This is a genomic window from Afifella marina DSM 2698 (genome assembly GCF_900102695.1).
Lineage (GTDB): Bacteria > Pseudomonadota > Alphaproteobacteria > Rhizobiales > Afifellaceae > Afifella > Afifella marina.
Genome location: NZ_FMVW01000009.1, coordinates 54712 through 170054, shown reverse-complemented (window position 1 = coordinate 170054; position 115343 = coordinate 54712). Strand labels below are relative to the sequence as shown.

Sequence of the window (115343 nt, the reverse complement as noted above, 5' to 3'; positions counted from 1 at the left end):
TTTCCACGATCCGGCGGGTTGCGGCCTTGTCGTCGCAAAGCGACATGGCGACGGCACTCGTGAGCTCCGACAGGCTTTCGCGACAGCGAACCGACCGTCCGCCGGACGAAAGGCGGAAGAAGCCAGCCTGATCGTCGATCACCTCCACATCGATGCCCCGCCTCCGCGCTTCGTCAACGATGATCCGGGCGTAGGGATTGAGGTTTTCCGCCGGGTCGGGACCGGAAAAGAGTTTTTCGTTGATCGGGTTCTTGCGCTTCACCGCGAAGATGGGGATGCGCCGGAAACCGAGCTTCTCGTAGAGACTTATCGCCTTGTCGTTGTCGTGCAGGACCGAGAGATCCATAAAGGCGGCGCCGCGCGCCTGATAATGCTCCGCGAGCCGGCGCACCATCGCTTCACCGATGCCCGGATAACGCGCCTGCGGATCGACGGCGAGACACCACAGTGAGGATCCCCGCTCCGGATCGTTGAAAGCGCGCTGATGATCGACGCCCGTGACGGTCGCGATCACCTCACCCGTCGTCTCGTCTTCGGCGACGAAATAGGTGAGCGCCCGGCTGTCTCGGTTCGACCAGAAGAATTCCGGGTCCACCTGCACCATGTTGCGGCTCGCATAGATGCGGTTGACCGTCTCCGCATCGGCCAAAGAGGTCAGCCGCCGAACGAAGAATCCCGGAAGCTTGCGCCATTTCGCGCGGTAGGTGGTGAGATCGAGCCGGTAGGTGTGCGAGGGATCGAGGAAGAGCTCGTTCGGGGCGGCCGCGAGCACGACATGCGGGTCACGCACATAAAAGGCGATATCGCGCCGGTCGGGGCCCTCTGCCCCGAGCTTGTCGATCATCGCATCGCTCGTCTCGAATGTCTGCGTGAAGAGGACGCGTCCCCAGCCACAATCGATCACCGCATTGGGGTGCGGCCGCTCGCTATCCTGCTCGAGATGCGGCCGCGTGCCCTGCTCGCGCATGCGCAATAGCCTATGGCCAACGACATTGGCGCGTTTGCCCTGGCCCTTCTTGTCCGGTCGGCGTGACATGGCAGCCCCCTGTTAAAGCTCGTGGTTCTGCAGCCAGAGCTCCAGGAGCCCCACCTGCCAGAGCTCCGACCCACGGAGCGGCGTGATATGGGCACTCGGATCGTCGAAGAGCGCGTTGAGATAGTCTTCTTTAAAGAGGCCGCGCTCACGCGCGGATTGGCTCGTCAGCGTGTCACGCACCATGTCGAGCGTGTCACCGGCGATGTATTTGAGCGCCGGAACCGGGAAATATCCCTTCTCGCGATCGACCACCTCTTTCGGCACCACCTCGCGCGCCACCGCCTTGAGGATGCCTTTGCCGCCATCGGCAAGCTTGTGCTCGGGTGGAATGCGGGCGGCAAGCTCGGCAAGCTCGTGGTCGAGGAAGGGAACGCGGGCCTCAAGCCCCCAGGCCATCGTCATGTTGTCGACCCGCTTCACCGGATCGTCGACGAGCATGATGGTGGAATCGAGACGGAGCGCCTTGTCGACCGGATCCTCTGCCCCGGCCTTGTTGAAATGCGCTTCCACGAAGGCACGCGCCTCGTCTTTCGCCGCCATCCAGTCGGGCGAAAGGTGCTGGCCAAGTCGGTCATGGTCGCGGTCGAAGAAGACCTTGGCGTAATCGGCGGCCGGATTGTTCGAATGCGCGAGCGGCGGGTACCAGTGATAGCCGCCAAAGATCTCGTCGGCGCCCTGCCCCGACTGCACCACCTTGATGTGCTTGGCGACTTCCCGCGACAGGAGATAGAAGCCGATATTGTCGTAGGAGACCATCGGCTCCGACATCGCCGAAATCGCGCCGGGAAGCTCCTTCAGAAGATCGGAGGACGGCACGAAAAGCTTGTGGTGATCGGTGTTGAAACGCTTGGCGATGATGTCGGAATAGACGAATTCGTCGCCCTTCTCGCCGTGCGCCTCCTCAAAGCCGATCGAAAAGGTCATCAGATCCTTCTGCCCGGCCTCGGCGAGGAGCCCGACGATCAGCGAGGAATCGACGCCGCCTGATAGGAGCACGCCGACAGGCACGTCGGCGACCATACGGCGATCCACGGCCGTCCGCAGCGCATCGAGCACCATCTCCTGCCATTCGCCGAAGGAGCGCGTCACCTCTTCGCTGGAGCGTTCGTAGCGCGGATCCCAGTAGACCTTCTCGCGGCTTGTCCCATCAGCCTCGATCACGCGGATCGTGGCGGGCGCGAGTTTCCGCACGCCCTTGAGGATCGTGTAGGGCGCTGGCACGACCGCATGGAACGACATGTAGAATTGCAGCGCCACGGGATCGATCGTGGTGTCGACACCACCCGCCTTGACGAGCGCCGGCAGCGACGAGGCGAAACGCAGCGTGCCGTCCGTCTCCGAAAGATAGAGTGGCTTGATGCCGAACCGGTCGCGCGCCAGCACGACGCGGCCGCTTTCGCGCTCGTGAATGGCGAAGGCGAACATGCCGTGGAAGCGGTTGACGCAATCCTCGCCCCAGGCGTGCCAAGACTTCAGGATCACTTCCGTGTCGCCGGAGGAGAAGAACCGGTAGCCCTTCCCCTGAAGCTCGGTGCGCAGCTCCTGGTAATTGTAGATGCAGCCGTTGAAGACGATCGAAAGCCCGAGATCGGAATCGACGAGAGGCTGTTCGGAGCGTGCCGACAGATCGATGATCTGGAGCCGGCGATGCCCGAGGCCTACACGGCCCCGGATGACGGCCCCGGAGGAATCGGGGCCGCGGGCGGAGAGGACGTCGAGCATACGCCCGATTGCTGAGGGATCGGCCTGCGAGCCGGTGAAGCTCACTTCGCCGCAAATGCCGCACATGAAATTATCTCTGCTGGTTGAGGAATGAGAATGAAACGTTGCCTCTGGTTTTAAAGAACCTGGCGGAAAGGTCAAAAACCCAGCGACGAAGCCTCGCCCGACCGTCTTCCTTCGGGCGTCGATCCGCTTGTCGGGTCGTTGGCACAGAATGCCTTCCGATCACGTCGCAGACGCGTTCGAAATTCGCCCGAGCCGGTCGGAAATTCTTTTTCGTTCCACGGGGGATACACCGAGATCCAAGATCCTCCGCAGCAGACGCAGGCGCTGCCGGTGCGGGGGCGCAGCGGGAGGGTGAGAGAGGCCGGCCCATCCGCGACGTCGTTGCACATCGCAGCGGCTCTTCCACGGACAGGCGCGCAAAATTACAAGGCGCAGCGTTCCTCTCGCGGTTTTCAAGCGAACGTTATCCCGTCCTCGCCCTGCGGGAGGAACTGCGCTCCCCTTCGCCGATTGGTTCGCAAAGGCGGGTCCCGGCCCGCCGGCGCAGCTTTCGGAGGATCACCATGACCAAAGGCATGTTCTTGCGGACGGGCGGAGTTCTCGCAGCGACGCTCCTTGCCAGCACCGCTCTTGCCCAGGAGACGATCTCGACGCAGGGACCGGACATCGCCGTAGAGACCGTGACAGAGGGCCTTTCCCATCCATGGGGCCTCGCTTTCCTGCCCGACGGTTCGATGCTGGTGACGGAGCGCTACGGAAACCTGCGCCATGTCACGCCCGCCGGAGACGTATCGGAGCCGATTTCGGGCCTGCCCGAGGTCGACAATCGCAGCCAGGGCGGACTTCTCGACGTCACCCTCGATCCCGACTTTGAAGAAAACCGCCTCGTCTATTGGAGCTATGCCGAACTGGGTGAGGGCGGCACAACCTCGACGGCCGTCGCACGCGGCAAACTCTCCGACGACAGAACTAAGATGCAGGATGTGGAGGTGATCTTCTCGCAAGAGCCCAAGGTCGCAAGCAGCGCACATTATGGCTCGCGCCTCGTCTTCGACCGCGAGGGCCATCTCTTCGTGACACTTGGAGAGCGCTTCTCGGAGGCTTTCCGCGGCCAGGCGCAGGAGCTCGATTCCGATCTCGGAAAGATCGTGCGCCTCAATCCGGACGGCTCGATTCCGAACGATAACCCTTATGTCGGCCGCGATGATGCGCGTCCGGAGATCTGGTCCTACGGCCATCGCAACGTCCAGGCGGCCGCGATCAATCCCGGGACGGGAGAGCTTTGGGAGATCGAGCACGGCCCGAAGGGTGGCGACGAGCTCAACATTGCCCGCCCCGGCGAGAATTACGGCTGGCCCATCATTTCCTATGGGGTGAATTACAACGGCACGCCCGTCGGCTCCGGCAAGGCGCAGGCTGAAGGCATGGCAGGTCCGCTTTATCAATGGACACCGGTAATCGCGCCCTCAGGCATGGTCTTTTACGAGGGCGACATGTTTCCCGAATGGCAAGGAGACATTTTCGTCGGCGGCCTCGCCTCACAAGCTCTCGTTCGCCTCGATCTGGACGGCGAGAAAGTGACCCACGAGGAACGTCTCCTGCACGAGCGCGCGAAACGCATCCGCGATGTCGTCGAAGGGCCGGATGGCGCGCTCTATCTCCTGACCGACGAAGCGAACGGAGCCATTTGGCGGCTACACGCGGGCAAGGCCAGTTGAGCGGAGTGAGAAGGAAGCGCGCGAAGCTGCGCTAGAAGGACAGACCCTTCAACAGTGTCTCAAGGGAGAAGTGCAGCGAGTGCGCAAACGAGCTGGCGCCCGATGATCGGCTTGTTCAGCACCGGCGCATCCGGAAAGCGCGGCGCGACATCTTCCAGCTTGCCGTGCCCCGTGCAGAACAGGAAGGGGACGCCAGTTGCGGCGAGCCGTTCGGCCGCCGGATAAACCTCTTCGCCGCGCAGGTTGATATCGAGAACCGCCGCCGAATGGGGCGGATCATTGCTATTGGCAATGGCAAGCGCCTCCGCGAGCGTGGAGGCAAAGGTCACCTCGGCCCCGGCCTTTTCCAGCTCGTAGGCTAGGTCCATTGCAACCAAAGCTTCGTCTTCTACAAGTAGGATCTGACAATCGCGGAGAGGCGCCGCTTTCTCTCCTGCACAAATGGCGGGCATACGAGCTTTTTCTCCTGCAAAAACGTCCTCTGCGGGCAAACGGCAATACGCAGCTCGTATTTAACGCAACGGAACGAAAGTGGTTCCGAAGAAACAACATTTTTTGGAAAAACCGTTCTTCATTGCGCGCGCTGAACCGGGGCCAGTCACGACTGAGCGCTCTCCTCGACGGCTGAGCCAGGGTAATCGGACACAACGATCGGCGCAATGGGAACCGCAAGCTCGAACACGAGGCCTTCCGGTTCGAAGCGGATATCCGTACGGGCGCGAAGCTGCACCCTCAAAACGTCGCTCAACAATCGCGAGCCGAAGCCGCGCCGCGTCGGTGAGACGGCGGGAGGCCCCCCGCTTTCGCGCCACTCCAGGAATAAAGTTCCGCGCGTCTCTCCGCTTGCATCCTCCTCGACCCGCCAGACGACGGAAAGATGTCCTTCGTCCGTTGAAAGCCCACCATATTTGATCGCGTTGGTGGCAAGCTCGTGGATGGCCATACCGATGGGAACGGCTTGCGCTGCCGCAAGCTCCAGGTTCGGCCCTTCGAGGTGAACGCGCTCCGGATAGGGCTCGAGCTGCCCGCGGATGAGATCCCCGAGAGGCACCTTCTGCCAGGCCCATTCTGTCAAAAGGGTATGTGTGGAGGCGAGAGATGACAGCCGCCCCGCAAAGGCATCGTTGAAGGCACTCATATCCTCCGCCGAACGTGCCGTCATGCCGGCGATCGCCTGGACCACCGCCAGGGTATTCTTCACCCGGTGATGGAGCTCGCGGATCAAGAGCTCCTGCTTGACCTGCGTTTCCTTGCGGGCCGCGATTTCCTTCTGGGCGGCCTCGAAGAGATTGGCGTTGTCGATCCCAATCGCGGCCTGAGCGGCAAGCCCCACCGACAACCGTTCCGCCCGCGTTCCGAACGCATGGGGGTTGGAATGGGCCAAAAAGAGTTCGCCATGCACTTCGCCCGAGCGGGAGATGATCGGCACGGCAAGAAAGCTGCCGACGCCGGATGCCTCACGCTCCTGCGTCCACTCACCGATTTCGTCGACTCGCAGGATATTGTGACCGGACCGCAGAAGCTTGCCCCGATGCTCGGAGACGAAGCGTAGAAAACCGGGGCGAAAATCCTCGTTGCGGACGACGATACGATCGCTCTCGGTTCTCTCCGCCCGTTTCTGATCGGCCGGCAGAAAGGCGCCGGCGCGCGCCCCGCTCATCACCACGCTCGCCTGCACGATGGTGCGGATTGCGCGGCCGGGGTCGAGCTCGGCGGACAGGATGCGGCTCGCGCCGTTGAGCGCTTCGAGCGCCTGAGTTTCTTCGCGCAGCGCCACCGTTTGCCGCGCCACCTCGTCTTTCAGGAAGGCGCGGCTTTCATCCTCGCGCCGGGCCTGATGGCGAGCGAAAGCGGTCAGAGCGATCAGGGACAAAATCGCCGCAAGCGCGAAAAACCCATTCGGCTGGGCCTGTTCCAGCCACAACGAGAAGAGCGCCTGCCGCGGCACGCTGACACGAACGTAAAGTGGCAGATTGCCGACCTGGTGATAGGAGCCGAACCTGACGTCCTTTTCCTGGGCGAGGTTGGTGTAGCTCCCCTCCTCCGGGTTCTGCGCGATCATCTCCTCGAGAGCCGCATTGAAAGGCACCGGCCCGGCATCTGCCGGAGCTTGCGGGAAGCGCGCCAGGACCGCCTGATCGCTCTTTCTGAAGAGCGCGACCCGGGCATCGGGCGGCAGCGGGATGCGTTTCCAGAAGGTGTTGAAATAGTCGAGCGCCAGGCTCGCCGACACGATGCCTTTGAACTCATCCCCGCCGAGCCGGCGACTGACGAGGAATGTCGGCCTGTCCGTCACCCGTCCGATGATCGGCTGGCCGATGAAGAGACCGGCATCATGCGCCTGGTGGGCCTGAAACACATCACGGTCGGAGAGATTGGCCTGCGGCGCCGGGAAATTAAAGGTGGTGAGACGCAGGTCGCCCGTGCTGTCATTGACCCACAATTCATCCACATAGGGCAGATCGGCACGCAGCTCGGTCAATTCGTCGAAAAGCGACCGCGAGGTTTGGATCTCGTCCCAATCGCGCTCGCCGATGGCATCGGCCGCCTTCCTCAGCGCAAGATCGGAAACCTCAAAAAGCCTCGCCCCGTGGTCGGCCAGAAAAAATGCGGAGCTCGCCGTGGCGCTGCGCATGTTCTCCGTCAGGTCGCGCCACTGCAGGTAGGAGATCGAAGCGACGGCAGCGAGCACGATGAAGGCCCCGAGCACTCCGACAAGCGCTGCCGAGCGCGCGAGCGAAGGGCTCGGCGGGGATGGCGGCGGTTCCTGGGAAGCCGGAGATTCGTAAAGAAGCCTGGAAAGCGGCACGCTGGCGTCACCTATCGAACGGGCGGGGCATGAGGGAGGAGATCCGCCGAGAATTGTACGATTGAGTGGCGAACATCAAACCGTGCTAGAAGAATCGACTATCGAATAGATCTAGGGTGTTTGTTCGCGTCTTTGAAGCACGCAAGGCTCCGCGGACAAGGGCAACATGACCAACTTCATGTGAACCGCAAGCCTAACGGGCGTTACCTTGTCTCAACAGCCTGGCAGCCAGAAGGGAATAGGGATCGTGCACGGGGACGAAAGCTGTCTGGTCCGGAAGATATCGCATTACACCGCCCTGAGCGACACCGAGAAACATCTGCTCAACGAACTGGAACGCGAAAGCCGCACGGTGAGGCGGCATGAGACACTTGTGGACGAAGGCGAGACGAACCGCCTTTTCGTGCTGGATTCTGGCTGGGTCTACACCTTCATCCACACCCCCGATGGTCGCCGTCAGATCCTCGACCTGCATTTTCCGGGCGACGTCGTCGGCACCAACCAGATTGCCTTCGCCGAAAGCACCTGCGGCATCGCGGCTGCGACCGATGCCGTTATCTGCCCGTTCCCGAAATCGGGGCTCCGCAGCGTCTTCTCGAATTCTCCGAAACTTACCGCGCTCTTCTACACGTTCGCGATGATCGACCATGCGGCGGTTCTCGACCGCCTGCGGGCCACGGGTCGCATGCCAGCGGCATCGCGGGTGCTTCTGGTTCTTCTGCAATGTCGGGCGCGCCTGCGGATCATGGATCCCGCATATTCCGACGAATTCGAGCTGCCGCTGCATCAGGAGGTCATCGGCGACCTGGTAGGCCTCAGCAATATTTCGGTCAGCAACGCCTTGAAACAGCTCAAGGAGGAGGGCCTGATCGCCCGTCAGGGTCGATGGATCTCGTTTCCGAACGAAGAGCGCGCAACGCAGCTGATCGATTTCGCGGACCATTATTATGAGATCGACACGAGCTGGTTCCCCGGCCTTTAGGGCTCGGGAACGCGGAGTGCGAATTAAAGCACTTTAATGCGCGCCAGCCGTCACCGCGACATCACCGTGGATGAAGCGGCACCCGATAATCCTAAGCGCGAATGCAAGCATCCGATCATGATGGTCGTCCTCGCGACCCGGCTTCCGATTCAACGGCGGCCATGGCGCCTGACGACCTCCGCTCCGAAGCGGTTCTCATGCTGGTCGAAGCCGCCAAACTCTGTCGTGCCCTGCTCGGCATCGAATTGGCCGAGATCGGCATTCACCCCGGTCAGGATAAGCTGCTGCGCGCCCTCTATGGGAATGGCGAACACTCGCCCTCCTCGCTTTCGAAGGAGTTGCGCGTGCGCCCGCCGACCGTCAGCAAGATGCTCGAACGGCTGGAGGCAGGCGGCCTGATCGAGCGCGACAGCCACCGTTCCGACCACCGCAGGAGCATCGTGCGCTTGAGCCGCGACGGCGAAGCGACGTTGGATGCCATCGATGCCGTCTGGAAGAGGCTTGCTGAGATCGCCACACGCGACTTCTCGCCGGAAACTCTCCGAAGCGCCGCCGCCATTCTGGGACAGATGGAAGAGAACCTCGCGACGGCGCTGCATCGCCTGCGTTAAAGCCCGCTGTTTTCACAACTTATCGGCACGGTATATTGACGCACCCGTTGACGCTCTTCGGGCCGAAGGCATATTGCAGACAGCGGAGCATGTCCGTCCCGAATCCGGACGTGCCAAACATCTAGGAGCGCAATTCCATGCGGCTCACGAAACAGACCAGCCAGGCACTGCGGATTCTGCTGCACTGCGCCCGTCTCGGACGCCAGACGAATGCCGGAGAGATCGCGCGCGCGACGCTCATCACGGAGCACAACGTCGCCAAGCTCGTCGCGCTCCTGGTGCAGGGCGGCTTCTTGAAGACCATGCGCGGCCGCACAGGCGGCGTGCGTCTCGCCTGTGCGCCGGCCGAGATCCATCTCGGCGATGTCGTGCGCCTCACGGAGGCGACGAGTGTCGAGGCGGATTGCTTCGGCGAAACGATCGACTGCTCGATCAGGCCTCTGTCGCCGGTCAACCGGATCTTCAGCCAGGCGCTCGGCGCCTTTACGGAAGTCCTCGACCAGCACACGCTCGAAGACCTGATGGTGCGCAATCCGGGCCACAGCGGCGACCCAGGCGACGAGATCGATCGCCTGACGATGGGCGTCGATATCCCCCGGATGATGTCGACCTAGACCCTTCGACTTTCTCGATTTGCAACTGCGCGCGGGCGTTACATACGGCGCCCGCCTGACGGCAATTCGGCCGCGAGCCGCTTCTCGACCGCGCCCCGCGGCTCGGTGAACCGCGCCAGAAGGTCGTAAAGCACGGGCGTCACGACGAGCGTCAGCACCGACGCGAGCATCAGCCCTCCGACGATGACGACGCCGATCGCGCTTCGGCTCTCGGCCCCGGCGCCGGAGGCAAGCACCAGCGGCACGGCCCCCAGCACCGTTGAAATCACGGTCATGATGATCGGACGAAAGCGCAGGATCGAGGCTTCGATGACCGCCTCGCGCACCTCCATCCCCTCGTCGCGCAGCTGATTGGCGAACTCAACGATCAAAATACCGTTCTTCGCCATCAGGCCGACAAGCAGAATGATGCCGATCTGGCTGTAGATATTGAGCGAGAGTCCCGCGAAATAGAGCGCGTAGATCGCCCCGGCGAAGGCGAGCGGCACTGAGAGCATGATCACGAGCGGATGGATGAAGCTCTCAAACTGCGCCGCCAGCACCAGAAACACGATGAGGATCGCCAGGCCGAAGGTGACGGCCACGCCGCTCGAGGTTTCAAGATATTGCTGCGACTGACCGGCAAACGCGATCTGGGCTTCCGGCGGCAGGCTTTCGGCGGCCGCCTCGCGGATGAAGTCGATGGCGGAGCCGAGATCGTAGTTTTCGGCAAGCGCCGCCTCCAATGTGATGGACGGCAGGCGATTGTACCGCCGCAGCTCTGGTGCGGCCGCAGCTTCCTTGACGCTCACGACGGATGACAAGGGGAAGAGGTTTTCCCCGTCACCGCCGCGCATGAAGATGTTGCCGATATCGGAAGGCACGCGGCGGTCTTCCTCGCGCGCCTGCAGGATCACGGGATATTCGCGCCCGCGATCGACCCAGTCGGAGATTTCGCGCGAGGCGAGCATGGTCTGCAGCGTCTGCGCGACCGTCTGGACGCTGACGCCGAGATCGTCCAGGCGCTCGCGGTCGATACGAATGTCGGCCTGCGGCTGATTTTCTTCGAAATCGAGCTCGGCATTGCGCAGCCCCTCGTTCTGCCGCGCCTTGTCGAGGAGCGTATTGGCCCATTCCTTCACGCTTTCGAAGTCCGGGCCGCCCACGACCACGCGCAGCGGCGTGCTGCTGCCGCGAAGACCGAGGCCGGCGGGCGTCACCGGAAATCCGGTCGCTCCGATCACCTTTCCGACAGCTGGAATGATGTCGCGTTGAACCTCTGCCTGCCCGCGCTCGCGCTCTTCCCAGGGCGCCAGGCGCACCAGCACGAACGCACGATAGGGGCGGCCCCAGGAGCCGACGATCGAATAGACCGAGCGAACGTCCTTCCCCTGAAGGAGTGGCTCGAGCTCCCGCTCCAGCACACGCACTTCGCCGTCGGTATAGGCCGTGGTGGACCCCTGCGGCGTCGTCAGCGGGACGAAGATGACGCCGCGATCCTCTTTGGGCGTCAGCTCTCGCGGCAGCTCCTGATAGAGAAAGATACCCCCTCCCGCGACGACGAGAGCGACGGAAATCACGACGAGCGGCATGCCGAGCGCCCGCCGCAGCAAGCCTTCATAACCGCGTCTGAACCTCGACGGCCGACCGCTGTCATCCTGGCCCGCCGGATGCCGATGTCGCTTCAAGAGACGCGAGGCGAGCACGGGACACAGCGTCAAAGCGACGAAGGTGGAGATGGCCACGGCACTCGCCATGACGAAGCCGAATTCGGTGAAGAGCCGTCCCGCCTGCCCCTGCAGAAACGAAATGGGGATGAAGACGGCGATCAAAGTGAGCGAGGTTGCAAGAACCGCAAACGTCACCTGCCGGGAGCCCAGAAACGCCGCCACCATCGGCGTCTCGCCCTCGTCGATGCGCCGCTGAATGTTCTCCAAAACCACGATCGCATCGTCGACGACGAGCCCGATCGCGAGAATGAGGGCAAGCAGCGTCAAGACGTTGATGGAAAAGCCGAGCGCCGAAATGAGAATGAAGCAGCCAATCAACGACACCGGGATGGTGACGGCCGGCACCAGCGTCGCGCGCACGGATAGGAGAAATGCGAGAATGACGAGAACGACGAGGACGAGAGAGATCGCGAGCGCGGTCAGAACCTCGCGGATCGACGCCTGAATGAAGACGGCGTCGTCGGACCCGACGGTGATTTCCATCCCCTCCGGCAGCGTCGGGCGGATACGCTCCAGCTCGGCGGCGACGGCCTGCGAGATGGCGATCGTATTGGCCTGCGACTGACGCGAAATGCCGAGGCCCACGGCCTCCACGCCGTTGAGGCGAACGAGCGTCGTGTCATCTTCCACGCCGAGCTCGACTTTCGCGATATCCTTCAGCCGAACCGGGAAACCGGCAATGCGGTCGACGACGATGTTGGAGAAGGCGTCTACGCCGGCGACGCGACTATCGACCCGCACCGCGAGCTGGCGGCGCGAGGATTCCAGATCTCCGGCCGGCAATTCGATGTTGTTGCGGCGGATCGCATCTTCCACGTCGGCGACGGTGAGATTGCGTGCCGCCATCGCTTCACGGTTGAGCCAGATGCGGATCGCATAACTGCGCTCGCCGAAAATCTCGACATTGGCGACCCCATCGAGCGTCGCCAGCCGGTCCACGAGATAGCGCTGCAGATAGTCGGTGATCTGCGCCGACGACATATGGGGGTCGGTCACCGCAAGTCGAATGACGGGGTCCGCGTCGGCGTCGTTCTTGACCACCTGCGGTTCGTCGACATCGTCCGGCAGGTCGCCGCGCACCCGTGCCACGGCGCTTCGGACATCGTTCGCCGCCTCGTCGATGTTGCGGCCGATGACGAATTCGATGGTGGTGCGGCTGCGGCCACGACGGCTTTCGGAGCTGATCGATTTGACGCCGCTGATGCCGGCGACCGCCCCTTCGATCGTCTCGGTGATATCCGTATCGACGATTTCAGGCGCCGCCCCGGCATAAGTCGTGGTGACGGTAACGACAGCGGTATCGACGTCGGGCAGTTCGCGGATCGGAATGCGCAAGATCGCCGAGAGCCCGAAGACCACGATCAGGATGGAGGCGACTGCGGCGAGAACCGGCCGCTTGATGCTGATATCGGAAAGGATCATCCGATCCCGTCAGCGTTCGCCGCCGCCTTGCCGTCGTCCGCATCTTCGACGATGCGGATTTGTGACCTGTCGCGCAGGCGTTGCACGCCGCGAACGATGACGGCTTCACCGTCCTTAAGCCCCTTGGAGATTTCGACCGCGCCCTTCTGGCGCTGACCCAGATCGACGGAGCGCCGCCGGGCCGTCTCGCCATCCGCTACGAACAGATAAGCGCCGTCGCCCTCCACCATCACCGCCTCCTCCGGCACCATCACCCCGATGCGACGATCGAGAACCACCGAGAGCGTCATGAACATGCCGGCAGGCAGAACGAAATCCTCGTTGGGAATGGACGCCCGAACCTTGAAGGCGCGCGAAGCCGGATCGATGCGGCTGTCGATGGCAATGATCTCGCCAGAAAATATTTTGTCGGGGAAAGCGGCACTGCGTGCAAAAATCGGCATCCCGGACTTGATCTCGCCGAACGCGGTTTCCGGCAGCGCGAATTCCACCTCCACGGAGGAGAGATCGTCGAGCGTGGTGATCACGGTCTGGTCGTCGGCACGCGCACCAAGGTCGATCCGGCGCAATCCCGCAATGCCGGAAAACGGTGCCCGCACGGTGCGATCCGCAAATCGGCGCCGGGCGCGCTCCAGCTCGGCCTCCCCCGTGACTCGCGCCGCCGTCAGCGTCTCCACGGTCGCGGCAGTGACCGTATTCGACTGATGCAGAGAGCGAGCGCGCTCCAAGGCGAGCTCAGCCTCACGCAGTTTCGCCTCCGCTTCCTTGACATCCGCCGCCTCGATGTCGTCGTCGAGCGTCAAAAGCGGCGCGCCGGCCTCGACCTTCTGGCCGGCTTCGAAGAAAAGCTCGGTGATCCGTCCTGATGCGAGAGGAACGATCTCGACGGAACGGCGGGCACGCGTGGAGCCGACCGCATCGAAGCTGCGCTCGATTGTTTCGGCCTTGGCACGTGCCACCTCGACTGCGATCGCTTCAGGCCCGCGCGCGGCCCGGGCTTCCTCGCCGCTGCGGCCCACATTGAACCACGTGTCGAAGGCGGCATAGCCGGCCAGCGCGGCCGCTCCGATCAAAGCGATGAAAATAACCTGCTTCACAAGGGACAAAGAGGCGCTCCGCTGCCGCGACCTTCCAACAGCCGACGCGGGGGCCGACCAGACACATCAAGAGATTTCATGGTACCGCGCCGCACGCAGGAAGAGCGACTTAAATTTCTGTCAGAAGGGCGCCACAGAGCGCACCGCGACACCAAGCTCGGAGAGCTTTGCGGCCAAGGCACGGCCGTCATAAGGCTTTGAGACGACCCCGATCATTTGATCGTGACGGTAGGTCTCCTCCAGCTCAGAGGAGGAACGCCCGGAGGCGAAGATGATCGGCACTTCGGGCCGCAGAGCCCGCACGTCCTCCGCCAGCTCGCCACCATGGCGATCGGGCAGCCCGATATCGATCATCACGACATCGAAACGGCCGGGATCTTGGGCGAGCACGTCCATCGCCTGCGCGGCATTCGTGGCAGTTTCGACGCCAAGTCCGAGTTCCTCAAGCAGCTCCGTCGCCAGCATCGAGATCAACATTTCGTCTTCGACGAGGAGAATGACGGGCGCGCGGGCCGGTTCGCTGCGCTTGGCGACCGGCGGCTCTTCGGCAAGAAGAGTGGCAAGCCGCCCCGCCAGGAGTGCACTGTCGAAAGGTTTGGCCAGGATATCAGCCCTTCTGCCCAGATTGTCTTCGCTCTTGAACACCTCATGCGCATAGGCGGAGGTGAAAAGCACGCGAAGATCTGGTCTCTCCCCAATCGCCCTTTCGGCAAGCGCACGACCGTTCAGGCCGCCGGGAAGCCCGACATCGGTGAAAAGCAGATCGACGTCAGTGTTGTCGCGCAAGAGCGCGAGAGCCCCCTCGCCGTCCCCAGCCTCCAAAACGCGATAGCCCATCTCGGCCAGAAGAGTGGTGGAATGGCGGCGGACGTCTTCGTCATCCTCCACCACCAGAATGGTCCCGTCACCAGCTTTCTCAGCAAGGGCCGGCGTAGCACCCAACCCCCCGGTGGAGAGTTCTTTCGGGTCTTCTCGAGAGCGCGGCAGGAAAAGGCAGATTTCCGTTCCTTCGCCCATTTGCGATTTGAGAGTGATGCCGCCACGAGATTGCTTCAAGAAGCCGTAGACCTGCGACAGGCCAAAGCCCGTTCCTGCGCCGATTTCCTTGGTCGTGAAAAACGGATCGAAAGCGTGGGCGCGCGTCTCCTGGCTCATGCCGGTGCCCGTATCGGAGATGCACAGGCGCACGTATTCGCCCGGCGCCATATCCGGATCGACATCGGCGGAGCCGGTGGCTTCAACGGTTTGATTGCTCAAGGAGACCGTCAGGACACCACCATCCGGCATGGCATCGCGCGCATTGACGGCCAGATTGAGCATGGCGCTTTCGAGGTGATTGGCATCGACAGTCGCCGGCCAGACATCATCGTCGACCTCGGTCTTCAATTGGATCTGCTCGCCGAGCGTGCGTTGAAGAAGATCGACCATGCCCATGACCAGTTGCGTCGTATCGACGGGCCTCGGTCTGAGCGGCTGACGGCGCGCGAACGAGAGGAGCCTTTCCGTGAGCTCGGCCGCTCGTTTCGAACCACGCATGGCATGTTCCGCGGCGATCCGGATGCGCGCAAGATCCGGCTCGTCGTCGTCGAGACGCCGCAAAAGTCGCTCCAGATTGCCGGAAATCACGGTCAGAAGATTGTTGAAGTCATGCGCGACCCCGCCCGTGAGCTGGCCGATCGCCTCCATCTTCTGGGCCTGGCGCAAGGCCTCTTCCGCATGCTCGCGCTCGGCGATCTCCTTGCGCAATTGCTCGTTGGCGGATTGAAGCGCAGCGGTCCGCTCGCTGACGACCCGCTCCAGCTCTTCCTGCGAACGCGCAAGCGCCTGGCGTGCGGCCACCTGATCTTCGATATCGGTACAGGTGCCGAACCAGCGCAGGATTTGCCCGCTTATCTCGTCATAAACCGGCAAAGCTCGGGCGAGAGACCACCGGTAGACGCCGTCATGACGGCGCAGGCGGTATTCGATCTCGTACGTTTCCCCGGTTTCAAGCGACGCCTGCCAGGCCTGCTGCGTGCGTGCCCTGTCCCCCGCATGGATCATCTGCGGCCAGTTCTCGACGGCGTCCGCGCCCGACTGGCCGGTATATTCGGTCCAGCGCTGGTTGAAGTAATCGATACGTCCGTCCGGAAGGGAGGACCAGACGATCTGCGGCATCGATTCTGAGATCGCCCTGAAGCGCAACTCGTTGCGGCGCAATTCCTCAGCCGCGCGCTTTCCTTCCGAAATATCGAGATTGCAGCCGGTGAAGCCGAGGAATCGGTCGACGGAATCATATCGCGGCGCACCGGCGCAACGATACCATCGGGCCTCCCCATCCTTGTGGACAAAGCGGATCTCGACACGAAACGATCGCCGGGCCGCAAAGGCCGTCATGAAGGAGGTATAGAAGCTCGGCAGATCCTCCGGCAGCACCGCACGCTGCCAGCCATCGCCCAGCATCGTTGCGGCGGGGGCACCCAGAACCGTCTCATAATAGCGATTGGCGAAGATGACGCGGCCTTCTGCATCGCTCACCCAGATCATGGCAGGGGCGCTGTCGGCGATCCTTTTGAAGCGGGCTTCACTTTCTGCAACGACCACTTGTGGCTTCTGCCTTTCCGATATCTTGCATCGATAAATCTACAGCGATGGGCGGTCTTCTCGCCTAGCCTCTCGCGCCAACCTGCCAACGGAACCAACAGCGCGCAAGCGAAGCGGTTGAACCGTGTTGCGCGGGACAACTTTCCGCACTTGACGTCGTCGGCCGTTCGACAAATGTTTCGGATTGCTCGCAGGATTGCGAGACGCCCCCTCACCGACTGACCGAGACCGCCAGATCCGCATGGCCAAAACCTGGAAGAATGCACCCTCGCCGTGCATCGACGTGTGCAAGTTCAAGCGCAAAGGCCGCTGCATCGGCTGCAGCATGTCGCGGGAGGACAAGGCCTCGTTCAAGCGGCTCGACAGCAAGGACGATAAGAAGGCCTTCCTGACAGCCCTGGTTGAGAGACTGAAGGAACAGGGCGGTCTTCCCTTTTGGGCGACCGCCTACCGCCGGAAATGCGAAAAGCAGGGCGTTCCCTGCCCGCTCGACAAGCTCCCCGTGGACGCATGAGGTCAGGGCGTAGCGTTCGATCGCCTCGCCCTAAGCTCGTCTTATCGGCATAGCAGAGATCAATCCTCGTCGACCTCCTTGTGCGGCTGCGTCGGAGCCGGCGGGTCGCTTGCGGGGAATGATTCCTCAAGCCCTTCGTCGAGCTCCCGATCGAGCCTTTCCGCGGCGAGCCGCTCCTTGTCGCTCTCTCGGGTCGTCGTGAGCGCTTCGGCCGGTGGCCGGCCAGCATGCCCGTGAAGCTCATGATTGCTCATGCGAGCCTCCTCCGCTTGCATCACGAGACAACAACGCATCAGGGGCCGGCGCGTTCACACCAGCCCCTGACGAAAGTATCAAGCGAAGGGCCGGCGGCCCCGCGAACTCAGAAGAAGATCAGGCGTTTTCGCCGAGATGCGCCCGCAGCATCCACGCGAACTTGTCGTGCGCGGCCACCCGCTCGGTAGCGAGGTCGTTGGTGGCCCAATCACCGTGCTTTTCTGAGACGCTGCACAGAGCAGAAAGCGTGGACGAGAGCGTCTCCTGGTCGGCCAGGAGCGCGGCTACCATCTCGCGATCGGTCGCATGGCCGTCATGCTCTTCCACGGCGCTGCGTTCCAGATACTTCGAATAACGGCCTTCCGCATGCGCATCGAGCGCCTTGACGCGCTCGGCGAGGACGTCCATCGCCTCGAAGTGATCCTCATACATTTTCTGGAACAGCTCGTGCAGCGGCCCGAAAGCCATGCCCGTGACGTTCCAGTGAAAATTCTGCGCCTTCGTCATCTCCACAGCCGTCTCAGCGAGACTCTGCGTGAGACCCGCGACGATGTCCTGTTTCGCGCTCGGTTCGATTTTTGCTGCCACCAGACCCATTTTGCCCTCCATCGGTACGATTCGGCGTCTGCCTAAATTAGAATATCTCTAAACTAAGCCAGGTGCGTTCCAGCTTCAAGGGGTTTCCGCAACGAGAGCAAATGCCAGTCCGCGCGATAAGAAACGCAGCCAGCGATGACCCTCGGGTTTGACCCTCCAGGAGATTAACGCGCGAACGCTCATTTCGTCGCCTGAGCGCCATGCACCCATTAGTCGCAGAAGCCAGGCCTCGTCAGTGGAGAAATTGCGCGTGCCCGGTCGGTAGAAGACGAGCTGCCGCCGTGCCTTTGACGACATGGCCCGAAAAAAGGCGATCGCGAAGCGCTCGAGCGACGCGTCCGGTTCGGCGGCAAGCACGAAACAGGCGCGCTCGAGATCGGTCTGCGACGACAAAAGGCTTTTGAGGACGAACCAACGCAAACGGTCGAGTTCGATCTCCTCCTCTTGCGTCAGACCGCGCGCATCTGAGGCCTTCGGCCCAAAGGCTTCGCAGGCGGGAAAGGCGACGACATTCGTCTCCCGTTCAGCGGAGAGCATCTCCGCGGCTTCGCTACCCTGCCCATGTCTCAGTGCCATGAAACCTCTCTGCGCAAGCGCCTGGCAATAGGATCGCACTTTTGAACGGACATAAAGTAGACAATAAGACTCCGATTTCAAAGGCCTTCGGCAACGCAGCACGCGTCACCGCATCGCGGCACGTAACGTGAGGACGCTATCGGCTGGACAAACAGGCCCGTCGCCAAAAGAAGGTGGGCAAAGAGCGAAAGCCGAGGGTCTGTAGCAAGTACGGCTTAGGCCGTCGCGGGCGCGAAGCAGAATGCGGCCACGCGGGATATGGAGATGACAGACGAATCCAGACCGCTATCGCCCCTCTTCGGAAGGTTGCGGCCCAGACGACGACCCTTTTGTCTGACGGACGAACGCGTGATGCGTGATCGTCTCTCTCAGAGCTTCATCATCTCGGTGATCTTGTCGGCAGGGATCCGCCCACGGCAGAACTGAACGCCCATGCGTTTGCCGCGCCGCCAGGCGAGCTCGCAAACGATCGCGATGTTCACCTGAGGCACGGCGAGGATCATTTCCCGCTCCGGCGTGATGCCCTCCTCGACCTCGAGCTGTGCCCCGGCGGTGGACAGGTCGCGGATGATGCAGCGCGAGGAGCTGTTCTCCGCAACCACCAGATGGGCGTCGATCGCCGTCTGGAGCCGTACGGCACCCCGACGGCGAAAGTCGAGAAGATCCGCCACCTTGCCGCCAACGGCATTGGGCGTCTCCGGGGCACGGGTCTCCGCGGCACGGATCTGCTCGTCACGTGGAGCGCCGTCCTCCCGCTGCAATTGGCTGTGCTGCCCAAAGCGGGACCCCTCCGGCCGAGCATCGGCTGGATTTTCTGCTATTGGCACATCGGACGCGCTGCCAGGCAGCGCCTTCGAGTGAAACATCGTATCCCCTCCGGACCGGCCTAAGCACGGCCTGTCTTAGAACTATAGTAGGAGAAAATGAGAGGAACGTTACCGCATCGATTGCTTGTATCGCAGAACCTGAAAGAGATCGGAAAGGATTTTGCCGGTTCGCCTGCGGGACGAGCCGCGGCAGTCGCGGGCGACAGCATCGGCACTGCGCGCTCAGTGGCTTCCCGAGTGTTTCCAGATGCTTCATTGACGCGCACCCACTGGAAATCGCGACGCGCCGCCACGATGTGAAAGCGAGGCTTCGCTAGCCCTTCCTCACCTTTGCCTCCTTCGTCCGATGCGCCCGTCCGATTGCGCACAATCCAAGACCTGCGAACGAACCACAGGAGCAATGCGCCTTGGCGATGGAGCGGAGGTTGTCGGCTGATGTCCGAAGGTCTCCTCGCGCTTTTGTCGATCGTCTGGCTCGATGTCGTCCTGTCCGGGGATAACGCGCTTGTCATAGGTCTTGCGGCCTCAGCGCTTCCGCCACGCTTGCGACGCCCCGCGATCCTCTGCGGCATCGGCCTCGCAGCCTCGATCCGCATCCTCGGCGCGATCCTCTTCACCTACCTCCTTGGCATACCGGGTATCGTCCTTGCCGGGGGCCTGCTCCTTTTATGGGTCTGTTGGCGGCTCTACCGCGATATCGGCAGCAGGAAGTCGGAAGCGGCAGATATCGCCGACGAGAGGGCGGCCGAGCCCCAACGGCAATCGGAAAGTGCCGGGATCATGCAGGCGCTCGTCTCAATCGCCGTTGCCGACATCTCCATGTCGCTCGACAACGTCTTCGCCGTCGCCTCCATCTCACGCGGCAACGCGCTTCTTCTGGTCTTTGGCTTGGTCCTGTCGATCGCGCTGATGGCGCTTGCGGCAAGTCTCATCGCAAAGCTGCTCGTGCGCCACCGTTGGATCTCCTATGTGGGCCTCGTCTTCCTGGTTTATGTCGCCGGCGGAATGATCTGGGAGGGCGGCGTCGATCTCGCCACGGCAGCGCACCTGCCGCTGGCAGGCGATCTTTCAGACCTCGGCGATCTTGTGCCGATGCTGGATCGCTCCTGAAGTCGGCAACGCAAAAAGGCCGCCCGTCTAAAAGAGAGACGAGCGGCCGAAACATGTTTGCGCCAGACCGGCAGGTGCCGGCCCGATCTCGTGTGGATTAGCGACGTCCGAGAAGGACGCCGATGATGAGGGCGATGCCCGCCGCCTGCACGACCGGGTTGGCGAGCGGTGAACCGCTCTGCCGAAGCGAGCGCTGCATCCGGTCATAGGTGTCGTGCGCGGTGGCGCTCATCTCGCTGAGAGGCTGTTCGACCGAACGTGCCTGCTCGCGGTGAGGCCTCAAGGCCAGAAGTATGACGATAAGCCCGATGACGAGGAGCACGGCGCCGATCACGCCCGCGGACACAAGCGAACCCCACAGGCTGGAGAGCCAGATATGCAGCGTCACCAGTCCGAAACCGAGGGCATAAAGCAGAATAACGGCGCCGATCGCCAGGAGAATGGCCTGCCGCGCCATGACACGGATACGGCGCCGCAAATTTGCAGCGCCGTAGGCAAAGCTGATCGAAGAAAGCAGCCTGAGCATGAAGACTAGCGCCGGGAAATGGCGCCGACGAGAAAGCCCAGCCCCAACGCCACGAGAACGGCAGTGAAGGGATTGCGACTGATCGACTGGCTCAGATCATCCGACAGAGCCTCGGCTTCGGACATGGCTGCATCGGCGCGCCTGCGGCCTTCGCGGCGGTAATAGTCGGCACGTTCGTTCAACATGTCTTTTCCTTCGCGGGCGCCGGTGCGCAGCAGATCTGAGATCCGGGTGCTGAGTTCGGCGACATCCGCCTTCAAAATTTCGAATTCGGCGTTGAGGTCGTGGCGAACGTCTTCGGCCTTGCGCTTGGTGTCGTCGGCCTTGCGTTCCGTCTCGCTCTTGCCGCCGGGCACATTCGTCTCTGCCATGGGATGCCTCCTTCTATCGATTGGGTGGGTCGCTCAGGTAACGTGGCGCTGCGAGCGGAGTTCCAAGCAAAGACGGGGGTTTTGGCGGCGGCGGCAACGCCGCCCGGGCCAAACCTGAAGCTGCCGCACGGCTTGCTCAGGCGGCGCAGGCTTGTTCGTTCGTGGTCTCCTGAGCGATCACGCCACCGCCCAGAACGCGCGCATCGGAGGCGTCTCGATCGTAGAAGACGCAGGCCTGCCCCGGCGCCACGCCCATCTCGCTATCGTCGAGAACGACAGACGCTTCACCGGCTTGCACGGAAACTGACGCTTTGACCGGCGGACGCGTCGAGCGCACGCGAGCATAGACCTCCTGCCCCTCGGTCCAGGCAGACGGGTCGCCGTCCCCGAGCCAGTTCAGGTCGCGCAGCCGGAAGCGGCGCGTCGCCAGAGCCTCGCGCGGGCCGACGATAACGCGCTTTGCCGCGGCATCCAGCCGCACGACGAAGAGCGGCTCGGCAGCCGAAATCCCGAGACCGCGCCGCTGCCCGACCGTGTAATGCATGATGCCCCGGTGACGACCCAGCACCCGACCGTCGAGATCCACGATATCGCCCTCGTCGGCCGCGTTTGGCTTCAGCTTTTCGATGACGTCGCTGTAGCGCCCCTGCGGCACGAAGCAGATATCCTGGCTGTCGCTCTTCTCCGCGACGCTCAAACCGATCTCGGCCGCCAGCGCCCGAACCTCGGGCTTGGTGAAATCGCCGAGCGGGAAGCGCAGGAAATCGAGCTGCTCGGCCGTCGTCGCATAAAGGAAATAGCTCTGGTCGCGGTCCGCATCGACAGGCCGGAAAAGCGCGCGTCGGCCTCCGACGGAGCGGGTGCGCACATAATGGCCGGTCACCATGGCGGCGGCCCCGAGCTGACGGGCCGTGTCCAAGAGATCGGAGAATTTCACCGATTGATTGCAGGCGACGCAGGGCACCGGCGTTTCACCCGACAGATAGCTCGCCGCAAAAGGCTCGATCACCGCCTCGCGGAAGCGGCTTTCGTAATCGAGCACGTAATGGGCGATGCCGAGAGCCTGGGCGACACGCTTGGCATCATGAATGTCCTGCCCCGCACAGCAAGCCCCAGAGCGATGGATCGCCGCCCCATGATCATAGAGTTGCAGGGTCACGCCAATGGTTTCGTAGCCGGCCGCGTTGACAAGCGCGGCAGCAACGGAGGAATCGACCCCGCCGGACATAGCGACGAGGACGCGGGCTTTGCTGCGCGGACCTGGCAGCTCAAGATCGATGTCCAGCATGGGCTTTGGTTGCAGTGCTTGCGACGTTCTGTCAAGCGCCCGCGGTTTCTAAAAAAATGCCCCGGTTGCGCTTAAGATTTCCGTTACGGATGGTTAGACGCTTGTTAAGCCGTGCCACCTTATAACGAGCTCAGTTGGTGAGTTTGTATAAGAGTCTGCCATGGCCGAGCATGTCCGACCACGAGTGAAATACGTTATCGGACCGGATGGAAGCCCGCTCACGATTGCTGATCTTCCACCCCCCAATACCAAGCGCTGGGTGATCCGCCGCAAGGCTGAGGTTGTTGCTGCCGTCCGCGGCGGCTTATTGAGCCTCGATGAAGCTTGCTCGCGCTATACCCTGACTGTCGAGGAGTTTCTCTCCTGGCAGATGTCGATCGAGTCTCACGGCCTTGCTGGGCTGCGCACGACCCGAATTCAGCAATACCGCAATTGATGTCCCGCCTTGAGCGGGGCTTCGCCCGCACTTGCCCTTGACAGCCGCCCGCACCCCGGCTTTGCCGGAATGGTTTCATTGAAATCTCCAGGGATCGGGCGGCGAAATGGCGACAGGTACCCACGAATACGAAGACGATCCGCGCAATGCCGAGATCCTGATCTCGGTCAACGGCGAGCTCTTGCCGCGTGACAAGGCGGTCGTCTCGGTCTTCGATTCCGGTTTCGTCCTGGGCGACGGCATCTGGGAAGGTCTGCGCGTCACCGACGGGGGCATCGCCTTCCTCGACGAGCATCTCGACCGCCTGTTTGAGGGTGCAGCCGCGCTCGACATGGATATCGGGCTCGATCGCGCCGGCCTTACGGCACGGGTGATGGAATGCCTCGCCGCCAACGATATGCGCGACGGCGTGCATGTGCGCCTGATGATCACGCGCGGCGTGAAGCGCACCCCTTATCAGGATCCGCGCATGACGATCGGTGCGCCTACGATCGTCGTCATTCCCGAATACAAGAACCCGAAGCCTGAAATCGCAAGCGAAGGCGTCACGCTTTTCACCGTCCATGTGCGGCGCACGGGGCCGGCCGAGCAGGACCAGAAAATCAATTCCCATTCCAAGCTCAACTGCATCCTCGCCTGCATTCAAGCCGCCAAGGCGGGCGCGGACGAAGGGCTGATGCTCGACCCGGCGGGCTTCGTCGCCACCTGCAATTCCACGCATTTCTTCATCGTCCGCAACGGCGAGGTCTGGACCTCGACGGGCGATTACTGCCTCGGCGGCGTCACCCGCGGACAGGTGCTGAAGGCCGCCCGAGAGGCCGGCATCGCGGCACATGAAAGACGCTTTTCGCTGACCGACGTCTATGGGGCGGACGAGGCCTTTATCACAGGCACGTTCGCCGGCCTCGTCCCGGTTCGCTCCGTCGACGGACGGACGATCGGCGCGCTTCACCCCGAAAGGCCGAAGCTCTTGCCGAGACTGACGCAGCTCTACCGCGAACGCATCCGCAGCTTCGCCACACCCTTGTCTTGAGCCCGCTCTAAGGCAAAGACTAAGATTTTAACCACATCGGCACGTGATGGTTTTCTCACGCATTCGTGTTCGCCTAATCTCACATCGACCTGATGGGGGAACGGGTACCCGTTGGCGGTGCAGCGTCAAATATCTGCGGTTCGAGTCCGCGGTCAGGTCTCCATCTTCCCAGCATTTCCGGTGCCGTGATGGCGTCTGAGAGCCCCTCTCCCGCCGCAGGCGACGAGACGATCCGCATCGCCATGTGGTCCGGCCCGCGCAACATCTCGACCGCGATGATGCGCGCTTTCGAAAATCGTCCCGACACCGAAGTGTGGGACGAGCCGTTCTATGCGGCATGGCTGAAGGTGACCGGCATCGACCATCCGATGCGCGAGGAAATCTGTGCCGCGCATGAAGCCGATTGGCGAAAGGTGGCGGAACGCCTTGCCGGCGCGCCGCCCTTTGGCAGCCGCATCTTCTACCAGAAGCACATGACGCACCACATGATCGCGGAGATCGGCCGCGATTGGATGCGCAGCTGTCGCCACGCCTTCCTGATCCGCCATCCGGCGCGCGTGCTCGTTTCTTATGCGCGCAAGCGCGCCGGCCCGAGCCTTTCCGATATCGGATTTGCCGAGCAGGATGAGCTCTTTCGCGTGGCGACGGAATTGTGCGGACAGATCCCGCCAGTCATCGATGCCGACGATCTTCTCGCAGATCCGCAAGCGATGCTGCGCGCCCTTTGCGGAGCGCTCAAGATCGATTTTTCTCCGGCGATGCTCGCCTGGCCGGCCGGCCCCCGCGACAGCGACGGCGCTTGGGCCGCGCATTGGTACGATGCCGTGCATCGCTCGACCGGCTTTCAGCCGCCGGCTCCGCTGCCAGTACTGGAAGATGACGGGCTCAGGGAAGTGGAAGCCGAGGCATTGCCGCTCTACGAGCAGCTCGCCCGACACAAGCTTACGCGCTGATCGCCCTTTTGATCGGCGCCCCCGGCCTGGCCGAGGGCGCGGAATGATATCTCAGCTCGCCAGACGACCCTGGCCCGAAGGAGCCGTCCTCGGGTTTTCCCGGCCGAGGCGTCCTTCTTCGCGCTGAAGCTCGGCGCGCGCGGTTTCGAGCGCCGCCTGGGCGGCTTCGCGCTGCCGGTTCAAATCATCAACCGAAGCGAGCAGATTGGCGCGCCGCTGTCCTGCCGCACGTGCGAAGGTCGAATAGGCGAAATGCTTTTCGTCTTCGATCCCCGTCCGCCGCTTTTCAGCCGCTATCTCGTGTTCTAGGTCGGCCGCCATCCGGCTGAATTCTTCGATCATGGCGTCGATCTGGCCGAGCCGCCGCTCGCAATCTTCAACTTTAAAGCGTTTTTGCCGGATGGATGCGTCTCGCGACTTCATACTCAATACTCCCCAGCCCCGAGGGTCCACCCGCTCCACATGACACCGGCAACGGGCGGCGGTAACCGTTCGTTTACGACTGGCGTTAATGATAGGGACGAGGACTTAAGGCACGGTAAATCGCTTGATGCCGTTTGCTTTGAGTTGGCCGGTCCGGCGCCGGCGCGAAGGCGTCCAGCCGCACCGGTACCACAACGTTTCTCGACGCAGGTGACCCAGCGGAATCGGAATGGAATCAAGACTCTATTTTAAGCAGCTGACGTTATGGGCTTGCTGCCGGGAGTTAGAGTCTGTTAACCATTCCGACGTAAATGTGGCTGCGGTTTTGCCTGTTCAGCCGGCTCGAGCCACACGACACTCGAGCGGCGCGAAAAGGGCTAGGAGGGGATTGGCATGCGTGTTCTTCTGATCGAGGACGACAGCGCCACCGCACAGTCGATCGAATTGATGCTGAAGTCGGAAAGCTTCAACGTCTATACGACCGACCTCGGTGAGGAAGGTGTCGATCTCGGCAAGCTCTACGACTACGACATTATACTTCTCGACCTCAACTTGCCGGATATGACCGGCTACGATGTCTTGAAGCAGCTGCGTGTCGCCAAGGTGAAAACGCCGATCCTGATCCTATCAGGCTTGGGCGGCATTGAGGACAAAGTCCGCGGCCTCGGCTTCGGCGCCGACGATTATATGACCAAGCCCTTCCACAAGGATGAGCTGGTCGCGCGTATCAACGCTGTCGTCCGTCGCTCCAAGGGACATGCGGAATCGGTCATCCAGACCGGCAATCTCCGGGTCAATCTCGACACCAAGACCGTCGAAGTGGCCGGCCAGCGTGTGCATTTGACCGGCAAGGAGTACCAGATGCTGGAGCTCCTCTCCCTCAGAAAGGGCACGACGCTGACGAAGGAGATGTTCCTCAACCATCTCTACGGCGGCATGGACGAGCCGGAGCTCAAAATCATCGACGTGTTCATCTGCAAGCTCAGAAAGAAGCTCGCGGCTGCGACCGACGGCGAGAATTATATCGAGACGGTCTGGGGTCGCGGCTACGTGCTGCGCGAGCCCGATCAGGAAGAGTTCCGCGAAAGCGCCTGACGCCTCTCTTCAATCCCCTTCGATCGCCCCGCACCGCAAGGTCGCGGGGCTTTTCGTTGCGGGCAGAAGGTGCGCCCGTCTCGGCGCGAGGGACCTCGCCTCAGGCCTTCGGGCGGGCGAGGAAAGAGACCTTCCCCTCCTCTTCGGCAATCTCGAAGCCGAGGCCGACCTCTTCGGCGAGCATGACCGCATAAAGCGGCTGGACCGAATGCGCATCGAGCTGCTCCGGGACTTCGCCCGAAAGAAGCACCGTGCGGACGCTGTCGGAAAGGCGCGCGCGGTCGCCGGCCGCCACCACACTGATCGTCACCCCGTTCTCGGCCTGCGTCGCGCCGACTGTCAAAGTACCGCCCCGGGCAATCGTGTTGGCACCGAGAAGCAGGAGGTTGAGCAGGATCTTCGCCTCTGCTTTCGGCAGCATCTGCGCGTCCACCTGCCAGTCGAGATTGGCTTTCTCACGCTCCAGGAACTCGCCCGCGCACCGGCCTGCATCGGCCATATCGATCTGCGCGCCCGCCCCACCTGAAGCGCCAAAGGCCAAACGCGAAAACTGCAATTTCACAGAGGCCTGACGGGCGCTCTTGCGAATGAGATCCATTGCGAAGTCGCGCATGCTCGGATCGGTTTCCTCGTCGAGGACTTCGAGTCCGTTGGCAATGGCGCCGACAGGGCTGATGACGTCATGACAGACCCGGCTCGCGATCAAGGCGGCAAGGTCGACTGGCGCGATTTTAAGGCTGGTCATCGGCTGAAATCCGAAATTGGGACAGAAAGCGATTCGTCGCTCATGGTTGCTCCATCGTATCGAGCGAGCTTCCCGCGGGCCAGCCGCAGCGCCCCATTTCTCGGGGGTTTACCCGACATTTACCATTCTGCCGTTTCCTGTGGACCAATCGAGTTCATGAACAAGCCGTCGCAGGAGGGCCCATGCCCATAGCCAGACTTCTTGCCGCCGGCGCGCTGGCAGTCCAGATCGCAGTCGCTCCGGCCGCTTTCGCCACTCCGGCGGGTGCGGTCCAGCCGGCTTCGGCCCAGGCGGGTGAACCCGGCAGCCTCAATTACACGGCGACTGAAGTCGTCGAAGCGGGCCATCACGTCTTTGGGGCCGCATCCGGAGGCTTGGCGACGCTCGTCGAAAAAGCCATTCAGCGTTACGGCCTTCCCAACGGCTATATCATCGGCCAGGAGGGCTCGGGCGCTCTCATCGGCGGCCTGCGCTACGGCGAAGGCACCATCTATACCAAGCTCGCACCGCCCAGCCACATCTTCTGGCAGGGACCTTCGGTTGGCTGGGATTTCGGCGGCGACGGCAATCGCACCATGATGCTCGTCTACAATCTGCCGAGCTACAATTCCATTTACCAGCGCTTCGCCGGCGTGAACGGTTCCGCCTATATGGTCGGCGGCCTCGGCATGACCGTGCTCTCGCACACCGGCGTGCACGACCCGATCTACGTCGTGCCGATCCGCACCGGCGTCGGTGCCCGGCTGGGTGTCAATCTCGGCTATCTCAAATTTACTTCCAGACCGACCTGGAATCCGTTCTGAGCAAGCTCACGCAAAGCTTGAACCGGCCGTGACATTTTTGCGATAGTGTCGCGGACACGCGCACGCTCCGGCCAAGCTCTTGTTGCCGTCTGCGCAACCTGCCTCTATTTCTAAAGGCCTGCCGCGGACGGAGCCGGTGATGATACAAGCGGCTATGCTGTTCGCCCTTGGCGCATTTGCGAGCGGATTGTTCTGTCTTGCGTTTTTCACGGTCCTTGCTCGCCGCATCCGGCGCGTGACGGAACAGCGTCTGAAGGCGAGCCTGGCGATAACGAGAGCTGATTTCGATACGGAGCGCGACGAGATGCGCGCCCGCAATGCGACGGTCATACGCCGGCTGGAGCGTGATGCGAGCACGTTTCGCGACCGCGTCACCGCCTATCGCCTCGATTCCGATCTCAAGACGCAAGAGATTGCCGCATTGCGCAGCGATCTCGCATCCCGAGACGAAGAGATCGGCGAGCTTGGCACCCGCCTCGAACAAACGAACGCCGAACTCATCGAAACCAAGAAGCGCCTGGCCGAAACCGGCACGGCGCTACGCGCCGGCCGCAACGCGCTTGAAGCGGAGATGGAACGGCGCCTTGCCTTGCAGGACGAGATCCAGGACCTGAAGAGCCTGGCGGAGGATCGCCGCGTCGACCTGATCGGCATGCGTGCGGAAATCGACTACCTCCGCTCCGTCATGGGAAACGCCGCCTCCGAGGCAGATCCCGAAGCCGGCAGCCGCGACCCTTCGCCGGAGAAGGCCGAGGCCTCGGAAGACAGCAAAAAGGCCAACCGGAAAGATGCGAAAGGCGCCCAGCGTCGCAGCGAGGCGCGGCGCGCGCCCGGCCACCGCTCGCAAGCCGCCCGCCATCTTTCCCGCAATCACAATGCCAGAGACACTGCCAAAGACGCTGAGCCGATCGGCGCCGAGGAAATCGCGCGCATCAGCGAAGACATCCGCCGCATGTCGGCCGACCGACCGATGCAGCCTGCCGGCGCCAATGGCTCCGCAAACAAAAACGGTACACAGACGGACGGCAACGCCGAGGCGAAGAACGGTCACGCCTCGGCCGGCGAAGAGGTCTCTTCGGATGCCTCGAACGGGCCCTCACAGGACAAGCCGAGGGGGGCCGAAGACCGTTTCTTTCAAGCCCTTGCCGATATCCGCCAATTGAAACAGCACTCGACCAAGACCCCGGCCGAGTAGTTTTCCGAGAGGGGGCGGCAAGAAACGGTATGCGCTTCTGCCATAGCTTTGACATAGCTCCGAGGTCGTATCGCCCGTGCGAGACCTCGCCTGAAAACGCGCGACAGGGCAAAGGCTTTAGCCCGCGTTTCGCGCCTCAGCATCAAACCGGGAGCCGGACGTGATCGATCAGGTGGTCAGACGCATCTCCCGGCGCATGCGCAGCTGGATTATCTACGGCTACGATTTTTCGGCCGCAGCGATCTCACTCGGCCTTTCCTATTATCTGCGCACCGGAACGGAGCCGACTTTCGCTCCCGGCGAGGTCGTGAGCCTCATTGGCATTTTCACGCTCGTCTGCGTGCTCGTCTTTCCGGTATTTCGTCTGCACAGCGGCTCCTGGCGCTACGCCTCGGTGCGCGACATCTACGCGATCTCGAAGGCCGTCACCGCCTCCATCTTCATCTTTCTGCTCGTCATTTTCCTCATCCAGCGCGGCGGCGCGCTGCCCCGTTCGGTTCTCGTTATCGAATGGTTTGTCCTGACCGTCATGCTGGGTGCTCCGCGCATGGCCTACCGGCTTTATCGCGACAGCCTCATCGGCCGCTCCAGCCATGATCCGCGCAACCCGCTAGAGCCGGTGCTGCTCTTTGGCTTCAATGACGAGGCCGACGTCTTCATCCGTGCGGTCAAACGCGACCGCAAATCCCGCTTCCTCATCGTCGGCATCATCGAAACGAACCCGAGACATGTCGGGCGCCAGCTTCACGGCGTTCCGGTCTTGAGCACGATCGATGGCATGGCGCGCCAGGTCACGCAGCTGAGGCGCACCTCGACGCCCCCGACGCAGATCATTGTCGCGCGCGTGAACACGCCACGCGATGTCCTGAACGAACTGGTCGATGCCGCCTCGCAGGTCGGGCTGACCGTGAACCGGCTCCCGAACATTCAGGATCTGCAGGCCTCCCAGCAGAACGTGGAGCCGGAAGCGGTCAAGATCGAAGACCTGCTCGGCCGTCAGCCCGTGGTGCTCGACGAGGAGGGCATCAACCGCCTGATCGCCGGACGCAGCGTTCTCATCACGGGTGCTGGAGGTTCGGTCGGCTCCGAAATCGTCAAGCAGGTCGTGCGCTTCGGCGCATCGCGCCTCATCCTGTTGGAAAACAGCGAGCACAATCTCTATGAGATCGATCGCCGTATCCGCAAGAATCCGAGCATCCAGGCGCAGGTGGTCCCGATCCTCTGCGATATTCGCGACCGCGAAGCGCTGAAGGCGCTGTTCCTGCGCGAACGGCCGGAACTCGTCTTCCATGCCGCCGCGCTGAAGCACGTCCCGATCGTAGAGAGAAACCCCGTCGAGGCGGTTCTTTCCAACGTCTTCGGCACCAAGAACGTCGCCGACGCCGCCTGCGCATCCGGCGCCAGTGCCTTCATCATGATCTCGACCGACAAGGCCGCCAACGCCAAGAACGTCCTCGGTCTGACCAAGGGGCTTGCCGAACGCTACTGCCAGAAGCTCGACCGCGAGCAGAAAGGCACCCGCTTCATGATCGTGCGCTTCGGCAACGTTCTGGGCTCGCGGGGCTCCGTCCTGCCGCTCTTCGAAGAGCAGCTCAAAAACGGCGGACCGTTGACCGTCACCCATGCCGATGTCACGCGCTATTTCATGACGCCGAGCGAAGCGGCGCAGCTCGTTCTGCAGGCGTCGGCTTATGGCGTCGCCCACCCCGAAGGCGGCGGCAAGATCTACCTCCTCGACATGGGCGAACCTGTGCGCATCGCAGATCTCGCCCGAAATCTCATTCGTCTTGCCGGACGAAAGCCGGACGTCGACGTGCCGGTTGTCTTCACCGGCCTGCGCCCGGGCGAGAAGCTGCATGAAGATCTCGTCAGCGAGAACGAAACGGTCACCCACACGCCAGTCGCGGGTGTCCTCCTCGCCAGCGCACCCGCCATCCTGCCCGAGCGCCTCGACGTCTATTTGACCGATCTCCACACCGCCGCGAAGCGCGGCGACAACGCCGCCTGCGTCGGCCTCTTACGCAGCGGCGTTACCGAGCTCTGCACCAGACCGACCAACAATGTGCGCTCGTTGATGGACAGAGCCCCCGGCTGAGCCGCGTGATGGATCAGGTAAATGCCTTGTGGCTGTCGGCTGCAGCCTTCGCTGTCACGTGGGTTGGCATTCGCGGTCTCATCCCCGTCCTCACCCGCCGCGCGCTTCTCGATCTGCCGGACGCACGTCGCAATCATGCAAAGCCGATCCCCCGCGGCGCCGGGTTTGCGCTCGTGCCGGCGGTCGCCATCTGTCTCGCGATCGGCCTTCTGCTTGGGCTGCCGACCGGCCTGCCGGCAGAAAGTGAGGCCTCATTCCTCGCCGTCGCCGTTTCGCTCGCACTCGTCGCCGCCGTCGACGATCTGATCGGCCTGAGGGCCGCCACCCGCTTCGCTGCCCAGGCGGGCCTTGTGGCGGTGGCGGTCGCGTCCCTGCCGCTCTCTCTGAGCCTCAGCCCCGCACTGCCCTTCCTTGTCGAGCGCTTCCTCCTCTGGTTCTTCCTGCTCAGCTTCGTCAACGCCTACAACTTCATGGACGGCATCGACGGCATCACGGGCGTGACGACGATTGCGATCGCGATCGGTGTTCTCCTCATCGCCGCTCCTTTGGGCGACATGCCGCTCCTGCCCTGCCTTCTCATCGCAGCGAGCCTCGGTTTTCTTCTCCACAACTGGCACCCGGCACGGATTTTTCTGGGCGATGCCGGCAGTGTTTTTGCGGGCTTCTGTGTGGGGTCGCTCCTGCTCGCGCTCGCTCTCGATGGGGAGCTTGCCGCGGCTCTCATCCTGCCGGCCTATTATCTGACGGACACCGGCCTCACCCTTCTCATTCGCGCGCGCCGCGGCGAGCGCATCTGGCTCGCCCATAGCGAACATGCCTACCAGAAAGCCGTGCGGCGGGGATGGAAGCACGATCAGGTGGTGCTCGCGCTCACCCTCAACAGCGTCTTCTGCATTGTGCTCGCCGTGATCTCGACGCGAGCCCCCTACGCGGCTTTTGTGGCAGCCTATGTGAGTTCGATCACGTTCTGGGTGGCATTACGCCATGGCATGATGGATGCGCTGGCGTTTCGGCTTTCCGCCAAAAGGAAATAGCCTGGCCTCCAGGAGCGCTGCGCAGAAGCGTTGCAAAGACCAGCGACATCATCGCCAGCCACCATTCCTGCCAGGCGCCGTGGCTCACCATCCAGACCGCAAAGACACCTGCGGTGATCGCGCCCGCAGCCGCCAGAACGGCCGTCTCCGCCTGCAAGAGACGCCGCAGCCAGGCGAGGCCGATGAGACCCGCCACCAAGACACCCAGAAGACCGAAATCGACCCACAATTGGATCGCAACGTCATGCGGATGGGCGCTGCCGATCACCGCGGATGCGGCAGGGCCGGCGAGCCCCTTGCTCATCGCGCGTTCGGCATAATAGCCCCAGCCGAGAAGAGGCTCGTGTGGGATGAGTTCGGCAAAGTTCTCCCAGATGGAAAGGCGAATTTCCGCACTCGTCGCATGCACGACATCCTCTGGCACGCCGCCGAGCAGCTGGCGCATCCAGGGCGTGTAGAGCATGGCGAAGAATGGAAAGAGGACGAGGCACGCAAAGGCCGTGGCGGTGACTGCGCGTGCGGTTGCCCTCGGAGCATACACGGCAAGCGGCCAGGCAATCGCCACCACGCCCCAAAAGAGGACGGAGGATTGCGAAGAGGAGAGGACGGCCACGACGGCCGCGACGACCGAGAGAGAAAGCGCCAACCAGCACAGCCATTTCTCGGCACATGCGAGGGCCAGGAAGAGCGCAGCCAGGATGCTCGTCACGAGAACCGCCCGGTTGAGCGATTCTGAGCCGAGGGTATCGGAGAAGGGTTGCCTGAGCTGGAAAGGCCCGTGCAGCTCGTTTGCCAGAAGCGGCAGGGTGATCACGAGCCCGACCAGCAGGAACTTCATGATGTGCCGTCGGTTCTGATCAGCAATGACGACGACGAAAGCGAAGCCCAGCAGACAATTCCCCAACAGGCGAAACGCATATTGAAGGCTCATCAAAGGCTCAACCGACCATGAGACGCTCGCAAAAGCGGCAAACACGAACGAGGCGATCGCGATCGCCAAGGGCTGCCGGGCCACTTCGGTGAAGCGTGCTGCGAAATCCCGCCACGTCTCCGCTCGCCAATAGGCGCCAAGGAGCAGAAACAGCGTCGCAAAGCTCAACACCGCCGGCGCTGAACGCGTCGACAGAAAGGTGATGAACGGCACGAAGACGAAGGCGAGAGCGAGACCGACAAAAGAAGCGATCGAGGGGAGGTTCGCGGCGAGGACACGTTTTCTTTGCAATCAAGGCCCCCTTCGGCCGCTGGGCTGCTGCGGCAAGATCCGCGAGCTCACAAATCCACCATGCGATCTGGAGCCGATCCCGCAAGGGAGATGGCACAAACACAACCGGGCCAGCAAGCTCTCGCCTTGCACCACCAGAGGCCTCGGCTGCAAAATTCTGGAGTATTTGCAGGAAAGGGGAGCGAAGATGGCGAAAGCGGGGCCCTTCAAGGCCGATCATGTCGGCAGCTTCTTGCGGCCGCAGCGTCTGATCGCAGCGCGCAAGCGCCACATCGAAGGCAATCTAAGCGATGAGGGGCTACGCGAGATCGAGGACGAATGCATTCTCGAAGTTGTGCACAAACAAGAAGAGGTCGGCCTTAGAGCCATCACCGACGGCGAATTTCGCCGCACCTTCTTCCACATCGACTTTCTGCAAAAGCTCGACGGCGTCAGCGTCACCTATGGGGATTTCGCCGCCAAGTTTCGCACACAGGATGGAAAGGAGGTCGGTTTTCGCCCGCCCGTCATGCATGTCGGCGGCAAAATTGGCCACACCCAGCCCATTCAAGCCGAGGATTACGAATTCCTGCAGTCCGTCGTCGAGCGCACGCCCAAGGTCTCGATCCCGGCCCCCTCGATGCTGCATTTTCGGGGCGGCCGGAACGCCATCAGCTCGGACACCTATCCGGATCTTGAGGAGTTCTACAAAGATCTGACCGACGCCTATCGCGCCGAAATCACCGATCTGGCGAACCGCGGTTGCCGCTATCTGCAAATGGACGACACCAATCTCGCCTATCTTTGCGACCCGACGATCCGCGAAACGACCCGCAGCCGGGGCGATGATCCCGACGATTTGACCAGGCTCTATTGCCGGCTGGTGAATGATGCGATCAAGGACCGCCCCGAGGACATGGTCGTCTGCGTGCATCTGTGTCGAGGCAATTTCAAGAGCGCCTGGGTTGCCGCCGGTGGATATGAGCCGGTTGCAGAAATCCTCTTCAACGAAATGGATATCGACGGCTTCTTCCTGGAATATGACGACGAGCGTTCAGGCGATTTCGCGCCATTGCGCTTCGTGCCCGCCGGCAAGACTGTGGTTCTCGGCCTGATGACTTCCAAACACGCCGCCGTCGAACCGGCCGATCTCATCAAGAAGCGCATTGATGAAGCCATACGACACATTCCGCTGGAACAATGCGCTCTCAGCCATCAATGCGGCTTCTCCTCAACCGCCCATGGCAACGATCTCACCGAGGATGATCAATGGCGCAAACTCGATCGATGCATCGAGATTGCCCGCGATGTCTGGGACTATCACGCGTGAGGCAATCGCCGATCGCCTGATCGGCGGACGATGTGCGAATTTGTGCGTCGGGGCCTCCAACCCCGGCGGCAGTCGCGAGCCTCGCCTCTCGCAGCGCCTCGCGTCTCGCGCGCCCTTGCCCGCGACACCGTAACGGTTCCCCCGGCCGCCGATCCGCCTTATGGCCGGCGATTGCCTCTCAGCCCTCTCTATCTGAGGAGAGACGAGAACGGCATCGTTGCGCTTCGCCAGACGGTGCGCCAAAAGCAGCGCCGAAAGGAATGTTCGAAATGTCCGAAGAAACCCAGATCATCGTTGGTACCGGCCATGCGGGCGTCCAGCTCGCCGCCTCGCTGCGCGAGCTCGGCTTCACCGGGCGCATCGTTCTGATCGGCGAAGAGACCGATCTGCCCTATCAGCGGCCGCCCCTGTCGAAAGGCTACCTGATCGGCACTGTCAGCGCCGAAGGGCTGCTTCTGCGCGGCGAGAAATTCTATGAAGACCGCAACATCGAGCTCATTCTCGGCGAAGCGGTCACCACCATCGACCGAGCGGCCCGCGAGGTCGAGCTACAGTCGGGACGTCGCCTGCGCTACGATCATTTGACGTTGGCCCTCGGCGTTCGCAATCGTCCGCTGCCGGTGCCGGGCGCCGAGCTCGACGGCGTCTTCGCCGTGCGCGGGCTCGCCGATTCCAACCGGCTGCGTGAACGCATCGAGGCAGCATCCAGCCTCGTCGTCGTCGGTGGCGGGTTCATCGGTCTGGAGCTTGCCGCAGTTGCCGCCAAGCTCGGCAAGCACGTGACGGTCGTAGAGCTTGCTCCGCGCGTCATGGCGCGCGTCGTCACGCCGAAAATGTCGGAATTCTTCGAAAACGCCCATCGCCGCCGCGGCGTCCATATCATCACGGATGCACGCGTGCAGCGGCTCGAAGGTGAAAACGATCACGTCACTGGCGTCGTGCTCGCCGATGGGCGCAACGTCGCCGCCGATCTCGTTCTTTATGGCATTGGCGTTCTCGCCAATGCCGAGCTCGCCGAAGCCTCTGGCTTGGAGGTCAGGGACGGCATCGTGGTCGATGAGTTTCTCGCCACCTCCGATCCGGCCATCTCGGCGATCGGCGACGTGGCCAATCACCCCAACGTCCAGGCCGGCAAGTCGATGCGGCTTGAATCGGTGCAAAACGCCGTCGACCAGGCCCGCTGCCTCGCCGCGCGCCTCGTGGGCAAGCCGACCGCCTATTGCGACGTTCCTTGGTTCTGGAGCGATCAGGCGAACCTGAAGCTGCAGATGGTCGGACTTCCCTTTGGCACGGATCAGACGATCCTGCGCGGCGATCCGGAAGCAGAGACTTTTTCCGTCTTCTGTTTCAAGGAAGGACGCCTGATCGCGGTGGAATCCGTCAACCGGCCGGCCGACCATATGGCGGTGCGGACCTTGATGAAACTCGGCGTCGAAATCCGCGCCCATCAGGTCGAAGATCCCGATTTCGATCTCCGTGCCTTTACCCAGGCCCAGCGCAAAGCGGCCGCACAGGCCTGAGGCCCGCTTCCAGCGACGCTTCTGCAGATCGGATCGACCCTTCAGAGGCGTCCTCTGAGGCGTTGTCGGCAGACATATCCCGCGTCCCATCGATCGAGATCGGACAAGTCCGCGACTGCCGGCGCACGGGCAACGCCGAAGCGTCGCAGCAGGAGAAACCGACAATCTGGTAGAATGTTCGCGGAGCCGTCCGACGCCCGTGCCCTTCCAACGGCGGAAGCTTGAGAAGGCCGTGCTCTTGGCCGACGACGACTTCCCGCTACAATGACGGAAACGATCGCCGGGAGACGTCGCCATCATGACCCTACGCCAGACAGGTCGTTCCGTGCCGGTGGCGCTTCTGCGCGCCCGCGAAGCCTTCATGATGCATCTGCGGCCGATCATCGCCGAATATGGCTGCACCGAGCAGCAATGGCGTGTTCTCCGCATTCTGGACGAAGCCGGCCCCTTCGATGCGACGGCCCTGTCGGCCCGCGCATGCCTTCTCACCCCGTCCATGACGCGGATCCTGAAAGCCCTGGAAGAGCGCGACCTCATCACCCGCTGCCAGGACGGCCAGGACAGCCGTCGCCTGAAGATCGACATTACGGAGAATGGTCGCAGTCTCATCAGACTCGCCTCGCCTGCGATCGAAGACGTCTACAAACGCATCGAAACGATCTTCGGCGAAGAGAGGATGGAAATGCTGCTCAACATGCTGGAGGAGCTGGCCATGGACGGCCACACGGCCGAATTTCAGCAACGCCCCAACGAACTGCGCAAGGCGGTCGCCTGAGGCGCTATTGCGCCTCGATCGCGCCACGCGCGGGGTGGTTCATCGCCCTCCGCGCCTTTCTGCTCTGGCCCTTTGTCGCCGGCGGCCTAAATGCCGGCTTACCAATCCTTCCTTTCCGGATGTCACCCGCACCCCATGTCGAACGTCCTTTCCGTTTCCGGCCTGTCGAAAACCTATGAGAGCGGCTTTCAGGCTCTGAAGAACATCGATCTGGAGATCGAAAAAGGGGAGCTCTTTGCGCTCCTCGGTCCAAACGGCGCCGGGAAGACGACGCTCATCGGCATCATCTGCGGCATCGTCAATCCGACGAGCGGCACAGTCACCGTGGACGGTCACGATATCATCTCCGATTACCGCGCCGCGCGCTCCAAGATCGGGCTCGTGCCGCAGGAGCTTTCGACCGACGCCTTCGAAACCGTCTGGGCGACCGTCTCGTTCTCGCGCGGCCTCTTCGGAAAAAAGCCCGATCCGGCCCATCTGGAGCGCGTACTGCGCGATCTGTCTCTCTGGGAGAAGCGCGATTCCAAAATCATCACGCTCTCAGGTGGTATGAAGCGGCGCGTCCTCATCGCCAAGGCGCTCTCGCACGAACCTGAAATTCTCTTCCTCGATGAGCCGACGGCGGGTGTCGATGTGGAGCTACGTCGCGACATGTGGCGGTTGATCAGCTCCCTGAGGGAGACGGGTGTCACTGTTATCTTGACGACGCACTACATCGAAGAGGCCGAAGAGATGGCCGACCGTGTGGGCGTCATCAACCATGGCGAGATCGTTCTCGTTGAGGAAAAGCAGGAGCTGATGCGCAAGCTTGGCCGCAAGCAGCTACGCCTTTGTCTCCAGCATCCCCTCGACGCTGTGCCGGAATCGCTCGCATCTTACGAGCTGGAGCTTTCGGCAGACGGCAGCTACCTCACCTACACCTACGAGACGGCGCAGAACCGCAAGGGGATCACCTCCCTCCTGCACGATCTGACCGAGGCCGGCATCCGTTTCAGCGACATCGAGACGCGCGAGAGCACACTCGAAGAAATCTTCGTCAGTCTGGTTCACGAGGCGGCATGAACATTTACGCCATTCGCGCCATCTACAAATTCGAGATGGCCCGCACCGCCCGCACGCTCATGCAGAGCATTCTGGCGCCGGTCTTGTCGACGACGCTCTATTTCGTCGTCTTCGGTTCCGCCATCGGCTCGCGCATCGATGAAGTCGGCGGGGTCAGCTACGGCGCCTTCATCGTCCCCGGGCTCGTCATGCTCTCGCTTCTCACTCAAAGCGTGACGAACGCCGCCTTCGGGATTTATTTCCCGAAGTTCACCGGAACGATCTTCGAGCACCTGTCCGCACCGGTCTCCTTCCTTGAGATCGTCATCGCCTATGTCGGCGCCGCAGCTACGAAATCGGTGATCCTGGGGGTCATCATCCTCGCGACCGCCACGCTTTTCGTGCCACTCCGGATCGAACATCCGCTGTGGATGGTGACTTTCCTGGTGCTGACCGCCGTCACCTTCTCCATGTTCGGGTTCATCATCGGCATCTGGGCCGATGGCTTCGAGAAGCTGCAGATCGTGCCACTTCTCATCATCACCCCGCTCACCTTCCTCGGCGGCAGCTTCTATTCGATCGATATGCTGCCGCCCTTCTGGCAGAAGGTGACGCTGTTCAACCCGGTCGTTTATCTAATCTCCGGCTTTCGCTGGAGCTTTTACGGTATCGCCGACGTCTCGGTCACCATCAGCCTGATCATGACCGCGCTCTTCCTCATCGTCTGCCTTGCGGCGATCTGGTGGATCTTCAAGACCGGCTGGCGCCTGAAGAGCTGAGGCCAGCTTTCCCGGGGCCAGCTTTCCCGGGCAAGCCCCCGAAGAGCGCCCGCACTCCTGCGAGCGCCCAGCACAAAAGCACCCTTCTGCAAAAGCCAAGGATCGTCCGGGCGGCTTGCCGCGTTCCTCCTTCACACAATTCGAAAACAGTGAAGATCAGCGCAGGCGGTTCCGCCTGTGCGGAAGGAGTGTTTCATGCACCGCTTTGACAACAAAGTCGTTCTCGTCACCGGCGCCGCCTCCGGCATGGGCGAGGCGACAGCCCGGCGCTTTTCCAGCGAGGGCGCCAATGTGGCGTTGGTCGACCTCACCGACAGGCTCGAAGAGGTTGCCGGCAGCCTGCCGACCGAACGGACCCTGTCGATCCGCGCCGACGTCTCCAAGCGCGAGGAAGTCGACGGCGCCGTCCGCAAGACGGTCGAGCACTTCGGCCGGCTCGACATCCTCGTCAACAATGCGGGCGTCCTGGAAAACGGCAACCCCGAAGACATCACGGACGAGCAGTGGCACAAGGTCATGAAGACGGATGTGGACGGGGTGTTTTACGGCAGCCGCGCTGCCATTCCGGAACTGGAAAAGACCAAGGGGTCGATCATCAACACGGCATCCGTCTCCGGCACCGGCGGCGATTGGGGCATGAGCCCGTACAATGCTGCAAAGGGCGCGATCGTGAATTACACGCGTGCGCTCGCTCTCGATCTCGGCAAGCGCGGCATCCGCGTCAATTCCGTCTGCCCGAGCTTCACCAAGACCGGCCTGACCCAGGACATGCTGGACGATCAGGAGCTTGTCGACGCTTTCCGCCAGCGCATCCCGCTCGGCCGCCCCTGCGAGCCGGAGGAAGTGGCCGCCGTCATCGCGTTCCTCGCAAGCGACGACGCGAGCTTCATGACCGGTGCCAATGTCCCCGTCGACGGCGGCGTGTCAGCCTCGAACGGCCAGCCGGTTCAGGCCTGACCTGACGCCAGTCTGCATCAGAGAACAGAGGGCGGGGCGAAGGCTCCGCCCTTTTCGGCATCAGGGCGACTTCACGATCGAGCCCGTGCCGCAGCGCCTGCTTCGCCGTCCGTCTGCAAAGCCTGAAGCCGGAGCGCCCGCGATTTGACGGTCTGCGCCCATTTCACGACGGGCGCGTCCACCATCGCTCCATCGAGAGACACAGCGCCCCCCTCCCTCTCCGTGAGAGCCGACAGGATCTTCTCCGCCCGGGCAACTTCTTCACCCGTCGGCGAAAAGCCGCGAATGGCGGGGGCGATCTGTGCCGGATGGATGAGAAGCTTGCCGCCGAAGCCGAGATCGGCCGCATAGGCGGCGTCATCAACGACCGCCTGCTCGTCGCGGTATGTCGTGGTCACCCCGTCGATCGGGCCAGGCAGCCCCGCGCAGGCGGAGGCGAGGACGAGTTCCTGACGGGCCGCATCGAGTGCGTGCCGGACATGGCGCGCCCCAATGGCGACGGCATAATCGAGAGAACCGAAGGCGAGACGGTCGGCGACCTGCGCAAGCTCGCGGGCGCGCACGATACCGAGGGGCGTTTCGAGAAGGGCAATGACACGGCCGTTCGCCCCGAGCGTCTCTCGGGCGATGCGGATGATGGCGGGATCTTCGGCCTTGGGCAGAACGATGCCCGTCAGAGGCAAAGTCGCGATGGCTGCCAGGTCGTCGGCGAAATATCCCGTATCGGCGCCATTGAGGCGAACATAGATCGCCGTCCCACCAGGCTTGAGCCCCGCAAGGCCCTGCGCGAGCCCCTCCCGCGCCGCTTCCTTGGCGGCAGGCGCGACGGCATCTTCAAGATCGATGATGACGGCATCGGCGCCGGACGCGGCAGCCTTGCCGAAACGTTCCGGCCGGTCGGCCGGCACGAAGAGCGGCAGGAACGGAAAACGCATGTCACCCATCATCGCTTCCCCTTCGAGGCAGAAGAAAACCGATTGTCTCGGCCTCAGCGATACCCCAAAGGCGCTCCATCAGCCCATCCAGCTCGCCCGGCTCAACCGCACCCGACGACACTGCCAGCGCCCGCGCCTTCTCGGTAATCTCGTCCCGGCTCAGCGTGTTGCCGGGATCGCCTTTCGGCACGTCGACACGCCCTTCGAGCCGTCTGCCATCGCTCGTCACCACCGTGACCTTCCCAATCCAGCACGCCGGATAGGCCTGATCGACTTCCGCATCGAGCACCATCTCCACCTTGTCGATGAAGGAGAGCGCGAGGCGATCGTCGAGCACGCCGGCAAACTCGGGAAGACCCGCCTTGCGATGCGTGGCGATGAGACCGAGCGTGGCACCCATGGAAAACTTCGCTTGATGCACGCTCTGCGGCTGTGCGACGGCGCCCAGAACATCGATCGCACCCTGATGCACATGGGTTGTGACAGCCGCGATATCGCCGGCCGCAAGATCGTGCTCGGTCACAACCTTCAGGAGCGCGTCGGCCGCCGGATGCGTATGCCGGCACGAGGCGTGAAACTTGAACGACGTCTCGGCGAGCGTCCAGCGCTCTCCAAGCCGGTCGACAAGCTTTGCCGGATCGGCATCTGATGACGTCCCGGCGGCAAGCCCCTGCTTTCCTTCCAGGATCCTCTTTGCCCCGGTGAACCCGTCGCGTGCCAGATAGGCGGCCATCAGACCGTTCTCCGCCGCTTTCGCCGTATGCAGCTGTTTGGAATCGGCGGCATCGCGCAGAAACTCCCAAAGTCCCGCCGATTGCGTGCCGGCGGAGCCGAACGCCTCGCCCATCTCATCGGCCGAGAGCCCGAGAAGACGGCCGACGGCCGCTGCCGCTGCAAACGTCCCCGCCGTGCCCGTCGTGTGAAAGACCGTGTAATGCGAGCGGCCGAGAAATTCGCCGACGCGGATACCGACCTCGTAGCCGGCGATTGAAGCCGCCAGGAAATCCCGACCTGAGGCACCGATGGCCTGCGCCACGGCCAGCGCCGGCGAAAAGACGACGGTCGCCGGGTGGAATACGGAGCCGTTATGAACGTCGTCCTGTTCTGAGATATGGCTTGCCGCCGCATTCACGATCGCAGCGAAGACGGGAGAGGTGGCACCTCGATTGGTGAGGATTTCAGCGTCCCCACCGGCGGGGCCCATCATCTCCGCATAGCGCTCCAAAACGCCGATGGCGCGATGTCCGCGCCCGGAGAGAGCCGATCCGGCCCAGTCGACGAAGAAGTCGACGGCCCGTGCCACCACCTCGTCGGGCACGGCGCCGAGATCGAGACCGGCGGCGAAAGCTGCAAGCTCGGCGCTTTCGCGGCCCGTCGCCTCTCTCAGAAGCAGGTTGCGCTGTTCGGCGTCAGCCATTCGGAACCTCAGAAGGAGCGCGGCAGACCGAGAACATGCTCGGCAACGTAGGAGAGGATGAAATTCGTCGAGATCGGCGCCACCTGGTAAAGCCGCGTCTCCCGGAACTTGCGCTCCACGTCGTATTCCTCCGCGAAACCGAAGCCGCCGAATGTCTGCAGACAGGTATTGGCGGCCTGCCAGGAGGCATCGGCGGCAAGAAGCTTCGCCATGTTCGCTTCCGCGCCGCAATCGGCATGTGCATCGAACTTCCTGGCCGCCTTGAAGCGCATGAGGTTGGCCGCCTGGATATCGACATAGGCGCGCGCGATCGGAAACTGCACGCCCTGGTTCTGGCCGATCGGGCGTTCGAAGACGGTGCGCTCATTGGCATAGGCGACCATCTTGTCGACGAACCAATAGCCGTCGCCGATGCATTCAGCGGCAATCAACGTGCGCTCCGCATTGAGCCCGTCGAGGATGTATTTGAACCCCCGGCCCTCTTCGCCGATGAGGCTTTCGGCCGGAATTTCCAGATCGTCGAAGAAGAGCTCGTTGGTCTCGTGGCCCACCATGTTGCGAATGGGCGTCACCGAAAGGCCATTGCCGATCGCCTCCTTGAGATCGACCAGGAAGATCGACAGGCCCTGCGATTTCCGCTGCACTTCGGCAAGCGGCGTGGTGCGGGCGAGCAGGATCATCAGATCGGAATGCTGGATCCGCGAAATCCAGACCTTCTGGCCGTTGACGACATACCGGTCGCCTTTTTTCACCGCCGTCGTCTTCAGTTTCGTCGTGTCGGTGCCCGTCGTCGGCTCCGTCACGCCCATCGACTGCAGCCGGAGCTCACCCGACGCGATCTTCGGCAGAAACTCTTTCTTCTGCGCCTCCGAGCCGTGCCGCAACAGCGTGCCCATATTGTACATCTGGCCGTGGCAATGGCCGGCATTGCCGCCCGAGCGGTTGATCTCCTCCATGATGATGGAGGCTTCCGTCAGGCCCAGGCCTGATCCGCCGTATTCTTCAGGGATCATGGCGGCGAGCCAGCCCGCCTCCGTCAGAGCCGTGATGAACTCTTCCGGATAGGTTTCCGCCGCGCCGTGCTTGCGATGGTATTCGGCCGGGAATTCGGCGCACAGCGCACGCAGCGCGTCGCGGAGGTCGCGGTGGTCTTCCTCGTCTGCAATCATCTCACTCGTCTTTTCCGGAAGCCGCGAGCGCCGCAGCCTCCTCTTGCGTGATCTCAAGTTCGTCCAGGATGGCGCGTGTGTGTTCGCCGAGCGCCGGCACGGGATCGAGCCGCGGCTGCCAGGCCGCACCGGAGATCGGACGAAGGGCCGGTATCGTGCCTGTCGGAATGGCGATTTCCTGCCAGCGATTGCGGGCGGCAAGCTGCGGATGCGCCCAGAGTGCGGCCATGTCGTTGAGGCTCGCCGTGCCGATATTGGCCTCCTCGAGCCGCGCCATCGCCTCCGCAGTGGTGAGACGCGAAAGGACGCCGTTGATGGCCTCGTTGATCTCATCCATATGCGCCGCGCGCCCGGCATTGCCTTTGAAGCGCGCGTCGGCGGCGAGATCCTCCCGCTCCAGGACCGTCCGGCAAAAGGCCGCCCATTCGCGGTCGTTCTGCAGCCCGAAAATCACCGTGCCGTCCGCCGTGGGATAGGGCCCGTAGGGAAAGATCGTGGCGTGTCCGGCGCCGGCGAGCGGCGGCGGCGGCGCGCCGTCGGTGGCAAAATACATCGGATAGCCCATCCATTCGGCCATCGCCTCCAACATGGAGATCTCGATATGGTCGCCGCGCTCGGTTTTGTGGCGGTTGAGAAGGGCGGCAAGGATGGTGTTGTAGGCGGAGACGCCGGCTGCGATGTCGGCGATCGAGATGCCGGCCTTGGCCGGCTGACCGGGTGACCCGGTCACCGAAACGAAGCCGGCCTCTGCCTGGATCAGAAGATCATAGGCCTTCTTGTTGCCGTAAGGCCCGCCCTCGCCGTAGCCCGAAATCGCGCAGGTGATCAGCCGCTCATTCTCCGCCCGCAGCGTCTTCTCTCCGAGACCGAGTCTTTCGGCGGCACCCGGCGCGAGATTTTGTACGAAGACGTCGGCCTTCTTCAAAAGCCGCTTCAGGATCGCCACGCCCTCCGCTCGCTTCAGATCGAGCGTGAGGCTTTCCTTGGAACGGTTCGTCCAGACGAAATGGCTCGACATGTCACGCGCCCGCTTATCGTATTCGCGGGCGAAATCGCCGCCGTCCGGCCGCTCCACCTTGATGACGCGCGCCCCGAGATCGGCCAGAAGCCGCGTCGCATACGGGGCCGCGATCGCCTGCTCGATGCTGACAACGAGAACTCCATCGAGCGGCCTCGTCACGGCGTCGCCTCGCCTCTCATACGCAGCCTCTCATGGTTCGCTTCCTCTCTCCTCGCGGGTTCGCCACGGGCCCGCATTCTGCGGCGGGCATCAAAGGCGATCCATGCCGCCTACGACAGGAAAGAGCTTGCGGACCAGTCGTATTCTCTGGATGCTGTTTTCGGCAATGGAGAAAGCCGGATGCATTTCGACCTAACCGATCTCAGGCTCTTCGTGGCGGTGAGCGAACTCGGCAGCATGGCGGAGGCGGCACGTCTCCATCACATCTCCGTCTCGGCTCTGCACGAGCGCATGAAGATTTTGGAGAGCCGCGCCGGCGTGCCTTTGCTCGAGCGCACCGCCAGAGGCTCCAAACCGACGCGAGCCGGCCTCATGGTCGCCGGCCACGCCCGAGCGGTACTGCTTCAGGCGGAGCGCCTCGATGGTGCGGTCGAAGCCTGGAAGCAGCGCGAAAGCGGCCTCATCAAGCTTCGCGCCAATTCCAATGCCATCACCAGCTTTCTGCCCGACGTGCTGGCGAGTTTTCTCGCCCGCCACCCGGACGTGATCGTCGATCTGGAGGAAGACACTTCCGACGAGATCGCCACCGCCGTGCGCTCCGGCGAGGCTGACATCGGCATTGCGGCGGAAAATGCTCAGCTCGACGGCATCGAGACCATTCCGATCCTCTCCGACCGTCTTGTCTTCATCGCACCGGCCGGGCATCCGCTGGCGCAGCGCAGCGCCGTCACCTTCACGGATCTCCTCGACGAGAGCTTCATCACACTCGACACCCGCTCGGCGATTTCCGCACATCTGAAAAAGCACGCGCACCGGCTCGGCCGCGAATTGACCATCCGCATCCGCGTCAGAAGCTTCGGCAGCGTCTGCCGCATGGTGGCGGCCGGCGCCGGCGTGTCGATCGTGCCGGCGAGCGTCATCCCGGCAGAAACCTTGGAAAAGGGCGCCAAGGTCATCGCCATTTCCGACGACTGGGCGCAGCGCGATCTCGTCATCTGCCTGCCGCGTGATCGGCCCGTATCGAACCTCGTTCGGCGCCTCGCCGATGCCGTCGCCTCACCGCAGGAGAACCGGCTTGCCGCCTGGCGGGCAGGTCAGGCGCGCCCGCATGCCGCGTCGTCCGCCAGGACTTGAGACGCAGGCAAAAGCCGGAGCATTTCGTTTGCCGCCTCATATCAGCCCATAGCTTTTCGCATAGCTCTTCGGGGACGGCTCGCGCGCAACCGGCGCGCCAAGCTGAAGCCATTCTAATATTTGCAGCTTTCCGTCTGCACGGGGCTTGATCGGCCGGGCGGGCGCCCAATGATCACCATATCCCCTCTGTTCTGCCCGCGTTGCCCCCGAACGAATTCGTCTTTATGAATTTCAAAGGTTTCTGAACTAACTGGAGAAATCACTCTTGCGCCCAGATCTTCCGCCCCCGGTTCAGTCCTTCATCCTGCATTTTGGCGAGATGGGCAGCCGCTGGGGTATCAACCGGACGGTCGGTCAGATCTACGCGCTTCTCTATATTTCGCCGCGACCGCTCTGCGCCGACGACATCGTCGAGGCCCTTGGCGTTTCGCGCTCCAACGTCTCCATGAGCCTGCGCGAATTGCAGAGCTGGAATCTCGTCCTGCTGCGCCATCTGCCGGATGATCGGCGCGATTTCTTCACGACGCCGGACGATGTCTGGCAGATCCTCCGAACCCTCGCCGAAGGCCGCAAGCGCCGCGAGATCGATCCCACCCTGAGCTTTCTGCGTGAGGCGCTGATGGAGCCGCCCGCCAACCCGGCGGAAGCGCATGCGCAGGCAAAGATGCGCGACATGCACGCCCTCATTGAGCAGCTCACCGGCTGGTACGACGACGTGAAGACGCTCGAAACGGAGCGTCTCGCGACGTTGCTCGCGCTCGGCGCCCGGGTCACGAAATTGTTGGAGACGAAGGACAAGATTGTCGCCCTCGGCTCCTCTAAAAGGGATGGCCGGAAGACGTGATCCGCCAGGCGACACACGAAAGCCCGCAGATGCGAGAGAGCTCGGTCGCAAGAAGCCCAAGCTCCCGACGCCGCAAGGCGCGGACCGACCCCTTGCCCCCGATGCGCCTTGGCGCGGGTTTGCAGGTGTTCGCCGCGCTTCTTTGGCTCCCGCAGGCAGCTTTGATCGCTCTCGTCATCGGCGATCTGGCCGGTCAGGGCCCTGCGCCTGAGGATGTCGGGCTGAACGCCGCGACCGCCGCTCTGGCCGTCGCCGCGCTCGGCATCGTCCGTGCGCTTCTCGATGGCTATGCCGGACGCCTCTGCTTCGGGCGCGCCCGCGCAATCCTCTCAGAGCGGCGGGCAAAGGCGGCGAAGGCGCTTGCCGCACGCTCGCCTCTCGATTCCGGGCGCCCCGCCTCGGGCGTGGCTGCCAGCATTCTCGGCGAACAGGGCGAGGCGATCGTGCCGTACCTCTCCCGCTATCGTCCGGCGCGCCTCAAAGCTCTGCTCGTGCCGCTTGCGATCGTCCTTACCGTCTTCCCGGTCTCCTGGGCGGCCGCGATCGTTCTTCTGATCGCAGCCCCTCTCATCCCGGTCTTCATGGCGTTGATCGGCTGGCGCGCCCAGGCCGCGAGCGAAGCGCAGCTTGCCGGGCTCGGCGACATGAACGGCTTCCTCCTCGACCGTCTGCGCGGCCTTGCAACCATCCGCGCGATGGGCGCGGTCGATGCCACCGCAAAACGTCTGCGCCAAGAAGCCGAAACCCTGCGGGCGCGCACCATGGCGGTTCTCAGGATCGCTTTTCTCTCCTCCGCCGTGCTGGAGCTCTTCGCCGCGCTCGGCGTCGCCATGGTGGCGGTCTATATCGGCTTCCATCTTCTCGGCCAGCTCCCGTTCGGCGCCTGGGGCGGCCGGCTCAGCCTTGGCGAAGGGCTCTTCGTCCTCCTTCTGGCTCCTGCATTCTTTGAACCTTTGCGGGATCTGTCCAGCATCTGGCACGACCGGGCTGCGGGCGAAGCCGCCCTGAAGGCGCTCGACGATCTCTCCGCGATAGATCTCGCTCTCCTGGATGCGGATGCCGATGACGCGGAGGACAGCCAGCGCGAAGGCGCGCGCGCGCCCGCACCGGCCCTGCGGCTCGAAAACCTCTCCTTTGCCCATGCCGGAGCCGAACAGGCGGCCATCGAAGACTTCTCACTCTCCGTCGAGGCCGGCGAAAAGATCGCCCTCTTCGGGCCGAGCGGGTCGGGCAAGTCGACACTTTTGGCTCTCATCGCCGGCCTTGCGCCTGCCGATGGAGGCCGCGTCCTTATCGCAGAGCAATCTTTGGACGAGACCAACGCCGGATCGCTGCGCCGTCAGATCGCCTGGATCGGCCAGACGCCGCACATCTTCGCCGGCGACCTCATGTCCAACGTCACGCTGCGCCGCCCCTGGATCGGCAGGGACACGGCACGCAGGGCCCTCGCCGCGGCCGGCCTCTCCCACATCCTTGCAGGCCGCGACGGCCATCTCGGCGAAGGCGGCATCGGCCTCTCCGGTGGCGAAGCCCTGCGCGTGGCGCTGGCGCGGTTCACGGCCGATCCCGGAAACTCGCTCATTCTCGCCGACGAGCCGACCGCCCATCTCGACAGCGAAACCGCCGAAGACATCGCCGACCATCTTCTCGCCTTCGCCAAAGGCCGCACGTTGATCGTGGCAACGCACGACCCGCTTCTGGCGCACCGCATGGACTGCATCGTCTATCTGCCGAAATCGGCCATGAGGGCAGTCGCATGAAGGCGGCCTGGCACGATCTCCGGCCCGTTCTCGCGGTCCTCCTCGCCGAGCGCCGGCCGATGCTGGCAGCGGGCGCTGCCCTTGCCGCCGTGACGGTGCTGGCGGGTGTCGGCCTTCTCGGCCTTTCCGGCTGGTTCATCACGGCAACCGCGATTGCCGGCCTCTCGACGGCCACAGCCCTCGCCTTCGACGTCTTCGCCCCCGCCGCCGCCATCCGTTTTCTCGCGATCGCCCGCACGGCCGGCCGCTACGGCGAGCGGCTGACGACCCATGAAGCGACCTTAAGTGCGCTCGCCGCCTTGCGCGAAAAACTCTTCCGCGGATGGGCCCCGCCCGGCGCGGCACGGCGCCTTCTGGAGCGCCCGGCACGGCTTCTCTTCCGCCTGACGGCCGACATCGACGCCCTCGATTCCATTTACCTGCGCATCCTCGTGCCCTTCCTGGCGGCTTTTGCCGCGGCGGCGGCAACCGGGCTCGTCCTCGCCGCCCTCAATCCGTGGCTCGGTCTCTCAGCCTTTCTGTGGCTTGCCCTCCTCGGCCTCATCATTCCACTGCGCACGGCCGCGGCCGCGCTTGCGCCCGGTCTTCGGCGCGCGCATCTCACGGAAGCGTTGCGCACCCGCACCATCGATCTCGTTGCGGGCCAGACCGAACTCGCAATGGCCGCGCGTCTCACCGCAGAGCGCCATGCGATCGCACGCACGGACCGGCGCCTCGTCGCCACCGATGAACGCCTGAACCGCATCGAGACGAGAGCCTCAGCCGCTTTCGGCATTGCCGGCGCCCTGCTTCTTGCCGGCACGCTCTATGTCGCGGCGCGCCTTGCCGAGGCAAACGAGATCGGCGCACCAGCCGCAGCGCTTGCGATCCTCGTCGTCTTTGCCGCCGCCGAACCTTTTGCAGCCCTCAAACGTGGTGCCGTCGAGCTCGGCCGCACGCGCCTTGCAGCACGCCGTCTCGCTCCGCGCCTCAAGACAGATCCCGTGGCACCGGCACGACCGCCTTCTATGCCGCCAAACAGGCAAGCGGCGCGCCTGAAGTCGGTCGATTTCCGTTATCCCGATGCGAAAAGACTTTGCCTGAGCGATATCTCACTCACCCTCACGGAAGGCGAAACCCTCGCGGTCGTGGGGCCGAGCGGCGCCGGCAAATCGACGTTGCTCGCGCTCCTGGCCGACGAAGCCACACCCGAGGCGGGCGAGATCGCGCATTCTCCATCAGTGCTTTTGACGCAGCGCACCGAGCTTTTTCAGGACACCCTCGCCGGCAATCTTCAGATCGCCAATCCTGACGCGAGCGAGGCGAGGCTCTGGCGCGCGCTTGAGGCCGCCGGCCTTCGAGCGGATGTCGAAGCTCTCCCCTCAGCTCTCGAGACCCGGCTCGGCGAAGGCGGGCTCGGCCTTTCCGGCGGCCAGGCACGACGCCTCTCGCTGGCGCGTCTTTTCCTGCGCGACACACCTCTTTGGCTTCTCGACGAGCCGACCGAAGGCCTCGATGGCCCGACCGCGCGCGAAATCATGCGGCGCCTCAAGGGCCAGAAACGCGGCCGCAGCCTCGTCATCAGCACACATTTGCGGCGGGAGGCGGAGATCGCCGACCGTCTCGTCATCCTGGAACAGGGGCAGATCGTTGCGGCCCCGCGGCGCAACGAACCGGGTTTCGAGCAGGCGCTCGAAGCCCTCCGTCCCGATTAGGAGCGACGCGGGATCAACCGCCGGCCTCGCACCCGATGGGGGCCGGCAGAGAAAGGAGACCGGGCAAACCGGTTACCGCCGATGGAACTCGACATTGTAGATCTATCGCGCCTGCAATTTGCGTTGACGGCGCTTTACCACTTCCTTTTCGTGCCCCTGACCCTCGGCCTCTCCATCATGCTTGCCATCATGGAGACGGTCTACGTCATGACCGACCGCCCGATCTGGCGGCAGATGACGAAGTTCTGGGGCGTGCTCTTCGGCATCAACTTCGTCGTCGGGGTCGCAACCGGCATCGTCATGGAATTCCAGTTCGGCATGAATTGGAGCTATTACAGCCACTATGTCGGCGACATTTTTGGCGCGCCTCTCGCCATTGAAGGTCTGATGGCCTTCTTCCTGGAAGCGACCTTCGTCGGCCTCTTCTTCTTCGGCTGGGACAAAATGTCGAAGCGCGGCCACCTCACCGCAACCTGGGCGGTGGCCATCGGCTCCAACCTCTCCGCCTTGTGGATCCTGATCGCCAACGGCTGGATGCAGAACCCCGTCGGTTCGGCCTTCAACTTCGACACGATGCGCATGGAGGTGACGGATTTCGCCGCAGTTCTCTTCAACCCTGTGGCGCAGGCGAAATTCGTGCACACGGTCTCCGCCGGCTATGTGACGGCCGCCGTCTTCGTACTCGGCGTCTCCGCCTGGTATCTCTTGAAGGGGCGCCACATCGCGCTGGCCAAGCGCTCCATGGCGGTCGCGGCCTCCTTCGGCCTCGCTTCCGCCCTCTCTGTCGTCGTTCTGGGTGACGAGAGCGGCTACCTCTCGACCGAGCACCAAAAGATGAAGCTCGCCGCGATCGAGGCCATGTGGCACACCGAGCCCGCTCCCGCGGCCTTCACCGTCGTCGGCATCCCCGACCAGGAAGACCGCGAAACGCATTACGCGGTGCATATTCCCTGGGTGATGGGCCTCATCGGCACGCGCTCGATCAACACCGAGATCCCCGGGATCGAGGAGCTCGTCGAACTCGCAAAAGTGCGCATCCGGCAAGGCATTACGGCCTTCGACGCCTTGCAGCAGATCCGCAGCCTGCCACCGGGTGACCCGGTTCCGGGCAACCTTCGCAAGACCTTCGAAGACAACGGTCACGAGCTCGGCTATGCGCTTCTTCTGAAGCGCTACGTCGACGACCCGCGCAATGCCAGCGAAGAGGAGATCACCAAGGCGGCATGGGACACGGTCCCAGGCGTCTTGCCGCTCTTCTGGACCTTCCGCATCATGGTAGGCCTCGGCTTCTTCTTCATCCTGTTGATGGGCGTCTTCTTCGTCTTGTCGGCCCAGCACACGTTGGAGAAGCGCCGCTGGCTCCTCTGGGTGGCGGTCTTTTCCATCCCGCTGCCATGGATTGCGGCCGAAAGCGGCTGGTTCGTCGCCGAATTCGGACGTCAGCCTTGGATCATCGAAGGCGTATTGCCGACCGCCGCAGCCGTCTCGGATCTCGGTGCCGGCACGGTCTTGATGACCATAATCGGCTTCGTCCTCATCTACACGACCCTCTTCATCATCGAGATGGGCCTGATGGTGGCGGCGATCCGCAAAGGGCCCGATCCCGAGGAAGAGCCTGAAAGCCCGGCCATCTCCTCCCACGTCGTACCGGCGGAGTGACAGCTATGATCCTTCACGACCTTATCTCCTACGATGTCCTTCGCCTGATCTGGTGGGGGCTCCTCGGCATTCTGTTGATCGGCTTTGCCGTCACCGACGGTTTCGATCTCGGCACGGGCACGTTGCTGCCTTTCGTCGCCAGGAACGATCTGGAACGACGTGTCGTCATCAACTCCGTCGGCCCGGTCTGGGAAGGCAACCAGGTCTGGCTGATCCTCGGAGGCGGCGCGATCTTCGCCGCCTGGCCGCCGCTTTATGCGGTGTCCTTCTCCGGCTTCTATCTCGCCATGTTCGCGATCCTGTTCGCGCTCATCTTGCGGCCGGTCGGCTTCAAATACCGCTCCAAACGCGAGAGCCCCACATGGCGTCGGAACTGGGATTGGGCTCTCTTCATCGGCTCGTTCGTGCCGGCGCTCATCTTCGGTGTCGCCGTCGGCAACGTCCTCCAGGGCGTTCCCTTCCGCTTCAACAGCGATCTGCGCATCTTCTACGACGGCACGTTTTTCGGGCTGCTCAATCCCTTCGCGCTTTTGTGCGGTCTCGTCTCCGTCTCGATGCTCATCATGCATGGCGGCGCCTGGCTCGTCTTGAAGACGCAAGGTGACGTGCGTGAGCGCGCCCGCAACTATGGAAGCATCGCCGCAATCGCGACGATCGCCCTCTTCGTGCTTGCCGGCGCCTATATCTGGGCTTTCGTCGACGGCTACCGGATCGTCGGCTCGATCGATCCGGTCGGGCCTTCAAACCCGCTCGTGAAATCGGTCGAGATGGGAGAAGGGATCTGGCTCGGCAATTACGGGACCTATCCCTGGATGATGGCGGCGCCGATCCTCGGCATCGTCGCGGCCTTCCTGGCGTTCATCCTGCTCAGGATCCGCCTGGAAGGTCTCACCGTGATCGTCAGCGGCCTTTCGATCGTCGGCATCATTTCGACCGTGGGCGCGTCGATGTTTCCCTTCATCCTGCCGTCGTCGCTCATGCCGAAGGCGAGCCTCACCGTCTGGGATGCCTCGTCGAGCCACCTCACGCTCTTCATCATGCTCGTCGTCACGGCGATCTTCGTGCCGATCATCCTTGTCTATACCGCCTGGGTCTATCGGGTGCTGTGGGGCAAGGTCGACGAGGACGAAATCAGCGGTGGCAAGAGCCACGCCTACTAAGCGACAGGAGGAGATTGAGATGTGGTATTTCGCCTGGCTTCTCGGCCTGCCGCTGGCAGCCGCCTTTGCCGTTCTCAACGCCATGTGGTTCGAACTCATGGAAGAGGATGAGCGCATCGAAGCGCATTCACCCCAAAAACCGGCCGCCGAGCGACCGACCCAAGCCTGAAAGAGTGTCCTCCCGGCGGCGAACCGCCGGGAGGACACTCGCGCCTGCCGGCCATCATCCCGAAACGCTCGCGCCCGATCCCCCTTGAGACGACGCTTGCGAAAGGAACCGCCGGATCCCCCTCCGGAGGCGGCTCGGCTTTCCCGGGCTCAGCTTTCCCGGAAGGCGCGGCCCATACTGTCTCTCACCGGCTTCGTGATGTAATCGAGGAACGTGCGCGACGCCGTCTCGATGAAGATCTCGGCTGGCATGCCCGGCGTGATGTGCAACTCCTGCGCCTGCGCCAGATGCTTGTCGTCGAGAAGCACACGAACGAGGTAGACGTCTTTCGGGTTGTCGCGATCCTTGCCGCGGATCGTATCGGCGGACACGTAAATCACCGTGCCGGTGAAGGCCGGCGTGGTCCTGCGGTTGAAGCTCGTCAGGTTGACGGTCGCGGCTTGCCCAAGCGCCACATCGTCGATGTCCGACGGCTTCACCGGCGCTTCGATGATGAGATCCTCGTTCTCCGGCAAGATCTCCAGAATGTCTTTGCCGCTTTCGATGACGCCGCCGATCGTATTGTAGTTGAACTTGACGATGATGCCTGCGACCGGCGAGCGGATCTCGACACGGCCAAGAACGTCCGAGGCTGCGGCCAGCTGCTCGCGGATATCGTCGAGGTCGCTGTTGACGGTCTGCAATTCGTCGCCGGCCCGCTGCCGCGTTTCCTGGCGAAGCTGGGCGATTTCCGCCTCATGGCGGGCAATCTGGCTCTTGAGATCGCCTTCGTCCCCCTCGAGTTTGCCGACCATGCCCCGCGCTTCGGCGATCACCCGGTCCATTTCGAACAGACGGCTCAGCGGCAACAGGCCTTTCTCCTGAAGCGTGGCCTTGCCTTCGCGCTCCTTGAGGATGAGCCGGAGCTGCTCGGAAACGGCGGCCTTCTGGGCTTCCACACCCTTCAGCCTTTCGCGCAGCGCCTGAATGCTGCCTTCGACGATGTGCTCATTGCCCTTCAGCTGCGCCAAAGCGGCATCGAACAGGCGCCTTTGCATATCCTGGATCTGCTCGATCTCTTCGCCATCCGCATCGTTCAAACGCACATCGCGAAAGACCAACGCCTCGCGCCCGGCCGCCTGGGCCGAGAGCCGGTCGCTCGCCGCCTGCAAACGCGCAAACCGGATCGACAGGCGGCGCGCATTGGCCCGCGGAGCAACGGAATCGAGCACGAGCAGAGTCTGGCCGGCATCGACCCGGTCGCCCTCCCGCGCACGGATTTCCCGAATGATCCCGCCTTCAAGATGCTGCACCAGCTTGTTCTGGCCGGTGGACACGAAGGTGCCGCTCGCCACGACCGCCGCGGCAAGCGGTGCCGTCGCCGCCCAGCCCCCGAAGCCTGCGAAGGCGAGCCCGATCACAAGGGCGCCGGCAAGGGAGGCCGACGCGATGGAGCGGGGAACGGGCGCATACCATTCCTCCAGCGGGTAGTCTCCGCCAGCTTTCTTGCTCATGCCTGGTCTCCCCTCGCCTGACCGTCGGGCGCTCCCCCGGGCCCGGGCTTTTTCGGACCGGCAAGCGCCTGCAGCATCGCCTGCCGCTCACCGATCGCCTGCACGGTGCCGTCCTTCATGACCATGATCTTGTCGACGCAACGCAGGAGTGCCGTGCGCTGCGTGATCGCGATGACCGTCGTGCCGACCGTCTTCGCCTTTTCGATCGCCTGGGCCAGCGCCTGCTCGCCGGCCGTGTCGAGATTGGAGTTCGGCTCGTCCAGGATGACGAGACGCGGATTGCCGAAGAAGGCCCGGGCCAATCCGATGCGCTGCTTCTGGCCGCCGGAGAGCGGCGCACCATCGCCTGCGATCATGGTCTCATAGCCCTGCGGCAGCGACGCGATCAGCTTGTGCACGCCGGCGAGCGCCGCGGCCTCGAAGATCATCTCGTCCGTCACATCTTCGCGCATGCGGGCAATGTTCGCCTTGATGGAGGCCGGAAACAGCTGAATGTCCTGCGGAAGATAGCCGATATTCTCGCCGAGCTGCCGCGGGTCCCAGTTCTTCAGTTCCATGAGATCGAGCCGCACGCTTCCGGCCGTCGGCACGATCGAGCCGACCAGCATTTTGCCCAAAGTCGACTTGCCGGCGCCCGAATCCCCGATGATTGCCAGGGTCTCACCGGGCTCCAGACTGAAGGTGACGCCGTTCAGAATGACGCGCTTGTTGGGCGGCGGCACGAACAGAACCCGCTCCACGTCGAGGCGACCCGTCGGTTGCGGCAGCCTGAGGCGCTCCACATTGAGCGGTGATGTCCGTAGCAAGGTGGCGATCCGGTCATAGGCCGCGCGGGACTGGATATAGGTGCGCCATCCCTCGATCGTCCCTTCGACCGGTGCGAGCGCGCGGCTCGCAATGATCGAGGAGGCGATCACCATGCCGCCTGTGAGCCGCCCGTCGAGAGCCAGATGCGCGCCCCAGCCGAGCATGGCGATCTGGGCGAAGAGGCGAATGGCCTTGGAAATGCCGGTGAAGAAGACGTTGCGATCCTGCGCGGTTACCTGGTGGCGCAGCGAGTTGGCGTTGGCACGTCCCCACATGCGCACGGCCTCCGGGATCATCCCGAGCGCATTGATGATCTGCGAATTGCGCGACAGGGATTCCAGGTTGAGATTGGCCATCGTCAGATGCGCATTGGCTTCCGCGAAGGGTCTCGCCGTGATCTGGCGGTTGATGAACGCAACGGCCATCAACAGCAGGATCGACGTGCAGACGATGAAACCGAGATGCGGGTGGACGAGGAAAACCGCCAGGATGAAGATCGGCGCAAGCGGCGCATCGAGCATCGCCAGGAGCGTGCCGCCGGTGACGAAGTTGCGGATATGCTGGAGATCTCCCAGCACCTGATAATCGCGCCCGCTTCCCCCGAGCGCAGAGCGCGCCGCCGCGCTCAGGATCGGCGAACTCAGCCGCGTCTCGATCTCCGAGGCGGTGCGCATCAGGATGCGGCGGCGGAAAACGTCGAGAAGCACCTGTCCCACGATCGCACCCGCCGTGATCAACGTCAGCATGACGAGCGTATCGACGGAGCGGCTGGTGAGAACGCGGTCGGCGATCTGGAAAAGATAGATCGGCACGGCGAGAACGAGGACGTTCATTGCGATCGTAAAGACGAACACGACGAGCATGTTCATCTTCACTTTCGCCACCGTCAGGGCGAGCGCCTGGCGGAAATTCGGCTGCGAGACGCGCTCCTGCATCTTCGGCCGGCCATCGGAGCCGCCGCCTCCACCGCCGCTGCCGCCCGAAGACGGCGGTGGCTTGCCGCCGCCCCCTTTTTGCACAGAGAGCTCAGCGCGCTCGTTCTTCTCGATCTCGATCACGGGCGCAAAGGGAGGAGATTTCGCCTTTGCTGGTTCCGGCTCCCGGAACTTCGTCGGTTTGACGTCGTCGAGCTTTCCGGTGCTACGGCCCATCCTCTCTTGCGACGGCGACGCGGATGAAGGCCTTGCCTGAGGCGCCTCTCCACCCGGAGGCTGCGGACCGGCTTGCGCTTTGGAAACCAAGGCGAGCTCGTCGAGCTGCACCGCCTTCGGAAGCCCCTGCCACGAAGCTCTCGGCTCTTTCGTCTTCCCATGCAGCCGGGGCGTCCTTGCGGCCACCGCGACCTCGCGAAGGATGTCCTCCTCCATGCGAGTGATCGCCGCCTGGGCTGCGGGCGTCATCCAGAGACTGCGGGACCGTGACGCGTCAGACGAGGCAGGCGCCGCGGCCTGCGGCTGTTGCACAGAAGCTCGCTTCCCCGCGAGCGCAGCATCCTCGACGAGATCGCCGGTGCTGCCTCCACCTGACATTTCCGTGGACATCAACTTCATGGTTCACCCGAAAAAGCTCGCCAGGCCATCGCCCGGCATGTCGTATGAGTGGATTGCAAAACCGCCCTCCTCGTCAGGCACATCGATGTCGGGGCTCGTGAAGGCGATCACTTCCGGCGCAAGCTTTGCCGTGTCGAAGACGGACATGTTTCCTCTCGGAACGAGATCCGCCTGCGCGAGAATGGAATCGGAGTAGTAGTCCCCGCCGAGGAAGCGCACGGAACCGGCCGTGTCGTAGTCGATGATCTGGCCTGCATTGACGACGGCGTTGCCGCCGGTCTCGATATGCCAGGGCACGTCCGACCCGGATTTGTTGACAAGCTCGGCCGCCGTCTTCCGCGCATAATCGACGGTGTCGGCATCGGAGAGGATGGTCGTCTGCTTGAGATGGGTGAGCTCGACCCGGTCGCCGGTCACGTAGAGAATGCGCAGATGCGAGCTGCCGAGAAAATCGAGCGGCTCCCCGAGAGCGCGATCGAAAGTATCCTCGCCGCGACCGAAGGCTGACACGAGATCCGACATCGTCTCAGACACCGGGCGGAAATCGGTCCCGCCGATATTTTCGATGGAGGCGAAGTTGTAGAGAAGATTTCCGGAGCTTGAGATGCTGCCGCCGGCGGCCGCCCCGGGCGCTATGTAATCATTGTCGAGAAGGATGCTCACCTGGTCGATGTAGTTTCCTTCATAAACGCTGCCGCCGAAGATGATGACATCGTAGAAATCCTGAAGGGCTGAAAAATCGACTGCGCCATATGAGACGTTCCCACCCGTCTCAATCGTCGTATCCTCGCTGACCGAGGTGAGAACCACCTGATCGTCATCCAACACGACACGGATCTGCTCGATGAAGCGAGAGGTGACGAGGTCGCCGTCGATGACATCCACCTCGTAATCGTAAGGCACGAAGTAGCCGGCGGGATCGGCGGGCCCGGGTGTCACGCCATCGCTGCGCTCGAAAACCGCGACGTTGTAGGCATCCGTGTAAGAGCTGCCTGTGCCATCGAACCCGACGCCAGCCGGACGCTCGTCGACATCGAGATGCACGGTCAGCTGATTGATCGCATTCGTCTCGTAATAATCGCCCATGACGATCGTCGTGCGGGCGAAAGTGTCGGCCTGGAGGACGGTCGCTTCGTTGACGACGGTGTTGTGGCCGAGGTCGATCTCCGCCGTCACCACCGCGTCGAGGGGATCGATCGGGGCTTCGTCGGCATCGTCGTCGCCGAGGCCGAGCCGGTCGAAAATCTCGTTGACCGTCGGATACGCGCTCGATGGCTGCCCGTTCACATAAGCGCCGTCATGGCCGGGGACTGGCCCGGCGCGTTCCGGATCGTGATAGGCCGAGGTGAGAAGCGCTTCGCGGATCTCAGAAGGGTCGTGCAGCCCGCCGGTCTCGCCGTTCCAGTTCTCCTCTGCGACATCTCTGCCCGATGTCTCGACGCGCCAGATCTCTTCGCGCCATATCTGCGCGGCATCGATCATCGTCTGGAGGTCCTCGCCCGCATCGGGGACGAGAGAGACGGGGTCCACCCCATCGACCAGCGAGAGCTGATCATTGTCGTCGAGCACAGCGTGCTGACGGACCACGCCGAAGCTTGAATCGACAGCCTCGTTGTAGACCGCCCGCACATCCGGCTCGGCAAAGGCGCCGGGCGCGCTGACGCCGGCCGGTTCACCAGGCCGCAAGAAAACCGGGCCGCTATCGCTCAAAAAGACGGGCTCGGCCCCATGGCCCGACGGCACGGACGCCGAATGATGTCCGGCCGGATCGACCGAAACGGAAGGATATCCGCCGAGCCGCAGCGAAACACCTCCCCCGCCCGCAGGTCCATCTTCCGGGGCCACATGGGCAAGCGTTCCCGGCGCATCCGGGTTCAGCGCGACCGGACGGTGCCCGAAATCGAAGTCGGGATGCTCGATGCGGATCTTCGCGGTCTCATCGACCGGTTCGAAGAACCCCATGAATCTGGATATGGCTTCTGCGACGGCGTTGGCACGCACGGCCTGGCTCCGAGATTCTGACCGAGTTAAGGCAGAGAGAGCCGCGACATGGCGCGGCTCTCAGTGTCAGTGTCGCTCGAAGTTCGAGTCTCCTCAGCCTTCGAACACCATTCAGCTGGCTCGGCTGATCAGGCGTCGTCGCCGGCGATATCGCCGTCGTCGGAACCACCCACGACGCTCGTATCGATGCGCGCATACTGCGTGTTGAGGCCGGTTTCGATCGTCTGGCCGAAGGCAGAGAGATTGGCCGAGGCATCCGCAGAGGCCGTCGCATTCGCACCGACGTCGCTGTCGCCGCCGACATTTCCGACGGTTGCGTCGGAATCGGTCCAGCCGCCATCGATGCACCCGGCATCTTGGCTGACGGAAGCCCAGCCGCTGTTCGACACAGACGGGCTCATCACCAGATCGTTGTCGGTGAGGAGCTGATCCTGCAGGCCGCTGAGGACGTTACCGTCTCCGCCGACGCTCAAGATGTCGTCGATACGGCCCTGGAGCCCGTCGAGATCGACGAGATCGCTGTCGTCCAGGCAGTACTCGTTGAACGTCTCGGTATGCGAGCTTGCATTGAAGGAATCGGTCAGCGTCTTGTTGCCGACATCGTCGATGCTGACGTTGAGCGTGTTGCCGCTGTTCGTCGTGTTCACATCGTCATCCGACCAATTGGTCGTGTTTTCCTCGGTGAAGTCCAAAGACTTCTCGATAGTGACCGAGGAATTGCCGGAATCCTCCACGTCGATGTCGACCGTCTTCGACACCGTGTTGGTGTTGTCGCTGCCGACAGAGACGTCCTTGTCCACCGAGAACGAGGACGTGTTGAGGGAATCGACCACCGCCATGTCGATGTCGTCGCCGGCATCATTGTCGTCGATGTCGACCACGTCCTGATCGTCGATGTCCTGGTTGTCGTCATCCGAAAGATCGTTGCCGCTCATGAAGGAGGAGCTCAGATTGCTCTCGGAGCCGTCGACGAAGTTGTGGCTGCTGTCCTGGAACGCACCCACAACGCCGGCACTGGTGCTGCCGGTGTTGTTTTCTTCGGGCGCCGGAGGAGCCGGATTGAAGTTAAACATAGCGTATTCCTTTGAAAATCGTCGCTCGCGCAGGCACAGCCGGAGCGTTTAGGGCGATGCCCACAAGCGGATGTTGAAAGAATGCGTGACCGGCCGAAGCCGTGCGCATGCGATCAGGTGTCGTCGCCCATGATGTCGGAGTCCGCGCTGCCGCCGACCACATCGAGATTCATGCTGGCGTACTGAATGTTGCCGCCCATGCTGATGCTCTGGTCGAAGCCGCTGAGATCCGCGAGAGCGTCCGCGCCGGCATTGGCGTTGCCGCCGACATCGCTGGCACCGTCGACATTCCCGACGCCGGAGGTCGCATCTGCGTAGCCGCCGTCAATGTTGTACGCCGCTTGATCGAGATGGCCGTTGTTGGTGACGGTCGGATTGGCGACGAAATCGCTATCCATCATCGTCTGGACCTGATCCAGAGCGAAGACGTTGCCGTCACCCCCGAGCGACAGGAGGTCGTCGATATTGCCGCAAAGGCCATCGACATCGACGAGATCGCTGTCGGAGATCTGCTCCATCTTTGTGTGGATATCGGTGTCCGACCAGTTGCCGACGTTGTCGAGCGTCTCGTTGAAGCTGTCGGTGACGCCGACATTCGCAGTGTTGTTGCTGCCGGTCGTGTTCACGTCATCGTCGGAATAGTTGAACGTGTTGGTCGAGGAGACGTCCGAACTGAAGTCGGAGGAGAACGTCTCGTTGCCGACATTGGAGACGTCGACCGACGTGTCCGACGTATAGGTCGACTCATTCCCGCTGAAATAGGATTCGTCGGTATCGATATCGGTCGTGCTCGAATTGCCGGAACCGAGAACCGCGACGTCGATGTCGTCGCCACCGTCGTTGTCGTCAATGTCGATCACGTCCTGATCGTCGAGATCAAGATTATCGTCGTCGCTCGCATCGTTGTTGCTGAGAACGTCGAAATCCTGGTTCGTCACAGACGCATCGACGCCGTTACCCCAGCTGTCCTGGAACGCGCCGGCGACGCCGGCATTGGCGAATGCCAGATTGTTACGGTCAGTAGCCATTTTCACTTCCCTCTGGTCGAGAGACAGCCTGGAACCGCAATCCGTCATCTACGCGGATTGAACGGCTTCAACAGCCTCTCGCGTTGGTCGGAACCCTGATGGGTCCGGTTGCCGGAACATCCAGCAACTGCGTCAATGGTGAGCGAGATGGAGGCAAATTGTCTCTCAGGAAATTCCCCGTTTCCGCGTAAAAAATCCTGACATGACAGCGTTATTCCTATAGCGATAACGGGTATTACCCCAAAGTATGTCAGGAATAACCTGACATACCACCCTTTATGCTGCATTGACTTTGTATCTGGCTGATTCAGAGCTTACCATCTAAGGGATAAACTCAAGGAGGTTCATCGGTGGACGATACCTATCCGGCAAACGGCGCCGCTGCTGATTCGCGTCTTCCGGAGCCACCCACCTTCCAGGCGTTCTCCGCCCCGCCCCGCGGCTTGCAGGAGCGGCGGATGCGTATCTTCGCCACCATCGGCAATCTGGTGCTCAACTGGTCGAACAACGAGAGCCTTTTCGTCCACGTCCTCATGCTGCTGATGGAAACCGACCACCCAACCTCGGTGATCGTCTTCGGAACCCTCAACACCACGCGGGCGCGGCTCGATCTCGTCAACAGGCTGGCCAAGGCGAAGCTCCGCGATGAAGCCATTGCCAAGCGCTTGAAGCTTCTCGTGAAACGCTTCGAAGCGGCGACGAAGCTGCGAAACGAGCTCAACCATTCCATGTTTGCGGTCGACCAGCTCGGCGAAATCACGCACACCAACCTGATGCGCATCGAGGAAAAGCGGGGCCGCATCTGTTTTGGACGCGAGCGCCCGCTTGATGACCGGCGCCTCGACGAAATGAACGAAGCGGCCCGCGAGATGACCGAGCTCAACCGCGACCTCTGGCAATTCCTGCCCGAGCTCGAACGTCATCTGCGTGCGAACAAAGAGAAAAACGCCAGCGGGCCTCCTCCCTCCGCCGATGGATGAGAATACGAAACGCCTGAAGATACAAAATAAACTCGCAAAAATATATAGATTCTAACTTTTAATTAGAATAATCTCTTCCTACGGAGCATCCAAGGCACACGCAGAACGTGCCTCTGCTCAGGGGGAAGCATGAAAGCGGAACAGGAATGCGCGCTGTGCGAGGAGATATCACTGCTGCACGACGTCGTCGGCACGTCTCTTAGTTCGCTCAATCTCAAGCTGCTTCAGTTGACACGAAAATACGCCGATGACGACTTGATCACAGGTATCGGCCACGACGTAGATCAGCTTTCTCCGCTCATCCAGCGCATCTATTCTGCGGCACAAACTTCTCATTCCTGCTCGATATCTCTTGACGAATTCGTCCGCGCGATGGCTCCGGTCATCGCCGCCCGCCATCATTTGCAGATCTACCTTCTTTCATCGAAAGAAAGCGCCGGCTTTTTCCGCCTGCCTTTCTGCCTCGTGGTGGGTCGAGCGATCGAGCAGGTGGTCGCCGCGGCCCGCTGTCTCAGGCACGACGATGCCTTTGTCGCAGTCAGCCTCTCAGCCATAGACCGATTTAAAGTTGCGGTTCATATTGAAGCAAATTTTAAAGACGGATGGGGAAACCCAGAGGGCTCATTAGAAGACTTCGTTTTTTCGACCGCCATACAGAAGACTAGAGAAGAATTCTCACCACTCAGAGTCGAGATCCGACCCTTGAATGGGCAGAATGCTCGGTTCTCCATCTCCCTGGAGGCACAAGACGATGCAAGCAGCTGCGAAATCGTACCGAATAGGCGTCGTGGATGACCATCCCTGCGTGATTGCCGGCATCCGTGCCGCGCTGGAGTTTGAAGAAGGGCTCGTTTTTTCCGGCGAGGCGCGCACCGCCGAACAGGCTTTGGCGCTCGCGGAAAGCGGCACAATCGACGCGCTCGTCGCCGACCTCTCTCTGCCCGGTGCCGCAGAAGGCGCCTGGTTGCCGGAGGCAATCGCACGGGCGCCGTCTCTTCCGGTCCTCGCCTACACGATGCATGCGGACACACGCATTCTTCAGCGTGTGTTTGCGCTGGGCGTCACCGGATACGTGCTCAAGAGCTCCGAGGCACGCCACCTCATCGACGCGTTGCGTCTCGTTCTCTCCGGCAGGCGCTACATCGACCCCTGCCTCGCCACGCAACTGCTGCCCTGTGTCAATGAAGGCGAGAATGATAGCGAGGAGACGGAGATTACCCGGCGGGAAGAAGAGACTTTGAAGCTCACCGCTTTCGGCTTCAGCATCAAGGAGATCGCCGGAAAGCTCTGTGTCAGCCCAAAGTCTGTCGAGACCTATAAGCGTCGCGCGGCGCAAAAGCTGTCTCTGCAAAGCCGGGCCGATATCGTCCGCTTCGCGATTGATCGAGGATGGCTGGACATAGACCGCCCGCCCCTCTCCGCGCTCGATCGCAAGCCGAATGCCTGGATCGCCGACACCTCACGGACCTCAGCTTCGCATCGCGGACGCTCCATCTTCTGAGATTGCGGTGCAAAGGATCGGGCCAGCGCGCCTTCAGCCCGCGAGACCGCCCGCTCGGCCCATTTGGCGGACAACATCTGGCCCCCAGATCCAGACGAGGTAGGCACCGCAGACGAAGCAATCGACAACGATCTCGGCCCCGCCGCCATAATCACGCCAGCGGCGCATCGGCGGCAGCACGCCACGCGCCTCGATCACCGTCGTCACCCGCTCCACGTAGATCACGAGGAAGACCATGAGCGTATCGATCCGCCGCGACAGGCGCCGCAACGCCGAGATCGGCCCGCGGCCGCGATCGGCGGGCATGGCCGCCTCCAGCGCATCGGCGGTGTAACTCGTCTCTCGCATGGCCTCGGCCAGCACGTCCTGCGCCCTCTCCATGAAATGCACGACGTAATTGACGATCGACACACGGCCCAAAAAATCGACGAGTTCGTCTCGGTTGTTGTGCACGAAGACGAGGAGAAGAAGCATCGCGCAGGGAATGCGAAGAAACAGGAAGTCGCCAGCGAGCATGTCGAAGGCCGCGGCGGGCGTGGCGCCTCGAACAATCGAAACGCCGAAGGCGGACGCGACGAGGACACAAGCCGAGATCGCCGGAAGAAGCAGCGCATAGGTCGGCAGCCTGAAGCGCCTGCGCCAAGAGAGGCTTCGCACGACCACGGCAAGCGCCGGCACAACGAAGTCGCCGACATTGGTGGCCGCGCCGCAAGCGAAAGCAAGGGTGAGGAAGAAGATCATAAGAGATGGCGGACCGTCTCGGCCTCGATCTCCGCCTCATGGCTGAAGATCATGGCCGATAGCCCGCTTGCCGCGTTGATCTGCGCCAGCAGGATTTCCATCTCCGGCCGGTCGAGCCCGGCGAAGGGTTCATCGAGGATGAGAATCTCGAGCGGCATCGCGAGGAAGGCGAGGACATAGAGAAGCTTCTTCCGGGAAAGAGGAAGATCGGCGACGCGCACATCCCGCCCCACCTTTGGAAAATGGGAGCGGAAGACCCCGCCCCGGTCGAGTTCGCCCACCGTCAGATGCACCGGCAGACGGTCGGGATACTGGAAGGTGGCGGCGATCCGGCTCCCCTCCCGGCGCCATAGCCGGCCGCGATGACCAGTGCCGATGCCGACGAGGCCGCGGGCAAGTGAGGTCTTGCCCGTTCCGTTCGGGGCCAGAAAGAGGGCATGCTCGCCCTCCCCTAAGACGGCGGAAAACGGCCGTGCCAGGCCCGCATGACAAAACCCCTCCGCAACGAGAACGGGGTTGGCACCCTCGCCTGCCGTATCGGTGAGGAGAAGGGTCGGACGCGAGGCAAACGCGGCTTGAACTCTTGCGAGATCGACCTCCTCCACCCTCGCGGCCGAAATCGTCACCGCGCGGCTGCACAGATCGACGAAATCCCCCCGCCCGCCATCGTAGATGAGCACGATGCGGCTCTCCCGGATCTCTTTCAGCAGCCCCTTCAGGAACGTCTTGAAATCTCGGTCGAGATTGGCGGCGCTCAAATCCAGGATCAGAAACGGCGAGCCGGTTTCCACGACGCAGGCGATATTGAGGCGATGGCTTTCGCCGCCGGAAAGGGATTGCGTCGGATGGGCGAGGATCTGCGTCAGCCCATATTTCTCGAAGACGGCATAGTCTGGAGGCGCCTCCCGCCCGAGAGCCGCGAAGGAATATCGGATCTCCTCGGCGACGTTGCGCCCGACGCTGTACTGCTTCGGCTCGCCGAAAACGAAGCCGATCGTCTGCGCGCGGTGGAGACGAAAATTGCGGCCTGCCGGACAATCCTCGTCCGACATGGTGAGCTTGAAACGCGAGCCGTCCGAAAGCTCGTAAGAAAAGAGGTCGAGCCCGCGCACCGGGAACGGGCGCCGCACCATCGCCCGGCCTTCGACCGGCTGCAAATAACGGGAAAAGCGGGCAAGCCCCGACAAGAGCTCCAGGAACAAGGAGGGGCGCTCGCCGGAAGCGGCATCGAGATAGACGATCTCGCCCGCCTCGAAATCGATGCCTTGCGGCACCGAGAAGGCGTGGCCGGCAATCTCGGCCGTGCCGGCTTGGATACGAAGATGCATCCCCGAAAACGTCACATATGGCCGAGCGGCGTCTTGCGCAGCGCGAGGATCGCCGCCGCCGCAAGCACCACATTGACCGCGCTCGCAACGAGGAGAACCGGAATGAGCCCGCTCACCGGCGCTTCAAGGGCCGGAAAGACCCAGCCGATCAGCGTCGGCCCGACATAGCCGTTGCAGACGATGCCGGCCGGAATGGCGACGATCAGGAACCACACATTGTTGGAATAGCGCAGGATGGCACCGAAGAGATACGCCCAGAGCGCCTGTTCGCACGCGATGAAGAGATGCACCGGCACCGAAAAGGGAAAGCCGCCCGAAACAGCGGAGAGAAGATGCGCCACCGCGGCAACCGGCGCGCCGAGAAGCGGACCATAGAAGCCGGCGACGAAATAGGAGGGAAAAGCGTCGAGCGCGATGGAGCTCGCACCACCGAATTTCACGAAGCCGAGAAGAAAGGACAAAAGCGAGAAGACGGCAACGATGATCAGGGAGCGGGGGAGAGAGGAACGCATAAAAGGCACCGGGAGCCTTGAGGGGAGGAAACGCACGGCAAGCGGCGAAAGCCGATTTCGGATGCGGGCGGAAGGGTTTGCCGAACATTTCCCTGGCGTCAAGCCGCGTGACCTGCATAGCCGCCAACGCCACACGAAAAGAACCGGCACGTGAGGTCGGAGGAGCCTCCATCGCGCCCCGCGGCTGGGGAGAAAACGGTAGCTTGCACACCGGCGGGACACCGCAGCGCTTGCTCCATGATCCTTTCGGATTTCCACAAAGATTGGCCGGCAAGATCCGCCTCGGCGAAGCCTCTCTCTTGCCCGAACGCTGGCGCGCCGTTTAATTCCGTTCCAAGGTGAGACCTCCCCCGAGAGCCACCGCCCGCGGCACATGTCCGGCCCCCAGGCCGGCCGGCGCGACACCTCTGGTGGCGGAGACGGATCGATCACGCCGCTTCCCGCCTCACGACCCGCCGCCCCCTTACCCGGACGGTGGCGCTCAACCCCCCACACTCAGCCCGACTGGACATGACTTCATGATGCAAAAGATCGCCTTGGGCCTGGCCGGCCTCGCTTTGGCTGGAACCATCTCGTCCGCAAATGCCGATCCTGCCGCATTGAACGGCCGCCCCGCTCAAGCGGCCGCCTATTTCGAGCAATACTGCCTCGCGAACGGCGGAAACCTGACGAACGCGATCGACGCCCTTGCGGCCTCCAAAACCTTCGGCAATCAATCCGGCACGAACGCCGGAACGATCACATATGCGAGCTTCACCGGCCCCGACGGCATCAACGCCTCGGTCAAGATCGGCTTCTCCAGCATCGCCGACCATTGCAGCATCATCGTCATGGGCGCCGGAGACGGCATGGCCCTGAGCAAATCACTGGCGGGCCATTTCGCCGGCAAGGCAGGCGCAAACATCGCCTCCGTCGAGCCCTTCGCCGATTACGGCGAAGGCGGCTACGCAGTTCCCTATGAAGGCGGACAGATCATCGCGGCACCGATGACGACGGGCATCCAACCCGGCATCGTCCACATCAACTTCTTCCCATAAGGATCAGCGCCACGCAAATCTCATCAAGTCGCGACTTGTGTAAACCCTGCGTCCCAAACACTTGACTCAAAGGCCGCGATCTGTGGCATCGAAAAACTTGGATTGCCCATGTGCACTCGATAAGCTGCCAGCCAAGTTGGACGCAGGGGATTAACATTTCTGATGCGCCTCATGGCATCCATTCTACTGTGTCTTGTTTTCACCCCTGCTGCACTCGCCGACTATACGACGAGCAGGACGTGGTTCCGCTCGCTCGATCAGGACGACCGTCTGGTCCTGCAATTTTCGCTAATGTTCACCGACAAATACGTCGCACTCGCGGACGGCCTGTTCGGACGACGCACCTACGAAGCAATCATCAGCTTTCAGACGCGACACGGCTTGCCAAGGGATGGGATTCTCTCTCCGCCCGAGCGAGAATCCCTGGTTTCCGAAGCCGCTGCGCTTTGGGCTATCACAGGCTTTCGTTTCATCGATGACGCCGCGACCGGGCTAACACTGGGCGTTCCCACGGCCTTGCTCCGTCCCGCGGGATCTACTTCGCGGGGAAGCCGTTGGGAGAGCCCGAATGGCGCGGTGGAACTGGAAACGGTGAGCATTCCAGTTGACGAAACATCCTACACGGTCCTGTTTGATCGCCTGACTACTGAAAAGGCGACCCGCCACGTCGGCTACTCGACGATCAAGCCCAGCTTCTTCATCATCAGCGGCACGACACACGGCAAGGTCTTTTATACACGCTTCCAGCGTGATCGGTTCGAGACTCGCGGCTTCTCGCTCGCCTGGACCCCGGAGGTCGACGCAGTATTCAGCCCGCTTGCTATCGCGATGTCGAACAGTCTGTCGGTCAGCGACACACGCATCACGAATAGCCCCCGAGCAAGCCCGGCACAGCCGGTAACATCCCCACGCATCGCGCCGAACACGCCCGAGCCACATCAAGGCTTTGGCAGCGGCTTTTTCGTGGACGCAAGCCATGTCGTTACGGCCGGCCACGTCGTCGAAGGCTGCGGTTCGATTGAGATTGTCGGGTATGGAAAGGCCTCTCTTCTTCGAACCGATGCGACGAACGATCTCGCCGTTTTGCAGAGCCGTGGAAGGAGCGGAGCCTCAGCAAAGCTGCGACGAGGACCCGTCCGTCTCGGTGAGGAAATTGTGGCGCTCGGCTATCCGCTGACTATTGCAATGGCCGACACGCTCACAGTGACGGGCGGCAACGTCAATGCTCTGAGCGGATTGGGCGGAGATAGCCGAATCCTCCGCATCAGCGCACCAATTCAGCCCGGCAATTCCGGAGGGCCGCTTGTTGACCGTAGCGGCAACATCGTGGGTCTTGTCACCAGCAAGCTTGATGAACTGAGGACGCTTGAGATCGCCGGCACCCTTCCTCAGAAGGTCAACTTCGCGCTCAAGGCCTCGCTTATCGATAATTTCTTAGCCTCTGCTGGCATCGAGCCCGATTATTCCTCCGACACGTTTGAGCCTGTCTCCATTGCCGATGTGGCAGAGATTGCTAAGCCATTCACGGTCCAGCTCCACTGTCGGCCCGAATGAAGGACGCCGAAAGCGATTTCACCGCTCAATCGAGAACACTCGCAAAGCGAAGGCTCTCGCCGGTTGCCTGCGGGATCTCTCCCGCATTCTCGACATCCACATTCCTCAGGAGCGGCAGGACGACATCGGCCTTGCGCACGAAAAGCTCCTACAGGTGCGAGCACACACGGCCGATGGTTCCCTGACGCAAAACGAGCGACAGGGCCGAGGATGACCGCGGATGGACCACGCGGCGCGCGACCAGGCGTCCGGCGCGCGCCGTCCAGCGCGCCGCGCTGCCACGCACAGGCAGATCGCACCGTTTAGGAACCGCTTCGGAGCCGCAGGAACGCGATCGTGGAGACCGTCCCGGAGACGATGACGTGCAGTCCGATGAAGCCGTGGGCGTGCGGTGAGGCAAACGCCAGCCCATGAAGCGCGAGCCTGGTTCGAAGGCGCAGGAAGGTCGCAAGGAAATGCCGCGCCCGGCCGAAAATCCAATGCCAAATGCCCGCATCAAGGACTTAGGCGCTGGTACTCCCTAGGGGAATCGAACCCCTGTTTCCGCCGTGAGAGGGCGGCGTCCTAGACCGCTAGACGAAGGGAGCAGCGGCGTCAGCCTGGCAGGCGAAAGCGCCCGCGCGAAGCATCGGAGGCGCTATGTGGCATGACCCGCGCGGCGATGCAAGAGGCGACGGGACGAGAAATCAAAATCCCGTATGCGAGGCAGGACACCGTCCGGTCCACCCGGCCCCCGCGCCGACGAAGCGCCCCGCAGAAGATAGCAAATTGACGGCAAAAGGCGCGCTCCCCCGCCAGCCCCGAAAGGTGCAAGACCATCGCAGCCATGGAAGGCGCAAAAGATCAGCGGCACGACAAGGTGCAAGGGCCGCAGCGTGCCACTATTTCTTGCTAGGTGCGCGTCTTGCCGCCTGCGGTTCTCGCCGCGTGCGGGTCTTGCCGCCTGTTCCGGCAGGCACGGACCCTGCCCTCAGCCAACCGCTCGCAACAGCCCTCTGAACGGCCCTCCGAGCGGCCCTCTCAGCCGCCTGGAAGCAGTTTGACGCGGTGCAGGATTTCGCCGCTCGCCGCATCGAGGACGAGAAGCTCTTCGCCCCGGCCCTCCTGCCCGTCGCCGCGCGCCTCTCCGCTGATCCGCAGAAGGATGTTGTCGCCGTCAAGCGCGGCCGACGTGACGGTGGCTCCCGCCGGCAGCCGCACTTCGGCGACGCTCGGCCCCGTCCCGGCCGGGGCGCCGAAGAGACCGAGCTTGTAGACTATTGCGCCGAACACGGCGACAAAGCCCAAAACCATGGTCCCGAACGAAACGATCAACAGGCGGACGAGCCGCCGGCGCACTCTTTCTGCGGCCGGATCGAGAGGCTTTTCGTCGTCGTCGCCCACCGGCGGCAGTTTTCCGGGGCGCTCTTTGGCGGATGCGTGAGGCGTCATGAAGGATCACGAAAGCGTGTTGGATTACACTGTGGAGCCGGACGAAACCGGCCTGCGCCTCGATGCCTTTCTGGCTGCCCGCGCCGATCGTCTGTCGCGCAGCCGCCTCAAGGCTTTGATCAAGGACGGCCATGTCCGCGTCGGCGCGCGGAAATTAGACGAGCCGAACTACCGGGTCAAACCCGGCGAGACCGTCGAAGTGGATCTGCCGGAGCCGGAAGAAGCCACCCCGCGCCCGGAAGCGATCCCGCTTGCGATCGTTTATGAGGATGACCATCTCGTCGTCGTCGACAAGCCTGCGGGCATGGTCGTCCATCCCGCCCCCGGCGCTCACGACGGAACCCTCGTCAATGCCCTCCTCCACCATTGCGGCGACACGCTTTCCGGCATCGGCGGGATTCGCCGTCCGGGCATCGTGCATCGCCTCGACAAGGACACGAGCGGCCTTCTGGTGATCGCCAAGAACGACGTCGCCCATCGCGATCTCTCCGCGCAATTTGCCGATCACGGACGCGAGGGGCCGCTGAAACGGGAATATTGCGCGCTCGTCTGGGGCGTGCCGCAATTGCGCGCCGGGTCGGTCGATGCCCCGCTCGACCGCGATACGAAGAACCGCGAAAAACGCGCCGTCCGCCGCAGCGGCCGTCATGCCGTCACGCATTACCGGGTGGAAGAAACCTTTGAGAACGGGCTCGCAAGTCTCGTCACCTGTCGCCTGGAAACGGGTCGCACCCATCAAATTCGCGTGCATATGGCCCATATCGGCCACCCGCTTCTGGGCGACGCACTTTACGGCTCTGGCTTTCAGTCGAAGGTCGCAAAGCTCCCCGCGGACGCGGCCGACGCCCTTCGCGCCCTCTTCCGCCAGGCCCTGCATGCCCGCTCGCTCGGCTTTCGCCATCCTGAAACAGGCGAGACCGTGCTCTTCCATTCGGACCTGCCGAGCGATTTCGAGACACTTCTGAACGCCTTAAGAAAGCCTTCTGAAGCCTTACAAGGCCGTAATTAGGAAGCATCGCGAGAGCCGTGATAGGCTTGACGCAACCCAGGACGTGACAAAAGTTAGACAGGCGGGGTCAAAAGCTCTGCTCCGAGACAATCCACGAGTGCACAGGATGCGGCCGCTCCGCGGCGCCTCCCAGTGTCGACTCTTTTGATGACAGGCAATCCCGATGGCCACAGGCAACATCCCCGTCGTATCCACCGCCGAAGGCGGTTTGTCTCGTTATCTCGACGAGATTCGCAAATTCCCCATGCTCGAGCCGCAAGAGGAATATATCCTCGCCAAGCGCTATCAGGAGCATGACGACCGCGATGCCGCGCATCGTCTGGTGACGAGCCATCTGCGCCTCGTCGCCAAGATCGCCATGGGCTATCGCGGCTATGGCCTGCCGATCGGCGAGGTCATTTCGGAAGGCAATGTCGGCCTGATGCAGGCCGTCAAGCGCTTCGATCCCGACAAGGGCTTCCGTCTCGCCACCTATGCGATGTGGTGGATCCGCGCCGCGATCCAGGAATATATCCTGCGCTCCTGGTCGCTCGTGAAGATGGGCACGACCGCCAATCAGAAGCGTCTGTTCTTCAACCTGCGCAAGGCCAAGAGCCAGATCTCCGCGCTGGAAGAAGGCGATCTGAAGCCCGAGCAGGTGGCAACGATCGCCAAGCGTCTCAATGTCAGCGAGGAGGAGGTCATCTCCATGAACCGGCGCTTGTCCGGCGATGCCTCGCTCAACGCGCCGATCCGCGCCAATGAAGGCGAAGGCGGCGAATGGCAGGACTGGCTGTCCGACGATGAGACGGAAAGCCAGGAGACGAACCTCATCGCCCAGGACGAACTCCAGCAACGCCGCGCCATGCTGAAGGATGCGATCGAGGTGCTCGACGAGCGCGAACGGCGGATCTTCGAGGCGCGTCGTCTCTCCGATGAACCGCTGACATTGGAAGAGCTCTCGGGCGAGTTCGGCGTCTCGCGCGAGCGTGTGCGCCAGCTCGAAGTCAGGGCCTTCGAAAAGGTGCAGAAGGCGATGATCCGTGCCTCCAAGGAACGCGATCGCGGCGCCCAGCAGCGTCTCCTCGCCGACGCCTGAGGCGGAGCACCCCGCCCAAGCGCTTAACCGCGCCGCGCTTCACCCGCGAGGCGCGTCAACCGCCCCGCAGCCGCCGCAGGGCCCGTCCGTCCAAGACGACGAGCCCTGCGCCGATCATCGCCATGCCGGCGAACTGCCCCGCCGACAGGCTTTCTCCGAGAAGCACGACACCGAGCGTCACCGCGCTCACCGGGACGAGAAGCGTGACGAGCATCGCGTTCGTGCCGCCGGCGCGCGCCATAATCCGGAAAAAGAGCACATAGGCTAAGGACGTGGACAGAAGTGCCAGGCCGAGGATCGAAACGATCGCGCTCATGCCGGGCATTGCCGTGGCGAAAGGCCGGTCGACCAGGAACGCGACCGGGACCATCAACAGGGTCGATGCGGAAAGCTGCAGGGCCGCCGACACGACCGGGTCGATCGCGCGAAATCCTTTTCCGACGACGGCTGAAAACCCGTAAGACGTCGCCGCTGCAAGCATCGCCAGAACGGCCAGAAAATCGGCCGACAGCCCGCGAAGGGCCGGCAGGCCGATCATCACGGCAACACCCAGAAAGCCGAGAACGACGCCCGCGACCTTGTTCGTCGTCATCTTCTCGTCCGCCGTCAGGCGATGCGCGATCAGAACGGTGAAGATCGGCGTCGTCGCGTTGAGGATGGAGGCCGCACCCGCACCGATTTCGACCGTCGCGAAGGTGATCAGCGAAAACGGCACGGCGTTGTTGAGAAACCCCATCAAAAGCGCACGCAGATAGATCCCGCCGCGGCTTGGCAGGCGCCGTCCCGAAGCGATGATGACGACCCAGAGTGCGGCAGCGGCGATGCCGACGCGCAAGAGCACGAGTGTGAAGACCGGCACCTCCGCTCCGGCAACGCGCATGAACAGGAACGAGCCGCCCCACAGGAGCGATAGAAGGACGAGAAGCGTCAGGCTGCCGAGATCGAGAGAGGCCTCGGCAGGCGCGGGGGAAGTGCGTCGTGTGGGGAAGGTTTTGGCGTCCATGTGACGAGGCTTAAGAGAGCCTTGTCTCCGGCTCCACCCGATTCTTGAGCCGCTGCCTCCGGCTCGCAAGGAAGACGCCGGCGAGGATGCAGACGCCGCCGAAGGCGTGGGCGTAGGTGAAGGTCTCGCCAAGAGCGAAGACGGCGAGGATGGCGCCGAAGAACGGCACCAGATGGAAGAATGGTCCCGCCCGGTTCGGACCGATGAGATCGACACCCCGGTTGAAGCAGATATAGGCGAGCACTGAGGGAAAGACGGCGACGTAGAAGAGCGCCGCAAGGCTCGCCGTATTGATGTCGATATGGCCGCCGCGCATGAGGTCGAGCGCGCTTGCCGGCAGGAGCATGATGGCGCCCCATCCGATGGTGATGGCGAGGAAGCTCAGCCAGTGCAGAGGTGGCCGCCGCTTCAGGAGCGCGGAATAGGTCGCATAGATGACGACGTCGAGCAGCATGATCACATCGCCCGGGTTGAGCCGCAGATGCGCAAGCACCTGCAATTGCCCGCGCGAGACGATGACCACGACGCCGATCAGCGAGACGACGATGCCGGCAAGCTGGCCGGCGGTGAGCCGCTCGCGGAAGAGCATGAAAACGACGAGCGCGATGGCAAGAGGCGTCGTCGCCTGCAGAAGCACGACGTTGAGCGCCGTCGTATATTCGAGCGCCCAGTAGAGGAACGTGTTGAAGAGCGTGATGCCGCACAAAGCCATCAGCGTCAGCACGCCGAGATGACGCTGGATCACCGGCCAGTCCGTGCGCAGGGCCTTCATGGCAAAAGGCAGGATCAACAGCGCCGCCCCGCCCCAGCGCAGCTGAGCGAAAAGGATCGGTGAGAAATCATCGATCACCGCCCGTGCGACCACCGCATTGCCGGCCCAGAAGAGCGAGGTGAGCGTCAAGAGCAGATAGGGTTGATCGAAAAGCCAACGAAAAGGGGCAAAGAGGACACGCATTTCCCCGCCTCTATCCCTCTGCGACAAACTTGTCACGCACCTGGGACCGCAAACGCGCCCCAGCGGCAGCCCTGAGACGGCTTGCAAGCCTCGGCCGGAAAGTTATGGTGGGCCTTTCCGAGGGGTGTGCGGACAAACCGCGCTGAGATGGCCGTGATGGCGGCCGAACCCTTTGAACCTGATCCGGATCATGCCGGCGAAGGGACGGGCCTCAGTCTCTCCAGCACGCATGATCTCTGCCATGAAAGGGGCGCGTGCTGGCTATTCTCGCAATCCGTTTTGCAATCGCGATCGCGCTCCTGGCCTTGTGGGAAGGGCTGGTGCGCGCAACCGGCGTGCCGCGCTTCATCCTGCCGGCGCCGAGCGATCTCGTGGCGGCCTTCTCCGCCCTCCCCTTTTACTATCTCGGCAACGCCGCCGTCACCGCGACGGAAATCGTCATCGGGCTCGTTGTCGGAGCGCTGGTCGGAGCGCTGACCGCGATCCTGGTCGTTGCCTCTCCCGCGCTTGAAAGGCTCGCCATGCCGATCCTGGCGGCGAGCCAGGCGCTTCCGGTCTTCGCCATCGCGCCGCTTCTCGTCATCTGGTTCGGTTTCGGCATGGCGTCCAAGGTCGTGATGGCCGGGCTCATCATCTATTTTCCGGTCGCGACCTCTTTTGCCGACGGCTTGAAGCGCACGGATCCGGGGCTTCTCGATCTCGCCAGGCTCAACCGTGCCTCGCGTCGCGACACCTTCCGCTACATCCGCATTCCGGCAGCCTTGCCGGCCCTCGCCTCCGGTTTGCGGGTCGCCGCCGCAATCGCCCCGATCGGGGCCGTGGTCGGTGAATGGGTCGGCGCGTCCGCGGGCCTCGGCTTCGTCATGCTGCAGGCCAATGCCCGCATGCAAACGGACCGCGTCTTCGTTGGCCTCTTCCTGCTCGCCGCCATGGCGATCCTGCTGCGCGCCCTGATCGACCTCTTCCTGCGCCGCCTCCTTGGCTGGGTGCCGGGAGAAGCGAGTATCGCCTGAAACGACACCCGAAACTCCGAGACCATCCCAAAAGAGAGGAAATGACCATGCTCGACCGCCTGCGCCCGGCGCTTCTGGCGCTCATCTTGTCCGCGTCTCCCGCCGCGGCCGCCGACCACCTGACCGTGCTGCTCGATTGGTTCGTGAACCCCGACCACGCACCGCTCGTCGTCGCGCAAGAAAAGGGATATTTCGCCGAGGAAGACCTCGATGTGGAGATGATCCCGCCGGCCGATCCGAGCGCCCCGCCGCGGCTCGTGGCCGCCGGCGAAGGTGATGTCGCGATCTCCTATCAGCCCAACCTCTATCTCCAGATTGCCGAGGGATTGCCGCTGGCGCGCTTCGGAACGCTCGTCGAGACGCCGCTCAACTCGCTCGTGGTGCTTGAAGACAGCGATGTGACGACGCTCGCCGACCTCAAAGGCAAAACGGTCGGCTTCTCGGTCGGAGGCTTCGAAGACGTGCTTTTGAAGATGATGCTCGAGGAAAGTGGCGTGAGCCTCGACGATGTCGATCTCGTCAACGTCAACTTCGCGCTCTCGCCTGCCCTTCTCGCAGACCGCGTCGACGCCGTCATCGGCGCCTTCCGCAATGTCGAACTCAACCAGCTCGACATCGAAGGCAAGCCCGGCCGCGCCTTCTATCCCGAAGAGCACGGCGTGCCGCCTTATGACGAGCTCATCTTCATCGCGCGCTCAGACAAGCTCGACGACGACCGGCTGCCGCGCTTTCTGAAGGCGATCGAGCACGCCACGCTCTATCTCACGAACCATCCCGAGGAAGCGCTTGAGATCTTCACGAAGGCGCATCCCGATCTCGGCGACGAGCTCAACCGACGCGCCTTCATGGATACGGTCGCCCGCTTTTCGAAAAGCCCCGGCGCCTTCGACGCCGGCCGCTATCAGCGGTTTGCGGAATTCATGAAGGACCAGGGGCTGATCGAGACCGTGCCGGAGCTCGAAAGCTACGCCCAGGCCGTTCGGTAAAGGTCCGTCCGGCAAATGCCGCGCAGGCTGGGGCGATCAGGAATCGCCCCAGCTCTGCATCACATTCTCAAACACCTTGTCGCCCGGAATACCCTTCTCGAAGGTGATCAGGGCCCGCTTGCCGCCCTCGAACAGGATCGGCAGGTCGAACCAGGAACCACTGCGCAGAAGTTCCAGATTGCGCTCCACCTGATCGGGCGTGTCGGAAAGCGCGATCCAGTAGAGATCCCCGGTCACGTCGACGGCAGCGCCTGCAAGCGGCTGTCCGCGCGCCTGCTCGTTGGGCTTCATCACCAGGGCCGGCACCCGCTGCACAGCCACCGTGTCGTCGAGCGAACCTGTGAAGGCGATCTCGATGAGATGGCTCGCGGGCAAGGCGACGTCATTGTTCTTGGAGATGGTGATCGTCACCTCGGCATCACGCTCCGGCACGTCGATCTTCGCCTGAATGGCGGCACCTCCGTCTCCTCGCTGAACCGTCGACCACGACACGGCACCGTTCACCGCCTTGCCGGCGGCACCGTCTGCGCCCTGCTCGTAGAAGATCGCCCTTTGCCCGACGAGCGAACCGCTCGCGGCCTGTCCCGCGGCATCATCGTTGGAGGGCGCCGTCTCGGAGAGTTCGTCCGGCGTCCCTGGCGTTGCCGGCGGGGTCTCGTCGGCCGGCAGACCAGCACCGTCTGATTCGCCCGTATCGTCAGGCAGACCTTCATCTGCCGGCGCGCCGTCGAGAGGCGCATCCATCGGCTCGTCCTGGCTCGTGGAAGGTCCGGCACCGGGCGTTTCGGCTTCCGGCCCGGAGAGGAGGCGATCCTCGTCCTTGCCTTCCACGCGCTCGCCCTGGCTCTCGATCAGACCCGTCAGAGGCGACGAGGACGTAGTGTCCTCGGCGTTCCCCGAAGCCGTGCCCTGCGCCGTCTCATCGGAGGAGACCTGGCCGGAGACGTCATCATACGCGGTGACGATCGTATCCCATTGCGAATAGACGACCGCCCCGATGCCGAGTGCGATCAACAGAACGAGGACGGTCGCAATCAGAGCCGGCGCACGCGATGTCCGCACCTTCTCCGAACCGTCGTCCTGGCGCGGAGCCGCAACGGCCTCGTCCCTGATCTGGTCCTTGGCCTTGGATTTTTTCTCCTTCTTCCACCGCGACTTGCGGGAAGAAGATGCGTCGTCCTCACGACCGCCGTTCTCAACACCCGCATCCTCGATCCGGGCGTCCTGGGGGTAATCGTCTTTGCCCTCGGACGTCACATTCGGCACGGGGGCACCGGCAGGTCCGGCCCCGGCCGCAGCGTCCGGCCGCTTCGGCTCCCGGCTTCCCGCGAAATCGCCGCCAGCAACACCGCCGCCGACAGACCCGCTCCCACGAAGATCGCGCTCCCCGTATTGGGGCACGGCCCGGGCGTGCGGGGGCTCCGCACGAGGCGCCTCTTTTGCGGGAGGCGGGGGCGGAGGAGGAGGAGGAGGAGGTGGTGGTGGTGGCGGAGGGGGTGGAGGTGGCGGCGGTGGTGCCGGCTCCTCGTCGGGCTCCTCGACGCCGGCACTCGCGGCGGCGAAATCCTCCTCCACGACGGCGATCGCATCTTCAAGCGCCGCATGATGCCCTTCGATATCTTCTGGGGGCAACGGAGGTTCCACAGCCGTGAGCTGGCGCGCCAGCGCAGAGCGGGCGCGGTCATAGACCGCCTGGCGCATGTCCGGCCCGTCATCGGGAAGACTGGCGATGGAGCGTTTAAGGATCGCTACGTAATCGGGCATAACGCTTGAAGAACTGTGTAACCGTGGATTAACGGCAAGGCTTAGTCCTGAAATGGGTCACGGACAAGGATCGTATCGGCTCGTTCCGGGCTCGTCGACAGAAGAGCGACCGGAGCTTCGATAAGTTCTTCGATGCGCCGGACGTATTTTACCGCCTGAGCCGGAAGATCGACCCAGCTTCGTGCGCCGGCTGTCGATTCCTGCCAGCCTTCGAGGCTTTCGTAGATCGGCTTCAGCCGTGCCTGTGCCGCAGCGCCCGCCGGCAGCCAGGACACGCGGCGGCCATCCACCTCATAACCCACGCAGACCTTGATCTCGTTGAGGCCGTCGAGCACGTCGAGCTTCGTCAACGCGATGCCGTCGATGCCGGAGACCTTGACCGTCTGGCGCACGAGCGCCGCATCAAACCAGCCGCAACGCCGCTTGCGGCCCGTGACGGTGCCAAATTCGCGACCACGCTCGCCGAGGAAATTGCCGATCTCGCCTTTGTCTTCGGTTGGGAACGGCCCCTCCCCGACCCGGGTCGTGTAGGCCTTGGTGATTCCGAGCACATAATCGAGAGCCGAAGGCCCGATCCCGGAACCGGCCGAGGCCTGGCCCGCCACCGTGTTCGAGGAGGTGACATAGGGATAGGTGCCGTGGTCGATGTCGAGGAGCGCGCCCTGCGCCCCCTCGAAGAGAATGCGATCGCCCGCCTTGCGCCGCGCATCGAGCAGCGCCCACACGGTATCGCAGAACGGGATGACCCGTTCGCGCACTTCCTCGAGCTCGGCAAGGATGTCCTCGCGCGAAACTTCCGGCTCGCCGAGGCCTTTCAGAAGCGCATTGTGGTGCACGAGAAGCCGGTCGATTTTGGCCGGCAGCGTCTCAGGTTCGGTAAGGTCCATGACCCGGATCGAGCGCCTGCCGACCTTGTCCTCATAGGCCGGCCCGATGCCGCGCTGCGTCGTGCCGATCTTCGCCTCAGGCGCGGCGGCATTCTCTCTCAACCCGTCGAGGCGCCGGTGCAGCGACAGGATGAGGGCCGCATTGTCGGCGATGCGGAGCGTCTCGGGCGTCACGGTCACGCCCTGCTCGGCGAGACGGTCGATCTCGGCAATCAAAGCGTGCGGGTCGAGCACCACGCCGTTGCCGATGACGGCAAGCTTGCCCGGCCGCACCACTCCGGAGGGCAACAGGCTCAGCTTGAACGACACGCCATCGATGACGAGCGTATGACCGGCATTGTGGCCGCCTTGAAAACGCACCACCACATCGGCGCGCTCCGACAGCCAGTCGACGATCTTGCCCTTACCTTCGTCGCCCCATTGCGAGCCGACAACCACCACATTGGCCATGACACGAGGCCTTTCTGCGTCCAGCGTCTTTCAGGAATTCCTATCGCGAGTGCCCTGCTTTGGCCCCTTCCGTCAAGCGTTGCAGCGGATGGCGGCCCTGTCTGAGGTGCAGGGCATGGCGGTGAGCGCCGCCCGCGCCGGGGGCGGGCGGGCAGCAAAAGAGCCGGACCCCGCATCGCGGCGCCGGCTCTGAATGACGGCGGCCGGCTAAGCCGACCGCCGATCGATCATCGAAGCGCGTCAGAAGACGAGCGGCTTCACCTGCTGCACGTTCTCGATCCGGTTGATCGCCTCCATCAGCTCCGGCGAGATCTTGTGGTCGACCGAAACGAGGGCGATCGCGTTGCCGCCCTCGAAGTCGCGGCCGAACTGCATGCGGGCGATGTTGATGCCGTTCTCACCAAGGAGCGTGCCGATTCGGCCGATGAAGCCCGGCTTGTCGTTGTTGGTGATGTAGAGCATCAGCTCCGACAGCTCCGCCTCCATATTGATGCCCTTGATCTGGATGATGCGGGGCTTGCCGTCGGCGAAGACCGTCCCGGCGACGGAGCGCTCTTGTTTGTCGGTCACGACGGTGAGGCGGATATAGGTTTCGTAGGCGCCGTGCTGTTCGCGCCGCGTCTCTTCCACCTGGATGCCGCGCTCCTTGGCGGCGGCCGGCGCGGAGACCATGTTGACGGACTGCAGCAGCGGCTGCAGGAAGCCCGTCAGCGCCGCAGAGGTCAGCGCCTTGGTGTTCATCTCTGCGACCGTGCCCTCATACTCGATGCGGACCCGGCGCACGCCCGTCTCCGTCAGCTGACCGGCAAAAGAGCCGAGCTGCTCGGCGAGCTTGACGAAGGGCGTGAGCCGCGGCGCTTCCTCCGCCGAGATCGACGGCATGTTGAGAGCGTTCGTCACCGCACCGGTCGTCAGGTAATCGGCCATCTGTTCGGCGACCTGCAGCGCGACGTTCTCCTGCGCCTCCATCGTGGAAGCTCCAAGATGCGGCGTGCAGACGACATTGGGCGCACCGAAGAGAACGTTTTCCTTCGCCGGCTCCTGGACGAAGACGTCGACGCCCGCGGCCGCCACCTTGCCGCTGTCGAGCGCATCGCGCAGCGCCTGCTCGTCGATAAGCCCGCCGCGCGCGCAATTGATGATGCGCACGCCGTCGCGCATCTTGGCGATCGCATCGGCGCTGATGATGTTGCGGGTCCGGTCGGTGAGCGGCGTGTGCAGCGTGATGAAATCGGCACGCCGGAAAAGCTCGTCGAGCTCGACCTTCTCCACGCCGAGATCGGCCGCGCGGTCTTCCGACAGGAACGGATCATAAGCGACCACGCGCATGGAAAGCCCGAGCGCACGGCGCGCCACGACGGAACCGATGTTGCCGCAGCCGATGATGCCGAGCGTCTTGCCGGTGATCTCGACACCCATGAACTTCGACTTCTCCCATTTGCCGGCCTGGGTCGAGGCGTCGGCCTTCGGGATCTGGCGGGCGCAGGCGAACATCATGGCGATCGCATGCTCGGCCGTGGTGATGGAATTGCCGAAGGGCGTGTTCATCACGATGATGCCCTTGGCGGTCGCTGCCGGGATATCGACGTTGTCAACGCCGATGCCGGCCCGGCCGATGACCCGCAACTTGTTGGCGGCGGCGATCACCTTGTCGGTCACTTTCGTGGCGGAGCGGATGGCGAGACCGTCATACTCGCCGATGGCGGCGATCAGTGCATCCTTGTCCTTGCCGAGAGCCGGCTGAAAATCGACTTCCACCCCGCGGTCGCGAAAGATGGCGACAGCGGTTTCGGAAAGGGCGTCAGAAATGAGTACGCGGGGTTTGCTCATGGCGAAAATCCTCGTCGGGCCTGCAGCGGTGGTCGTTTCGACACGCCGGAGGCCGGTCAACTCGTGAAAGATCGGGAAGCGCCCGCGGGCGCTTGTCCCGCAGGCGAAGAAAAGGTCAGGCGGCTTTCTTGAGCGCGCTCTTTTCCGTGGCGAAGGCCCAGTCGAGCCAGGGCGTCAGCTTTTCCAGATCGGTCTTTTCGACCGTGCCGCCGCACCAGATGCGGAGACCGGCCGGCGCATCGCGATAGGCGCCGATGTCGAAGGCGACGCCTTCCTTGTCGAGACGGGCAGTCAGCGCCTTGGCAAAGGCGGCCTGCTCGGCCTCGGAAAGCGCCTTCACCTCGTCGTCGACGATGACGAGGCAGACGGAGGTGTTGGAGCGGATCGCCGGCTCATGCGCCAGGAAATCGACCCAGGAGGTCTTGGCCACCCAGTCTGAGATGACGGCGAAATTCGCATCGGCGCGGCCGACGAGGCCATTGAGACCACCGACGGAACGGGCCCAGGCGAGACCGTCGAGATAATCTTCCACCGCAAGCATCGAGGGGGTGTTGATCGTCGCGCCTTCGAAGATCTCGGCGTTGAGCTTGCCGCCCTTCACCATGCGGAAGATCTTCGGCATCGGCCAGGCGGGCGTATAGCTCTCGAGCCGTTCTACCGCGCGCGGCGACAGGATCAGCATGCCGTGCTGCGCCTCACCGCCCAGGACCTTCTGCCAGGAGAAGGTGACCACATCGAGCTTGTCGAAAGGCAGCTTCTGCGCAAAGGCGGCGGAGGTGGCGTCGCAGATCGTCAGCCCCTCGCGGTCGGCCGGGATCCATTCGCCATCGGGCACGCGCACACCAGAGGTGGTGCCGTTCCAGGTGAAGACCACATCGCGGGTGAAATCGACCTCTCCGAGGTCGACGAGCGCGCCATACTCGGCCTTGAGCGTGCGCGTATCTTCGAGTTTCAGCTGTTTGACGACGTCCGTCACCCAGCCGGAGCCGAAGCTCTCCCAGGCAAGAACGTCGACGCCACGTGCGCCGAGCATCGACCACAGCGCCATTTCCACGGCGCCGGTATCGGAGGCGGGCACGATGCCGATTTTGTAGTCGGCGGGAACGCCGAGAATGTCGCGGGTTTCCTCGATCGCCTGCTTCAACTTGGCCTTGCCGCCCTTGGAGCGGTGCGAACGGCCGAGAAAGGCGTCGGAAAGTGCATCAAGCGTCCAACCGGGGCGCTTGGCAGTCGGTCCAGAAGAAAAGCGGGGATTGGCCGGGCGCTCTGCCGGCTGCGAAATCATCGTCATGTCAGTCTACCCTTTCAGATAGGCGCTCCGCGTTGGGGCGGAGTGTCCCGCCGCCGCCTTTACAGAAATGGGGGTGACAACGCAACTGACTTATTGTGGACCGCCGGAGAGCAGCCATGTCTGTTGCGCGCTTGCCTCAATATAGAGAATGCGTTTTCAGAAGAGTGTCGTCGGGGGAGCGTCGATCCCACCCTTTCGAGGGAAGAGAGACGCGGGTTGGGGAAGACGCGATGTCGAGCGCCGTGACGCTCCTGCTTTATTCGGCTGCCGCATTGGCGTGCGGCGCCGCGGTGGCGGAACTGCATGATCCCGTCAGCTGGAAATGGCGCACACCGCCCCTCGCAGAGCGGCTCGCGGCAATCGTGCTGATCGTGTTTTTTATGGTTCTTCTGGCGAGCCTGCTTGCAAAACTGGCGCTCGCCTTCGGCCTTTTGGGACTTCTCGCCCCGGCCATCGTCTTCTTTGCGATTTCGCCGCTCGTCGCGCTGCAGATGCCGCTTCACGAGATCGAGACATGGTCGATTGTGCGCGCCTGTTCGACCGTCGCAGGCCTGTCGACGTTCGCGGCCTGGCGCCTCGCGGCGTTCTTCTCTCCAAGCCGGCTGCCGCCCTCCCCGGGCTGAACAAGGCCTGCGCATCCGGGCCTCTGCCGCGCGGCATGAAAACCGGACCCCAGAACGCGAAACGGGCCGGCAAAGCCGACCCGCTTCTGGAGCAGATCCAGAGAGAAGCCCAGGATCAATAGGCTCAGTACTTAACGACGGCGGGTTCGCCGTAATACATCGGGTCGGGTTCCGCGGCCGGGCCCCCGAACGTGTAGCGCACGCCGAGCTTCACATCGTGAGAATCGATGTCCTTGAACTTGATCGGGTTCACACTGTCGTTGTTGCCGTCGTAGCCAACCATGTCGGCCGATTCCGCGTCGCCGAGATTGACGTAGCGATAGCCGAGATCGAGCGCGAGATTGGGGGTGACCTGATAGGCGAGACCGGCATGCAGCGCCCAGGCGAGATTCCACTCGCTGTGATCGCCGCCATAGGACGTGTAGCCGTTCGGCGTGTTGATATCGCGCATGCCGCTGATCGTGTTGCGCGAGGCGCCGATACCCGCGCCGACATAGGGCGAGAAGCCATGCCAGCTGCCGAGATCGACATAGGCGTTCGCGAGGAACAGCCATTCCGACTTCATAGCCTCGTATTCGTTCGAGCCGACGAAAGCCGGATCTGCGCCGACATAGGTGTCGAAGGCGGAGAAGCTCGTCTTCCCGCGATATTCACCGGTCAGGTCGACACGGGCCCAGGGATTGATCTGATAGCCGATACCGACGCCGGCGAAGCCGCCGCTGTCGAATTCCGGATCGTTGACGAAGCTGACCGTATCGCCGTTCGCGATCGCCTGATCGATGAGGCTGCTCGTGATCTTGTCGAGCCGCTGATTGGTGATGCCGATATCACCACGCAGATACCAGCCGCTGAAGGAAGGCGCGGCCGGCGGCAGCGGCTCTGGTTCCACGATCGGCGGAAGCGGAAGATCGGCGGCGAAAACTGCCGGTGCCGCGGTCAAGGCCGTCACGCTGGCAGCAAGCGCAAGGGTGGCGCGTTTCAACATAGTGGTCCTCGTCTTTTGCGGCGCGTCCGGCAGCCGGAAATCACCCACTGATGTTGACAAGGTTTAGCCGCGATCACTTAAGAAGGGCTTAACTATGAAGATTAACCACGCCTCTAAACCTTAACAAAAGACTACCGAAAGCCGCGAAAACAAGAACGTGTTGGAGCCCTCCCACCACGCCAGTGCCATCCGCATCCAGGGCCCGATGAGCACAGCTTTCTTTAGAATGGATCCAGAACATAGTGTTTGATTTTGCTTCGGCCTTCTGGTTCGTTCGCGAAGTCGCGACACCCGTCGCAACGTCCTTTGATGTCAGGGCCTTGAACCCTTTCGATTGGAGGAAATGAATGAGATTTTTCTGCGCGACCGCAGCGGATCAGGCGCATCCGCCCCTCCTTCACGCAGCCGGTTCGGCCCGCGGCCTAGAACCGTCCCTTGCGTTGAGTCCGAAAGCGCGTCTCCAAGCGACACACCCATCTCTCCGCGAACAGGAATAGCCCATGCACGAATGTCCTTTCGCCGGGGCTTGCGGCTATCTCAAGCGCCCTCCAGAAGCTCTCGTCGTCAACGGTTTCAGGCTGTGGGTCGCAGGCTATCAGACCGGCGACATCGAGCATTGGAGTGAGGCCTGGAACCTGTTCTCCGAGAAGTTCGGTCACGGTCCCGCACGCCATTCCGTCACCCAGCTCGCCCATTGGGTGCGCTCCGTCTTTCTCTGGCGGACGGATCCGATCCAGTGCTTCAACTCAGGCTGCCCCCATATCTGCCGCGACGAATGTCTCGCCGTGGCAATGATCGCAGCGTGTCAGCACCGGGACGGCTCCTGCCTCGATTATTGTCTGGAGCGCTTTTGCGGCTTTGCCGATCATCGCGAACCGCTGGAGGCGGCGCTGGGCTTCGCGTCGGCACTCGATGCACACGGCCAGCGATTGATGTCGGTCCCGTGCGAAGTGGTCCGGGGTCTGATCGAGCCACCGGAATCTGCCCCGCAGATCGCCCGCACCTACCATTGAGCCTTTTGACAAGGCGAGCGAACAGAGCTCCAAATGTTGCTTCGTATTCTGGCTGCCACTGCGCTGACGCTGGCCGCGGTCGCGGGCTATGCCCATGCGAGTTTCCAGCATCCTCCCCTGCCGACCATGATCAGCATCGATGCCTGGGTCAAAAGCGACGAGGCGCCGGCGTGCCGCGCATCGATCCGGCCGGACAGCACGGCCGCCTGCCGGCAAGAGAGCCCCGCTCCCGAGGCAGCCAGTCACAGGTGACGGCGGCTTCGCGGATTCAGACGAGCTCGCTCCCGATGCCTTCGGGATCTTGAGCGCCGTCGGCCTGCGTGCCGCGATCTTGCGCCAGATCTCCTTCCGCCCGCAGCCTTGAGCTTTCCCCGTGCCGCCGCCGCTTGGCCCGGTAAAGCGACCGGTCGGCGGCCGCGAACAATTCCTCGAACGTCCGTCCATCATCGGGCGATGTCGCATGGCCGGTGCTGATGGTCACCGGCCGCCCGAGCGGCGGCAATTTGAGAGCCGCAACCCGGCGCATCAGCCGGTCGCCGAGCGACGTCGCCTCCCAGCGGTCGAGATCGTTGCAACAGATGACGAACTCGTCGCCGCCATAGCGCACCAGCACGTCGTCCTTGCGCAGGACGCCCTGCATCGTCGCGGCCATCTCTTTGAGAACGAGATCCCCGCACGCATGGCCGAAATCGTCGTTGATCGCCTTGAACTCGTCGATGTCGACGATGAGCACACTGAACGGCCGCCCCGCCTCGGGCACGCAATTGAGCGAATCCTTGCCTTCGCCAGGCAGCCGGCTGCGATCGAACACCCCGGTCAGCTCGTCGCGCCCGACACGCTTCAGGAGATCCTCGTATTTCTCGCGATACGTAAGGATGTCGAAGATGTCGGAGATCCGCTTCTGCCGAGGCGCCACGAGTGGCGGGCGCTCGAGATAGCGCAGATAAGCCCACGCAAGCACGCCGTAGATGCAGGCCGTCACCATCTTGGCGAGCCAGCCGCCGATCAGGACGTTGATCGGCGCATCGAGAAGTGCCCAGAGCGCCGAATAAAAGCCGATCTGGTCGAAGGTGAGGATCGCCATGGCGCAGAGTGCGATGCGCAGACCAACGCTCTGCCGCATGATCCGACCAAGGCGCTCATAAAGCAGGATGATGAGGATGCTGTCGACGAACAGAAGCACCGTGCCCCACACCATCAGCCAGCCCATGTCGTTCATGAAGCTGAAATCGGGCAATTGCCCCGTCGCCGGCGCGACGAGGTGATGGCGCGCCAGGAAGACGAGAGCCACGGTCAGGAAGTTGCCGATGAGAAGCCCGTAGATCGGCTGACGAACCGTGGAGGCGTCTTCACGGATATAGACGAGGAGAAGGAGAACGAGCTTGCCGGCGAAGAGAACCGTCGAGCCCGGCGAAATTGCCGTCCCCTCCGCGAAGGGCACGTAAAGGATCGCCGCGAGATAGGTCTCGAGGAAATGCATCGTGCCGAGGGCACAGAAGAAGATACCGATCCCGAGCCGATGGCGAAGCCTGAAGAGACCGGCCATGACCGCGAAATAGACGGTCAGCTCCAATAACAGCAAAAGGACGTTGATCACATCCATGAGGCGATCCCTCAATGGTGCCGCCAGCCCCTGGCGCCAACCGCTTCACAGGCGCGGCGCGGTTTCCAGGAAAGGGAACGGCATCACTTTGACTTTGTGGAGCCCATAAATCCGATGTGAGGGATCAAATCAAGTGGAAAACTTGATTAAAAGGCGAGCAATCTCTCCAGAGAGTCACCGCCTCGGCGCGCCGGCCGCCAACTTCGTCAGACAACAAAAAACGGCCGCAGCATGCGCTGCGGCCGTTGCAACAACCGAAATCCCTCGGACCCTAGCCGAGTGACTTGACGATCGCTTCGGTCATTTTCTTGGCATCGCCGAAGAGCATCATCGTCTTGTCGAGGAAGAAGAGCTCGTTCTGAATGCCGGCATAGCCCGAGGACATGGAGCGTTTGACGAAGAGCACCGTGCCCGCCTTGTCGACGTCGAGAATCGGCATGCCGTAGATCGGCGATTGCGGATCGTCGCGCGCGGCCGGATTGGTGACGTCGTTGGCGCCGATGACGTAGGCGACATCGGCCTGGCTGAACTCGGAGTTGATATCTTCGAGCTCGAAGACCTCGTCATAGGGCACGTTCGCTTCCGCCAGGAGCACGTTCATATGCCCCGGCATACGGCCGGCGACCGGATGGATGGCGTATTTCACTTCCACGCCCTCCTTCTTCAAGGCCGCGGCCATTTCGTGGAGGGCGTGCTGCGCCTGCGCCACCGCCATGCCGTAACCCGGCACGATGATGACCTTGGAGGCGTTCTTCATCAAGAAAGCCGCGTCTTCCGCCGAGCCCTGCTTGACCGGACGATCGTCCGCACCGCCGCTCGCAGCCGTGGTCTCGCCGCCGAAGCCGCCGAGGATGACGGAGATGAAGGAGCGGTTCATGCCCTTACACATGATGTAGGACAGGATCGCACCCGACGAGCCGACGAGCGCACCCGTGATGATGAGCGCCGTGTTGCCGAGCGTGAAACCGATGCCGGCGGCCGCCCACCCCGAATAGGAGTTCAGCATCGACACGACGACCGGCATATCCGCCCCGCCGATCGGCACGATGATCAGGACGCCCAGCGCCAGGCTGACGATGGTGATCAGCCAGAAAGCCGTGTGGCTTTCCGTGGCGGCGAAGATGATGATGCACAGAAGCAGGAAGACGCCGAGGCCGATATTCACCTGATGGCGCATCGGCAGCATGATCGGCTTGCCGCTCATGCGTCCGTCGAGCTTCAAAAACGCAATGATCGAACCGGTGAAGGTGATCGCGCCGATCGCCACGCCGAGCGACATCTCGATGAGGCTCGCTCCGTGGATCGATCCGGGATCGCCGATGCCGAAGGCCTGCGGCGCATAAAGCGCGGCTGCGGCCACCAGAACGGCGGCGAGGCCGACGAGCGAATGGAACGCGGCCACAAGCTGCGGCATCGCCGTCATGGCGATGCGCTTGGCGATCACCGCGCCGGCACCACCGCCGATGGCGATCGCCAGGATGATGAGTCCCCAGGATCCGAAGCTGGCCGGGGGATGCCCGATCAGCGTGGTGAGCACGGCAATGACCATGCCGGCCATGCCGAACTGGTTGCCCTGGCGGCTGGTTTCCGGGTGTGAAAGACCGCGCAGTGCCAGAATGAAAAGGACACCCGCAATCAGATAAAGAAAGGCTGTGACGCTGGCAGACATCAGGCGCGCACTCCCTCAGCGGCGGCGCCTGCCGCCCGAGCCTTCGAAGACTGGCTCATTTTACCGCTCTTTCCGCTTGTACATGGACAGCATGCGCTGCGTGACGAGAAAGCCGCCGAAAATGTTGACGCTCGCCAGCATCACCGCAAAGAAACCGAACCAGCGCGCTGTGCTGGAACCGTCCGCGACGAGGTCGACGCCGACCGCAAGAAGCGCACCGACGACGATCACCGACGAGATCGCATTGGTCACGGACATGAGCGGCGTATGCAGCGCCGGCGTCACGGACCAGACGACATAATAGCCGACGAAGATCGCCAGCACGAAAATCGAGAAGCGGAAGACGAACGGGTCGATCATGCCACCGCTCGCGGCATGCGCGAGCTGCCCCACGGCCTCCCCGTCTCCCAGCGCATTGAGCGCCTGCGAGGCGGCTTCCCGCGCCGCCTCCGCGGCCGACTGCGCCTGTTCGACAGCCTGCCTTACTGTTTCTTCAGCCATCGGCTATCCCCTATTTCTCGTTCGGCGCGTTCACCGGCTCGCCACCAAACTGCGGGTGCACGACGGCCCCGCCATGGGTGAGCAGCGTCGCCGCCACGATCTGGTCTTCACGGTTGATGGAAAGGGCCTTCGTCTCCTTGTCGACCATCGGCTCGACGAAGGCATAGATGTTGCGGGCGAGAAGCGCCGAAGCGGACGCTGCGATCTGCCCCGCCATATTGACGATGCCGATGAGGGTGACGTTGTCCTTCACCACCTGCTTGTCGGCTTCCACGCCCTCGACATTGCCGCCGCGTTCCACGGCGAGGTCGACGACGACGGAACCGTCCTTCATCGACTTCACCATCTCCGCATCGACGAGCTTCGGCGCCGGCCGGCCCGGAATGAGTGCCGTGGTGATGACGATGTCCTGCTTGGCGATGTGCTCGCGCACCAGCTCCGCCTGCTTGGCGCGATATTCCGCCGACATTTCCTTGGCGTAACCGCCGGCCGTCTCCGCCGCCTTGAACTCCTCGTCCTCGACCGCGATGAACTTGCCGCCCAAGGATTCCACTTGCTCCTTGGCGGCCGGGCGCACATCCGTCGCCGTAACGACGGCGCCGAGGCGCTTGGCGGTGGCGATCGCCTGCAGACCGGCGACGCCGGCCCCCATCACGAAGACGCGGGCGGCGGGCACCGTGCCGGCGGCCGTCATCATCATCGGCAAGGCGCGCCCATAGGCTTCCGCAGCCTCGATGACGGCACGATAGCCCGCAAGGTTCGCCTGCGAGGAGAGAACGTCCATCGACTGGGCGCGGGTGATGCGCGGGATGAGCTCGAGCGCAAAGCCGGAAAGCTTCGCCTCGGCCATCTTCTTCAACGCCTCCTCATGGCCGTACGGATCCATGAGGGAGACGACGGCCGCACCTTCCGGAAAGCCCGAAAACTCTTCCGGACGGCGAACGGTGAGAACGACGTCGGCGCCCTGAAGCGCCGCCTGCCGGCTTTGCGCGATGTCCGCGCCAGCCTCGGCGAAGACCTCGTCGGCAAGCGAAGAGCCTGCCCCGGCGCCGCTCTCAACGACCACATCGGCGCCGAGAGTCTTGAATTTCTTGATCGATTCGGGAGTTGCCGCGACACGCGGCTCGTCGTCCCGCGGTTCCTTAAGAACTGCAATGCGCATAATGATTTAGCTCAGGCCACTGCGAAGAGGAAGAAGACGAAAGTAATCCCGAGGACGACCGCGGAGGGCCCCCATCTGCTCTGCCTGAACAGGCCGTAGAACAGCGTGGCGAGCGTCAGCGCGAGCGCGATAGAGCCGAGCCACAGGGCGCCCCCAAGGCCGAAAATAGCGACGATCAGGACGATCGTGACGACATGTATGATACCCAAGATGAGGAGCGACAGAAACCTGTCGTACGTCTTCTCGTGGTGCTCGTAATCCATTGCGGAACCTGCCGACGCCATCACCTGTTCAGCCATGCGCTACTGCCCTTGCATAGATTGGCGGGATATATCGCCGGCCTTACCACGGCATCTTAGACAAGGGCAACGCCGGGTAAACCTCCAAATGCCGCAGGGGCCTCGAATACAGGCCGACGCACAAACGAAGACGGCGCCACTTGGGCGCCGTCACAAGAGAGAAAAATGGGCGTCTCAGACGCGGTGCAAGGTGAAGGACGCGCCCGGCTGACGACAGGTCATGCTGCTTGAGCCTGCAAGCGTGCAGGTGGCCGCGCGCTGCTGCTTGGTGGCGATGGAGTACCAGCTGATCTCGACGGTCTGCGGGCCGGCCATATTGTAGCTGCCGGTGGCGAGCTGGGCGCCCGTCTTGGCGTCTTCGGTGGTCATGGCACCGTTCGAGAAGGTCGAGACGAAGACCCGGTCGCTGGACATCCAGCGCCCCTCGACAGGCGAAGAAATCTCACGTCCCCCGATGCCCGTTTGACAGCCAGCCAGAAAGGCGGCGGAAAGAAGGACGGCAGCGGTAATGTAACGGGTATGCAAATTGAGCCTCCAGCAGTTCGTTGCTGCTTTAATGCCCTTGCCGCGAATTTGATCCCGCAGATTCAACGACAAGATTCGCGGCTCGAAGCGCCGCCGCCTGGTTGCGGGTGACCGTGTCGACGGAAAATCCGTCGATTTCCTCGTTGAAGAGACGGTGGAAATTCATCTCTGCACGCAGATGCAGGAAGACCCCGCCGAGACCGATCGCCGCACGGTCCATGAAGACGAATTCGCGCGGCACGGTGACCGGCCCCTTCTCCTTGAGAGCCATATGCACGCGGTAGGCCTCGCCACGCCCGTACTGTGCCGGCGAGATGCCGTCGGCGATCGCCCGCGTCCGGTCGTCGAGAAGCGGCCCATAGATGAAGCGCGCCCAGATATTGAGGATATCGATGAGTTCGTTGGAAAGCCCGCGAAAGCCCCAGGTCTCGTAAGCGCTGACGATGCGCTCGCGATCGTCGGTCTGCAGACCGCGATAGAGCTCGATCACGCCTTCCACGAAGCGCGGCGGGAAGATGCGCACGCAGCCATAGTCGAGAAGATTGATGCCGGCGGGGCGCCCCTCCTCCTCGAATACCGTGTAATTGCCGAGATGCGGATCGCCGTGAATGATCGCCTGATGGCTGAAAGGCTGCCACCAGGCCTTGAACATCGAAGCGGCGAGATGATTTCGCTCTTCCAGCGAATGGTCGCGGTAGTCGAGGAGCTTCTTGCCGTCGAGCCAGGTCATGGTGAGAAGCCGGCGGGTGGAGAGTTCAGGCCGCAATTTCGGCACCCGCACTCGCGGTTCGTCGGCAAGGACAGCGTCGTAGAGGGCCATGTGTTTGGCCTCGCGCTCGTAATCGAGCTCTTCGCGCACCCGCGCGGCGATCTCTTCGGCCATCTCCCGCGTATCGATCGCCGTATCCATGCGACGGTGCAGCGAGAAGAGCACGGACAGCTGGCCGAGATCGGCTTCGACCGCGCTCGCCATCTCCGGATATTGCAGCTTGCAGGCGAGCTCCGTTCCGTCGTGGTCTATGGCACGATGCACCTGGCCGAGCGAGGCGGCGGCTGCCGGCTGATGCTCGAATTCCTTGAAGCGGCTTTGCCAGCCCGCCCCGAGCTCCGCCGTCATGCGCCGCTTGACGAACGCCCAGCCCATCGGCGGCGCATCGGACTGAAGCTGCGTGAGTTCGGCGGCATATTCGGGCGGCAGCACGTCGGGGATCGTGGCCATGAGCTGGGCCACCTTCATGATCGGGCCTTTGAGCCCGCCCAGCGCCTGCGCCAGTTCCTGCGCGTTGCGGCTCGGATCGATCTCGCGCCCGAGCGCACGCGACCCGACCATTCGCGCCGCAATGCCGCCCATCCCCGCGCCCACGCGGGCATAGCGCGTCATGCGGCCGGTAAAGCGGTTGCGTTCGTCGTCACGAGGCGGATCAACAGGCATCGAGGTAACCTTTTACGTCATACACGTGCGTGTCTTCGTATCCGCTAGATAGGGTGCCCGAGGCTGACCTGCATCCGCCAATCGCGCATCGCCGAGCTGAAACTTTTCAGCCACTGCGAGGAGGAAGTGGGGCGGTTGCCCGCGCGCGGGCGCTCACCCCCAGCCTGACCGTGAGGGGCACCCGGCCCCTGCCGCAAACGGCCCCTGCCGCAAAACGGATCGCCCAAAACGGAAAAGGGCCGCCAAAACGGCGGCCCTCCGCGAGAAGCGGGCGGTTTGCCCAGAATTTACTCGATCACGAAAGCGACAGAGGTTGCTCCACCGCCTCGAGACCGATCAGGCAAATACCCCATCCATTCTCACTCGACACTGGATCACCTCCTTTCAAGCTGTTTCGACCGTCTCTGAGTTTCTCCACCAAGCGACTGCTTGGCAAGCACAAAATTTGCGGTCTCCGCAAAATTTCTAGGCTCGATGAAAAAGCCGCCAGCCGCATTGCGTGCCGCGGTTCACGCAGCCTGCACGCTCTCCAATTCGTCGATCAGCCCTTCGATGACCGACAGCCCCTGCATCCAGAAGGCCGGATCGGACGCATCGAGCCCGAAGGGCGCCAGAAGCTCCTTGTGGCGCTTGGTGCCGCCGGCTTTCAGCATGTCGAAATAGCGGTCCTGGAAGCCCGTCTCGGCATCGCGGTAGACCGCGTAGAGCGAGTTCACCAGGCAGTCGCCGAAGGCATAGGCGTAGACGTAGAAGGGCGAATGCACGAAGTGCGGGATATAGGCCCAGAACACCTCATAGCCTTCGCCGAGCCGGATCGAGGGTCCGAGGCTCTCCTTCTGCACTTCCATCCAAATGTCGCCGATCACCTCGGCCGGCAGCTCGCCGTCTCGGCGCGCCGTGTGGACGCGGCGCTCGAACTGATAGAAGGCGATCTGGCGCACGACCGTGTTGAGCATGTCCTCGACCTTGCCCGCGAGAAGGATCTTCCGCTCCTTCGGCGTCGCGGCGTTGTCGAGCATGGAGCGGAAGGTCAGCATCTCGCCGAAAACGCTCGCCGTTTCCGCAAGGGTCAGCGGCGTCTGCGCCATCAACAGCCCCTGCTCGCCGGCCAGAACCTGGTGCACGCCGTGGCCGAGCTCGTGGGCGAGCGTCATCACATCGCGCGCCTTGCCCTGGTAATTGAGGAGCACATAAGGATGCGCGCTCGGCACCGTCGGATGCGCGAAGGCGCCCGGCGCTTTGCCCGAACGCGTCGGCGCATCGATCCAGCTCTTGTCGAAGAAATTCCCGGCAATCTCCGCCATGCGCGGATCGAAACTGCCATAGGCGGAAAGCACCGTCTCTTTCGCTTCCTGCCAGTCGATCGTTCGCTTCAACGTCTCAGGCAGGGGCGCATTGCGGTCCCAATGGTCGAGCTTGTCCTTGCCGAGCCACTTCGCCTTCATCGCATAATAGCGGTGCGACAGCTTCGGATAGGAAGTGGCGACGGCCTGCACCAGCGCATCGACAACCTCCGGCTCCACCCGATTGGCGAGATGGCGGGCGGAGGCGACATCCGTGAAGCCGCGCCAGCTGTCGGAGATCGCCTTGTCCTTGGCGAGCACATTGGTGATCAAAGAGAAGGTGCGCAAATTCTCGCGAAACGTGTCGGCAAGCGCCGTCGCGGCGGCCTTGCGCTGCGCCTCGTCGTGGTCCGTCAGAAGATTGAGCGTCGGCTCCAGGGTAAGGTCCTTGCCGTTCACCTTGAAGCGGAGCGCGGCCATCGTCTCGTTGAAGAGCCGGTTCCAGGCACCCCGGCCGGTCAGCGACTTCTCATGGAAGAGCCGCTCGATCTCGTCTGAAAGCTGATACGGGCGCTCTTCGCGCAAATCGTCGAGCCACGGCTTCCAATGCGCCAGCTCCGGGCTCGCCATGGCCTTGTCGAGCACCGCATCGTCGATCCGGTTGAGCTCCAGCGGGAAGAACAAGAGCTTCGTCGAAACCCCGGTGAGCTTGTCCTGCAGATCGCCGTTGAACTTTGCCCGCTTCGGATCGCTCGTATCGCCAGCATAGACGAGCCCCGCATAGCTCACCAGCCGGCCGATAATCTCTTCGATCGCCTGGAATTCCTCGATCACCCCGGCAAGGCGGCTGCCGCCATCCGCACTTTGAGCGATCTCGGCGAGCTTGCCCTTATAGGTTGCCTCGAAGGCCGTCGCCTTTTCGTCGACCTTGGCGATATCGGCGGCCACTTCCGGCGCATCCATCGACGGATAGAGGTCGGTCAGATCCCATTCCGGCAGGGTGCCGAGGCTCTCGTCTGCGACCTGCGCACCCTCCTTCGTTACATCGAAGCCAGGCTGGAATTGCAGCAAACTCTGCTCGGTGCGCATCAATCACTCTCCTTGATAGCTGGTGCAGACGGCGTAGCGCCCAGCCTCTCATCTGGCAATTTGTGCGGCAAGAGCAAGCTTTGCGGACGCGCCCCACGACCACGGCCGAAAATTCCGCCGCGGCGAAAGCGATCGCGGCGGCCGAGAATTCCACCGCTTCGCCGATATGGGTAACAACCCCTTAACCTGAGTCGGGGCAGCTTGGTGCGAAATGAAACGCTCTCGTGCCCACGAAGACGCTTGATGCCAGCTCGTATGCTTCTGGTCGATGACGACCCGATCACCCTGCGTCTCCTCGCAGGCATGATGCAATCCTTCGGCTATCTGTCGGAATCGGTTTCCGGCGGTCAGGCCGCTCTGGACCGCATCAACGACACGTCCTCTGCCCCCATCGATGTCGTGATCCTCGACCTCGTCATGCCCGATGTCGACGGCATGATGGTGCTCGATGAACTGAAGAAAATGCCGGCGCCCCCGGCCGTCATCGTGCAGACCGCGCAAGGCGGCATCGACACCGCCATCTCGGCGATGCGTGCCGGCGCCTTCGACTTTCTCGTCAAACCGGCAGCTCCCGAACGTCTGCGCGTGTCGATCACCAACGCGCTCAAGCTCTCGGCCCTGCAGGGAGAGGTGCAACGCCTGCGCCATCGGCGCGAAGAAACCGTCTCCTTCGACGACATGATCGCCTCCGCACCGGCGATGATGCGCACCATGGAGCTCGGCCAGCGCGCGGCACGTTCCGCCATTTCCGTCCTCATCGAGGGCGAGGCCGGCACCGGCAAGGAATGGTTCGCGCACGCCATCCATGGCGAGAGCAACCGCCGGGCGAGACCCTTCGTCAGCGTCGATTGCGGGGCCGTCCCCGCCGACGACATCGAGGTCCTTCTCTTCGGACGCCCCGCGACAGCTACGATGCCGGCCCTTCGCGGCCGCATCCACGAAGCCCAGAGCGGCACCCTGCTTTTGCGGCAGATCGCGGACCTGCCGGCGAGCGTGCAGGCCCGCCTTGCCGCCGTTCTTGAAGAGGGCACCCTCCCCCTCCTCGCCGGCGAACGCGTGACACGCGCCGACTTTCGCCTCATCGCCACGACCGACCGCCGGCTCGTCGACCGCGTCGCCGAGGGCGTCTTCCGCGAGGACCTTTTCTACCGGCTCAACGTCTTCCCGATCTGGTTGCCGCCGCTTCGCGACCGCGTCGAAGATCTTCTCCCGCTCGCCGCCGCCTTCCTTGCCCGCTTCGCCGCCGAAGAGGGCCGCCCGCGCCTCAAGGGTCTGGCACCCGAGGCGGAAGCGCTTCTGACGGCCTTCCACTGGCCCGACAATATTCGCCAGCTCGAAAATGCCGTCTATCGCGCCGTGATCCTGTGCGAGGGAGAATTTCTGCGGCCTTGGGATTTCCCGCAGATCCAGACGGCTCTCGACGCCGGCGCCATCCCGGAACTGGTCAAAGCCTGGCAGAACGAGGGCGCCGCCGCGGCCCGCACGCGGGCATCGAGCACAGGCCATGTTGCACGCGCGCACCATCGCGATAGGGAAACACCTGACAGGCCCTTTGCATCGGCTGACAAAATCTCGCCCCCCCTTTATGGTCTCCTACATCTTCTGGATCGGGACGGTGAGATGCGGGCGCTCGATGCGCTCGAGGAGGCAGCTGTGCGCTTTGCCGTCGAGCATTACGGCGGCCGAATGAGCGAAGTGGCAAGGCGCCTGCATATTGGCCGCTCGACGCTTTATCGGAAGCTGAAAGACTACGGGATCGAGACGGCCGCCGTCGATGCGGCCTGAGGCGCGCGTTCGCCAAGGAATGACAAACTGGAGAGTTGGATGCGATTGAGAGGCACGGCGGTTTTTCTGGCGTTGATGGCGGCGACACCTGTCGCCGCAGCACCGGCCCTAAAGGTTGCCACGGTCGGGGTCGAAGACGCCGCCGAGACGTCGTCACCGGCCATCACGACGGAAGCCGCAGCGATCCGGGCCGCTCTCGCCCATCAGCCGGGATATGCCGATCCGCGTGCCAAAGACATCGCCGCAGCGGTGCGCAGCTTCTATGAAGAGCGGTCGTTCGCCCCGGTGTGGATTCATGATGGCGAAGCGACGGAGCAGGCCCGTGCCCTGCTCGACCGCATGGCGCGCGCGGCTGAGGACGGCCTTGCTCCTTCCGACTATGAGGCGATCGAGCTGCCGCAAGACCAGCTCACCGATGCCGATACCATTGCGGCGAAGGACGTGGCGCTCAGCGAGAACGCAGCCCGCTTCATCACGCATCTCGCGATCGGCCGGGTTCTGCCGAAATCGGTCAACAAGGAAGTCTATTACGCGCCGGCCCTACCGGATCTCGGCGAAGCCCTTGCCAAGACGACCATGGCGAAGGATGTCGACGCCACCATCTCCGCCTTCGCGCCTCCGCATCCGCAATATCAGGCGCTGAAGGCGACGCTTGCGAAACTGCGCGCGAGCGACGGCAAGCCTCTGCCGCATATCGCCGAAGGCCCGACCTTGAAGGTCGGCCAGCGCGACCCGCGCGTCCTCACATTGCGCGAGCGGCTCGGTATCGAGATTCCGGAACCGCCGCAAAAAGCGGAATTCGCTCCCGCCCCGGCCGTGGACATGCCGGAGCCGGAGACGACGGGCTCGCTGGCTCAGGCCGCGTCTTCCACCAAGATGGATGAGGCCTCGCGGTCCCAACCCCCGGCAGGGTTCTTGGAGAAAGCGCACGATTACAGCGCCGATCTGAAGCTCGATCCGACGCCGGTTGCCTATCGCGCCGGCAACGATGCGATGCTCTACGACGATACGGTCGTCGCCGCCGTTGAGGACTTCCAGCGCGAAAACGGCCTTTCGGTCGATGGCATGGTCGGTCCGCAGACGCTTCAGACGCTGAACGGCGCGAGCCGCGAAAACCGCATCAAGACCGTCATCGTGAATATGGAGCGGTGGCGCTGGGTGCCGCGTGACTTCGGCGACGATTATATCTTCGTCAATGTGCCGGAATTCATGGTCCGCGTTTACCGCGACGGTGCGCTCAACCACGAGGCGCGCGTCGTCGTTGGACAGCGCTCGCATCCGACCCCGCTTTTCGGCGATGAGATGGACCACCTCATCCTCAATCCTTACTGGAACGTGCCGAATTCGATCGTCACCGCGGAAATGCTGCCCAAGATCCGCAAGGACCCTTACGGATACTTCTCCTCGACGGGTTACCAGCTTCTCGCCGACATTCGCGGCAAGACCTACCGCCTCGATCCGACGTTGATCGACTGGTACGCGGTCGACACGCGGCAGCTTCGCATTCGTCAGCCGCCGGGCGACCGCAATGCGCTCGGCCGCATCAAGTTCATGTTCCCGAACCGGCATGCCGTCTACCTGCACGACACGCCCGCAAAGAGCCTATTCAAGAAATCATCGAGGGCTTTTTCTCACGGCTGCGTGCGCGTGCAAGATCCGATGGCGTTCGCGGATTCGATCCTGGCCGACGATGACCAATGGAACTCCACGCGTCTGAAACGGATGTATTCAGACCAGGAAGTGCGCATCAATCTGCAGCGGAAACTGCCGGTTTTTCTTGCGTACTTCACGATGATCCCGGAAGCAGACGGAAGCTTGAAGACCGTTCCCGACGTTTATGGCTATGACGAGAAGCTAGCTAAATTACTGAATCTGTAACCATGACATGGGCTGAGGCGAGAAAATGGCGCCTCAGTCGTATTTTCGCCATAGCTTTCCATTTTGTAATTGAGTGTTAAGCAAGAGAAGCGAGAATTCGCTCTCGTGCCTGGGGATGGGGAAGGGGCTTCCCGCAAAAAGAAGGCGATCACGCTTGCTGATACCGGCCGAGTCCAAACTCTCGCGCCTGCGCGGCCCAATGGTGTGCCTGACGCTGGCCTTCGCCCTCCTTCTCGGAGGCTCCGATCCGTCCCTATCGCGTTCCGGCGACCGAACTCTCAAGCTCTTTTTCGCCCATACCGGCGAACGCGGCGAGTTCACCTTCCGCCGCAACGGCCGCTACGACCAGCGCGAGCTGAAGCGCCTCAACTATTTTCTACGCGACTGGCGTGCCGACGAGCCGACCGACATGGATCCGCGCCTCTTCGACCTCGTCTGGGAGGTCTATCAGGAGGCCGGCGCGCAAAACCCGGTCACGGTCGTCTCCGCCTTCCGGTCCTTGAAGACCAACAACATGCTGCGCTCGCGCTCCTCCGGTGTCGCCAAGCGCAGCCAGCACACCGCCGGAAAGGCGATGGATTTCTTCATTCCGGGTGTGCCGCTCGAAAAGCTCCGCAAGATCGCATTGAAGAAGCAGGTCGGCGGCGTCGGCTACTATCCGACGTCCGGCTCGCCCTTCGTGCATCTCGACGTCGGCAGCGTCCGCCACTGGCCGCGCATGACGCGCCGGCAGCTTCTGGCGCTCTTCCCCGACGGCAAGACCCTGCACATCCCGTCCGACGGCAAACCATTGCCGGGCTACAAGATCGTGCTCGCCGAATATGGCCGCAGCGGCAAGAAAGAGACGCTCGGCAGATCTGGCGGCTCGTCAAGCCCGAACGAGAAGGCGACCGTCGTCGCCTGGCTGAAGAATGTCTTCGACGGCGACGAGGACGAGGGCGATCAGAGCCGCCCGATGCGCTCCAAGACGGCTCCGGCACGGGCCATTGCCCCGGTCCAGACGGCGCGCGCCGCACCTCAGGAAGTTCAGGTCGCAAGCGTTGCGCCGCAAGAGCTGTCTGCTCCGGAGATGCTGCCACGCGCGGCTCCTTCCGCCATCCGGGCGATCGCGGTCGCGACACGGACGGAGACGGCGGATCCGACCGCACCTGCCGCTTCTCAGATCGCCGAACAGGACACGATGGGTCTTCTCGCTTATGCGGCGATGGCCCAGGCGCGTCCGGACGGCCTCCCAGCCGTTATGCCTGAGACGTCACGCCTGGCCACGGCCGAGGACGCCAGCGAATTGACGGCTCTCTATGAACGTGCCCTTGCAGATGCCGACCCGGCCACCGCCTCCCCGCGCGACGCGCAGGCAACGGCCGGCCTCGTTCTGGCGAATTCCGTGATGTCCCCGGCGAACACCACCAGGGAAATCACTCTCCCGGCAGCCCGTCCGATCGTAACGGCTTCGCTCGGCGCCGAGCCGCAGGGTTTTGACGCCATCGACGCCGCGGCAGGTCTTGCCGGATCGAAGACCGGGATCGCCGCCGAAGAGGACGAGACGCTCGCCTATGCCTCGCCTGAAGCTCGTCCCGAGGCACCGGCCGCACTCGAAGAAGCCGCCGGCCTTGCCGTTGCATCAGAAGCCCCGCTCAGCCTCGCTGCAGCCGTCGAGATCACGGCGCCGGCAGCCCCTGTCGCGCGTCTCATCACCCAAAAGCCCGATTCCGGCGATCTCTCACGCCTGATGGGCAAGGATACGACGCGGACCTTCATCTTCGCGCTTTTGCAGGCCCCGAGGCCCTCCGGCGCGGTCGAGTTCTTCGCCATTCCGGTGAATGAGGGCGTCGCCCGGGCGATCAGCAAGGCCGAGCAGCTGCGCACCGATCGCTTCGCCACGAAGGACGACCTCGCCTTCATCGACGAACCCGATCAGGTCTATCTTCTCGTCGCGTCGCTGGACTGAAGCAGATCCCAGAACACACTCGGCGGTGACCGCGCTCAAGCGTGAGCGCGGACGTCTCCCCTCACGAGGCGGGCGCCGTCACCGCGCTCGCAAGCCCTTCGCCGAGATAGCGATCGAGCGCCTCTCGTTCCTCCTCCGAAACGTGCAGGCAGAGCTTTGAACGGCGGTTGAGGATGTCCTCCGCACTCACGGCGAATTCCGCACGGCGAAGATACTCGACCTCCTTCTGATAGAGGTCGGCGCCGAAATGCTGTCCGAGATCGGCGGGCGAGGCCACCCCTTCCAGTAACTCGAACGTCTTCGTGCCATAGGCGCGCACAAGCCGAGCGATCAGCGGACGAGGCAACCCCGGATGCTGGCCGGCCACCTTCTCTTCGAGCGCAACGAGACCGTCGACCGGAAAATCGCCGCCCGGCAGGGGCGCGTCGGCGGTCCACGGCTTGCCGCGCTTTTCGTTGAGCTCCGCCTCGATGCGCAGAAGAACCGTCTCGGCAAGACGCCGGTAGGTGGTCAGCTTACCACCCAGAACGTTGACGAGAGCCGCTCGGCCGTCGCCATCGTCGACCTTGATGACATAGTCGCGGGTCGCTGCCTGGGCTGACTCGCTCCCTTCGTCGACGAGCGGGCGGACACCGGAAAATGACCACACCACCTCGTCCGGGCGCACCGTGCGGCGGAAATAGGCGCTGATCGCCTCGCAGAGATAGGAGGTCTCTTCGGGCGTGATGCGGACTTTGGCGGGATCGCCATCGTAATCGCGATCGGTCGTGCCGATCAGCGTGAACTCCCCCTCATAGGGGATGGCGAAGACGATGCGCCCGTCGGCATTCTGGAAGATATAGGCGCGGTCGTGCTCGTAGAGCTTCGGCACGACGATGTGGCTTCCCTGCACGAGACGCATGGGCTGCTGCTTCGCATCCGCGGCCGTCTCCAGAACGTCATCGACCCACGGGCCGGCCGCATTGACCACGAGCCGCGCAGAAACTTCGCTCTCCTCGCCGTCTGCCGTGCGAAGCGTCGCTTTCCAACCCTCTTGAACGCGCTCCAGCTTGACGACCTTGGTCCGCGTTTCGATCCTCGCGCCCCGATTACGGGCATCGCAGGCGTTGAGCGTCACAAGCCGCGCGTCGTCGACGGCGCAGTCGGAATATTCGAAGCCCCGCCGATAATCGCCGGCAAGCGGCTTGCCGGCTGGGTCGTGCCTGAGATCGAGCGTTTTCGTCGGCGGCAGACGCTTGCGGCCGCCCAGATGGTCATAGAGGAAAAGTCCGAGCCGCAGGAACCAGGCCGGGCGCAGGCCGCGATGATGCGGCAGCACGAAACGCAAGGGATGGATGATGTGCGGTGCGATCGCCCACAACCGCTCCCGCTCCATCAGCGCTTCACGCACCAGGCGGAACTCGTAATATTCGAGATAGCGCAGCCCGCCGTGAATGAGCTTCGTCGACCACGACGAGGTGCCGCTGGCGAGATCGTTCATCTCGCATAAGAGAACCGACCAGCCCCGCCCGGCGGCATCCCGCGCGATACCGCAGCCGTTGACGCCCCCTCCGATGACAAGAATGTCGTAGCTCGGCGTCATGATGAAGGCTCCTGCGGCAGGCGAAAAAAGGTGCGGGGGAGAACGGTCGATCGCGCCCGTCTCTCCTCGCGAGGCTCAAAAAAAGGGCGCGGGGCGATCCGCATTGGTCGGACGGGTCAGGCCTCGTCGTCGTCGAGGGCGGCCGGCGCCATGCCGAGCGCATGCATATAGAGGTCGAGGATCGCCTCCTGCTCCTGCCGCTCGGCGACATCCTGCTTCCTGAGGCGCACGACCTGGCGCATCACCTTGGTGTCGAAGCCGTTCGACTTGGCCTCCGCATAGACCTCGCGGATATCCTCAGACAGGGTCTTCTTCTCTTCCTCCAGCCGCTCGATACGTTCGATAAAGGCGCGCAGCTGGCCGGCGGCCACCCCGCCCGGTCCGGATGCCTCTTCGGCCATGGTTTTCTCCTGAGATTCAAGTTCTTGGGTTTCGCGTGCAGGTGATGCCCGCTTCGGTCAATGCCGGAAAGACCTCATCCACGTTTTCCACGCGGCGGGCCGGCCTGACCTCAATGCTGTGGCTTGTTCTTCTCGAAATCGGCTTGCTGCTCGGCGTTCGCCGGCGTCTGGTGACGGCTCTTCCACTCTTCGTATGGCACCGTAGACGATCTCGCGGCTTTCGGCCTTGCTGAGCGCAAGGCCTCTCTCCTCCGCCGCCTCCTGATACCAGTTCGACAGGCAGTTGCGGCAAAATCCGGCAAGATTCATGAGATCGATATTCTGCACGTCGCTGCGTGCGCGCAGATGCTCGACAAGCCAGCGAAAAACCGCCGCCTCGATCTCGCTTCGCTCCCTATCTTCGCTCACCGTCTCTCCTTTCACGCTTGCGCATCGGCATGCGAGCCGTAATGGCGGATCTCGTAGAGCTCCTCATTGGCGAGAAGTGGGCGCAGGAGGGCTTCCAGACGCTCCGCCCATTCCGCGATGCCGGAAGCGGTGGAGATAAGGTCGTTGCGGACTTCGACGAGGGCATGCGCGAGGCCGCGCAAAGTGCCGTGCCGGTAAAGCGTGTCGCCGGCGAGAGCCCCCGTATAAGGCTCGTTGTCGCCGATCCTGAGACCGTGCTCGCCCCTCAGCGCCTCCAGAAGCGGCAGCGGCAGACGAGGATCCTTGTCCCACAGAATACCCGCATGCCAGGGCCGCCGCGTTCCCTTCCAGTCCGGCGTAAAGGAGTGGACGGAAAAGATGACCGGCGGGCGCCCCGCCTCGATCATCTGATCGATCGTCTCCGACACCTTGCGATGATACGGCCGATAGAAGCGCTCAAGACGGCGCTCACGCTCATCAGGCGTGATGCGGGCATTGCCGGGCACCACCGCACCGTCCGAAATCCGCATGACGAGGGTTGGATCGTCCTCGCCGCGATTGGGGTCGATCAGCAATCTCGAGAATTGGGTGAGAACCACCGGCGCATCCAGGCGCTCGGCAAGCTCCTCGCTCAACGCACCGGCACCGATATCGTAAGCGATATGGCGTTCAAGCTCCGCCGACGGCATGCCGAGATCGCGGTATTCCTGGGGCATGCGCCGCGTGGCGTGATCGCAGAGGATCAGAATTCCGCCACCCGGATCGCCTGGGACAACCTTGTAGGAATCGGCAGGCGCGGTCTCGGTCACGGCCCGCGCCGCATTCGTATCGTTCATCTATCCGTGTGAAGCAGTTTCGCAAGGGGCCCGGCCATGATAGGCCCTGCCATCCATAACGCCGCCGGGCTTCGAGGCCAAGGCGTGCCGGAGATTGTCTTGAGCGAAGCTGGTGAACGTAGCGGTCTCGTGACCGCAATGCCGGATATCATACCGATGTCCGCGCTGGTGCTTGGCGCCTTTGCCATGGGCGCCTCTCCGATCTTTGTCCGTTTTGCCGAAGTCGGCCCGTTGACGAGCGCCTTTTGGCGCGTGGCCCTTGCCCTGCCGCTCTTGTGGATCTGGGCAAGGCTCGAAACCCCGTCCGGCCGTATCGCGCCCTCCTGGCGACCCGTCGCCGGATCGTTGGCGCTTGCCGGCATCTTCTTTGCCGGTGACCTCACCTTCTGGCATCTCGCCGTTCTCAACACGACGGTCGCCAACGCCACCTTCATGGCGACGCTCGCGCCGGTCTGGGTGGCGCTCGGCTCCGGCCTCTTCCTGGGCGAGCCGGTCGACCGCCGGCTTGTCGTTGGACTGGGCCTCTGTCTCATCGGTGGCGGCTTCCTGATCGGCGAGAGCCTCTCCGTCTCGCCGGAAAATCTCGCCGGCGATATCTACGGCCTCATCACCTCGCTCTTCTTCGGGGGGTATTTCATCGCTGTGCGCCGTGCGAGGCGGGTCCTCGGCGGCGGCCGAACCTTGTTTCTCTCCTCGATCGTCACCGCCAGCGTTCTCGCCGTGGAAGCCGTCTCGATGGAAACGCAGCTCTGGCCGCAGACCGGCGCCGCGATCGGCGCCCTCCTGTCGCTTGCCATCATCAGCCATTCCGGCGGCCAGGGCCTTCTCGCCTTCGCCCTCGGCCATCTGCCGGCCGCCTTCTCGGCACTCGTCATCTTTCTGGAAGGGGTTGCCGCAGCCCTCCTCGGCTATCTCGTCTTCAACGAATCGCTCGGCGCCCTCCAGGCCGTCGGTGCGGCCGCGATCTTTGCCGGCGTCGTCTTTGCGAGGCCGCGCACGCATCGCCCCGTCACCAAGCCGCTCTGAGTGCACCCCGCAACGCCATCTGCCCAAAATCTCGCCGTTCCAGCAACGACTTTGCCGCACCACCTCGTTGACAAGCCGCGCTCACTGCGCAAAACCCGCGCTGGGGCAGCCGAGAATGTGAGAACGTCGAGAGACCTAATGACGCCAGTACGTCTCGGGCTGATGGTCACCACACTAGCCGCCTTCCTCGCCGCGACAGCCGGAACCGCTTTGGCCGACCTTCGGTTGTGCAACAAGACCTCGAGCCGCGTCGGGGTTGCGATCGGCTACAAGGGAGCCGATGACTGGCAGACGGAAGGCTGGTGGAACATTGATCCCGGCGTATGCGAAACGCTTCTCGCCGGGGCCCTGTCAGCCCGCTACTATTACATCTACGCCGTCGACTACGACCGCGGTGGCGAATGGGGCGGCAAGGCCTTCATGTGCACGCGGGACAAGGAATTCACCATCACCAGTGTCGGCGACTGCGTGGCCCGCGGCTTCCAAAGAACGGGCTTTTTCGAGGTCGACACCGGCGAACAGGCAAGCTGGACAGTACAATTGACAGAACAGACGAGCGGGGGCGTGGATAGCCAATGAGGCGCAATCGCAAGGTCAAGATCCTGGCAACTTTGGGTCCTGCCTCGAACACCGCTGAGACGATCAGCGCGCTCTTCGTGGCCGGAGCGGATATCTTCCGCATCAATATGAGCCACGCGAGCCATGAGGAAATGCGCCGCCTGGTGCGCCTCATCCGCAACGTGGAGGCCGAGCACGGCCGCCCGATCGGCATTCTCGTAGATCTCCAGGGTCCGAAGCTTAGAATCGGTGAATTCGCCGAAGGCCGGATCCCGCTCGAAATCGGCCAGAAGCTCATCCTCGACAGCGATCCGACGCCTGGCGACAAGAATCGTGTGCAGCTGCCGCATCGCGACGTGATGGAATCCCTGCGCCCCGGCGCCCGCGTTCTCCTCGATGACGGCCGCGTCCAGCTGCGCGTCATCAAGAATGCGCCCGACCAGGCGGAAACCGAGGTGATCGCCGGCTCGCAGCTTTCCAACCGCAAAGGCGTCAGCCTGCCGGACACCACGCTGAAGACGTCTGCCCTCACGCCGAAAGACCGGCGCGATCTCGAAGCCGCGCTCGAAGAGCCGATCGATTGGGTGGCGATGTCCTTCATTCAGCGCCCGGACGACATCGCCGAAGTGCGCAAGCTGGCGCGCGGGCGTGTCGGCGTCCTCGCCAAAATCGAAAAACCCCAGGCCGTCGAACAGCTCGACGAGATCATCGAGCTCGCCGATGCCATCATGGTGGCGCGCGGCGATCTCGGCGTCGAAATCCCGCTCGAGCAGGTGCCGGGCATTCAAAAGCGCATCACCCGCGCCGGCCGCGCCGCTGGCAAGCCGGTCGTCGTTGCAACGCAGATGCTGGAATCGATGATCGGCGCGGCAACGCCGACGCGCGCCGAGGTCTCCGATGTCGCCGGCGCCGTCTTCGAAGGTGCCGATGCCGTCATGCTGTCGGCCGAATCCGCCTCCGGCGAACACCCCGTCGACGCCGTGCGCGTGATGAATTCCATCGCCGAAGCGGTCGAGCGCGATCAATATTATCCGATGATCATCAATGCCCAGCGGGCCGAACCGCTGGCAACCGGCGCCGACGCCATTACGGCAGCAGCGCGCCAGATCGCCGAGACCCTGTCGCTTGCGGCCATCGTCTGCTTCACGTCGTCGGGTTCGACGAGCATGCGTGCCTCGCGCGAGCGGCCGACCGTGCCGATCCTCGCTCTGTCGCCCGTACGCGAAACCGCGCGTCGGCTCTCCCTCGTCTGGGGACTTCATTGCGTCGTCAGCGACGACGTCATGAACATCGACGAGATGGTCGACCGGGCCTGCTCGGTTGCCCACAATGAGGGCTTCGCGGCTCCTGGAGAACGGATCATCACGACGGCCGGCGTTCCGTTCGGCACGCCGGGTTCGACCAATCTCCTGCGGCTCGCCTTCGTCAGCCCGGACGGTCATTCAGGGATGTAAGGCCAGGATCTGAGGCGAGCGTCTCAGATCGACATCCGAAGAAAAAGGCGCCGAGACTCTCGGCGCCTCACCTGCTGCGGCAAACACTTGGCGCCCCAGAAGCTTTAGCAGAAACGCTCTGCCAAGAGACGCTGCCAGGAGAGACGCGGCCAGCAGACGGCGGGTCATAAGACGCCCGGCCGATAATCAGATGTCCTGGCCGGCCTGTTCCTTCTCCAGCTCTTCGAGCGCCTCGCGCGCTTCCGTCAGCTGGGGATGAATGGCAAGAGCGGCCTTGAACGCGGCGATCGCCTCGTCCTTCTCGTCGAGCTCGCGCAGGATCATACCCAGCCCGACGAGCGCCCCGAAATGGCGTGGCTCGATCTGCAGCGTGCGTTCGATATCGGCGATCGACTTGCCGTATTCCTTCTGCGCGAAATGCGCCGTCGCCCGCTTGTTCCAGCCTTCGGCAAAGCCTGGGTCGAGAATCACCACCCGGTCGAGCACGTCGAGAGCGGCGCCCCATTCCTCACCATTCATCGCCTGGCTCGCCCAGCCCATGAACAGATCGATGGTATCGCTGTCGGATTCGCGAAAACGGCGCAGCAGCTCCCTCTCCGCCGGTTTCGCGGAAGCCTCGTTCGGCGCGATCTTGAGCATCTCGAAGAGTTCATCTTGCGAGAGATCGCGCAGCGACGGCGCCTCGTGGCGCATGATGGAGGAAGGATGGCCCCCAGAAGGATGGCCAGGAGAAGGATGGCCAGGAGAAGGATTGGCCCGTGGCAGCTCCTGCGCCCCGGCCGCAGACGGCAGAACGAAAGCTGCAAGGAGCGCGGCACAGCCGGCGCTCAGGCACAAAAATTTCCTCATGCCGGAAAGCTAGAGCCTGCCGACATCGGCGTCAAATAGGGAAATGCAACAAGAGGGCCGTGCAAAGACGGCCACCGGAAGGGTTCAGCCCTGGCGGACTTTGAACTTCTTCTGCGTCTTGTTGATGATGTAGATGCGTCCCTTGCGACGAACCATGCGGTTCTCGCGGTGACGGTTCTTCAGCGTCTTCAGCGAATTGCGAATTTTCATTGATCTCTCGCAGCGCCCTTCAGGCGCGCGCCCGTGCTCGTTTTCGGCGGTGAGATAGGCGCGGCCAGCGCCTTTTGTCAATCCGCAGAGGGAGAATCTGCGCTTTGTTGGCATGACGCACGCCTCCCCGCCACCTATGCTCACGCTCTTTGGGACCATCCCAGCAAAATACCAGGAGAACCGGCATGCCTTCACCCATTCTGTCTTGGCAGGTCTGGGCACTCTTTGCGGCCGTCTTCGCCGCCCTCACGGCGATCTTCGCCAAAATCGGCGTGGAAAACGTCAATTCCGATCTCGCCACCTTCATCCGCACGGTGGTCATCCTGGTGGCGCTGGGCGGGATCCTCCTCGCACTCGGCGAATTTCGTGGGCTCCCGGAAATCCCGGCCCGCAGCTACGTCTTTCTCATTCTCTCAGGCCTTGCCACCGGCGCGTCCTGGCTCTGCTATTTCCGCGCGCTCCAGCTCGGAAACGCCTCGCAGGTGGCCCCGATCGACAAATTGAGCGTGCTTCTGGTCGCCATCTTCGGCGTCACCTTCCTTGGCGAGAAGCTGAGCGCCTTGAACTGGCTCGGGATCGCTGCCATTGCCGGCGGCACCTTCCTCGTCGCCTATCGCGCCTGAAGCTCGCTGCGGCCGCGGATGAGAGCACCAAACAGCTCCTCGTCGCCGATCACGCCTTTGACGCCATCATCGCCGACCACGATGAAATCCCCGCGATGCATGAGCCGCGCATCGATCAAATCGCGCAATCCGGTCTCGCGGCCGACCCGCACCAGGCTGCCGGGCGCCAGGGAACCGGAGCGGAGATTTTGCAGATCGATGAGCGGCAGCGTCTCGCCGTTGCGCACGATCCCGTCCGAGACGAGTTCGAAGCTCTCGGCTCCCCCGTTCTCGGCTCTCCCGTTCTCAGCCCTCTCGGCCGCGGCGGTCGCATCCTCTCCGTTCATCCGCGGAGGCCGCATCACCTCCTGCGCCCGCAGAACGTTGAGCGGGTTCATATGCGAGACGAAGGCGCGCACATATTCGCTCGCCGGCGACAGCACGATCTCTTGCGGCGTACCGACCTGGACGATGATGCCGCCTTCCATGATGGCGATGCGGTTGCCGAGCTTCAAAGCCTCGTCGAGATCGTGGCTGACGAAGATGATGGTGCGCTCGAGCCGGCGCTGCAGATCGAGAAGCTCGTCCTGCAGGCGGTCGCGGATCAGAGGATCGAGCGCCGAAAACGGCTCGTCCATGAGAAGGATCGGCGCATCGTTGGCGAGCGCGCGGGCAAGCCCGACACGCTGTTGCATGCCGCCCGACAATTCCTCCACGCGCTTGTCGCCCCAGCCGCCGAGGCCGACGAGTTCGAGCTGGCGTTCCACGTCCTTGCGCCGCCGGCGGCGCCCGACATGTGAGAGTTCGAGGCCGAGCGCCACGTTTTCGCGCACCGTCCGCCACGGCAGCAGCGCGAATTGCTGGAACACCATGGAGACGCGGTTGCGCCTGAGTTTGCGCAATTGCCGCGTTCCGCAGGAATGCACCGCCACGTCGCTCTCGCCGTCATGCACGAAGACCTCGCCGCGCGTCACCGGATTGAGGCCGTTGACGGCGCGCAGAAGCGTCGACTTGCCGGAGCCGGAAAGCCCCATCAGCACGACGACCTCGCCGTCATAGACGTCGAGATCGGCGTTCTTCACGCCGACGATCTGGTTGGTCTCGTCCTGGATCTCGGCGCGGCTCTTGCCGGCATCGATCAAGGGCAGCGCTTTCGTCGGATGGTCGCCGAAGACGATATCGACCCCTTTGAAACGAACGACCGGCTGGCGTGAGGATGTCCCGCTCATGCCTTTTTGTCCGTCTGGCCGCGGCACAGGCGATCGAGGATGATCGCAACGAGGACGATCGCGACGCCCACCTCGAAGCCGCGGGCGATATTGACCTGATTGAGGGCCCGCAAGGTCGGCACGCCGAGCCCGTCAGCCCCGACCAGGGCGGCGATCACCACCATGGAGAGCGACAGCATGATCGTCTGCGTGAGCCCCGCCATGATCTGCGGCAGGGCATAGGGAAGCTCCACCTTGAAGAGCCGCTGCCAGGAGGTGGCACCGAAGGAATCGGCCGCCTCGATCAAAGGCCGTGGCGTCGAGACGATGCCGAGCTGGGTGAGCCGGATCGGGGCGGGAATGGCGAAGACGACCGTTGCGATGAGCCCCGGCACCATGCCGAGGCCGAAGAGAATGAGCGCCGGGATGAGATAGACGAAGGTCGGGATCGTCTGCATGAGATCGAGGATCGGCCGCAGCCCCTGCATCAGCCAGGGCCGTCGCGCCGCCGCGATCCCGATCGGCACGCCGATCGCCATGCAGATGATGGCGGAGGACAAAACGAGAGCGAGCGTTTCCGTCGTCTCTTCCCAATAGCCCTGATTGACGATGAGAAGGAGCCCCGCCGCCACGAAGATCGCAAAGCTGATGGAGCGGCGCAGCAGAAAGGCGAGAGCCGCGGTGAACGCGATGACCGCAAAGGCCGGTGGCGTTTGCAGGAGGAACAAGATCGCGTCGATCACATAGCTGAGAGCGAAAGAGATGCTATCGAAGAAGCCGGAGGCGTTGGCGGTCAGCCAATCGACTGCGTCACGGGCCAACGCGCCGATCGGCAGTTTGTGCTCTGTCAGCCACTCCATACGCTCTTCGTTCCCCCTTGCTTCGCCGCGCGAAACAGCGCCGGCCATGGGGGCGCAAGAAACCAGACTCCTCGGCGACTTCCAAGTGCAATCGCACGTCGGGCCTCGCCCCGCACCGCTTTCGCTTGACCCATCGGCACCTCAGACGCACCGCTTCACGCGGCCGTGAGGTCGCGTGAAACCTCGCTTTGCGGCCGGGGCCGCACCGTCCGATTTCCACAGCGCGGCTTTGTCACAGAGGCAAAGCCGCGTCAGGCGCAAATTTCGGTACAAGAGATTTCGGCACAGAGACGGCGCCGGCGGAAGATGCCCGCCCCTCTGCCGGCATTTGCGGGGGGCGACGGCCTATTTGGCCGCGACGTCCCGCTCGGCCGCCTGGTCGAAGAGCGCGCTGAACTTCTTCTTCGCCATGCCTGGCGTCTTCACGGCCTTGGCGTCTTCGAGATTGCTCGAGGGATCGCCGACGACGACGAGCGCCACCATGCCCATGGCGAAATGCGGTGTGCAGCGAATGCCGTAGACGCCTTCCTTATCGAGCGTCACCGAGAAATCCTGGCTCGTCTTGCTCTTGAAGGGCTCGGCGCCTTCCGGGAGCATGCCCTTCATGGTCTCGGCATTGTGCCCCGGATTGGCGGCGATGAAATTGATCGTGTCGCCCGGCTGCGCCTGCACGAAATCCGGCTCGAAGACCATGACGCCTTTCTCGCCCTTGTTGAGCATCTTGACGTCGAATTCTTCCGCCTGAGCCGGAAGCGCAAAGGATGCGAGCGCGAGGCCGGCGACAAAAGCGGCGAGAGCGTTCTTGGCGAAGGTCATGATAACGGTCCTGTCGTTGCGGCGTCCGGGATGCGCCGTGCCTTCTTGCTAGAACCGTTTTCGTCCCCGAACTTTGTGCAAAGACAAACACTTGCGCCTTTGACGCGGTCCGCCGGAGAACGTCTCAGGCGGTGAGATGGCGATAGATCGCCGGCAGCGCCGCCGGAAGCCGCTCGCCATGCGGGACGATCGCATAGGCGCCGCGGCCGAAGAGATAGGGAAAGTAATCGCGCGCCGCCTCGTCGACCGTGACACCGAAGACGCGGATGCCGTCCTTGCGCGCCTCGCGGATCGCCATGCGCGTATCCTCGATGCCGTAGCGGCCCTCGTAATAATCGATATCGTTCGGCTTGCCGTCGGTCAAAAGCAGGAGGAGCCGGTGCCGCTGCGGCCGCTCCTTGAGGCCGGCGGCGACATGCCGGATGGCGGCACCCATTCGGGTATACTGGCCAGGTTTCAGCGCCTCGATCCTCCGGATCACATGTGCATCGAGCGCTTCGGTGTAATCCTTGACGCTCGCAACGTTCACCGAGGTCCGGCGCCTGGAGGTGAACGTAAAAATCGCATGTTCGTCGCCGCAGACGCTGAGCCCGTGCGTCAGGGCGAGGAGCGCGCTCTTTTCCACGTCGAGCACGCGGTGGCCGCCAAGCCACGCATCCGTCGACAGCGAAACGTCCATGAGGACGGCCATGGAGAGGTCGCGGGCATTGGCCCGCGTCGTGGTGAAGACGCGCTCCGAGCCGGCCCCGCCCGCCCGGCGCTCGGCGACATCGCGGACGATCGCCGCAAGATCGATATCCTCGCCATCGGGCTCGCCATAAAAGATCTGACGTTTCGGGCGGAGCGCCTCGAACTGCCGCCGGACCTGGCGAATGCGCCGCTGCATCTCCGCATCGGGCGCCCAATCCTCGCCCTCTTCGGCCGCCGGTCCGGCGATCACCCGGCAATGATTGCGGCGATAGCTCTGCCGCTTAAAGTCCCATTCGGGATAAGTGAGGCTCGCGGAAAGCGCCTCCCCTTCGGCCGCGGCCGGTGCCAGATCGAGATCCATCTTCACCCGGCTCGCAGCACGCTGCCGGTTCGAGCCGATGCTGAGTTCCGGCAGATCGTCGGCCGCCTGCCTTGCGCCATCCTCATCGTCGTCCTCGACCTTGCGGTTGACGTTGACCATCTCCGCGACGCTGAAGATCGTCTCGAACCGGTGCAGGATGAGCGGATCGCCGCGGTCGCTCTGCTCGCTGTCGTGACGCGAGGCGCGCCGGCGCTTGGCGTCGACCGTGATCGATTCCCCTCCGGGCTCGTCGCCCTCTTCCGCGCGGGCCGTTCCGTCACCGGCCATCACCTCCCCCCATAACGGCACCGGCAGAAACGGCCGATAACCGCGCGGCGCGGAAAGGCCGGAAATGACCGTATGCTCGTCTTCGATGAGGGTGAGAAACCGCCCGCCATCGTCCCGGCGGCCGCCCAGAAGGCTCAGGATCGCAGCCTCGATCTCGGCCTCAGCACCGGAGAGCGCCCGGCGCGGACGCACCTCCAGTGTCGCCTGCCGCAAGCGTTGATAGGTCGACCGCAATCCGGGCCAGGCGACGAGCGTCGCCCGAATGGCAGCGACCGCAGCCCGCAGCCGCAAGACGTCCGCAACGAGCGGATCGGCGGCCGTCGGCGTCGGCGAGGCATGGGCGAACCAGGCCGCGAGCCATTCATAAAGCGCCTCGTTGTCGGCGCGGGCCGGATAGACATCGAGCACGTCGGGCAGCCGCAGCGTCTCCGCATCGAGGATCGCCTGGGACATCTTTTCGGCCCCGAGCCCAACCTTCTGCAGAAGCGGCAGCCGATGCCCGGAGACGCTTGCCGCGCCTTCGGTGATGCGCACGGCGCCGCTGCCTCCGAAGGCGCGAAACATGACGCCGAGCCGCGTGCGCATCGCATCGAGACCGACGGCTGCCTGCGGATGATGTCGATAGGTGCTGACGCCGCCCACGAGCCGGTGCCAGAAGATGCCGACCGTTTCCTCGGGCTCGAAGATCGACATCGGCGTCAGCCGAGCGCGATCTCGGCGATGCGGACAAGTGCCCTCATCACCTCGGGATCGTCGGTCAGGGGCTGCAAAAGTGCCGCCTCGATCGCGATTTCGGGCTTGATGCCGCTCGCAATCAGGCTGGCGCAATGGATGACGAGACGCGTCGAGGCGCCTTCCTCGATGTCCTGGCCCGTGAGCTCGCGCAGCGCATTGGCGACCCGCACGAGCGGCACGCAGCGATCGCGCGGCAGGCCGCTTTCGCTGGCGACGATGCGCGCCTCTTCCTCAGGTGCGGGAAAGCCGAACTCGAGCGCAATGAAGCGCTGGCGCGTGCTCGGCTTCAGAGATTTCAGGACGTTCTGGTAGCCGGGATTGTACGACACGACGAGCATGAATTCCGGCGGGGCCGCAATCAGCTCGCCGGTGCGTTCAAGCGGCAGGAGACGCCGGTCGTCGGTGACGGGATGCAGGACGACGGTCACGTCCTTGCGGGCCTCCACCACCTCGTCGAGGTAGACGATCGCGCCTTCGCGCACCGCCCGCGTCAGCGGCCCGTCGACCCAGACCGTCTCGCCACCTTTAAGGAGATAGCGTCCGGTGAGATCGGCGGACGTCAGGTCGTCGTGGCAGGAGACGGTGTAGAGCTTCCGCCCGAGCTTTTCGGCCATATGCGCGACGAAGCGGGTCTTTCCGCAGCCGGTCGGCCCTTTCAAGAGCACCGGCAGCTGGTTGCGATAGGCGTGTTCGAACAGGAGGCATTCGGAGCCCGAGGGCGAGTAGAAGGGAAGCTCCGGCTCGGAGAAGGCTGTGTTGATCAGCGCGGACATGGTGGCTCCGGAGAGTTTCTTGAGATTTCGGCAGCTCGGGAAGAGACGCCGGGCGGGGTCCCGCCCGGCGCTGGTCAATCTATTCGGCGGGCTGCAAGACCGCAGTCTGGCTGGCTCGGCGCTCACGCACGGGGCCGAAAATCGAATAGAGGTAGAGAAGCGCGGCCACGACCACGAGGGCGCCGGAGCCGAGGCGGATCCAGTAGAACATGGCGAGCTGGTCCTGCACCTCCATGTAGCTCTCGCCCATCACGCGCTGCAGCTGGATCTGCACGATGCCCGCGAAGGTGAGCGCGAAGGTCATCACCGTCATCGCCGTCGTCATGATCCAGAAGGAGAGGATGTTGAGCGACTGGTTGTAGGGCTTGTGGCCGCGCAGATAGGGCATCGCATAGGTGATGAGCGCTAGGTTCAGCATCACATAAGCGCCGAAGAAGGCGAGATGGCCGTGGGCTGCGGTGAGCTGCGTGCCGTGACTGTAATAGTTCACGAAAGACAGGGTGTGCAGGAAGCCCCACACGCCCGCGCCGAAGAAGGCGCCCACCGTGCAGCCGAGAGACCACAACATCGCGGCCTTGTTCGGATGATCGCGCCGGCCGCGCCAGGCCATCGAGAAGGCGAAGATCACCATGGCGAAGAAGGGCGCGACTTCGAGCGCGGAGAAGATCGAGCCGACCCACTGCCAGTAGCCCGGCGCACCGATCCAGTAGTAATGGTGGCCGGTGCCCAGGAGCCCCGAAAACAGCGCCAGCCCAACGATCGAATAGAGCCATTTCTCGATCACTTCGCGATCGACGCCGGTCATCTTGATCATCAGGAAGGCGAGGACGGAGGCCATCACCAATTCCCACACGCCTTCGACCCACAGATGGACGATGTACCACCAATAGACCTTGTCGAGAGAGATGTTGGTGGGCTCGTAGAAGGCGAACAGCCAGAAGACGGCGATGCCCCAGAGACCCAGAAGCAGGACGTTGGTGACCGCCGTCTTGCGCCCGCGCAGCACCGTCATCGAAATATTGTAGAGGAAGATCACCGCGACGACGGCGATCGCCACCTTGATCCACAACGGCTGTTCCAGGAACTCGCGGCCCTCATGGATGCCGACCGTGTAGCCGGCGACGGCCGACAGCGCCCCGAACATCAAGAGACCGAGCTGCACATAGGCGAGGAACGGGCTTTCGATATCCCGCTCCGCCTCTTCCGGCACCAGATAATAGGCGCAGCCGAAGAAGCCCATCAAAAGCCAGACGATCAGCGCATTGGTGTGGATCATCCGGATGATGTTGAACGGCAGCAATTCTGACAGAAAATTCGGCAGGACATAGACGGTCCCCGCCAGCGCGCCGGCGAGAAGCTGGACTGCGAACAGGCTCATGGCGCCGGCGAAGTACCAGTACGCCACTCTTTGCGATGCGTATTTCATGGGCTTTGTTCCTTCAGCCGGCGTCGTTCGGCGGCCAGTCCTGCGTGTCGATGCGGCTGGTCCATTCCAGGAAGTCGATGAGATCGTTCAGTTCTTTTTCGCTGAGATCGAAGTGCGGCATCTGCCGGCGGCCCTCGATGCCGGTCGGCATGGAGCGGATCCAGGCTTTGAGGCCTTCGCGTGCGATCTCCGGATCGTCGCGCCCGCCATAACGCACCCAGACATTGCCGAGCTCGGGCGCGAAATAGGCGCCT

At 63.2% G+C, this 115343-nt stretch carries 103 protein-coding genes, 1 tRNA gene, 1 pseudogene and 1 riboswitch (2 of these 106 only partly in view); of the genes and pseudogenes, 46 read left to right on the top strand and 59 right to left on the bottom strand.

What is annotated here, in order from left to right; genetic code table 11:
• A protein-coding gene (ngg, locus tag BLP76_RS16390; protein WP_092815875.1) for an N-acetylglutaminylglutamine synthetase crosses the window boundary here: on the bottom strand, window positions 1–1036 show its 5' portion. 755 nt of this gene lie to the left of the window's left edge; 1036 of the gene's 1791 nt are visible here — the first part of the coding sequence; it begins with the start codon at window positions 1034–1036; its stop codon lies beyond the left edge, outside the window.
• Between the two features lie 12 nt (window positions 1037–1048).
• Window positions 1049–2824 (bottom strand): N-acetylglutaminylglutamine amidotransferase, encoded by a 1776-nt coding sequence (locus BLP76_RS16385; RefSeq protein WP_092815872.1) that lies wholly within the window; start codon window positions 2822–2824, stop codon window positions 1049–1051.
• Between the two features lie 503 nt (window positions 2825–3327).
• Between BLP76_RS16385 and BLP76_RS16380 the strand changes: the two genes are divergently transcribed.
• A complete protein-coding gene (locus BLP76_RS16380) occupies window positions 3328–4482 on the top strand; it encodes a PQQ-dependent sugar dehydrogenase (RefSeq protein ID WP_244514632.1) in 1155 nt (384 codons plus the stop codon).
• 59 nt (window positions 4483–4541) lie between these two features.
• Here BLP76_RS16380 and BLP76_RS16375 read toward each other — a convergent pair whose 3' ends face one another.
• Together BLP76_RS16375 and BLP76_RS16370 are read right to left on the bottom strand one after the other, a co-directional pair.
• On the bottom strand, window positions 4542–4850 hold the full coding sequence (locus BLP76_RS16375) for a response regulator (RefSeq protein WP_170130509.1): 309 nt from the start codon (window positions 4848–4850) through the stop codon (window positions 4542–4544).
• A 230-nt stretch (window positions 4851–5080) separates the two neighbouring features.
• Window positions 5081–7291 (bottom strand): HWE histidine kinase domain-containing protein, encoded by a 2211-nt coding sequence (locus BLP76_RS16370; RefSeq protein WP_139163767.1) that lies wholly within the window; start codon window positions 7289–7291, stop codon window positions 5081–5083.
• Between the two features lie 247 nt (window positions 7292–7538).
• Here BLP76_RS16370 and BLP76_RS16365 point away from each other — a divergent pair, with 247 nt between their 5' ends.
• The 3 genes from BLP76_RS16365 (at window position 7539) to BLP76_RS16355 (ending at window position 9498) form a co-directional block, all read left to right on the top strand.
• A complete protein-coding gene (locus BLP76_RS16365; RefSeq protein WP_170130508.1) occupies window positions 7539–8273 on the top strand; it encodes a Crp/Fnr family transcriptional regulator in 735 nt (244 codons plus the stop codon).
• 161 nt (window positions 8274–8434) lie between these two features.
• A complete protein-coding gene (locus BLP76_RS16360) occupies window positions 8435–8884 on the top strand; it encodes a MarR family winged helix-turn-helix transcriptional regulator (RefSeq protein WP_171904419.1) in 450 nt (149 codons plus the stop codon).
• Between the two features lie 137 nt (window positions 8885–9021).
• Entirely contained in the window at window positions 9022–9498 is a 477-nt protein-coding gene (locus tag BLP76_RS16355; RefSeq protein WP_092815857.1) for an RrF2 family transcriptional regulator, read from the top strand.
• 38 nt (window positions 9499–9536) lie between these two features.
• Here the strand turns inward: BLP76_RS16355 and BLP76_RS16350 are convergent, their stop codons facing one another.
• The 3 genes from BLP76_RS16350 to BLP76_RS16340 form a co-directional block, all read right to left on the bottom strand.
• The gene (locus BLP76_RS16350) at window positions 9537–12629 is read right to left on the bottom strand and encodes an efflux RND transporter permease subunit (protein ID WP_092815854.1); all 3093 of its coding nucleotides are present in this window, start codon (window positions 12627–12629) and stop codon (window positions 9537–9539) included.
• The gene (locus BLP76_RS16345) at window positions 12626–13726 is read right to left on the bottom strand and encodes an efflux RND transporter periplasmic adaptor subunit (protein WP_244514637.1); all 1101 of its coding nucleotides are present in this window, start codon (window positions 13724–13726) and stop codon (window positions 12626–12628) included. Before BLP76_RS16345 ends, BLP76_RS16350 begins: the two co-directional genes overlap by 4 nt.
• A 120-nt stretch (window positions 13727–13846) precedes the next feature.
• On the bottom strand, window positions 13847–16309 hold the full coding sequence (locus tag BLP76_RS16340; protein ID WP_092815848.1) for a hybrid sensor histidine kinase/response regulator: 2463 nt from the start codon (window positions 16307–16309) through the stop codon (window positions 13847–13849).
• A gap of 241 nt (window positions 16310–16550) precedes the next feature.
• On the opposite strand from BLP76_RS16340, the gene BLP76_RS16335 reads away from it, so the two are divergent.
• The gene (locus tag BLP76_RS16335; protein ID WP_092815845.1) at window positions 16551–16823 is read left to right on the top strand and encodes a DUF1289 domain-containing protein; all 273 of its coding nucleotides are present in this window, start codon (window positions 16551–16553) and stop codon (window positions 16821–16823) included.
• A gap of 59 nt (window positions 16824–16882) precedes the next feature.
• Here the strand turns inward: BLP76_RS16335 and BLP76_RS16330 are convergent, their stop codons facing one another.
• From BLP76_RS16330 to BLP76_RS16315, 4 genes are all read right to left on the bottom strand, one after another.
• Window positions 16883–17077, bottom strand: a complete 195-nt coding sequence (locus BLP76_RS16330; protein ID WP_092815842.1) for a hypothetical protein — start codon at window positions 17075–17077, stop codon at window positions 16883–16885.
• A gap of 118 nt (window positions 17078–17195) precedes the next feature.
• Complete coding sequence (locus BLP76_RS16325; RefSeq protein ID WP_092815955.1) at window positions 17196–17675, bottom strand: Dps family protein; 480 nt, start codon at window positions 17673–17675, stop codon at window positions 17196–17198.
• 75 nt (window positions 17676–17750) lie between these two features.
• Window positions 17751–18251: a hypothetical protein gene (locus tag BLP76_RS16320; RefSeq protein ID WP_139163766.1), complete on the bottom strand. Its 501-nt coding sequence runs from the start codon at window positions 18249–18251 to the stop codon at window positions 17751–17753.
• A 368-nt stretch (window positions 18252–18619) separates the two neighbouring features.
• Window positions 18620–19012: a PilZ domain-containing protein gene (locus BLP76_RS16315; protein WP_170130506.1), complete on the bottom strand. Its 393-nt coding sequence runs from the start codon at window positions 19010–19012 to the stop codon at window positions 18620–18622.
• A 501-nt stretch (window positions 19013–19513) separates the two neighbouring features.
• Here BLP76_RS16315 and BLP76_RS16310 point away from each other — a divergent pair.
• A complete protein-coding gene (locus BLP76_RS16310; RefSeq protein WP_092815833.1) occupies window positions 19514–20188 on the top strand; it encodes a YjbE family putative metal transport protein in 675 nt (224 codons plus the stop codon).
• A gap of 97 nt (window positions 20189–20285) precedes the next feature.
• On the opposite strand, the gene BLP76_RS16305 is transcribed toward BLP76_RS16310, so the two are convergent.
• From BLP76_RS16305 to mnmA, 3 genes are all read right to left on the bottom strand, one after another.
• Complete coding sequence (locus BLP76_RS16305) at window positions 20286–20666, bottom strand: phage holin family protein (protein WP_171904418.1); 381 nt, start codon at window positions 20664–20666, stop codon at window positions 20286–20288.
• 53 nt (window positions 20667–20719) lie between these two features.
• On the bottom strand, window positions 20720–21085 hold the full coding sequence (locus BLP76_RS16300; RefSeq protein WP_092815827.1) for an ElaB/YgaM/YqjD family protein: 366 nt from the start codon (window positions 21083–21085) through the stop codon (window positions 20720–20722).
• A 136-nt stretch (window positions 21086–21221) separates the two neighbouring features.
• Window positions 21222–22373 (bottom strand): tRNA 2-thiouridine(34) synthase MnmA, encoded by a 1152-nt coding sequence (mnmA, locus tag BLP76_RS16295; protein WP_092815824.1) that lies wholly within the window; start codon window positions 22371–22373, stop codon window positions 21222–21224.
• 160 nt (window positions 22374–22533) lie between these two features.
• Here mnmA and sciP point away from each other — a divergent pair, with 160 nt between their 5' ends.
• From sciP to BLP76_RS16280, 3 genes are all read left to right on the top strand, one after another.
• The gene (gene sciP / locus BLP76_RS16290; RefSeq protein WP_092815821.1) at window positions 22534–22809 is read left to right on the top strand and encodes a CtrA inhibitor SciP; all 276 of its coding nucleotides are present in this window, start codon (window positions 22534–22536) and stop codon (window positions 22807–22809) included.
• Window positions 22810–22915: 106 nt separating this feature from the next.
• Window positions 22916–23842 (top strand): aminotransferase class IV, encoded by a 927-nt coding sequence (locus BLP76_RS16285; RefSeq protein ID WP_092815818.1) that lies wholly within the window; start codon window positions 22916–22918, stop codon window positions 23840–23842.
• A 188-nt stretch (window positions 23843–24030) separates the two neighbouring features.
• Window positions 24031–24795 carry a sulfotransferase-like domain-containing protein gene (locus BLP76_RS16280; protein ID WP_200170534.1) on the top strand — a complete coding sequence of 255 codons (765 nt, stop codon included), beginning with the start codon at window positions 24031–24033 and terminating at the stop codon, window positions 24793–24795.
• A gap of 51 nt (window positions 24796–24846) precedes the next feature.
• On the opposite strand, the gene BLP76_RS16275 is transcribed toward BLP76_RS16280, so the two are convergent.
• Window positions 24847–25218: a hypothetical protein gene (locus BLP76_RS16275; RefSeq protein WP_092815815.1), complete on the bottom strand. Its 372-nt coding sequence runs from the start codon at window positions 25216–25218 to the stop codon at window positions 24847–24849.
• 393 nt (window positions 25219–25611) lie between these two features.
• On the opposite strand from BLP76_RS16275, the gene ctrA reads away from it, so the two are divergent.
• On the top strand, window positions 25612–26313 hold the full coding sequence (gene ctrA / locus BLP76_RS16270) for a response regulator transcription factor CtrA (RefSeq protein WP_092815812.1): 702 nt from the start codon (window positions 25612–25614) through the stop codon (window positions 26311–26313).
• Window positions 26314–26413: 100 nt separating this feature from the next.
• Here ctrA and chpT read toward each other — a convergent pair whose 3' ends face one another.
• Complete coding sequence (gene chpT / locus BLP76_RS16265) at window positions 26414–27058, bottom strand: histidine phosphotransferase ChpT (RefSeq protein WP_092815809.1); 645 nt, start codon at window positions 27056–27058, stop codon at window positions 26414–26416.
• A gap of 182 nt (window positions 27059–27240) precedes the next feature.
• Here chpT and BLP76_RS16260 point away from each other — a divergent pair, with 182 nt between their 5' ends.
• From BLP76_RS16260 to BLP76_RS16245, 4 genes are all read left to right on the top strand, one after another.
• On the top strand, window positions 27241–27861 hold the full coding sequence (locus BLP76_RS16260) for a DUF1134 domain-containing protein (RefSeq protein ID WP_092815806.1): 621 nt from the start codon (window positions 27241–27243) through the stop codon (window positions 27859–27861).
• Between the two features lie 139 nt (window positions 27862–28000).
• A complete protein-coding gene (locus BLP76_RS16255; protein WP_139163764.1) occupies window positions 28001–29056 on the top strand; it encodes a coiled-coil domain-containing protein in 1056 nt (351 codons plus the stop codon).
• Between the two features lie 160 nt (window positions 29057–29216).
• Window positions 29217–31151, top strand: coding sequence for a polysaccharide biosynthesis protein (locus tag BLP76_RS16250; RefSeq protein WP_092815800.1), 1935 nt, complete (start codon window positions 29217–29219; stop codon window positions 31149–31151).
• A gap of 8 nt (window positions 31152–31159) precedes the next feature.
• A complete protein-coding gene (locus tag BLP76_RS16245; RefSeq protein WP_092815797.1) occupies window positions 31160–32185 on the top strand; it encodes an MraY family glycosyltransferase in 1026 nt (341 codons plus the stop codon).
• Here the strand turns inward: BLP76_RS16245 and BLP76_RS16240 are convergent.
• Entirely contained in the window at window positions 32112–33407 is a 1296-nt protein-coding gene (locus BLP76_RS16240; RefSeq protein WP_092815794.1) for an O-antigen ligase family protein, read from the bottom strand. The two genes, BLP76_RS16245 and BLP76_RS16240, sit on opposite strands and share 74 nt — an antisense overlap.
• Window positions 33408–33594: 187 nt before the next feature.
• On the opposite strand from BLP76_RS16240, the gene BLP76_RS16235 reads away from it, so the two are divergent.
• From BLP76_RS16235 to budC, 6 genes are all read left to right on the top strand, one after another.
• Complete coding sequence (locus BLP76_RS16235) at window positions 33595–34716, top strand: 5-methyltetrahydropteroyltriglutamate--homocysteine S-methyltransferase (protein ID WP_092815791.1); 1122 nt, start codon at window positions 33595–33597, stop codon at window positions 34714–34716.
• Window positions 34717–34985: 269 nt separating this feature from the next.
• On the top strand, window positions 34986–36236 hold the full coding sequence (locus BLP76_RS16230) for an NAD(P)/FAD-dependent oxidoreductase (RefSeq protein WP_092815949.1): 1251 nt from the start codon (window positions 34986–34988) through the stop codon (window positions 36234–36236).
• Window positions 36237–36534: 298 nt separating this feature from the next.
• Window positions 36535–37011 carry a homoprotocatechuate degradation operon regulator HpaR gene (gene hpaR, locus BLP76_RS16225; protein WP_092815788.1) on the top strand — a complete coding sequence of 159 codons (477 nt, stop codon included), beginning with the start codon at window positions 36535–36537 and terminating at the stop codon, window positions 37009–37011.
• Window positions 37012–37146: 135 nt separating this feature from the next.
• Window positions 37147–38073 (top strand): ABC transporter ATP-binding protein, encoded by a 927-nt coding sequence (locus BLP76_RS16220; RefSeq protein WP_092815785.1) that lies wholly within the window; start codon window positions 37147–37149, stop codon window positions 38071–38073.
• Window positions 38070–38831 carry an ABC transporter permease gene (locus tag BLP76_RS16215; protein ID WP_092815782.1) on the top strand — a complete coding sequence of 254 codons (762 nt, stop codon included), beginning with the start codon at window positions 38070–38072 and terminating at the stop codon, window positions 38829–38831. The genes BLP76_RS16220 and BLP76_RS16215 overlap by 4 nt, the downstream gene beginning before the upstream one ends.
• Window positions 38832–39026: 195 nt before the next feature.
• A complete protein-coding gene (budC, locus tag BLP76_RS16210) occupies window positions 39027–39788 on the top strand; it encodes a meso-2,3-butanediol dehydrogenase (protein WP_092815779.1) in 762 nt (253 codons plus the stop codon).
• A gap of 71 nt (window positions 39789–39859) precedes the next feature.
• Here the strand turns inward: budC and BLP76_RS16205 are convergent, their stop codons facing one another.
• Genes BLP76_RS16205 through BLP76_RS16190 form a run of 4 tightly spaced genes read right to left on the bottom strand, consistent with a single transcriptional unit; the run spans window position 39860 to window position 44489 of the window.
• Window positions 39860–40732, bottom strand: a complete 873-nt coding sequence (locus BLP76_RS16205) for an HpcH/HpaI aldolase/citrate lyase family protein (RefSeq protein ID WP_200170533.1) — start codon at window positions 40730–40732, stop codon at window positions 39860–39862.
• Window positions 40725–42140, bottom strand: a complete 1416-nt coding sequence (locus BLP76_RS16200; RefSeq protein WP_092815776.1) for an MmgE/PrpD family protein — start codon at window positions 42138–42140, stop codon at window positions 40725–40727. Before BLP76_RS16200 ends, BLP76_RS16205 begins: the two co-directional genes overlap by 8 nt.
• An 8-nt stretch (window positions 42141–42148) precedes the next feature.
• A complete protein-coding gene (locus tag BLP76_RS16195; protein WP_092815773.1) occupies window positions 42149–43309 on the bottom strand; it encodes an acyl-CoA dehydrogenase family protein in 1161 nt (386 codons plus the stop codon).
• A 1-nt stretch (window position 43310) separates the two neighbouring features.
• Window positions 43311–44489: a CaiB/BaiF CoA transferase family protein gene (locus BLP76_RS16190; RefSeq protein ID WP_092815770.1), complete on the bottom strand. Its 1179-nt coding sequence runs from the start codon at window positions 44487–44489 to the stop codon at window positions 43311–43313.
• A gap of 180 nt (window positions 44490–44669) precedes the next feature.
• Between BLP76_RS16190 and BLP76_RS16185 the strand changes: the two genes are divergently transcribed.
• From BLP76_RS16185 to cydX, 7 genes are all read left to right on the top strand, one after another.
• On the top strand, window positions 44670–45623 hold the full coding sequence (locus BLP76_RS16185) for a LysR substrate-binding domain-containing protein (RefSeq protein ID WP_092815767.1): 954 nt from the start codon (window positions 44670–44672) through the stop codon (window positions 45621–45623).
• A gap of 319 nt (window positions 45624–45942) precedes the next feature.
• Window positions 45943–46467, top strand: a complete 525-nt coding sequence (locus BLP76_RS16180; RefSeq protein WP_092815943.1) for a GbsR/MarR family transcriptional regulator — start codon at window positions 45943–45945, stop codon at window positions 46465–46467.
• A gap of 101 nt (window positions 46468–46568) precedes the next feature.
• Window positions 46569–48227 (top strand): thiol reductant ABC exporter subunit CydD, encoded by a 1659-nt coding sequence (gene cydD / locus BLP76_RS16175; protein ID WP_244514636.1) that lies wholly within the window; start codon window positions 46569–46571, stop codon window positions 48225–48227.
• Window positions 48224–49921 (top strand): thiol reductant ABC exporter subunit CydC, encoded by a 1698-nt coding sequence (gene cydC, locus BLP76_RS16170; RefSeq protein WP_092815764.1) that lies wholly within the window; start codon window positions 48224–48226, stop codon window positions 49919–49921. The genes cydD and cydC overlap by 4 nt, the downstream gene beginning before the upstream one ends.
• An 81-nt stretch (window positions 49922–50002) precedes the next feature.
• Window positions 50003–51580 carry a cytochrome ubiquinol oxidase subunit I gene (locus tag BLP76_RS16165; RefSeq protein WP_092815761.1) on the top strand — a complete coding sequence of 526 codons (1578 nt, stop codon included), beginning with the start codon at window positions 50003–50005 and terminating at the stop codon, window positions 51578–51580.
• A gap of 5 nt (window positions 51581–51585) precedes the next feature.
• Window positions 51586–52740, top strand: coding sequence for a cytochrome d ubiquinol oxidase subunit II (cydB, locus tag BLP76_RS16160; RefSeq protein ID WP_092815758.1), 1155 nt, complete (start codon window positions 51586–51588; stop codon window positions 52738–52740).
• Between the two features lie 19 nt (window positions 52741–52759).
• Entirely contained in the window at window positions 52760–52909 is a 150-nt protein-coding gene (cydX, locus tag BLP76_RS16155; protein ID WP_092815755.1) for a cytochrome bd-I oxidase subunit CydX, read from the top strand.
• Between the two features lie 149 nt (window positions 52910–53058).
• Here the strand turns inward: cydX and BLP76_RS16150 are convergent, their stop codons facing one another.
• The 5 genes from BLP76_RS16150 to BLP76_RS16130 all read right to left on the bottom strand — a co-directional run bounded on the left by BLP76_RS16150 (window position 53059) and on the right by BLP76_RS16130 (window position 60861).
• Entirely contained in the window at window positions 53059–54402 is a 1344-nt protein-coding gene (locus BLP76_RS16150; protein ID WP_092815752.1) for an HlyD family type I secretion periplasmic adaptor subunit, read from the bottom strand.
• Window positions 54399–56609 (bottom strand): type I secretion system permease/ATPase, encoded by a 2211-nt coding sequence (locus BLP76_RS16145; RefSeq protein WP_092815937.1) that lies wholly within the window; start codon window positions 56607–56609, stop codon window positions 54399–54401. The genes BLP76_RS16150 and BLP76_RS16145 overlap by 4 nt, the downstream gene beginning before the upstream one ends.
• 153 nt (window positions 56610–56762) lie before the next feature.
• The gene (locus BLP76_RS16140) at window positions 56763–58721 is read right to left on the bottom strand and encodes a hypothetical protein (RefSeq protein WP_092815749.1); all 1959 of its coding nucleotides are present in this window, start codon (window positions 58719–58721) and stop codon (window positions 56763–56765) included.
• 167 nt (window positions 58722–58888) lie between these two features.
• The gene (locus BLP76_RS16135) at window positions 58889–59833 is read right to left on the bottom strand and encodes a hypothetical protein (protein WP_092815746.1); all 945 of its coding nucleotides are present in this window, start codon (window positions 59831–59833) and stop codon (window positions 58889–58891) included.
• Between the two features lie 113 nt (window positions 59834–59946).
• On the bottom strand, window positions 59947–60861 hold the full coding sequence (locus BLP76_RS16130) for a hypothetical protein (RefSeq protein WP_092815743.1): 915 nt from the start codon (window positions 60859–60861) through the stop codon (window positions 59947–59949).
• A gap of 350 nt (window positions 60862–61211) precedes the next feature.
• On the opposite strand from BLP76_RS16130, the gene BLP76_RS16125 reads away from it, so the two are divergent.
• The 3 genes from BLP76_RS16125 (at window position 61212) to BLP76_RS16115 (ending at window position 63342) form a co-directional block, all read left to right on the top strand.
• Window positions 61212–61841 (top strand): hypothetical protein, encoded by a 630-nt coding sequence (locus BLP76_RS16125; RefSeq protein WP_092815740.1) that lies wholly within the window; start codon window positions 61212–61214, stop codon window positions 61839–61841.
• Window positions 61842–61970: 129 nt separating this feature from the next.
• Window positions 61971–62636, top strand: a complete 666-nt coding sequence (locus BLP76_RS18650) for a hypothetical protein (protein WP_139163763.1) — start codon at window positions 61971–61973, stop codon at window positions 62634–62636.
• The gene (locus BLP76_RS16115) at window positions 62629–63342 is read left to right on the top strand and encodes a response regulator (protein WP_170130505.1); all 714 of its coding nucleotides are present in this window, start codon (window positions 62629–62631) and stop codon (window positions 63340–63342) included. Before BLP76_RS18650 ends, BLP76_RS16115 begins: the two co-directional genes overlap by 8 nt.
• A gap of 33 nt (window positions 63343–63375) precedes the next feature.
• On the opposite strand, the gene BLP76_RS16110 is transcribed toward BLP76_RS16115, so the two are convergent.
• From BLP76_RS16110 to BLP76_RS16100, 3 genes are read right to left on the bottom strand one after another with little or no spacing between them, the layout of a single operon-like run.
• The gene (locus tag BLP76_RS16110; RefSeq protein WP_092815731.1) at window positions 63376–64083 is read right to left on the bottom strand and encodes a hypothetical protein; all 708 of its coding nucleotides are present in this window, start codon (window positions 64081–64083) and stop codon (window positions 63376–63378) included.
• Window positions 64080–65411: an ABC transporter ATP-binding protein gene (locus BLP76_RS16105; protein WP_092815728.1), complete on the bottom strand. Its 1332-nt coding sequence runs from the start codon at window positions 65409–65411 to the stop codon at window positions 64080–64082. The genes BLP76_RS16110 and BLP76_RS16105 overlap by 4 nt, the downstream gene beginning before the upstream one ends.
• A gap of 11 nt (window positions 65412–65422) precedes the next feature.
• Complete coding sequence (locus tag BLP76_RS16100) at window positions 65423–65923, bottom strand: ECF transporter S component (RefSeq protein WP_092815725.1); 501 nt, start codon at window positions 65921–65923, stop codon at window positions 65423–65425.
• Window positions 65924–66441: 518 nt separating this feature from the next.
• On the opposite strand from BLP76_RS16100, the gene BLP76_RS16095 reads away from it, so the two are divergent.
• Both BLP76_RS16095 and BLP76_RS16090 read left to right on the top strand, forming a co-directional pair.
• A complete protein-coding gene (locus tag BLP76_RS16095; RefSeq protein WP_092815722.1) occupies window positions 66442–66960 on the top strand; it encodes a hypothetical protein in 519 nt (172 codons plus the stop codon).
• A 162-nt stretch (window positions 66961–67122) separates the two neighbouring features.
• Entirely contained in the window at window positions 67123–68514 is a 1392-nt protein-coding gene (locus BLP76_RS16090; RefSeq protein WP_092815719.1) for a serine protease, read from the top strand.
• A gap of 511 nt (window positions 68515–69025) precedes the next feature.
• On the opposite strand, the gene BLP76_RS16085 is transcribed toward BLP76_RS16090, so the two are convergent.
• Both BLP76_RS16085 and BLP76_RS16080 read right to left on the bottom strand, forming a co-directional pair.
• Window positions 69026–69101, bottom strand: a tRNA-Glu gene (locus BLP76_RS16085).
• A 433-nt stretch (window positions 69102–69534) separates the two neighbouring features.
• Window positions 69535–69945, bottom strand: a complete 411-nt coding sequence (locus tag BLP76_RS16080; RefSeq protein WP_139163762.1) for a hypothetical protein — start codon at window positions 69943–69945, stop codon at window positions 69535–69537.
• Between BLP76_RS16080 and BLP76_RS16075 the strand changes: the two genes are divergently transcribed.
• A complete protein-coding gene (locus tag BLP76_RS16075) occupies window positions 69944–70954 on the top strand; it encodes an RluA family pseudouridine synthase (protein WP_092815714.1) in 1011 nt (336 codons plus the stop codon). The genes BLP76_RS16080 and BLP76_RS16075 overlap by 2 nt on opposite strands.
• Window positions 70955–71117: 163 nt before the next feature.
• Entirely contained in the window at window positions 71118–72032 is a 915-nt protein-coding gene (rpoH, locus tag BLP76_RS16070; protein WP_092815711.1) for an RNA polymerase sigma factor RpoH, read from the top strand.
• A gap of 55 nt (window positions 72033–72087) precedes the next feature.
• Here rpoH and BLP76_RS16065 read toward each other — a convergent pair whose 3' ends face one another.
• Together BLP76_RS16065 and BLP76_RS16060 are read right to left on the bottom strand one after the other, a co-directional pair.
• The gene (locus BLP76_RS16065; protein WP_092815709.1) at window positions 72088–73035 is read right to left on the bottom strand and encodes a DMT family transporter; all 948 of its coding nucleotides are present in this window, start codon (window positions 73033–73035) and stop codon (window positions 72088–72090) included.
• Window positions 73036–73045: 10 nt separating this feature from the next.
• Complete coding sequence (locus tag BLP76_RS16060; protein ID WP_092815707.1) at window positions 73046–73990, bottom strand: DMT family transporter; 945 nt, start codon at window positions 73988–73990, stop codon at window positions 73046–73048.
• Window positions 73991–74100: 110 nt separating this feature from the next.
• Window positions 74101–74212, top strand: a riboswitch (TPP riboswitch).
• 32 nt (window positions 74213–74244) lie between these two features.
• Between BLP76_RS16060 and BLP76_RS16055 the strand changes: the two genes are divergently transcribed.
• Both BLP76_RS16055 and BLP76_RS16050 read left to right on the top strand, forming a co-directional pair.
• Window positions 74245–75003, top strand: coding sequence for an ABC transporter permease (locus tag BLP76_RS16055; protein ID WP_244514630.1), 759 nt, complete (start codon window positions 74245–74247; stop codon window positions 75001–75003).
• Between the two features lie 41 nt (window positions 75004–75044).
• Complete coding sequence (locus BLP76_RS16050) at window positions 75045–75989, top strand: ABC transporter substrate-binding protein (RefSeq protein WP_092815705.1); 945 nt, start codon at window positions 75045–75047, stop codon at window positions 75987–75989.
• A 36-nt stretch (window positions 75990–76025) separates the two neighbouring features.
• Here the strand turns inward: BLP76_RS16050 and BLP76_RS18885 are convergent, their stop codons facing one another.
• From BLP76_RS18885 to BLP76_RS16025, 4 genes are all read right to left on the bottom strand, one after another.
• Window positions 76026–77753, bottom strand: a complete 1728-nt coding sequence (locus tag BLP76_RS18885) for a hypothetical protein (RefSeq protein WP_176579652.1) — start codon at window positions 77751–77753, stop codon at window positions 76026–76028.
• 41 nt (window positions 77754–77794) lie between these two features.
• Window positions 77795–79090, bottom strand: coding sequence for an adenylosuccinate synthase (locus BLP76_RS16035; protein WP_092815699.1), 1296 nt, complete (start codon window positions 79088–79090; stop codon window positions 77795–77797).
• Window positions 79091–79330: 240 nt separating this feature from the next.
• Complete coding sequence (gene serA, locus BLP76_RS16030) at window positions 79331–80920, bottom strand: phosphoglycerate dehydrogenase (RefSeq protein WP_092815696.1); 1590 nt, start codon at window positions 80918–80920, stop codon at window positions 79331–79333.
• A gap of 115 nt (window positions 80921–81035) precedes the next feature.
• Window positions 81036–82211 (bottom strand): phosphoserine transaminase, encoded by a 1176-nt coding sequence (locus tag BLP76_RS16025; protein ID WP_092815693.1) that lies wholly within the window; start codon window positions 82209–82211, stop codon window positions 81036–81038.
• A 230-nt stretch (window positions 82212–82441) separates the two neighbouring features.
• Between BLP76_RS16025 and BLP76_RS16020 the strand changes: the two genes are divergently transcribed.
• Complete coding sequence (locus BLP76_RS16020; RefSeq protein ID WP_092815690.1) at window positions 82442–82834, top strand: hypothetical protein; 393 nt, start codon at window positions 82442–82444, stop codon at window positions 82832–82834.
• A 124-nt stretch (window positions 82835–82958) separates the two neighbouring features.
• Here the strand turns inward: BLP76_RS16020 and BLP76_RS16015 are convergent, their stop codons facing one another.
• On the bottom strand, window positions 82959–83819 hold the full coding sequence (locus BLP76_RS16015) for an outer membrane protein (protein WP_338081429.1): 861 nt from the start codon (window positions 83817–83819) through the stop codon (window positions 82959–82961).
• A gap of 500 nt (window positions 83820–84319) precedes the next feature.
• Between BLP76_RS16015 and BLP76_RS16010 the strand changes: the two genes are divergently transcribed.
• Both BLP76_RS16010 and BLP76_RS16005 read left to right on the top strand, forming a co-directional pair.
• The gene (locus tag BLP76_RS16010; protein WP_092815687.1) at window positions 84320–84832 is read left to right on the top strand and encodes a hypothetical protein; all 513 of its coding nucleotides are present in this window, start codon (window positions 84320–84322) and stop codon (window positions 84830–84832) included.
• A gap of 33 nt (window positions 84833–84865) precedes the next feature.
• Window positions 84866–85084, top strand: coding sequence for a hypothetical protein (locus BLP76_RS16005; protein ID WP_092815684.1), 219 nt, complete (start codon window positions 84866–84868; stop codon window positions 85082–85084).
• A gap of 16 nt (window positions 85085–85100) precedes the next feature.
• On the opposite strand, the gene BLP76_RS16000 is transcribed toward BLP76_RS16005, so the two are convergent.
• The 8 genes from BLP76_RS16000 to BLP76_RS15965 form a co-directional block, all read right to left on the bottom strand.
• Window positions 85101–86435, bottom strand: a complete 1335-nt coding sequence (locus BLP76_RS16000) for a GGDEF domain-containing protein (protein ID WP_092815681.1) — start codon at window positions 86433–86435, stop codon at window positions 85101–85103.
• Window positions 86436–86706: 271 nt separating this feature from the next.
• Window positions 86707–88104 (bottom strand): NAD(P)(+) transhydrogenase (Re/Si-specific) subunit beta, encoded by a 1398-nt coding sequence (locus BLP76_RS15995; RefSeq protein ID WP_092815678.1) that lies wholly within the window; start codon window positions 88102–88104, stop codon window positions 86707–86709.
• Window positions 88105–88164: 60 nt separating this feature from the next.
• The gene (locus BLP76_RS15990) at window positions 88165–88605 is read right to left on the bottom strand and encodes an NAD(P) transhydrogenase subunit alpha part 2 (RefSeq protein ID WP_092815675.1); all 441 of its coding nucleotides are present in this window, start codon (window positions 88603–88605) and stop codon (window positions 88165–88167) included.
• Window positions 88606–88615: 10 nt separating this feature from the next.
• Window positions 88616–89767 carry a Re/Si-specific NAD(P)(+) transhydrogenase subunit alpha gene (locus tag BLP76_RS15985; protein WP_092815672.1) on the bottom strand — a complete coding sequence of 384 codons (1152 nt, stop codon included), beginning with the start codon at window positions 89765–89767 and terminating at the stop codon, window positions 88616–88618.
• 11 nt (window positions 89768–89778) lie between these two features.
• The gene (locus BLP76_RS15980) at window positions 89779–90066 is read right to left on the bottom strand and encodes an aa3-type cytochrome c oxidase subunit IV (RefSeq protein ID WP_092815669.1); all 288 of its coding nucleotides are present in this window, start codon (window positions 90064–90066) and stop codon (window positions 89779–89781) included.
• A 174-nt stretch (window positions 90067–90240) separates the two neighbouring features.
• Window positions 90241–90591 (bottom strand): Omp10 family outer membrane lipoprotein, encoded by a 351-nt coding sequence (locus BLP76_RS15975; RefSeq protein WP_092815666.1) that lies wholly within the window; start codon window positions 90589–90591, stop codon window positions 90241–90243.
• A gap of 28 nt (window positions 90592–90619) precedes the next feature.
• The gene (locus BLP76_RS15970) at window positions 90620–92023 is read right to left on the bottom strand and encodes an ABC1 kinase family protein (protein ID WP_092815663.1); all 1404 of its coding nucleotides are present in this window, start codon (window positions 92021–92023) and stop codon (window positions 90620–90622) included.
• A gap of 509 nt (window positions 92024–92532) precedes the next feature.
• Window positions 92533–94395, bottom strand: coding sequence for a M3 family oligoendopeptidase (locus tag BLP76_RS15965; RefSeq protein ID WP_092815660.1), 1863 nt, complete (start codon window positions 94393–94395; stop codon window positions 92533–92535).
• A gap of 243 nt (window positions 94396–94638) precedes the next feature.
• On the opposite strand from BLP76_RS15965, the gene BLP76_RS15960 reads away from it, so the two are divergent.
• The 3 genes from BLP76_RS15960 (at window position 94639) to BLP76_RS15950 (ending at window position 100006) form a co-directional block, all read left to right on the top strand.
• Complete coding sequence (locus BLP76_RS15960; protein WP_200170616.1) at window positions 94639–96180, top strand: sigma-54-dependent transcriptional regulator; 1542 nt, start codon at window positions 94639–94641, stop codon at window positions 96178–96180.
• 39 nt (window positions 96181–96219) lie between these two features.
• Entirely contained in the window at window positions 96220–98058 is a 1839-nt protein-coding gene (locus BLP76_RS15955; RefSeq protein ID WP_092815654.1) for a L,D-transpeptidase family protein, read from the top strand.
• Between the two features lie 154 nt (window positions 98059–98212).
• Entirely contained in the window at window positions 98213–100006 is a 1794-nt protein-coding gene (locus BLP76_RS15950) for a peptidoglycan L,D-endopeptidase MepK (protein ID WP_244514629.1), read from the top strand.
• 61 nt (window positions 100007–100067) lie between these two features.
• On the opposite strand, the gene glpD is transcribed toward BLP76_RS15950, so the two are convergent.
• From glpD to BLP76_RS15930, 4 genes and pseudogenes are all read right to left on the bottom strand, one after another.
• On the bottom strand, window positions 100068–101588 hold the full coding sequence (glpD, locus tag BLP76_RS15945; protein ID WP_092815648.1) for a glycerol-3-phosphate dehydrogenase: 1521 nt from the start codon (window positions 101586–101588) through the stop codon (window positions 100068–100070).
• A gap of 116 nt (window positions 101589–101704) precedes the next feature.
• Window positions 101705–101989 carry a DUF2312 domain-containing protein gene (locus tag BLP76_RS15940; RefSeq protein WP_092815645.1) on the bottom strand — a complete coding sequence of 95 codons (285 nt, stop codon included), beginning with the start codon at window positions 101987–101989 and terminating at the stop codon, window positions 101705–101707.
• Between the two features lie 110 nt (window positions 101990–102099).
• A pseudogene (locus tag BLP76_RS15935) lies at window positions 102100–102397 on the bottom strand (DUF1244 domain-containing protein).
• An 11-nt stretch (window positions 102398–102408) separates the two neighbouring features.
• On the bottom strand, window positions 102409–103233 hold the full coding sequence (locus BLP76_RS15930; RefSeq protein WP_092815642.1) for an N-formylglutamate amidohydrolase: 825 nt from the start codon (window positions 103231–103233) through the stop codon (window positions 102409–102411).
• Between the two features lie 99 nt (window positions 103234–103332).
• Between BLP76_RS15930 and BLP76_RS15925 the strand changes: the two genes are divergently transcribed.
• The 3 genes from BLP76_RS15925 (at window position 103333) to pyk (ending at window position 106271) form a co-directional block, all read left to right on the top strand.
• Window positions 103333–104259 (top strand): DMT family transporter, encoded by a 927-nt coding sequence (locus BLP76_RS15925; protein ID WP_244514628.1) that lies wholly within the window; start codon window positions 103333–103335, stop codon window positions 104257–104259.
• A 162-nt stretch (window positions 104260–104421) separates the two neighbouring features.
• Window positions 104422–104838, top strand: a complete 417-nt coding sequence (locus BLP76_RS15920; RefSeq protein WP_244514634.1) for a DUF1036 domain-containing protein — start codon at window positions 104422–104424, stop codon at window positions 104836–104838.
• Window positions 104835–106271: a pyruvate kinase gene (gene pyk / locus BLP76_RS15915; protein WP_092815632.1), complete on the top strand. Its 1437-nt coding sequence runs from the start codon at window positions 104835–104837 to the stop codon at window positions 106269–106271. Before BLP76_RS15920 ends, pyk begins: the two co-directional genes overlap by 4 nt.
• A gap of 186 nt (window positions 106272–106457) precedes the next feature.
• Here the strand turns inward: pyk and BLP76_RS15910 are convergent, their stop codons facing one another.
• Window positions 106458–107120 carry a tetratricopeptide repeat protein gene (locus BLP76_RS15910; protein ID WP_092815629.1) on the bottom strand — a complete coding sequence of 221 codons (663 nt, stop codon included), beginning with the start codon at window positions 107118–107120 and terminating at the stop codon, window positions 106458–106460.
• 84 nt (window positions 107121–107204) lie between these two features.
• Window positions 107205–107330, bottom strand: a complete 126-nt coding sequence (gene ykgO / locus BLP76_RS15905; protein WP_092815928.1) for a type B 50S ribosomal protein L36 — start codon at window positions 107328–107330, stop codon at window positions 107205–107207.
• Between the two features lie 185 nt (window positions 107331–107515).
• Between ykgO and BLP76_RS15900 the strand changes: the two genes are divergently transcribed.
• Window positions 107516–107953: an EamA family transporter gene (locus tag BLP76_RS15900; RefSeq protein ID WP_092815626.1), complete on the top strand. Its 438-nt coding sequence runs from the start codon at window positions 107516–107518 to the stop codon at window positions 107951–107953.
• On the opposite strand, the gene choV is transcribed toward BLP76_RS15900, so the two are convergent.
• The 7 genes from choV to BLP76_RS15865 all read right to left on the bottom strand — a co-directional run.
• On the bottom strand, window positions 107941–109161 hold the full coding sequence (gene choV, locus BLP76_RS15895; RefSeq protein WP_092815623.1) for a choline ABC transporter ATP-binding protein: 1221 nt from the start codon (window positions 109159–109161) through the stop codon (window positions 107941–107943). The genes BLP76_RS15900 and choV overlap by 13 nt on opposite strands.
• Window positions 109158–110000, bottom strand: coding sequence for a choline ABC transporter permease subunit (gene choW, locus BLP76_RS15890; RefSeq protein ID WP_092815925.1), 843 nt, complete (start codon window positions 109998–110000; stop codon window positions 109158–109160). The genes choV and choW overlap by 4 nt, the downstream gene beginning before the upstream one ends.
• 345 nt (window positions 110001–110345) lie before the next feature.
• Window positions 110346–110816, bottom strand: a complete 471-nt coding sequence (locus BLP76_RS15885; RefSeq protein WP_092815620.1) for a pseudoazurin — start codon at window positions 110814–110816, stop codon at window positions 110346–110348.
• A gap of 124 nt (window positions 110817–110940) precedes the next feature.
• A complete protein-coding gene (locus BLP76_RS15880; RefSeq protein WP_092815618.1) occupies window positions 110941–112848 on the bottom strand; it encodes a nitric oxide reductase activation protein NorD in 1908 nt (635 codons plus the stop codon).
• A 5-nt stretch (window positions 112849–112853) separates the two neighbouring features.
• A complete protein-coding gene (locus tag BLP76_RS15875) occupies window positions 112854–113663 on the bottom strand; it encodes a CbbQ/NirQ/NorQ/GpvN family protein (protein WP_092815615.1) in 810 nt (269 codons plus the stop codon).
• A gap of 79 nt (window positions 113664–113742) precedes the next feature.
• Window positions 113743–115089 carry a cbb3-type cytochrome c oxidase subunit I gene (locus tag BLP76_RS15870; RefSeq protein ID WP_092815611.1) on the bottom strand — a complete coding sequence of 449 codons (1347 nt, stop codon included), beginning with the start codon at window positions 115087–115089 and terminating at the stop codon, window positions 113743–113745.
• A gap of 13 nt (window positions 115090–115102) precedes the next feature.
• Window positions 115103–115343 carry the 3' portion of a c-type cytochrome gene (locus BLP76_RS15865; RefSeq protein ID WP_092815608.1) on the bottom strand. The gene runs 212 nt beyond the window's last position, so 241 of the gene's 453 nt are visible here — the last part of the coding sequence; its start codon lies off the right edge, out of view — the gene reads right to left on this strand; its stop codon occupies window positions 115103–115105.

Coding starts and splice junctions, on each gene's coding strand:
- sciP (WP_092815821.1), top strand. CDS start 22,534: ATGGCCGAGCATGTCCGACCACGAGTGAAATACGTTATCGGACCGGAT.
- pyk (WP_092815632.1), top strand. CDS start 104,835: ATGAGGCGCAATCGCAAGGTCAAGATCCTGGCAACTTTGGGTCCTGCC.
- mnmA (WP_092815824.1), bottom strand. CDS start 22,373: ATGCTGGACATCGATCTTGAGCTGCCAGGTCCGCGCAGCAAAGCCCGC.
- BLP76_RS16080 (WP_139163762.1), bottom strand. CDS start 69,945: ATGACGCCTCACGCATCCGCCAAAGAGCGCCCCGGAAAACTGCCGCCG.
- BLP76_RS16010 (WP_092815687.1), top strand. CDS start 84,320: ATGCACGAATGTCCTTTCGCCGGGGCTTGCGGCTATCTCAAGCGCCCT.
- BLP76_RS16385 (WP_092815872.1), bottom strand. CDS start 2,824: ATGTGCGGCATTTGCGGCGAAGTGAGCTTCACCGGCTCGCAGGCCGAT.
- BLP76_RS16230 (WP_092815949.1), top strand. CDS start 34,986: ATGTCCGAAGAAACCCAGATCATCGTTGGTACCGGCCATGCGGGCGTC.
- BLP76_RS16215 (WP_092815782.1), top strand. CDS start 38,070: ATGAACATTTACGCCATTCGCGCCATCTACAAATTCGAGATGGCCCGC.
- BLP76_RS15870 (WP_092815611.1), bottom strand. CDS start 115,089: ATGAAATACGCATCGCAAAGAGTGGCGTACTGGTACTTCGCCGGCGCC.
- ykgO (WP_092815928.1), bottom strand. CDS start 107,330: ATGAAAATTCGCAATTCGCTGAAGACGCTGAAGAACCGTCACCGCGAG.
- BLP76_RS16260 (WP_092815806.1), top strand. CDS start 27,241: ATGCCCATAGCCAGACTTCTTGCCGCCGGCGCGCTGGCAGTCCAGATC.
- BLP76_RS15990 (WP_092815675.1), bottom strand. CDS start 88,605: ATGGCTGAAGAAACAGTAAGGCAGGCTGTCGAACAGGCGCAGTCGGCC.
- BLP76_RS15900 (WP_092815626.1), top strand. CDS start 107,516: ATGCCTTCACCCATTCTGTCTTGGCAGGTCTGGGCACTCTTTGCGGCC.
- BLP76_RS16255 (WP_139163764.1), top strand. CDS start 28,001: ATGATACAAGCGGCTATGCTGTTCGCCCTTGGCGCATTTGCGAGCGGA.
- BLP76_RS16180 (WP_092815943.1), top strand. CDS start 45,943: ATGGGCAGCCGCTGGGGTATCAACCGGACGGTCGGTCAGATCTACGCG.
- BLP76_RS16140 (WP_092815749.1), bottom strand. CDS start 58,721: ATGGGGTTCTTCGAACCGGTCGATGAGACCGCGAAGATCCGCATCGAG.
- BLP76_RS16090 (WP_092815719.1), top strand. CDS start 67,123: ATGCGCCTCATGGCATCCATTCTACTGTGTCTTGTTTTCACCCCTGCT.
- choW (WP_092815925.1), bottom strand. CDS start 110,000: ATGGAGTGGCTGACAGAGCACAAACTGCCGATCGGCGCGTTGGCCCGT.
- BLP76_RS15970 (WP_092815663.1), bottom strand. CDS start 92,023: ATGCCTGTTGATCCGCCTCGTGACGACGAACGCAACCGCTTTACCGGC.
- BLP76_RS15875 (WP_092815615.1), bottom strand. CDS start 113,663: ATGTCCGCGCTGATCAACACAGCCTTCTCCGAGCCGGAGCTTCCCTTC.
- BLP76_RS16300 (WP_092815827.1), bottom strand. CDS start 21,085: ATGGCAGAGACGAATGTGCCCGGCGGCAAGAGCGAGACGGAACGCAAG.
- BLP76_RS16220 (WP_092815785.1), top strand. CDS start 37,147: ATGTCGAACGTCCTTTCCGTTTCCGGCCTGTCGAAAACCTATGAGAGC.
- BLP76_RS16145 (WP_092815937.1), bottom strand. CDS start 56,609: ATGACGCCCGCAGCCCAGGCGGCGATCACTCGCATGGAGGAGGACATC.
- BLP76_RS16020 (WP_092815690.1), top strand. CDS start 82,442: ATGTCGAGCGCCGTGACGCTCCTGCTTTATTCGGCTGCCGCATTGGCG.
- cydX (WP_092815755.1), top strand. CDS start 52,760: ATGTGGTATTTCGCCTGGCTTCTCGGCCTGCCGCTGGCAGCCGCCTTT.
- BLP76_RS15985 (WP_092815672.1), bottom strand. CDS start 89,767: ATGCGCATTGCAGTTCTTAAGGAACCGCGGGACGACGAGCCGCGTGTC.
- BLP76_RS16380 (WP_244514632.1), top strand. CDS start 3,328: ATGACCAAAGGCATGTTCTTGCGGACGGGCGGAGTTCTCGCAGCGACG.
- BLP76_RS15995 (WP_092815678.1), bottom strand. CDS start 88,104: ATGTCTGCCAGCGTCACAGCCTTTCTTTATCTGATTGCGGGTGTCCTT.
- BLP76_RS16100 (WP_092815725.1), bottom strand. CDS start 65,923: ATGCGTTCCTCTCTCCCCCGCTCCCTGATCATCGTTGCCGTCTTCTCG.
- BLP76_RS16355 (WP_092815857.1), top strand. CDS start 9,022: ATGCGGCTCACGAAACAGACCAGCCAGGCACTGCGGATTCTGCTGCAC.
- BLP76_RS15955 (WP_092815654.1), top strand. CDS start 96,220: ATGCGATTGAGAGGCACGGCGGTTTTTCTGGCGTTGATGGCGGCGACA.
- BLP76_RS16330 (WP_092815842.1), bottom strand. CDS start 17,077: ATGAGCAATCATGAGCTTCACGGGCATGCTGGCCGGCCACCGGCCGAA.
- BLP76_RS16185 (WP_092815767.1), top strand. CDS start 44,670: ATGCATTTCGACCTAACCGATCTCAGGCTCTTCGTGGCGGTGAGCGAA.
- BLP76_RS15920 (WP_244514634.1), top strand. CDS start 104,422: ATGGTCACCACACTAGCCGCCTTCCTCGCCGCGACAGCCGGAACCGCT.
- BLP76_RS16275 (WP_092815815.1), bottom strand. CDS start 25,218: ATGAAGTCGCGAGACGCATCCATCCGGCAAAAACGCTTTAAAGTTGAA.
- serA (WP_092815696.1), bottom strand. CDS start 80,920: ATGAGCAAACCCCGCGTACTCATTTCTGACGCCCTTTCCGAAACCGCT.
- BLP76_RS16350 (WP_092815854.1), bottom strand. CDS start 12,629: ATGATCCTTTCCGATATCAGCATCAAGCGGCCGGTTCTCGCCGCAGTC.
- BLP76_RS16285 (WP_092815818.1), top strand. CDS start 22,916: ATGGCGACAGGTACCCACGAATACGAAGACGATCCGCGCAATGCCGAG.
- BLP76_RS15960 (WP_200170616.1), top strand. CDS start 94,639: ATGCCAGCTCGTATGCTTCTGGTCGATGACGACCCGATCACCCTGCGT.
- BLP76_RS16110 (WP_092815731.1), bottom strand. CDS start 64,083: ATGATCTTCTTCCTCACCCTTGCTTTCGCTTGCGGCGCGGCCACCAAT.
- budC (WP_092815779.1), top strand. CDS start 39,027: ATGCACCGCTTTGACAACAAAGTCGTTCTCGTCACCGGCGCCGCCTCC.
- BLP76_RS15880 (WP_092815618.1), bottom strand. CDS start 112,848: ATGTCGATCTTCGAGCCCGAGGAAACGGTCGGCATCTTCTGGCACCGG.
- cydC (WP_092815764.1), top strand. CDS start 48,224: ATGAAGGCGGCCTGGCACGATCTCCGGCCCGTTCTCGCGGTCCTCCTC.
- BLP76_RS16065 (WP_092815709.1), bottom strand. CDS start 73,035: ATGGACGCCAAAACCTTCCCCACACGACGCACTTCCCCCGCGCCTGCC.
- chpT (WP_092815809.1), bottom strand. CDS start 27,058: ATGACCAGCCTTAAAATCGCGCCAGTCGACCTTGCCGCCTTGATCGCG.
- BLP76_RS16015 (WP_338081429.1), bottom strand. CDS start 83,819: ATGTTGAAACGCGCCACCCTTGCGCTTGCTGCCAGCGTGACGGCCTTG.
- rpoH (WP_092815711.1), top strand. CDS start 71,118: ATGGCCACAGGCAACATCCCCGTCGTATCCACCGCCGAAGGCGGTTTG.
- ctrA (WP_092815812.1), top strand. CDS start 25,612: ATGCGTGTTCTTCTGATCGAGGACGACAGCGCCACCGCACAGTCGATC.
- BLP76_RS18885 (WP_176579652.1), bottom strand. CDS start 77,753: ATGCCCGATTACGTAGCGATCCTTAAACGCTCCATCGCCAGTCTTCCC.
- cydD (WP_244514636.1), top strand. CDS start 46,569: ATGCGCCTTGGCGCGGGTTTGCAGGTGTTCGCCGCGCTTCTTTGGCTC.
- choV (WP_092815623.1), bottom strand. CDS start 109,161: ATGAGCGGGACATCCTCACGCCAGCCGGTCGTTCGTTTCAAAGGGGTC.
- BLP76_RS16200 (WP_092815776.1), bottom strand. CDS start 42,140: ATGGCTGACGCCGAACAGCGCAACCTGCTTCTGAGAGAGGCGACGGGC.
- BLP76_RS16095 (WP_092815722.1), top strand. CDS start 66,442: ATGATGCAAAAGATCGCCTTGGGCCTGGCCGGCCTCGCTTTGGCTGGA.
- BLP76_RS16335 (WP_092815845.1), top strand. CDS start 16,551: ATGGCCAAAACCTGGAAGAATGCACCCTCGCCGTGCATCGACGTGTGC.
- BLP76_RS15930 (WP_092815642.1), bottom strand. CDS start 103,233: ATGAACGATACGAATGCGGCGCGGGCCGTGACCGAGACCGCGCCTGCC.
- BLP76_RS16320 (WP_139163766.1), bottom strand. CDS start 18,251: ATGGCACTGAGACATGGGCAGGGTAGCGAAGCCGCGGAGATGCTCTCC.
- BLP76_RS16360 (WP_171904419.1), top strand. CDS start 8,435: ATGGCGCCTGACGACCTCCGCTCCGAAGCGGTTCTCATGCTGGTCGAA.
- BLP76_RS15940 (WP_092815645.1), bottom strand. CDS start 101,989: ATGGCCGAAGAGGCATCCGGACCGGGCGGGGTGGCCGCCGGCCAGCTG.
- BLP76_RS15980 (WP_092815669.1), bottom strand. CDS start 90,066: ATGGCTGAACAGGTGATGGCGTCGGCAGGTTCCGCAATGGATTACGAG.
- BLP76_RS15910 (WP_092815629.1), bottom strand. CDS start 107,120: ATGAGGAAATTTTTGTGCCTGAGCGCCGGCTGTGCCGCGCTCCTTGCA.
- BLP76_RS16280 (WP_200170534.1), top strand. CDS start 24,031: ATGGCGTCTGAGAGCCCCTCTCCCGCCGCAGGCGACGAGACGATCCGC.
- BLP76_RS16205 (WP_200170533.1), bottom strand. CDS start 40,732: ATGGGTGACATGCGTTTTCCGTTCCTGCCGCTCTTCGTGCCGGCCGAC.
- BLP76_RS16195 (WP_092815773.1), bottom strand. CDS start 43,309: ATGATTGCAGACGAGGAAGACCACCGCGACCTCCGCGACGCGCTGCGT.
- cydB (WP_092815758.1), top strand. CDS start 51,586: ATGATCCTTCACGACCTTATCTCCTACGATGTCCTTCGCCTGATCTGG.
- BLP76_RS16075 (WP_092815714.1), top strand. CDS start 69,944: ATGAAGGATCACGAAAGCGTGTTGGATTACACTGTGGAGCCGGACGAA.
- BLP76_RS16035 (WP_092815699.1), bottom strand. CDS start 79,090: ATGGCCAATGTGGTGGTTGTCGGCTCGCAATGGGGCGACGAAGGTAAG.
- BLP76_RS16165 (WP_092815761.1), top strand. CDS start 50,003: ATGGAACTCGACATTGTAGATCTATCGCGCCTGCAATTTGCGTTGACG.
- hpaR (WP_092815788.1), top strand. CDS start 36,535: ATGACCCTACGCCAGACAGGTCGTTCCGTGCCGGTGGCGCTTCTGCGC.
- BLP76_RS16375 (WP_170130509.1), bottom strand. CDS start 4,850: ATGGACCTAGCCTACGAGCTGGAAAAGGCCGGGGCCGAGGTGACCTTT.
- BLP76_RS16060 (WP_092815707.1), bottom strand. CDS start 73,990: ATGCGTGTCCTCTTTGCCCCTTTTCGTTGGCTTTTCGATCAACCCTAT.
- glpD (WP_092815648.1), bottom strand. CDS start 101,588: ATGACGCCGAGCTACGACATTCTTGTCATCGGAGGGGGCGTCAACGGC.
- BLP76_RS16130 (WP_092815743.1), bottom strand. CDS start 60,861: ATGGCTACTGACCGTAACAATCTGGCATTCGCCAATGCCGGCGTCGCC.
- BLP76_RS18650 (WP_139163763.1), top strand. CDS start 61,971: ATGAAAGCGGAACAGGAATGCGCGCTGTGCGAGGAGATATCACTGCTG.
- BLP76_RS16245 (WP_092815797.1), top strand. CDS start 31,160: ATGGATCAGGTAAATGCCTTGTGGCTGTCGGCTGCAGCCTTCGCTGTC.
- BLP76_RS16025 (WP_092815693.1), bottom strand. CDS start 82,211: ATGACGATGATTTCGCAGCCGGCAGAGCGCCCGGCCAATCCCCGCTTT.
- BLP76_RS16325 (WP_092815955.1), bottom strand. CDS start 17,675: ATGGGTCTGGTGGCAGCAAAAATCGAACCGAGCGCGAAACAGGACATC.
- BLP76_RS16000 (WP_092815681.1), bottom strand. CDS start 86,435: ATGGATGTGATCAACGTCCTTTTGCTGTTATTGGAGCTGACCGTCTAT.
- BLP76_RS15965 (WP_092815660.1), bottom strand. CDS start 94,395: ATGCGCACCGAGCAGAGTTTGCTGCAATTCCAGCCTGGCTTCGATGTA.
- BLP76_RS16050 (WP_092815705.1), top strand. CDS start 75,045: ATGACCATGCTCGACCGCCTGCGCCCGGCGCTTCTGGCGCTCATCTTG.
- BLP76_RS16310 (WP_092815833.1), top strand. CDS start 19,514: ATGTCCGAAGGTCTCCTCGCGCTTTTGTCGATCGTCTGGCTCGATGTC.
- BLP76_RS15885 (WP_092815620.1), bottom strand. CDS start 110,816: ATGACCTTCGCCAAGAACGCTCTCGCCGCTTTTGTCGCCGGCCTCGCG.
- BLP76_RS16005 (WP_092815684.1), top strand. CDS start 84,866: ATGTTGCTTCGTATTCTGGCTGCCACTGCGCTGACGCTGGCCGCGGTC.
- BLP76_RS16150 (WP_092815752.1), bottom strand. CDS start 54,402: ATGAGCAAGAAAGCTGGCGGAGACTACCCGCTGGAGGAATGGTATGCG.
- BLP76_RS16235 (WP_092815791.1), top strand. CDS start 33,595: ATGGCGAAAGCGGGGCCCTTCAAGGCCGATCATGTCGGCAGCTTCTTG.
- BLP76_RS16135 (WP_092815746.1), bottom strand. CDS start 59,833: ATGTTTAACTTCAATCCGGCTCCTCCGGCGCCCGAAGAAAACAACACC.
- BLP76_RS16105 (WP_092815728.1), bottom strand. CDS start 65,411: ATGCATCTTCGTATCCAAGCCGGCACGGCCGAGATTGCCGGCCACGCC.